Origin of the sequence: Methanosarcina sp. (genome assembly GCF_028693135.1) — an archaeon.
Classification (GTDB): domain Archaea; phylum Halobacteriota; class Methanosarcinia; order Methanosarcinales; family Methanosarcinaceae; genus Methanosarcina.
Genome location: NZ_JAQUVZ010000009.1, coordinates 1 through 115,343, shown reverse-complemented (window position 1 = coordinate 115,343; position 115,343 = coordinate 1). Strand labels below are relative to the sequence as shown.

The 115,343-nt window shown below is 41.1% G+C and carries 93 protein-coding genes, 2 pseudogenes and 1 CRISPR repeat array (1 of these 96 running past the window's edge); of the genes and pseudogenes, 59 read left to right on the top strand and 36 right to left on the bottom strand.

The features are described from left to right. The 3 genes from PHF18_RS06615 to PHF18_RS06605 all read right to left on the bottom strand — a co-directional run. Positions 1-534 carry the beginning of a formate--phosphoribosylaminoimidazolecarboxamide ligase family protein gene (locus PHF18_RS06615; RefSeq protein ID WP_300100054.1) on the bottom strand. Its footprint begins 630 nt before the window's first position, so 534 of the gene's 1,164 nt are visible here — the first part of the coding sequence; its start codon is at positions 532-534; the stop codon falls past the left edge of the window. Positions 535-840: 306 nt separating this feature from the next. Then, positions 841-1,584, bottom strand: coding sequence for a stage II sporulation protein M (locus PHF18_RS06610; RefSeq protein WP_300100051.1), 744 nt, complete (start codon positions 1,582-1,584; stop codon positions 841-843). A 70-nt stretch (positions 1,585-1,654) separates the two neighbouring features. Next, positions 1,655-2,512, bottom strand: a complete 858-nt coding sequence (locus tag PHF18_RS06605; RefSeq protein ID WP_300100128.1) for a DUF63 family protein — start codon at positions 2,510-2,512, stop codon at positions 1,655-1,657. 815 nt (positions 2,513-3,327) lie between these two features. Between PHF18_RS06605 and PHF18_RS06600 the strand changes: the two genes are divergently transcribed. The 3 genes from PHF18_RS06600 (at position 3,328) to PHF18_RS06590 (ending at position 6,259) form a co-directional block, all read left to right on the top strand. Then, entirely contained in the window at positions 3,328-4,398 is a 1,071-nt protein-coding gene (locus PHF18_RS06600) for an NAD(P)-dependent glycerol-1-phosphate dehydrogenase (protein WP_300100048.1), read from the top strand. Between the two features lie 706 nt (positions 4,399-5,104). Continuing rightward, positions 5,105-5,554 carry a UPF0179 family protein gene (locus PHF18_RS06595; RefSeq protein ID WP_300100046.1) on the top strand — a complete coding sequence of 150 codons (450 nt, stop codon included), beginning with the start codon at positions 5,105-5,107 and terminating at the stop codon, positions 5,552-5,554. Positions 5,555-5,629: 75 nt separating this feature from the next. Then, positions 5,630-6,259: a DUF2150 family protein gene (locus tag PHF18_RS06590; RefSeq protein ID WP_300100044.1), complete on the top strand. Its 630-nt coding sequence runs from the start codon at positions 5,630-5,632 to the stop codon at positions 6,257-6,259. Between the two features lie 746 nt (positions 6,260-7,005). Here PHF18_RS06590 and PHF18_RS06585 read toward each other — a convergent pair. The 7 genes from PHF18_RS06585 to PHF18_RS06555 form a co-directional block, all read right to left on the bottom strand. Beyond that, a complete protein-coding gene (locus PHF18_RS06585; protein ID WP_300100041.1) occupies positions 7,006-8,169 on the bottom strand; it encodes a glycosyltransferase family 4 protein in 1,164 nt (387 codons plus the stop codon). An 802-nt stretch (positions 8,170-8,971) separates the two neighbouring features. Next, positions 8,972-10,000 carry a DUF4921 family protein gene (locus tag PHF18_RS06580; protein ID WP_300100038.1) on the bottom strand — a complete coding sequence of 343 codons (1,029 nt, stop codon included), beginning with the start codon at positions 9,998-10,000 and terminating at the stop codon, positions 8,972-8,974. Between the two features lie 55 nt (positions 10,001-10,055). After that, positions 10,056-11,855 carry a glycosyltransferase family 4 protein gene (locus PHF18_RS06575; RefSeq protein WP_300100035.1) on the bottom strand — a complete coding sequence of 600 codons (1,800 nt, stop codon included), beginning with the start codon at positions 11,853-11,855 and terminating at the stop codon, positions 10,056-10,058. Between the two features lie 256 nt (positions 11,856-12,111). Continuing rightward, positions 12,112-12,918, bottom strand: a complete 807-nt coding sequence (locus PHF18_RS06570; RefSeq protein WP_300100032.1) for a DUF1638 domain-containing protein — start codon at positions 12,916-12,918, stop codon at positions 12,112-12,114. A 327-nt stretch (positions 12,919-13,245) separates the two neighbouring features. Beyond that, positions 13,246-14,085: a DUF1638 domain-containing protein gene (locus PHF18_RS06565; RefSeq protein WP_300100029.1), complete on the bottom strand. Its 840-nt coding sequence runs from the start codon at positions 14,083-14,085 to the stop codon at positions 13,246-13,248. Between the two features lie 215 nt (positions 14,086-14,300). Further along, positions 14,301-15,119, bottom strand: a complete 819-nt coding sequence (locus PHF18_RS06560) for an ABC transporter ATP-binding protein (protein ID WP_300100026.1) — start codon at positions 15,117-15,119, stop codon at positions 14,301-14,303. A 12-nt stretch (positions 15,120-15,131) separates the two neighbouring features. Then, positions 15,132-15,272: a hypothetical protein gene (locus tag PHF18_RS06555; protein WP_300100023.1), complete on the bottom strand. Its 141-nt coding sequence runs from the start codon at positions 15,270-15,272 to the stop codon at positions 15,132-15,134. 541 nt (positions 15,273-15,813) lie between these two features. Between PHF18_RS06555 and PHF18_RS06550 the strand changes: the two genes are divergently transcribed. After that, positions 15,814-16,170, top strand: a complete 357-nt coding sequence (locus PHF18_RS06550; RefSeq protein ID WP_300100020.1) for a hypothetical protein — start codon at positions 15,814-15,816, stop codon at positions 16,168-16,170. A gap of 369 nt (positions 16,171-16,539) precedes the next feature. On the opposite strand, the gene PHF18_RS06545 is transcribed toward PHF18_RS06550, so the two are convergent. Next, positions 16,540-17,034 (bottom strand): GNAT family N-acetyltransferase, encoded by a 495-nt coding sequence (locus tag PHF18_RS06545; protein ID WP_300100017.1) that lies wholly within the window; start codon positions 17,032-17,034, stop codon positions 16,540-16,542. A gap of 253 nt (positions 17,035-17,287) precedes the next feature. On the opposite strand from PHF18_RS06545, the gene PHF18_RS06540 reads away from it, so the two are divergent. Together PHF18_RS06540 and PHF18_RS06535 are read left to right on the top strand one after the other, a co-directional pair. Then, entirely contained in the window at positions 17,288-18,007 is a 720-nt protein-coding gene (locus PHF18_RS06540) for a DNA alkylation repair protein (protein ID WP_300100012.1), read from the top strand. 48 nt (positions 18,008-18,055) lie between these two features. Continuing rightward, positions 18,056-18,229: a hypothetical protein gene (locus PHF18_RS06535; protein WP_300100009.1), complete on the top strand. Its 174-nt coding sequence runs from the start codon at positions 18,056-18,058 to the stop codon at positions 18,227-18,229. A gap of 384 nt (positions 18,230-18,613) precedes the next feature. On the opposite strand, the gene csa3 is transcribed toward PHF18_RS06535, so the two are convergent. Then, the gene (gene csa3, locus PHF18_RS06530) at positions 18,614-19,216 is read right to left on the bottom strand and encodes a CRISPR-associated CARF protein Csa3 (protein ID WP_300100006.1); all 603 of its coding nucleotides are present in this window, start codon (positions 19,214-19,216) and stop codon (positions 18,614-18,616) included. 223 nt (positions 19,217-19,439) lie between these two features. Between csa3 and PHF18_RS06525 the strand changes: the two genes are divergently transcribed. The 12 genes from PHF18_RS06525 to PHF18_RS06470 all read left to right on the top strand — a co-directional run bounded on the left by PHF18_RS06525 (position 19,440) and on the right by PHF18_RS06470 (position 38,618). Beyond that, a complete protein-coding gene (locus PHF18_RS06525) occupies positions 19,440-21,305 on the top strand; it encodes a TIGR02556 family CRISPR-associated protein (protein WP_300100003.1) in 1,866 nt (621 codons plus the stop codon). After that, on the top strand, positions 21,302-22,312 hold the full coding sequence (gene cas7b / locus PHF18_RS06520) for a type I-B CRISPR-associated protein Cas7/Csh2 (protein WP_300100000.1): 1,011 nt from the start codon (positions 21,302-21,304) through the stop codon (positions 22,310-22,312). Before PHF18_RS06525 ends, cas7b begins: the two co-directional genes overlap by 4 nt. Positions 22,313-22,321: 9 nt before the next feature. After that, complete coding sequence (gene cas5b / locus PHF18_RS06515; protein WP_300099997.1) at positions 22,322-23,023, top strand: type I-B CRISPR-associated protein Cas5b; 702 nt, start codon at positions 22,322-22,324, stop codon at positions 23,021-23,023. Beyond that, positions 22,998-25,433, top strand: coding sequence for a CRISPR-associated helicase Cas3' (gene cas3 / locus PHF18_RS06510; RefSeq protein WP_300099994.1), 2,436 nt, complete (start codon positions 22,998-23,000; stop codon positions 25,431-25,433). The genes cas5b and cas3 overlap by 26 nt, the downstream gene beginning before the upstream one ends. A 1-nt stretch (position 25,434) precedes the next feature. Then, complete coding sequence (locus tag PHF18_RS06505; protein WP_300099991.1) at positions 25,435-26,094, top strand: CRISPR-associated endonuclease Cas6; 660 nt, start codon at positions 25,435-25,437, stop codon at positions 26,092-26,094. Next, positions 26,082-27,053: a CRISPR-associated endonuclease Cas1 gene (cas1, locus tag PHF18_RS06500; protein WP_300099988.1), complete on the top strand. Its 972-nt coding sequence runs from the start codon at positions 26,082-26,084 to the stop codon at positions 27,051-27,053. Before PHF18_RS06505 ends, cas1 begins: the two co-directional genes overlap by 13 nt. Before the next feature lie 127 nt (positions 27,054-27,180). Beyond that, entirely contained in the window at positions 27,181-27,471 is a 291-nt protein-coding gene (gene cas2, locus PHF18_RS06495) for a CRISPR-associated endonuclease Cas2 (RefSeq protein WP_300099985.1), read from the top strand. A gap of 15 nt (positions 27,472-27,486) precedes the next feature. Beyond that, on the top strand, positions 27,487-28,194 hold the full coding sequence (cas4, locus tag PHF18_RS06490) for a CRISPR-associated protein Cas4 (RefSeq protein ID WP_300099982.1): 708 nt from the start codon (positions 27,487-27,489) through the stop codon (positions 28,192-28,194). Positions 28,195-28,306: 112 nt separating this feature from the next. Then, positions 28,307-33,541: direct repeats of the CRISPR family, unit length 37 nt; unit sequence ATTCGCGAGCAAGATCCACTAAAACAAGGATTGAAAC. A gap of 87 nt (positions 33,542-33,628) precedes the next feature. Beyond that, a complete protein-coding gene (locus PHF18_RS06485; protein ID WP_300099979.1) occupies positions 33,629-33,874 on the top strand; it encodes a DUF2683 family protein in 246 nt (81 codons plus the stop codon). A 597-nt stretch (positions 33,875-34,471) separates the two neighbouring features. Next, positions 34,472-35,782 carry a PGF-pre-PGF domain-containing protein gene (locus tag PHF18_RS18065; RefSeq protein WP_367279156.1) on the top strand — a complete coding sequence of 437 codons (1,311 nt, stop codon included), beginning with the start codon at positions 34,472-34,474 and terminating at the stop codon, positions 35,780-35,782. 333 nt (positions 35,783-36,115) lie between these two features. Then, the gene (locus tag PHF18_RS06475) at positions 36,116-36,967 is read left to right on the top strand and encodes a UbiA family prenyltransferase (protein WP_300099976.1); all 852 of its coding nucleotides are present in this window, start codon (positions 36,116-36,118) and stop codon (positions 36,965-36,967) included. Positions 36,968-38,252: 1,285 nt separating this feature from the next. Continuing rightward, positions 38,253-38,618 carry a hypothetical protein gene (locus tag PHF18_RS06470; RefSeq protein ID WP_300099973.1) on the top strand — a complete coding sequence of 122 codons (366 nt, stop codon included), beginning with the start codon at positions 38,253-38,255 and terminating at the stop codon, positions 38,616-38,618. Positions 38,619-38,780: 162 nt separating this feature from the next. Here the strand turns inward: PHF18_RS06470 and PHF18_RS06465 are convergent, their stop codons facing one another. Continuing rightward, entirely contained in the window at positions 38,781-39,179 is a 399-nt protein-coding gene (locus tag PHF18_RS06465) for a cupin domain-containing protein (RefSeq protein WP_300099970.1), read from the bottom strand. A gap of 198 nt (positions 39,180-39,377) precedes the next feature. Here PHF18_RS06465 and PHF18_RS06460 point away from each other — a divergent pair, with 198 nt between their 5' ends. From PHF18_RS06460 to PHF18_RS06420, 9 genes are all read left to right on the top strand, one after another. Further along, positions 39,378-39,824, top strand: a complete 447-nt coding sequence (locus PHF18_RS06460; RefSeq protein ID WP_300099967.1) for an SRPBCC family protein — start codon at positions 39,378-39,380, stop codon at positions 39,822-39,824. Positions 39,825-40,050: 226 nt separating this feature from the next. Then, on the top strand, positions 40,051-41,343 hold the full coding sequence (locus tag PHF18_RS06455; protein WP_300099964.1) for an acyltransferase: 1,293 nt from the start codon (positions 40,051-40,053) through the stop codon (positions 41,341-41,343). A gap of 755 nt (positions 41,344-42,098) precedes the next feature. Further along, positions 42,099-43,082 (top strand): hypothetical protein, encoded by a 984-nt coding sequence (locus PHF18_RS06450; RefSeq protein ID WP_300099961.1) that lies wholly within the window; start codon positions 42,099-42,101, stop codon positions 43,080-43,082. Between the two features lie 323 nt (positions 43,083-43,405). After that, a complete protein-coding gene (locus tag PHF18_RS06445; RefSeq protein ID WP_300099958.1) occupies positions 43,406-43,753 on the top strand; it encodes a hypothetical protein in 348 nt (115 codons plus the stop codon). An 868-nt stretch (positions 43,754-44,621) separates the two neighbouring features. Beyond that, entirely contained in the window at positions 44,622-46,859 is a 2,238-nt protein-coding gene (locus tag PHF18_RS06440; RefSeq protein WP_300099956.1) for an amino acid permease, read from the top strand. Next, positions 46,825-47,085, top strand: coding sequence for a hypothetical protein (locus tag PHF18_RS06435; protein ID WP_300099953.1), 261 nt, complete (start codon positions 46,825-46,827; stop codon positions 47,083-47,085). The genes PHF18_RS06440 and PHF18_RS06435 overlap by 35 nt, the downstream gene beginning before the upstream one ends. 53 nt (positions 47,086-47,138) lie before the next feature. Then, entirely contained in the window at positions 47,139-47,951 is an 813-nt protein-coding gene (locus PHF18_RS06430) for an alpha/beta hydrolase (RefSeq protein WP_300099950.1), read from the top strand. 576 nt (positions 47,952-48,527) lie between these two features. Beyond that, a complete protein-coding gene (locus PHF18_RS06425) occupies positions 48,528-48,782 on the top strand; it encodes a hypothetical protein (protein ID WP_300099947.1) in 255 nt (84 codons plus the stop codon). Between the two features lie 466 nt (positions 48,783-49,248). Beyond that, positions 49,249-50,082 (top strand): transglutaminase-like domain-containing protein, encoded by an 834-nt coding sequence (locus PHF18_RS06420; protein WP_300099944.1) that lies wholly within the window; start codon positions 49,249-49,251, stop codon positions 50,080-50,082. Between the two features lie 300 nt (positions 50,083-50,382). On the opposite strand, the pseudogene PHF18_RS06415 reads toward PHF18_RS06420, so the two are convergent. Beyond that, positions 50,383-50,832: pseudogene (locus PHF18_RS06415) on the bottom strand (transposase); the annotation flags it as partial. Positions 50,833-51,716: 884 nt separating this feature from the next. On the opposite strand from PHF18_RS06415, the gene PHF18_RS06410 reads away from it, so the two are divergent. The 15 genes from PHF18_RS06410 (at position 51,717) to PHF18_RS06340 (ending at position 67,906) form a co-directional block, all read left to right on the top strand. Beyond that, positions 51,717-52,103: a pyridoxamine 5'-phosphate oxidase family protein gene (locus PHF18_RS06410; protein ID WP_367279158.1), complete on the top strand. Its 387-nt coding sequence runs from the start codon at positions 51,717-51,719 to the stop codon at positions 52,101-52,103. A gap of 517 nt (positions 52,104-52,620) precedes the next feature. Next, the gene (gene cfbA, locus PHF18_RS06405; RefSeq protein WP_300099941.1) at positions 52,621-53,013 is read left to right on the top strand and encodes a sirohydrochlorin nickelochelatase; all 393 of its coding nucleotides are present in this window, start codon (positions 52,621-52,623) and stop codon (positions 53,011-53,013) included. A 28-nt stretch (positions 53,014-53,041) separates the two neighbouring features. Then, entirely contained in the window at positions 53,042-54,493 is a 1,452-nt protein-coding gene (gene cfbE / locus PHF18_RS06400; RefSeq protein WP_300099938.1) for a coenzyme F430 synthase, read from the top strand. 299 nt (positions 54,494-54,792) lie between these two features. Next, entirely contained in the window at positions 54,793-55,929 is a 1,137-nt protein-coding gene (cfbD, locus tag PHF18_RS06395) for a Ni-sirohydrochlorin a,c-diamide reductive cyclase catalytic subunit (protein ID WP_300099935.1), read from the top strand. A gap of 93 nt (positions 55,930-56,022) precedes the next feature. Continuing rightward, positions 56,023-56,820, top strand: coding sequence for a Ni-sirohydrochlorin a,c-diamide reductive cyclase ATP-dependent reductase subunit (cfbC, locus tag PHF18_RS06390; RefSeq protein ID WP_300099932.1), 798 nt, complete (start codon positions 56,023-56,025; stop codon positions 56,818-56,820). Positions 56,821-56,889: 69 nt separating this feature from the next. Then, positions 56,890-58,392, top strand: coding sequence for a Ni-sirohydrochlorin a,c-diamide synthase (cfbB, locus tag PHF18_RS06385; protein ID WP_300100122.1), 1,503 nt, complete (start codon positions 56,890-56,892; stop codon positions 58,390-58,392). Between the two features lie 340 nt (positions 58,393-58,732). After that, complete coding sequence (gene endA, locus PHF18_RS06380) at positions 58,733-59,785, top strand: tRNA-intron lyase (RefSeq protein WP_300099929.1); 1,053 nt, start codon at positions 58,733-58,735, stop codon at positions 59,783-59,785. 201 nt (positions 59,786-59,986) lie between these two features. Continuing rightward, entirely contained in the window at positions 59,987-60,382 is a 396-nt protein-coding gene (locus tag PHF18_RS06375) for a DUF2209 domain-containing protein (RefSeq protein WP_300099926.1), read from the top strand. Positions 60,383-60,403: 21 nt separating this feature from the next. Continuing rightward, positions 60,404-61,666 (top strand): GTPase HflX, encoded by a 1,263-nt coding sequence (hflX, locus tag PHF18_RS06370; protein ID WP_300100119.1) that lies wholly within the window; start codon positions 60,404-60,406, stop codon positions 61,664-61,666. A 540-nt stretch (positions 61,667-62,206) separates the two neighbouring features. Further along, positions 62,207-62,881 carry a PHP domain-containing protein gene (locus PHF18_RS06365; protein ID WP_300099923.1) on the top strand — a complete coding sequence of 225 codons (675 nt, stop codon included), beginning with the start codon at positions 62,207-62,209 and terminating at the stop codon, positions 62,879-62,881. Positions 62,882-63,139: 258 nt separating this feature from the next. Then, a complete protein-coding gene (locus PHF18_RS06360) occupies positions 63,140-63,622 on the top strand; it encodes an SRPBCC domain-containing protein (RefSeq protein WP_300099920.1) in 483 nt (160 codons plus the stop codon). A gap of 209 nt (positions 63,623-63,831) precedes the next feature. Further along, a complete protein-coding gene (locus tag PHF18_RS06355; protein WP_300099917.1) occupies positions 63,832-64,197 on the top strand; it encodes a cupin domain-containing protein in 366 nt (121 codons plus the stop codon). Between the two features lie 386 nt (positions 64,198-64,583). Further along, positions 64,584-65,648: a type IV pilin N-terminal domain-containing protein gene (locus PHF18_RS06350; protein ID WP_300099914.1), complete on the top strand. Its 1,065-nt coding sequence runs from the start codon at positions 64,584-64,586 to the stop codon at positions 65,646-65,648. Between the two features lie 9 nt (positions 65,649-65,657). Continuing rightward, the gene (locus tag PHF18_RS06345; RefSeq protein WP_300099911.1) at positions 65,658-65,996 is read left to right on the top strand and encodes a hypothetical protein; all 339 of its coding nucleotides are present in this window, start codon (positions 65,658-65,660) and stop codon (positions 65,994-65,996) included. A gap of 512 nt (positions 65,997-66,508) precedes the next feature. Further along, a complete protein-coding gene (locus tag PHF18_RS06340) occupies positions 66,509-67,906 on the top strand; it encodes a type IV pilin N-terminal domain-containing protein (protein WP_300099908.1) in 1,398 nt (465 codons plus the stop codon). Positions 67,907-68,082: 176 nt separating this feature from the next. Here PHF18_RS06340 and PHF18_RS06335 read toward each other — a convergent pair whose 3' ends face one another. Then, entirely contained in the window at positions 68,083-71,841 is a 3,759-nt protein-coding gene (locus PHF18_RS06335) for a HEAT repeat domain-containing protein (protein WP_300099905.1), read from the bottom strand. Between the two features lie 410 nt (positions 71,842-72,251). Between PHF18_RS06335 and PHF18_RS06330 the strand changes: the two genes are divergently transcribed. After that, positions 72,252-73,439, top strand: a complete 1,188-nt coding sequence (locus tag PHF18_RS06330) for an ISH3 family transposase (protein ID WP_300099902.1) — start codon at positions 72,252-72,254, stop codon at positions 73,437-73,439. Positions 73,440-73,882: 443 nt separating this feature from the next. Here the strand turns inward: PHF18_RS06330 and PHF18_RS06325 are convergent, their stop codons facing one another. The 5 genes from PHF18_RS06325 to PHF18_RS06305 form a co-directional block, all read right to left on the bottom strand. Further along, complete coding sequence (locus tag PHF18_RS06325) at positions 73,883-75,013, bottom strand: ATPase (RefSeq protein WP_300099899.1); 1,131 nt, start codon at positions 75,011-75,013, stop codon at positions 73,883-73,885. Between the two features lie 455 nt (positions 75,014-75,468). Further along, a complete protein-coding gene (mtaA, locus tag PHF18_RS06320) occupies positions 75,469-76,509 on the bottom strand; it encodes a methylcobamide:CoM methyltransferase MtaA (protein ID WP_300099895.1) in 1,041 nt (346 codons plus the stop codon). Positions 76,510-76,614: 105 nt separating this feature from the next. Then, positions 76,615-80,106, bottom strand: a complete 3,492-nt coding sequence (locus tag PHF18_RS06315) for a HEAT repeat domain-containing protein (RefSeq protein ID WP_300099892.1) — start codon at positions 80,104-80,106, stop codon at positions 76,615-76,617. An 85-nt stretch (positions 80,107-80,191) separates the two neighbouring features. Further along, the gene (locus tag PHF18_RS06310) at positions 80,192-81,961 is read right to left on the bottom strand and encodes a chloride channel protein (RefSeq protein ID WP_300099889.1); all 1,770 of its coding nucleotides are present in this window, start codon (positions 81,959-81,961) and stop codon (positions 80,192-80,194) included. Positions 81,962-82,192: 231 nt separating this feature from the next. Further along, on the bottom strand, positions 82,193-82,759 hold the full coding sequence (locus tag PHF18_RS06305) for a flavodoxin family protein (RefSeq protein WP_300100116.1): 567 nt from the start codon (positions 82,757-82,759) through the stop codon (positions 82,193-82,195). A 259-nt stretch (positions 82,760-83,018) separates the two neighbouring features. On the opposite strand from PHF18_RS06305, the gene pta reads away from it, so the two are divergent. From pta to PHF18_RS06285, 4 genes are all read left to right on the top strand, one after another. Further along, positions 83,019-84,020 carry a phosphate acetyltransferase gene (pta, locus tag PHF18_RS06300; RefSeq protein WP_300099886.1) on the top strand — a complete coding sequence of 334 codons (1,002 nt, stop codon included), beginning with the start codon at positions 83,019-83,021 and terminating at the stop codon, positions 84,018-84,020. Between the two features lie 104 nt (positions 84,021-84,124). After that, the gene (locus PHF18_RS06295; RefSeq protein WP_300099883.1) at positions 84,125-85,351 is read left to right on the top strand and encodes an acetate kinase; all 1,227 of its coding nucleotides are present in this window, start codon (positions 84,125-84,127) and stop codon (positions 85,349-85,351) included. Between the two features lie 524 nt (positions 85,352-85,875). After that, positions 85,876-86,622 carry an acetate--CoA ligase family protein gene (locus PHF18_RS06290; RefSeq protein ID WP_300099880.1) on the top strand — a complete coding sequence of 249 codons (747 nt, stop codon included), beginning with the start codon at positions 85,876-85,878 and terminating at the stop codon, positions 86,620-86,622. Positions 86,623-87,132: 510 nt separating this feature from the next. Beyond that, positions 87,133-87,657 carry a transcriptional regulator gene (locus tag PHF18_RS06285; protein ID WP_300099877.1) on the top strand — a complete coding sequence of 175 codons (525 nt, stop codon included), beginning with the start codon at positions 87,133-87,135 and terminating at the stop codon, positions 87,655-87,657. 475 nt (positions 87,658-88,132) lie between these two features. On the opposite strand, the gene PHF18_RS06280 is transcribed toward PHF18_RS06285, so the two are convergent. The 3 genes from PHF18_RS06280 to PHF18_RS06270 all read right to left on the bottom strand — a co-directional run bounded on the left by PHF18_RS06280 (position 88,133) and on the right by PHF18_RS06270 (position 88,934). After that, the gene (locus tag PHF18_RS06280) at positions 88,133-88,324 is read right to left on the bottom strand and encodes a ferredoxin family protein (RefSeq protein WP_048127211.1); all 192 of its coding nucleotides are present in this window, start codon (positions 88,322-88,324) and stop codon (positions 88,133-88,135) included. Positions 88,325-88,409: 85 nt separating this feature from the next. Further along, entirely contained in the window at positions 88,410-88,601 is a 192-nt protein-coding gene (locus PHF18_RS06275; RefSeq protein ID WP_300099869.1) for a ferredoxin family protein, read from the bottom strand. Positions 88,602-88,637: 36 nt separating this feature from the next. Continuing rightward, positions 88,638-88,934 carry an Hsp20 family protein gene (locus tag PHF18_RS06270; RefSeq protein ID WP_300100113.1) on the bottom strand — a complete coding sequence of 99 codons (297 nt, stop codon included), beginning with the start codon at positions 88,932-88,934 and terminating at the stop codon, positions 88,638-88,640. 298 nt (positions 88,935-89,232) lie between these two features. Between PHF18_RS06270 and PHF18_RS06265 the strand changes: the two genes are divergently transcribed. Next, the gene (locus PHF18_RS06265; RefSeq protein WP_300099866.1) at positions 89,233-90,381 is read left to right on the top strand and encodes an RNA-guided endonuclease TnpB family protein; all 1,149 of its coding nucleotides are present in this window, start codon (positions 89,233-89,235) and stop codon (positions 90,379-90,381) included. A 200-nt stretch (positions 90,382-90,581) separates the two neighbouring features. Here PHF18_RS06265 and PHF18_RS06260 read toward each other — a convergent pair whose 3' ends face one another. Continuing rightward, complete coding sequence (locus PHF18_RS06260; protein WP_300099863.1) at positions 90,582-91,175, bottom strand: uracil-DNA glycosylase; 594 nt, start codon at positions 91,173-91,175, stop codon at positions 90,582-90,584. Between the two features lie 349 nt (positions 91,176-91,524). Here PHF18_RS06260 and PHF18_RS06255 point away from each other — a divergent pair, with 349 nt between their 5' ends. The 3 genes from PHF18_RS06255 to PHF18_RS06245 all read left to right on the top strand — a co-directional run bounded on the left by PHF18_RS06255 (position 91,525) and on the right by PHF18_RS06245 (position 95,271). Next, complete coding sequence (locus PHF18_RS06255) at positions 91,525-92,775, top strand: phosphoglycerate kinase (protein ID WP_300099859.1); 1,251 nt, start codon at positions 91,525-91,527, stop codon at positions 92,773-92,775. A 193-nt stretch (positions 92,776-92,968) separates the two neighbouring features. Beyond that, entirely contained in the window at positions 92,969-93,568 is a 600-nt protein-coding gene (locus PHF18_RS06250) for a TIGR00296 family protein (protein ID WP_300099856.1), read from the top strand. Between the two features lie 449 nt (positions 93,569-94,017). Next, on the top strand, positions 94,018-95,271 hold the full coding sequence (locus PHF18_RS06245) for an MFS transporter (protein WP_300099853.1): 1,254 nt from the start codon (positions 94,018-94,020) through the stop codon (positions 95,269-95,271). Between the two features lie 1,010 nt (positions 95,272-96,281). On the opposite strand, the gene PHF18_RS06240 is transcribed toward PHF18_RS06245, so the two are convergent. Then, positions 96,282-96,740 carry an Hsp20/alpha crystallin family protein gene (locus PHF18_RS06240; protein WP_300099850.1) on the bottom strand — a complete coding sequence of 153 codons (459 nt, stop codon included), beginning with the start codon at positions 96,738-96,740 and terminating at the stop codon, positions 96,282-96,284. A gap of 1,111 nt (positions 96,741-97,851) precedes the next feature. Between PHF18_RS06240 and PHF18_RS06235 the strand changes: the two genes are divergently transcribed. Next, complete coding sequence (locus tag PHF18_RS06235) at positions 97,852-98,223, top strand: hypothetical protein (protein ID WP_300099847.1); 372 nt, start codon at positions 97,852-97,854, stop codon at positions 98,221-98,223. Positions 98,224-98,475: 252 nt separating this feature from the next. Here PHF18_RS06235 and PHF18_RS06230 read toward each other — a convergent pair whose 3' ends face one another. Next, positions 98,476-99,663 carry a 2'-5' RNA ligase family protein gene (locus PHF18_RS06230; protein WP_300099843.1) on the bottom strand — a complete coding sequence of 396 codons (1,188 nt, stop codon included), beginning with the start codon at positions 99,661-99,663 and terminating at the stop codon, positions 98,476-98,478. A gap of 478 nt (positions 99,664-100,141) precedes the next feature. Next, positions 100,142-100,972 (bottom strand): AIM24 family protein, encoded by an 831-nt coding sequence (locus PHF18_RS06225; RefSeq protein ID WP_300099839.1) that lies wholly within the window; start codon positions 100,970-100,972, stop codon positions 100,142-100,144. A 342-nt stretch (positions 100,973-101,314) separates the two neighbouring features. Between PHF18_RS06225 and PHF18_RS06220 the strand changes: the two genes are divergently transcribed. The 4 genes from PHF18_RS06220 to PHF18_RS06205 are packed head-to-tail and all read left to right on the top strand — an operon-like array spanning position 101,315 to position 104,955. Then, positions 101,315-101,806 carry a hypothetical protein gene (locus PHF18_RS06220; RefSeq protein WP_300099836.1) on the top strand — a complete coding sequence of 164 codons (492 nt, stop codon included), beginning with the start codon at positions 101,315-101,317 and terminating at the stop codon, positions 101,804-101,806. Beyond that, positions 101,803-103,041, top strand: coding sequence for a COG1361 S-layer family protein (locus PHF18_RS06215; RefSeq protein WP_300099834.1), 1,239 nt, complete (start codon positions 101,803-101,805; stop codon positions 103,039-103,041). The genes PHF18_RS06220 and PHF18_RS06215 overlap by 4 nt, the downstream gene beginning before the upstream one ends. Before the next feature lie 15 nt (positions 103,042-103,056). Further along, a complete protein-coding gene (locus PHF18_RS06210; protein ID WP_300099831.1) occupies positions 103,057-104,265 on the top strand; it encodes an FtsX-like permease family protein in 1,209 nt (402 codons plus the stop codon). 3 nt (positions 104,266-104,268) lie between these two features. Next, positions 104,269-104,955 carry an ABC transporter ATP-binding protein gene (locus PHF18_RS06205; protein WP_300099828.1) on the top strand — a complete coding sequence of 229 codons (687 nt, stop codon included), beginning with the start codon at positions 104,269-104,271 and terminating at the stop codon, positions 104,953-104,955. A 378-nt stretch (positions 104,956-105,333) separates the two neighbouring features. On the opposite strand, the gene PHF18_RS06200 is transcribed toward PHF18_RS06205, so the two are convergent. Continuing rightward, positions 105,334-105,585, bottom strand: a complete 252-nt coding sequence (locus tag PHF18_RS06200; RefSeq protein ID WP_300099825.1) for a hypothetical protein — start codon at positions 105,583-105,585, stop codon at positions 105,334-105,336. 442 nt (positions 105,586-106,027) lie between these two features. Between PHF18_RS06200 and PHF18_RS06195 the strand changes: the two genes are divergently transcribed. From PHF18_RS06195 to PHF18_RS06185, 3 genes are all read left to right on the top strand, one after another. Then, a complete protein-coding gene (locus tag PHF18_RS06195) occupies positions 106,028-106,747 on the top strand; it encodes a hypothetical protein (RefSeq protein WP_300099822.1) in 720 nt (239 codons plus the stop codon). Positions 106,748-107,003: 256 nt separating this feature from the next. Then, a complete protein-coding gene (locus PHF18_RS06190; protein ID WP_300099819.1) occupies positions 107,004-107,264 on the top strand; it encodes a hypothetical protein in 261 nt (86 codons plus the stop codon). Between the two features lie 49 nt (positions 107,265-107,313). Further along, positions 107,314-107,604 (top strand): hypothetical protein, encoded by a 291-nt coding sequence (locus tag PHF18_RS06185; RefSeq protein ID WP_300099816.1) that lies wholly within the window; start codon positions 107,314-107,316, stop codon positions 107,602-107,604. Positions 107,605-107,975: 371 nt separating this feature from the next. Here the strand turns inward: PHF18_RS06185 and PHF18_RS06180 are convergent, their stop codons facing one another. The 8 genes and pseudogenes from PHF18_RS06180 to PHF18_RS06145 all read right to left on the bottom strand — a co-directional run. Then, on the bottom strand, positions 107,976-108,149 hold the full coding sequence (locus tag PHF18_RS06180; protein ID WP_300099813.1) for a hypothetical protein: 174 nt from the start codon (positions 108,147-108,149) through the stop codon (positions 107,976-107,978). Between the two features lie 65 nt (positions 108,150-108,214). Then, positions 108,215-109,159 carry a hypothetical protein gene (locus PHF18_RS06175; RefSeq protein ID WP_300099810.1) on the bottom strand — a complete coding sequence of 315 codons (945 nt, stop codon included), beginning with the start codon at positions 109,157-109,159 and terminating at the stop codon, positions 108,215-108,217. Between the two features lie 316 nt (positions 109,160-109,475). Beyond that, positions 109,476-110,579, bottom strand: coding sequence for a hypothetical protein (locus PHF18_RS06170; protein WP_300099807.1), 1,104 nt, complete (start codon positions 110,577-110,579; stop codon positions 109,476-109,478). 142 nt (positions 110,580-110,721) lie between these two features. After that, positions 110,722-111,102, bottom strand: a pseudogene (locus PHF18_RS06165) (N-6 DNA methylase); the annotation flags it as partial. Between the two features lie 438 nt (positions 111,103-111,540). Continuing rightward, positions 111,541-112,554, bottom strand: a complete 1,014-nt coding sequence (locus PHF18_RS06160; protein ID WP_300099804.1) for a hypothetical protein — start codon at positions 112,552-112,554, stop codon at positions 111,541-111,543. A gap of 157 nt (positions 112,555-112,711) precedes the next feature. Further along, positions 112,712-113,167 carry an N-acetyltransferase gene (locus tag PHF18_RS06155; RefSeq protein ID WP_300099801.1) on the bottom strand — a complete coding sequence of 152 codons (456 nt, stop codon included), beginning with the start codon at positions 113,165-113,167 and terminating at the stop codon, positions 112,712-112,714. Between the two features lie 1,310 nt (positions 113,168-114,477). Beyond that, positions 114,478-114,645: a hypothetical protein gene (locus tag PHF18_RS06150; protein WP_300099799.1), complete on the bottom strand. Its 168-nt coding sequence runs from the start codon at positions 114,643-114,645 to the stop codon at positions 114,478-114,480. 437 nt (positions 114,646-115,082) lie between these two features. Then, the coding region (locus tag PHF18_RS06145) for a nucleoside 2-deoxyribosyltransferase (protein ID WP_300099797.1) at positions 115,083-115,343 on the bottom strand (261 nt) is incomplete at its 5' end.

Sequence of the window (115,343 nt, the reverse complement as noted above, 5' to 3'; positions counted from 1 at the left end):
TACCGCATGGGGGAGCTTGACCATTACAAGCTCGTCAATGTCCTCGGGAGACTCTATTTTTTCCGGGAACGGCAGCCCCGCTTTTTCGAGGATCCAGTAGTAGCTCTGCTGTTCGCTCCGCTCCTCACTCCTGAGAAGGTTCCTGCTCCCTACCATAGGCACTCTGAAATTTTCTTCGATTTCATCTATGCTGCAGTAGGAAGTAAAAGAGCGGTTAGGGATAAAAAGCACGTTCTCGTCAACCAGTTTCTGCTGATTCTGGGGCAGGAGAATTTCGTTATACTTCTTAAACACAACTGTCTCATCGACAATTCCTCTCCTTATTTTCCCGTAAGGGTCCCTCTGGGCTTTGAAGTATTCGGTGTAAGTTTTCTCCCTTCCTGCCTGGCAGACTGCAAGGGTCCTGAAATCTTCTTCAACTGCTCCGTCGCAGATGTCGAGTCCGGAGTGAGAGGCAATTGTCCCTACTTTAATCTTATCAGCATGCGAATAATAGTTTTCAACGATTTCCTTAATTTCTTTCCTGTCAATCATATATAATGTCCCTCAGCTTTTTCGAGGTATTGATAATTCTGTGAGGTGGTGATCAGGTATAATCCTGTGTGGTTCTTTCCCTGATATATGATTCTTAACCTGATATTCAAGATGAGATACCTGAAGTCCAGGTCCCGAAGGTAGCTTGCCGGGTTTTATGAAATAAAAGCTCTGATTGGATTTTTCCCCATTAACGGCTTTACCTATTAAAACCCTTTCTAATAGAAGTAATCATTTATATAATGAAGGGTAAGCTGTAGTATCTGTTATTGTCCTCTTACCGTAATTTCCACGTTTATCCTATTTTTAAAAGAAACTCAGGATCAGAGGTGTTATGAAGGCCTCAACCACTGCTGCCAGAAAAAGAAGAGGTACGATCCAGTAAAAATAAAATCTTAACCCTTCTTTAAATTCTTTTTTTATCTCGGTAGGCTTGCCTATAAGGGCAGAGAAAACCTGGTGTCCGAGCCTTAGCCCTATTCCAGCTGACAGGAAGACCATGGGTAGTTCCACTATCCCGTGCGGGAGAAGAGCAAGGAAAATAAAAAGCAGGCCTTTTTCCTGGGCTACGAGGTGCGAGATAACTCCTACAATATATCCGTTGAAGGCGATAAACATTACTGGAAGGACACCAAAGACAAGCCCGAGTACAAGAAAGAGCAGGCTTACAAAGGCATTGTTAAGAAAGATTCCAAGCATAATAAATATCGGGGACATCGCCATGAGGGGTGCGAAACGGGAACTGAAACTTTCCATGAGCGTATCAGCCATATTCGGAAAATTAGCCGAGGAAGCATAACCTGCAAATAGAGCCCCAAAAAATACAACGGTCATGAAAAGGACATATGGCCAGATAAAACGCAGGTAGCTGGTAAACTCAGATACCTTTGAGGCACTTCTTCCTCCTGACCGGGATTTTGTTTCTCCGGGGACGGCTAAAAAGGAATTTTCTGCGGTAGCATATATTTTTTCCTCCCCAGTCCCTTCAGGAGTTTTTGCTCTTACTTCTCTGTTTCTCTCCTGCAAATAATAGTCTGTCTCTCTTTCCATGTTTATCCCCCATATAGACTTAATCTACTGAATCCCGCTATCTGCTGCAGGCACCTGTGTCCCATTTCTTTTAGATTCCCAGCATCATTCGGATTGTGTTCCGGGTTGCCGGAGAAAGCCCGAGGATCAAAATAACCATTTTAATAAGCATTTTCAGGTTGTTTGATTCTTCATCTTTCTCAAACTGGGTATCAAGTGCATAAAGAACCCCTACGAAGATAATTAGTTTCAATGGATACATAACCAATGCAGTACCCGTAAGTTTAATGAGATAAGAAGGAAGCACGTGTTTTTCAAAGTATCCCAGTTTATCTATCCCTATGTATGTCGAAGAAGCATCCAGCAGATGGGCAAGCAGGATTGAAAGGTTTAGAGGGTCGGTAAAAATCGTGGATTTTAAGCGGCGTGCAACCAGGTAAAAGGCAAAGGTTAACCCTGTCCCCGCTCCAATCACAAAGACCGGAACGTAAGCGACTACAATGTCCTCAAAATGTAGCAGAGTGCCAAGATTTATTAAAAACCATGCCAGCCCGAAGCCTGCAAAAATGGGGTGATAATCTTTTACAAGCCCTGCCTTCTGCAGTCGGATTGAGAGCCAGAGACAGACTACGGTTATTCCGAAAACCAGAAAATAAATATTCGGGGTTATAAGCATATAGGAGAAAGGAGGGTGAAAGATGCCAGCCGGAGAATCTTCAATCACGCGCAGAGAAGAACCTGCAAGTACGAATGGCAGGATTGAGAGGATGAACCTGGGGGTTATCTTTACGTCAAGCTTTTTAAGGAGCCTGAAAACCCCAAAAATACAAATTCCCAGTACCACTGCCCAGGTAATGGTGTTTACAAGGTTATACCCTTCATCGCCCCTGATGGGGTTCAGATAATAGGTATTGATAAATTGTGATATGTTATCCGTTAAAAAACTCATCTTATCACTCATTCAAAATGGCAATAACCTAATACAATTAATACTTACTGTACATAGAATACTTACTGTACATAGCTGAATTTGTGTACTGGCTCATATTTATGAAACAAACTTATTTCTGAATTATAAGTGTAGTTAACCTCACTGGTGAACGGTGTTCGGTCTAATTGCAGATATTTCTTTGCCTTCTCGAAGTTTTGTTTCAGGAAAAGCAAACATTTTATACCAGTGTTGTATTCAGCGATTATTATATCTCCACATTTATATAATTTAGCTATTTAATTTTATCTGTTAAAGGTACTAGTTAATAGACTTATCAACAGAGAAAGACTTGATTTAAGTAATTTACTGGTGAAATATCCCTGTTTAATTACATTCAGGCGCCTAAATTCCTTACATAAGCCCGGATGAAATGGTAAATAAGGGACGTAGGATGTGGAATTAATTGGTTAAGAGCATTGTGTTCTTAATATTATCTGAGAATTAAGTTAATGAATTAAGTTCTCCTATTAAATTATGTACACTATATTTGATCTGTATTTGATAAGTTGTCGATGTTTTCTGTAGTTATTATCATCTGTTGATATCAGATACCTGTGTAGTTATCTGCTGGTGTTAAATATCCGGATGATTAGAGATATCTGCAGTGACAATTGAGATGTTAATCTTTAGTAAGTAAGCTTCAATTCCGGCTGGCTAACACCGCCGTGTTTAAGAAATCAGTTATTACACTATAATCTTACACTTTATCTTACACTATATCTATATCACAATCTATATCACAATCTATATTACAACCAAAAATTTATGCGGGTATGAAATTGACAATTAATAAAAACAGCGCAAAATGGATGCAGCTTCCGAGGGATGTGCTGATCGGGCATGGTGTACTTGAGGAAATTGGAGATGTCTGCAGGGACCTTAAACTGAAAGGAAATGCGCTGATAGTGACCGGGAATACTACCTGGGATGTTGCGGGTAAAAGAGTGAGCAAACTCCTGGAAAACGCGGGGAGCAGTGCAGAAACGGTTCTTACCTGCAGGGCGACCATGGAGGAAGTCGAGAAAATTATGCAAAAAGCCCTCGAGACAGAGGCGACTTTTCTTCTTGGAGTAGGAAGCGGTAGGTCTATTGACCTTGCAAAACTTGCTTCTACACGGCTTGAACTTCCTTTTATCAGTGTGCCGACGGCAGCTTCTCATGACGGCATTGCGTCTTCTCGCGCATCGATAATTGATAATGGAAAAAGCTCTTCCGTACAGGCTCAGGCCCCTATTGCCGTAGTCGCGGACACAGAAATTATCTCTGCGGCTCCCTTCCGATTTCTTGCAGCTGGCTGTGGGGACATCATTTCCAATTACACGGCAGTAATGGACTGGGAGCTTGCAAGCAGACTCCGAAACGAGTACTTCGGAGAATACGCTGCAGCTCTCTCCCGCATGGCAGCAAGGGTGGTTATAGAATCTGCCGATTCGATAAAGCCAGAGCATGAGACGTCTGCCAGGCTTGTTGTAAAAGCCCTGGTCTCAAATGGAGTTGCAATGAGCATTGCAGGTTCTTCAAGGCCGGCTTCGGGATCGGAACATATGTTCAGCCATGCCCTTGACAGGATTGCCCCAAAGCCTGCACTGCACGGAGAACAGTGTGGAGTTGGTACAATCATGATGATGTACCTTCACGGAGGAGACTGGCAGGAAATCAGGGACGCCTTAAAAAAGATCGGGGCTCCTACGAATGCAGAAGAACTGGGCATGGAAGATAAATATATAGTCGAAGCCCTGTTACATGCACACAGTATCCGCCCGGACCGCTACACAATTCTTGGAAACGGTCTTACTCTCTCGGCAGCCGAGAAAGTTGCAAGAATCACAAAGGTCATAAGTTGAAAAGTTGTTCTAACTCATGCCTAAATAAAAAATCAGCGACTGTTTGATATATCATGCAACTATATCATAAAAATAAACACCATGAAATATCCGAGCCTTTTAAGGCCGGGGTTCAGATGTAATAATAGTCAACTACCCGCCAATAAATTGGCAGGCATGTAATAGTGTCTAAGTTGACCAGATCACCGATTGGAGTTAACAAAATCGGTAAACGATAGGAAAGAAATAGTTACCCTTGAATGTCGCCTCAGTTTAAGGCTCTAAGGATGCCGGTTAAAAGCCCTAAAGGGTTGTGGGCGGTGCTTGCATCGTTAAACCTTTCCATATCAGATCGAGAGGAGGTCGGATTCCTTGATTGACTGGTTCCATCTACGCTGTAACACTCCAACTTCACGAAGTTGGAGTCCACAATCGGGATACGCATTACTCTACGAAAGTAGAGGGGAGCTTCTTTTTAGCTCCCACCCAACTTATTACTATTTAAATGAGGGATGAAAGCAGGTACGGGGATGTTGACGCATTCCTCCCATGTCTAAAGACACGGGTATCCTGCTTATCTTACCATGAATTTAATTTATTCATACTCTGATTTAAATGCCTGATTTCAGGTTTAATCTCAATACTCAATTCAAAATGTTTCGGGGTAAGCTCCAGGAATCCCGATAAATCAACAAATGCCAGAATAAATTTAAATGGAAGAACTATTATGACAGAAAGCGATACCAAAATAACACTTATCGGATCACGGCTGGCAAAGGAAGGGCTGGAATTCATATTCAAAGGTGAAATGCCTGAATGCAAGAAATGCCGGCTGAAGAATACCTGCCTTAACCTTGAACCCGGACGCAGGTATAGAGTTGAAAGAATAAAAAGTAAGGACCTGCACGAATGTTTCCTGCACGACAGCGGGGTACTCGCTGTGGACGTCAGCAGGGCTCCTATCCTGACAACCATGGAATCTAGAAAAGCAGTTGAAGGGGCAAAAATTATGTATGAGCCCATCAAATGTGGGAAGAAAGAGTGCGGGGTGTATGAGGTCTGCCACCCGGAAGGGCTTTTAAAAGGGGACAAATGCAAAATTGTAGGGGTCCTTGAAAGCCTTGACTCAAAATGTGAAGCCGGCAATTCTTTAAAGAAAGTGAAACTTGCCTGGTAAACATAAACAAACATCTTTTAGTAATAGTAAGATTGATTATTAATTAATAAAAAATGTATATAAGCGGTGTTATATGTGCCTGAACATGCAATGAACCAGGTCCCCCCCTATGAATTTTATACCCAAAAGCGCTGGGAAAACTGGCTCGGACGGGCAAGGGAAAGCGGGTTTCAAATAAAAGAATCAGAAGAAGCCGGAAAGGAAAGCGCTGTATTTGTCAATATGGTTGATGATGTGATCCTTTCCTGCCTGAAAGTAACCGCTCGCTTTGAAAAAGCTCTGCTCTCCAAAGAAACAGCTTTAAAGATTCTTGAGGAGATCAAGGAGATCGTACTTTCCGAGGTCGAACCCATTTCTGAAGATATCGACCTTATGATCGATTCGGTACAGACCTCCCTGATGGGAGCTCTTGTCGCCTTTGAATGCTATTTTATGGGTGACTATGAGGAAGGATCAAATATCGAAGAACTTATAATAATAGCTATTGAAGCCGAAGCCCTGGATGACCTTGAACTTGCTCTTGATTACACTGCACAGTGCGGTGCAATCGTGCTCAAAGGACAAAGTCTGCCTGAAGAGGTTATGGCTGAGCTTCCAGATGGCATTGTTGCAGAATGGCTTGACGGGATTGACTCAATCTCGGCAGCAATGGTAGGAAGTGACAGTTATAAAGAATTTGATGAAGACGACGGGGAAGATGCATAACATCTTCCTCTTCAAATCTTATAGGAAAAAGTAAGTTTCACATATTTTGCTGAAAATTTAAAAATTTAGCCAGGTCTGGAAAACATACTTAAAAGATATTTTCCAATTTGTAAATATGTGATGACATTATTGTGAACTACCTCACGCTAAAGCTGTGAAGCTTCCTGCTTCATACCTCGAACTACCGTTCACAAGTCCACAGGCTCTACCCTCTGTCCCAGAGGTGAAAAATTATTTTCTATTGAATACCCCGCTAGCTTGCTGCGGGGATGGAAAACTTCCCCGGTAACCGTTAATAATAATATGATTTATCAATTTCATTTTTTGGTTGTTAACTCCTGCTCAAACTAAAATGTTTAGGGTTATTGTTTTCTTTTACGGAATTTGGAGCGGGGGCGCGAACATACCCCGTTGCTTGCGGCGGGGTGCGCCAGCGCAACTTTGATTTAATACAAACATTTCTGGTTTCCTTGGCTTGGTTATCGCTTAGGAATTCAGTACATCGTATAGGAAAGAATAGTGTTTCAAGGTTAGAAGATAGCGAAAATGAGATAAGTTTACGCCATTCATTCCCACGCTAAAGCCTTGGGGCTTTCTGGCTATTACATGTAATGTAATAAAATTATTGTATATTTTTTTACTGGTTGGGTAATTCTCCCTTGAATTTGAAGAGGATACTATAACATCTTCCTCTTCAAACTTTTCTAAGTACTTATATTTTTTAAGTACTCATATTTTTTAAACATTCAGGCTTTTTCGATTACTTTTTCATATACTTCAAGGGTTTTTTCAGCTATTGTTTCCCAGTTGTATTTCTTTTTCAGGAGTTCGTACCCCTTCTCTCCCATCTTGTTGCGGCCCAGCCCCTCAAGTACATAGTTGAGGCCCCAGGCAATGGAAGAGGGCTCTTTATGAGCAATGATTCCTGTTCTGAAGTTCTCAACAAGAGCAACTGCATCGCTTGCAACCACAGGCTTTTTCGCATCCCAGGCCTCAAGCACAACTATCCCGAAGGGTTCGTTCCGGCTCGGGACACAGACAAGGTCACAGGCGTTGAACCAGTCTATGACAGTGTTATCAGGGGCGTAACCAAGGAAATTACAGGAGTCTCCAATGCCAAGCCTCTGAGCCTGGTTTTCACATTGAACCCGCATATCTCCTTCTCCTATGAGCACAAACTGGGCATCCCGCTTCTTCAGGACTTTTGCTGCAGCTTCGACGAGCAGATCAGGCCCTTTCTGGTAGGACATCCTTCCGGTGAAGAGCACTACAGGAAGGCAGGGATGGATTCCGTAGTTTCTTTTTATATTTCCAGGATCAAGTTCCCTTTTAATTTTTCCCACATTTATCCCATTGGGGATCTCCCAGAGCTTATAATCGGGAATTGCGTATATGTGCTTGATTTCTTTTCTCAAAATCGTAGATGTCGTAATGACGTCGGAAGCTTCATACCCTCCAAGCCATTCCCTGTGAGCAATCTCTTTTGCTTCCCACCAGTCTCCGTGAAGGTTTCCGTTGCGCCCCCATTCCGTACTGTGGAAGGTCAGGACAAAAGGCAGTCCAAATTGGGCTTTAATTCTGCAGAGGACGTTTACAGGATGCCAGTCGTGCCCGTGGAGGACATCAAACTCTCCTGCTTCCTCCTGTACGTCCAGAAACCGGCAATACATAGCATCGCACATCCGGTTCATCTGCTCCACTATTCCTCCACTCCGGTCGCATGCAATTCTGTGGTAGTGGACTCCCCTGATCATTTCATCATTGTTTTCAGGGCCTCGGGTAAAAAGATGAACCTCATGACCCTTAGCTGCAAGAGCCTCAGAGAGTTCGGATACGTGTGGGGAAATCCCACCTACACGTATAGAATACAAACTTTCCCAGCTAAACATTCCTATTCGAATCTTTTTCATAGACTCACTCATTCCTTTTTGTCAAAGTGAAGGACATCATGGATCCTAAAAGTTACAGGCTCCCCCAGCCAGTGCTGTTCAAACCCTTCAGTTTACCTGGTTAATATATCTTTTCCAGATTGGTAAACTCAGGTTTCGCTTCTCCTGCTGTAATTTCTCTGAAAGTATTTCCCTAACCCTTCACATACCCGTTCTGAGCAGAAATTGTCTATAATACCTGGTCTACAGACCAATTTTCGCATTACACATATATCTCTATACTTATCTCACTTTATTCCTTTTTAATTGTACATAAATATATCTCCGTTTTTTTCCATATGTTTTACACTGGAAACTTTCACTCCAGTTTTTTGATTCATTTGTTTGATTCATTTGTTTATAGGAAGAAGCGTAAAACCCGAAGTTTTCAGCTTCGTGGGATATAAGCATCAACTTTCCAAAGTTCTCTTGTTATTGCTTCTGCAAACTTATTTCGATTTTGAAGTCTATTACCCTGTGCTGAAACCCTGTGCTGAAATCCCAAAGCGATAACCAGGCACGGGATCGAGGTATTTTGCTCTCACCACAATGCTTTGGCAAGTTGGTTAACAGGGCAAACTTCACTCTCATACTCATTCTCTAAGGGCTAGAGACTGTGCCAGCAAAAACTGGAATCCGAAAGGAAGGTCAAGTACATATTTTCACCGGGCACGGGGTAGAGCCTGCTTGACTTGTGGACAATGGTCTGGAGGATGACACAGGAAGTCTCTGAGTCTTTAGCTCAGGGGTAGTTCACTTCTCTCCCTAATTTATCATGAGTAACTCATTCATCCCCCCTCAGGTATGAGGCTGCCTTTTCCGGAGAAACCGTATTGATGTAAATTCCGGTATTCAGCTCGAACCCGGCAGTAGTGGAGATCCGGGGCAGCAGCCTGAGGTTCAGGTGGTACTCCGGAGTTTCAAAAAGCTGATAGAACATATGGTTATAGGGCATGTTTCCGAGTACTTTTGCGTAACTCCTGAGAACCTCTCTCAAAATCTCCCCGAAGGCAAAAAGGAGCTCCGGACTAAAATCCCCCAGAAAACTTATATGCTCTTTTGGAAGGATCCAGACTTCAAAGGGTCCTATTGAATAGTAAGGGGCAAAAGCCACAAATTTGCTATTTTCATGGATTAAACGTGGTGAGGTTTTTTCTGTTTCAAGGAGAGTGCAGTAAGGGCACTTTTTTCTTTCTCTAATAGCCTTCAGTTCCCTTTCCAGGCCCGGAGGGCAAACCGGCAGGGCGATGAGCTGGCTGTGTGTATGGTCCAGGGAAGCGCCTGCGGATTTTCCAGAGTTTTTGAACAGGGAGACATAACGGATTTTTTCATGGGCTGCGTAATGGCAAACTCTATCTTTATAGACCCTCATAAGCCCGGATATTTCAGTGTCGGAGAAGTCCTTCAGTTTTTTCCCGTGCACAGGGGACTCCACTATTATCTCATGGAAACCGGACCCCGGGAAAACTTCAAGACCTTTTCCGGGAAATCCGGGGGGAGGTGACGCAGGAGAATGTGCAGGAGAATGTGCAGGAGAAAGTGGAGGAGAAAGTGCAGGATAGAGGTTTGGAAAACAGCGAAAATCCCAGTTGCTTACTCTTTTTTCCCCGGTATCGGCAAAGACCTCCCCATTCTTATATACCGCAGTTGCAGGAGGCGTTTTTTCTTCATTTGCCCCGCAGAACACGCAGCTTTCAGAAGGGTTTTTTTCGGAGCCTTCGGGCGGTCCTGCAAAATCCGAAGGTCTTTTTGCTCTCTCTTCAGCAATTATGCAGTATTCGGGGAGAAAATAATGCTTTCTGATTTCGGACATTTTCGGAAAACCTCAACTCATTCCTTATTTCCGTTTTCACTCTTTTCCGGAGACCTCATTCCTGCGCACAGAAGCGTGCTCCGCTTATCAGTTCATAATACTGTTCTGTGGGTTTTTCCCAGTCCATGTCCTTTGCAAGGAGAAAAGCTTCCCTGCAGAGAAGTTTGTATTTTACCCGGTCGTCTACGAAATTTCGGGTGAAGTAACTGACTGCCAGGGCGTAGTCAAGGACTGTCTCATAGTAAGAAAGGTCTATGTTGTCTACAACTATTACTCCTCCCAGGCCTTCTACCAGGGATTCGATAGTTTTTATGGCATCACTGAAACCGCAGACCCGGCTTACCACACTTGGGGTCCCCTCTCTTCCGGCTTCAAGCCCTGTGAGGAGGAACGGGTCATAGCGGGAAGGAAACACTCCGGCACAGCAGCCAGCCATAAAGTCTCTTGCTCCCATTTCCAGCCCTCCGTCCTCTGTTGAGATTATCTGGGGATAGAGGACCGCTGCAACTGAACGCTTTCCCCTTACCATTTTCGGAAAATCAAGCCCTTTCTCCTCTATCATCTGCTGAAGCCTCAGCTCGTTTCCTACAAGCACATCTTTTGGCAGGTTTACCGGAAACCCTTCCGGAAGGTTAGTTTTTGGGCCTTCGGCAGCTACAAGGAAGCAGACTACCTTTATCCCCTCTTCCATATGCCCTTCCAGGATGCTGTTCCTTATTACATGCTCGAGAGCTACAAGGGAATCGAGAAGGTCAGGGTATCCTTTGTTTTCGACCTCTATGCGGGAGATTGTGAAAATGGGAATGATCTTTTCAGGCTCGATCTTTTCCCCTCCGTAATACCTGTACAGGTTTTCGGAAAGGAAATTCCGGATCTGTGTAAGGCAGCGTTCTTTCCGGTTCCAGTCTATTTTTTCGGATTCGATGGTTATCCCGTTTCGGATTACAATCCCGGAAATCCCATAAAAAAGTCTGGCTTCCTGCCGCGTGGATTCCCCTACTGCCGTAACCGTGTCTGCATACAGGGCAAGGGCTTCGAGGGAAGCAAGGTTTTCAGGCACACCCGGAGGCCATGTGCTGTCATTATTTCTTCTTTTTTGAATTGAGTTATATCCGGCAGCCCTGCCGGGAAGGGTAGCATGCAGGGTTGCGACAGTATTTATCGGGACCCCCAGTTTCTTAAGTCTCGCAGGTGCATAAAATGTTCCGAACTCATGGCAGTGCAGGGATACCCCGGGACAGGGAATCAGATCTTTACCCGAGCCTGTTTCTTCTGCCCAGGTGTCGGCAGTTTTAGGAGCCGAACTTACAAGAAGCCGGATAAGCTCGGAAATCGAATGTGAAAGAGAAAGGTAATGGGTATATTCCGCGCCATTTGGCATGCTTTCATATCTAAGGGAGTCAAGCCCCAGGAGTTCATAGGCTTCGGCTTTGATCCGGCTTTCGAGGTTCATCTCTTTTCCCAGATGTGTCGAGCGTATTTTCCCGAAGTCCGAGGTCTGAAATTGCAGGTAACCTATCCGGGTTTTCCCTACCATTTCCTCTCCTGTGAACACTTTAATGCCTTCGTTTTCAAGGGCTTTCAAACTCTTCTCCAGCTCTCCGTCAGAGCTGAGTGGGGCAAGCCCGTTCATATCCGTAATCCTGTTCAAGCCCCGGTTCCAGTCCGCGCCTCTGTGCCCGAAATATGGCCCTGCAACAAGGATTTCTGCGTCTTCTTTTGCCTTGAGTTTTCCGGAGTCAAAAAGAGCCGCAAGGGTATGTGCCTCTTCATTAATGACGTTCCAGATCCCGCCCATTTTATTTGATACAGGTCCTGCCTCTTCTCCGGCAATTATTATGAAATGGTTTCCCAATTCCTGAATTCCCCCTCAGGTTTTTTGCCTTTAGATTCGGTGTTTATTTTTAATTCGCCTGTGAATATTAATACCTATCAATTGATAAAGGAAACTGATAAGGGCGAGAAGGAAGGGAACTATAAAACAGGATAAGGATTGAACAGGATAAGGATTGAACAGGATAAGGATTGAACTGGATAAGGATTGAACAGGATAAGCCCAGATAAGGGCGGAAAAAATATGGGCCGGGGAAAAAAGTTTTCAGATCCGGGTTTTAAGCCTGGGTGTGAGGGCAGGCATCGAACACTGAAGCTTTTGTTTTTGCGTAACAATTCTCTACAAGCTGCAGAGTCCCTTCGAGGTCTGTGACCTCAAACTCAAAGAGTGTAGCGAATTCCTTTACATAGGCATCAAATTCTTTTTCGTAGGCAAGGCCTGAATTTATCCTTGCAACTTTTTTGTAACCCGCATAGTCAAAGACAAACTTCGACATCTCTATATTATTCGGGTCCTGGCTCAGGCCTGCAGCCCGGAGCATTTCCCTCCAGTTTACAGCCCACATGGGGGTCAGGAAAAAGGTCGCTCCGTTTCTGCCGTTTTTCAGGGCTTTCTGGTAGTTACCTCTGCCCCCGAGCACGGCACTGATACAGTCATCCACGATTTCTCCGTTTTCTTCTTTCAGGATACAGACTTTGCAGTCCAGGTTTTTGAAGTCTTCTTCAATTTGCCCGAGCACGTTCCCGCAAAGCCCGTAAAAAAGCAGGATTCCATCCGAGCGGGGTGCCATAAGTTCTACTTTTGAATAAACGGTTTTTTTAAGGTTTTCAGGGATTGCATGCAGGGAAAATTCAAGCATGTATACGATTAGGGTTAAACCTTTATCTTTTCCTGCCGATTTATCGGGAACATCTTCAAGGGGGAGAGCAGTGTGTGCAATTCCTGCTTCTGTCATCTTTTTCATGATGCCGTCGCAGTCTTCGTTTTCCACTACGAGCACTTTTCCAATTTCAGGGTCGTTTTCAAGAAGATGCATTATCTCGTCTTCGAACATCCTGCACCCTATTATGGTTATTACTGGCATGTAGACTCCTCTGGCATGTTTAATTCCTGGCAACTCGGGGTTTTCTCATTTTGAAAGCTGATAGTGCGTTCTCTGAGGGATTTCGTGTAATTTCCAGAAAAATGTCTTAAAAATCATATTCTTAAAAAAATCACATAGTACAGGCTTTCTATAAATTTATATTTTCATCTTTAAAAATCTTCATTTATTATTTTACGTGTACCCTTATATACATAAGCGTTACTAAAATGTACTAATTAATTTTCTGGTATATTCCAATGACTTGACGTAATGCCTTCAAAAAAGTTTAAAAATTTCAAAAAAAGTTGATCATTTTTGAGTCAATCCTTAAGTACTAAAACCCTGAAAGTTCTTTTTGAACAAAATGTTTTCAGGCTGTAAGTGAGGCCTGAGCAGCATACTTTGCATTAGACTGTACGATTTTTGCGCTATTTCAGTGCTACCTTTAAGTTCTATAATCTCGAACCCGAAGTCAAGCGCAAATTCTTCTATTTTTTTCTCAAAATCAGGTTCATAGGAAAGCCCTGTGTCGACCCTTGCAACTTTCCGATACCCGAGTTCTCTCAGGTTTTCAGGGGTGAATTCAAAACCCCCAGGCGATTTCTCATTCACTCCGAAAGCGTTTTTCCAGTTTGCGGCCCACATGGGAGTTAAGAAAAAAGTATCACTGTGGTTTTTCAAAATTTCCCGGTAGCGGGAGCTGCCTCCAAGGGCTGCTGCAATGCAGTCTGCAAGGGGCTGTGCCGGTCCGCCTGCACTTCTGTCCTGCAGCAGCTGTAGAGAGCATCCGGTATGTGCAAAATCTTTCTGCATCCGGGAAAACGCATGCCCGCAGAGCCCGTAGAAAAGGAGGATTCCGTCTGCAAACCGGGATATCAGGTTCAGGTTTGTATATGTTTTACTTTTGAGCCTGGAAGAGTTCATATGGAGTCCTATCTCCTGAAGCTGGACAATAACGCTGAATTCATCACTTTGTTCCAGGCAAGCCCTGATCTCGTGAACAGGCAGGACCACCGGCTTAAGCCCCTTAACTTCAAGTTTGTGCAGGAGGCCGATGTTTTCGTCATCTTTTACGAGGTAAATCCTTTCCACTTCAGGGTCATTTGAAAGCACATGGACAATTTCGTCCTCGAATACCCTGCAGCCGATTATTCCCATCACTGTCATGATATAGACTTTGCCCGGGACTATTAAAGAATATCCTTATCGGGAGAGCTAATAACTCTTAGTAGAAAACGAGGGTTTTTAAATACTGCGAGGTTTTTAAATATTGATTCATTTTCCTCTGTCCCGGTAAGCTCTGAAAAAGGCGGATTTTCAGGGCTGGAACCGGAATAGGCATTGGGCGGATTTTCAGGATTGGAGCCGGAATGGGCTTTTCTTCAGCTCCAGGCCTGGTAGTAACCTTCTCTTTCCAGGACTTTTACGGAAAGGGAAAAAAGCTCCGAGAGGTTTGCATCTGTCAGGACCTCCTCCTTTTTCCCGTCCCTGAAGATTTTCCCTTCCTTTATGAGGACCACACGGCTGATTTCGGGAATGACATCCTGCAGGTTGTGAGTAACAAGGATCACACTTTTGCCTGAAAGGGCAATTTTCCGGACGCTTTCGCGGAAACTGTGCAGGGCTTTTAAGTCAAGGCTGTTTGCAGGTTCATCCAGGAAGAGCGCCTGCGGGTCGTGAACAAGAGCTCTCCCTATCAGAACTCTTCTTGCTTCCCCTGTGGAAAGTTCGCACATCAGCCGGTCTGTGAGGTGGGATATCTCAAGGAACTCCAGAACTTCCTCTGCCCTGGCTTCCATTTCAGGGGTCACTTTGTGGTTGTAATATATGCCTATGCTGCTGAAAAACCCTGAGAGTACAACATCAAGAACCCGGATCTGGCGGCAGCACGTCTGCTGGAGTTCCCCGGAAACTATCCCGAGAAGCTTCCTGAGCTCAAAAACGTGCCAGGTCTCTTTACCCATGATTTTCAGGACGAGCCCGTCGGCTCTTGCCAGTGGGTGATATTCTTTTGTTAATGTCTTTATCAGGGAAGACTTGCCAGAGCCATTGGGCCCTATAATTGCAACATGTTCTCCGGGCTTGATGGAAAGGGATACGGAGTCAAGGATCTTTTTCCCACCTCTGACCACTGTAACATTTTTCATTTCCAGCAAGGGGGGGAAGTTCTCTATCTCCGGGTTTTGTAATTGTTCATCCATTAGTATCATCTTTTAGTTTGAAAGCAGATTTTCAGCCAGTATTTCAGCCGTTATCTCCAGCAGGGCGCTCAATTCAGGATTTTGCTGGACCACTTTTTGCTGATCGCTTTTTGCTGGACCATTTTTTGCTGGACCACTTTTTGCTGGAATCATCTTTTGCAGGAGTTTTCTTTATGTAGGAGTTTTCTTTTTGCAGGAGTTTTCTTTATGTAGGAGTTTTCTTTTTGCAGGAGTTTTCTTTTTGTAAGAGTTTTCTTTTTGTAGGAGTTTTCTTCTTAGAAAAAACTCTCCTTTTTATACCTTTCCATACTTGCAGCATATCCCTTAACTGGCAGGAAAACATGGCTAGAAAAATTCCTTCGCGTCCTATCTTAAAAGCATCGGACATCGGTTAGATATAATTTCCAAAATTTACTCCTAACTGACTTCAGGAGCCTTTAAATTTTCTTTTTTCATTTTAATTCTTAAAAATTTCTGTTTAATAATTATTTATCTGTTTGTTCGCTAATTTAAGTTTGTTTAGACCTTTGTTTCATATTCGACAGCTCATAAACACCTTAAATATTATTAAAACCCTTTACCTTCCTCTTCCTAATATTTGTAAACCTCTATCTTAGTTTCTTACGTTTATATAATCTTATAAATTAAATTCGCTGTATCCGAAAAACAGAGAAGTAATCGAGGGGGTTTTTTGTTGGAAGTTAACTCTATTCGGAGTTCGTTCTGGTCTTTCCTGTACGATATCCGGTTTATTATCCTTTTCTATGTGATCGGGGATTGGGCTTCTACCTTTTACGCCTTGCCGTTTGGCGCAGAATATAACCCTGTTCCTGCAATGATCCTGGAAAATTACGGGATTTATCATCTTCTGCTTATAAAAGTTGCATTCATTATGCTGCTCTTTTACGTAGCTCCGATAATCAAAACTTCAACGGGGCGCTGGAATCTCACAAAACACATAATAGAATCCGTAGGCATCCTGGTAACGATAAACAACCTTATGGTAGTCTGGTACGGAGTCAGCCTTATAGAAACTGTGGGGCTGGTCTGAGTTTTTACAGCCCCCCGAACTCAGGATTCTTTTCCTCCATTTTTATTTTCAGTCGAATACCCCGCTAGCTTGCTGCGGGGATGGAAAACTTCCCCGGTAACCGTTAATAATAATATGATTTATCAATTCAATTTTTTGGTTGTTAACTCCTGCTCAAACTAAAGTTTTTAGGGTTATTGTCTTCTTTAACGGAATTTGGAGCGGTGGCGCGAACATACCCCGTTGCTTGCGGCGGGGTGCGCCAGCGCAACTTTGATTTTTTTCCACTGGTTGATCTGAGCTCTATTTTTACTGCTCCCCGGCTGTCCTGTTGCTTATCTGCTACTTACCTGCTGTTTATCTGTTGCTTATCTGCTACTTACTTGCTGTTCACCTGGTTTTGGCATATACGAAGCAGTCATAATACTCTTTCCTTATTCTGTGGATCTTTTTTGCGACTCCTTCTTTTTCGTATCCGCACTTCCGGGCAACCTGTTCACTTTCGAAGTTTCGAGTATCCATCAGGATAACAATTCTCTGTAGTTTCAGTGCGCCAAAACCAATTTTCTCAAGCTGCTTTACAGCTTCGGTTGCAATACCCTGCCTCTGGTATGCGTTATCAACAAGATACCCGATTTCCCCCATCCATGGCCTGTGCTGGTCGATCCCGATCCCGCAGATCCCTACAAGTTTTTCGTCATAAAGAATTGAATAGTTGTGTTCAAAATTGTTTATCCTTTTTACCCCGTTCAGCTTCAGGAATTGTTTTTCATCTTCAAGGGTTTTGATTGGGATTTCTATAAACTCAAAGTCCGTATGTGTGAGAATTTCAAATAGGCGCTCGGCATCGGAAAGTTCTTGAGGGCGAATCTTTACTCGAGGCATGATGGGAAATTGAGCTTCCCTCATGAAAAATGTTTTTAATGCCTTTCAGATTTTTCTTTCCGGACCTCATTTCAACATTTCTCGTCCGGTCAGCTTACCTTTCTCCTCCGGATTTGCGTACCTTTCTCCTCCGGATCAGCATACTTTTCTCCTCCGGATTTGCGTACCCTTCTCATACCTGACCATTTTCAGAAATGAAATTTCGCACCTGAAAAACAAGATATAAGTAACACCTTTGATTAAATAAAAAACTGTGCAAACCGATGTTGTATCCAGGGTCAGAAAGGACTTAATCGAAAACGTGGACGAAAAAACAAAAAACAGTAGTTCCCGTTTTTTTAAAGAAGCGGTGAAGTGCTACGGGGTAAAGTCTTCTACTGCTGGTAAAATTGCAAAGGACTATTTTAAGGAGCTGAAGCAGGCAGGACAGGCGGACAAAATAAATATATTTCTCCTGTGTGAAGACCTCCTGCAGTCGGACTACTGCGAGGAAGCCTATATCGCCTTCGAATGGGCATACGATGTAAGAGCCGAATACACCGAAGCCGATTTCTTCGTTTTTGAGCACTGGGTCGAAAACTACGTAAACAACTGGGCGAAGTGCGACACTCTCTGCAACCACGCGGTTGGCTCTTTTATCGAAAAATTCCCCTCTTACATTGAAAACCTCAAGCTCTGGACCCAATCGGACAACCGCTGGCTCAGGCGGGCGTCAGCCGTAACCCTCATCCTGCCTGCAAGAAAAGGCCTTTTCCTGCCAGATATCTTCGAAATCTCAGACCTTCTCCTCACAGATAAAGACGACCTCGTCCGGAAAGGCTACGGCTGGATGCTGAAAGAAGCCAGCAAATCCCACCTGCAAGAAGTCTTCGATTACGTCATGAAAAACAAAAAAGAAATGCCCAGGACCTCCCTCAGGTACGCAATCGAAAAATTCCCTGAAGATCTCCGGGCTAAGGCTATGGAAAAATAAGCTGCAGAAAAATAATCTGCGGAAAAAATAAGCTATGGAAGTCAAGCTGTGGAAATATCAAAAGTGGGGAAACAGGAAAAGAAGGGTAGACTGAGAGAAGGGCAGACTGAGAGAAGGGCGACTGAGAGAAGGGCGACTAAGAGAAGGGCAGATCGCAGGTTAAAAAAATTTAAGGGAGCAGGGAGTTTTTCCGATGCAGTACCCCCATACTGCATCTTTTAACTCCTTTCTCCCCATATTCTCTTGTTTTTTTGTTCCCATATATTTTGCCAGCAGTCTGGTTTGCGGGCGGATCCATTGATTCAATCTTTGTCTGTCTGCCAATTAATTAAATGTCTTCACAAGTATTTTGTTCTATTTGCTCAGTAATGAGAAGGACTTAATATTTCTGAAGTTCTGATGAGAAAGTTTATTTCGTATCTATCTTTTCTATGCTTCCCTCGATGATGTAATGAGTATGTGACTCTTTATTTTTATTGGGTGTGATTAAATGTGATAATGTGGAAATATAAAACTCTTAAATGAGGGGAAAGAGAAGATAGATGAAAATAGCTTTGTTTTCTCAAACCCCTCAAGGTTTTGATTTCCTGTATTTTGTCCAGGCGGTTAAATAGAGGCAATTTTTCCTGCATCAGTTATTATGTACCCATTGTCCCCGTCTGCAATATACCCCATTGATTTTAGCTCCCTTAAGTGGTTGTAAGTCATACCCTTAGAAATCCCGGCAGTTGCCGCAATCTGAGTGACAGCAGAAACCCCTTTCTGGATCTCTTCAAGTATCAGTTTCTTTGTTTCCGAGAGGTTGAAGCTCAGCACCGGAAAATCAATCATCATACTGTCTTCCTCGGTCACATATACAATTCTCTGTACCATATCGTTCCTGGCATATGCCCCGAAAAGCGCTCCAAAAGCCTGCGGCTTCCGCCCACCCGAAACATTGACAATGACCTGGTTGCCTCTATCGTGTTCCTTTTCAATCAGCTCGGCAACATCTTTTGCTACGCGGACGGTATCATAAAGAGAGGTATATTTTTTCTCAACTTCAAGCGCGTTTTTAAAGGTCTTCTCAATCATTTCCTCGGATTGCAACTTCTTATCACCCGCCCCTTCCTCTGACAGCAGTATAATTTTCGAAGGGGAAAGCCGGGTCACACAGATAATTACAGGTTCAAGAGCGTAGATTGTGGAGATAAGTGTGAGTTTTGGCATTAAATGATTGTATTGTTTGGTTCGGTTATATGTTTTCCGATGTGAGGTATAGGTTAGTTTACATAATATGTTGATTAATATAATTAAATTTAGAAACGTATATATACAATATAACTAATGAATGTTTAGGGTGTACAAGTTCAGGGTTGAATTTGAAAAAAGAAACTGATTTAATGAATTAATTTCATTATCTATTAGATTATTTTATGAGGGTGTAATTTCTGTGATCGAAGCGATAAAAGAAATTGGTGAGTATACACTCGAAAAAGAAAATAAAGATCTAAACGATTTCGTATCAATCTTAGTTGAGAATCCTGCAAGCAATGAAACTTATAAGCATGTATTCTGCATCAAGTTTGCGTCCAGCCAAGATCATTTTGAGTTTAAAGGAATTGAGCATCAGGAGTATTCAAAAGAGAAAATTGCAAAATATCTCTACAAGAGAGGGTCATCTAATGGTCCAGACATCACTCCTACTGCAAGAGTCACAGAAATCAAAAAAACTTTTTCTAACAAGATCATAGGTTGGTTCTCAAAGCCTTTGAAAGAAGCAAAGCCCATATTGGATGGTGAAGAAGTACAATTTTTGGAGCTTCTTGGAAAGTGTATAAAAGAAAATGAAGAGATAATACTTTCGGAGCTTGAACCTAAAGTAAACTCAATAGATGCAAAGGAAAATTCGATATTAACCTTAGTTCTTGAAGAAAATGGCTTCATCAGATATGTCGGAGATTTTGAGGTATTTCGAAAAATCCTTAAAAATAATGGGGCTTCTAAATTTTACAGCAAATATGATATTGTCTCTAAAGAGGATGATAAAGTATGTTCTGTTTGCAAAACACATAAAGAAGTTTATGGTTTCGTTACACCTTATGAATTTTATACCGTAGATAAACGAGGGTTTGTTAGCGGGGGTTTTGACCAGAGTAAGGCATGGAGAAACAATCCTGTTTGCCTTGAATGCGCCTTGAAAATCACAGCAGGAAAAGAATACATTGAGAAATACATGTCTTTTGGTTTTTATGGATTCAATTTTCTCCTTATCCCCAAGTTACTTACTAAGAATGCAAACGAAGATATTTTTGACGTTTTTGAGAATTTCAATGAGAAAAAATTTGCTTTTAACGAGGGATATCAAAATTTCTTGCAGGCTAATGAAATAGATATCCTTAACATTCTAAGTGAAAAGGACGATTATCTTAATTTTAATATTCAATTTTATGAAAAATCCAATTCTGCGTATCGCATTCTTTTGTATATAGAGGATGTACTTCCTTCAAGGCTAAGAGAACTTTTCAAATCCAAAGAAATCGTTGACAAGAGGCAAATATTCAGTAACTATTTCTCTAATGATACTGAAACAAAATCAATTCAATTTACATTAGGTAATGTAAGGTGTTTTTTCCCGAATACTCCAGATGACCCGAACACGAACAAATATTTTTTAGAAGTAATAAATGGGATATTTACGGGAACATCAATTGATTACAATTTTTTATTAAAGTATATAATGCAGCATATTAGAAAAGATTTCAGGAAGGAAAATCCCATTAGGTATTCACTATTTCAAGGGTTTCAAATGTTAGATTTCTTAAGTCAGCTGCATTTGCTTGGAAATTATAATGGAGGTAAATGTGTGAATTCTAAGAATTTATCGGTTTTATTAAGTGATATAGCACCAAAGGAAAACAGTGGTTACGAGGAACGGACAAATGTTATCTTTTCGGAATTTTATAATTTTTTCAATACCGATGCAAAGAAGGCTATTTTTTTAGAAGGGACACTGGTCCAGTATCTACTAAATATTCAAAAATACCAGCGTGGAAGCACTCCTTTCAGAACTAAACTTCGAGGCCTGAATCTTGATGAGCGTCATGTGAAAAGGATCTTCCCTGAAATCATAAATAAACTAGAAGAGTATGATTCAAATTATTATAAAGAACTCGAAAATCTGATATCTAAATACATGATTCAATCAGGCACTAATTGGAAAATGCCAAACGATGAAATCAGTTTTTATTTTGTTTTAGGTATGAATATGTCAAACCTTTTAAAGTCACCTAAATCTGAGATGGAGGTAAAAAAATGACTGACGTAAACAGAAGATCTGAAATTGTATTTTTGTATGATCTGAAAGATGGGAATCCAAATGGAGACCCACTTGATGAAAACAAACCAAGGATTGATGAAGAGACAGGGATAAACCTCGTAACGGATGTTAGACTCAAGAGAACCATTAGGGATTATCTCAATAAGTTTAGAAATGAAGAAATTTTTGTGAGAGAAATTTCAGACGAGAAGGGAGACATCCAAGATGCAAAACTGAGAGCTAGAGATTTTTTAACGACTAAAGAGCCTCTCGATGCTTTTGAAACAGGGAAAAAGAACATCGATGAAAATATTTTAAATAAATGTATCGACGTTCGTCTTTTTGGTTGCACTGTGCCTCTTGAACTTAAAGTCCAAAACAAAAAAGAGAAAGAAAAAGAAAAAGAAAAAGAAAAAGAGAAAACGGGTTCAATAACCCATACCGGTCCTGTACAATTTAAGATTGGAAGATCAATGCACAAAGTGTTCATGAAACATTTTAGGGGAACTGGAGCATTTGCATCCAAGGAAGGAGCCAGCCAGAAAACCTTCCGAGAAGAAGATTTCTTGCCCTATTCTTTGATAAGTTTTTATGGAATTATTAATGAAAATGCGGCAAAGGATACAAAACTTTCTGAGGAAGATGTAGATCTGCTTCTTGATGGAATGTGGAATGGAACTAAGAATCTGATTTCCAGGTCAAAAGTAGGACAGGTTCCCCGTCTCTTGTTGAAAGTAAACTACAAAGAGGGAAATTATCACATTGGAGACCTGAACAACCTTTTCACTCTAAAATCTGATCTGATTGATGAAGAAATTAGGGACATCTCACAGGTGAAGATTGATGTTCAGAGGCTGGTTGAAATACTGGCTAAAAACAAAGACAAGATCGAAAATATCCAGTTATGTCTGGACGGGTCTCTTGTATTCATATATGGCGGAGAAGAGACGGACTTCGAGAAGTGTCTTAATGAAGCAGGGATCGGCACTGAACAATTATCAATGTGAGTTAAGAACATGAAAGTATTAGTTTTCGATGTATGGGGAGAATTTGGGCATTTCCGAAAACACTATACTACAACTTCTCCCCTTACGTATTCCATTCCTCCTCGAACAGCCATTGCTGGAATGATTGGTGCAATAGAAGGGCTTGGAAAAGATGAATACCTGAATTATTTCTCTAAAGAAGATGCAAATATTGCAGTAAAAATATGCTGTCCTATCAAAAAGACCAGAATTGCAGAGAATTTGATCGACACCAAAATTGCTCCTATGATGAGCAGAATAAAGACCAGAACCCAGATCAGATTCGAGGTATTAAAAGATGTAAAATACAGGATTTATTTTTCTCATTCCTCGGAAGAAGTATATAACAAACTTTATTCTATGTTAAAAGAACACAAGTCGGTGTATACTCTGTGCCTTGGTCTAAGTGAACACATTGCCAATTATGAATTCATAGGGGAAATGGAGGCTGTCAGTGAAATTTCAGATTCTGAGAGGGAAATCTATTCTGTAATCCCCGAAAAAAAGCTCCTAAAAATCCATTTCGAAGAAGGAAAAGAGTATTTCTCAGAGACTATTCCGATAGAAATGCTTCCCAATAGAGAAGTTACAGAATACGGCAAAGTTTTGTTTGAAAAAAATGGAAAAAGTATTGTTGCGAATGTAAATAATCTCTGGAGGCTTGAGAATGGAGAAGGAATTGTCTTCATGTGATTTCCATCTTCATTCCCATCCCGATAAAATACTATTTAGACACTTATCCAATGTAGGAAACAAATCTATCTTGACCAGTAGGGAGAAAATCTTATCTCTAGAAAAGTTTGGGATCGATGAAAATACCTTTTCTAAAATAGCATTTCTTATAGGGATCTGTCATGATTTTGGGAAGGGTACAAAGTACTTTCAAAGGTATCTTTTTGAGACAGATCCTGCCATACAAAGGGGCTTAAAAAATAAAAAAGAATATCATCATGGCCTTATTTCAGCTATTTTTACCTACTATATATTAGAAAAATATGTAAACTCATTAAATAATGACAACAGTCTGAGATTAATTCCCACCATAGGATATCTTATTGTAAAACGGCATCATGGGAACTTAAAAAATGCTGAAGATGAAATTCGAGAATTGGTAAATGAAGATACCCTTGAAGTTATCGATCTTCAAATAAAATCGCTCGAAATAAGCGAGTTGAAAACAGTCTATGAGCAGTTACTAGATGGTTATGATATTTCTTTTGACATCGACACTTTTTGTAATGAATATCGTTCCATTGCTGGCGAGATTTTAAAAAATCGAAGAAAATTCGTAAAATTGCTCAAGGAAGAGCAATTTACAGGCTATTATTTAATTACATTAACTCTTTATTCAATTCTCATTAACTCTGATAAGATTGATGCTTCTTCTATTGATGTTTTCAGTGAAATCGATATTTCATCTGAACTTGTGGATAAGTATAAGGTAGAGAAGGGCTTCCAGAGTAATGAAAATACAATCAATAAGGTACGTAATGAGATCTACAAGGAAGTCACAGAAAGTATTGAGAAGCTTGACCTTGATAACAAAATATATTCAATAAGCGTTCCTACAGGTTCAGGGAAAACTCTCACATCGCTTTCATTTGCATTAAAATTGAAAGCAAGATTAAGAGAGGAAAAAAGAATCAAGGCAAAAATTATTTATTCGCTACCTTTTCTGAGCATAATAGATCAGAACTATGATGTTTTTGAAGACGTTTTTAAAACAGTTGAAAGGGCTAATCCTACTGAAGACGTGTTGCTTAAACATCATCATCTTGCAGATATTTTTTACAAAACGCAAGAAGACGAAGAATTTGAAGGGCTTAAGAGTCTATTTTTAATTGAGGGATGGAACTCTGAAATAATCGTTACCACTTTTGTCCAGTTTTTCCATACAATTGTATCTAATAAAAATCGCTCACTCAGGAAATTCCACACCATTGCAAATTCGATTGTAATACTTGATGAAGTCCAGTCAATTCCTCATAAGTACTGGTTACTGTTAAAACAGCTTATTTCGGGTTTTGGTGAATATTTTAATACGTATTTCATTTTTGTGACAGCAACTCAACCGCTTATTTTCGATCCTGAAAAAAAGGAAATTCTCGAGCTGGTTAATAATAAAGATAAGTATTTCAGGGAATTTGATCGAGTTAAGCTGGAAATAAACCTGAATCCAATGAATCTTAATGATTTTAAGGAAATAATTGAATCAAAAGTTAAAGAGAATCCCGAAAAGGATTTCTTATTTGTATTGAATACAATTAAGTCTTCTCTAGATATATTTAAGCATTTAAATGACCTGGAACTTGAAAATAGCAGTTATTATTATCTTTCTACCAACATTGTCCCAAAAGTGAGACTTAATAAAATTAAAGAAATTAAAGAAAAGTCGGAAAAAAGAAAAATTATCGTTAGTACTCAGCTTATAGAAGCCGGAGTGGATATAGACGTAGATATTGTCTACAGAGATTTTGCGACTATTGATTCAATAAATCAGGTGTCAGGACGATGTAACAGAAATTCTTCAAAAAGTTATCGGGGAGAAGTAAATATTGTTGTCCTGAAAGATGAAAGGAAAGAGTTTCATCGATATATATATTCAAGTTTTCTTATCGACAAAACAAAAGAGGTATTGAAAGAATCCCCGTCTGAAATTTATGAGGCAGACTTGCTTTTATTAAATAACAACTACTTCAGGAAAGTTAAAGATACTTCAAGTGAAGATGAATCAAAGGAGCTACTATCATGCATAAACGAGCTTAAATTCAAAACTCTTACTTCAGATTTCAGGCTAATAGACGATAAAGCAGGCTATGAAAAAATAGATGTGTTTGTTGAACTTGACGTTGAGGCGGTTGAAATCTGGAAAGAGTACATCTTAATAAAATCTCTTAAAAATCCTCTGGAGAGAAAAGAGAGATTTCTGGCGATCAGAAAAAAATTCAGTGAATATATAATTTCCATACCTAAAAAAGACTTTTCCTGTGAAGAGCCAGAGGACCTCAATATTGGATACATTCCTTTTGAACAAATAAAACATTATTATGATCCTGACACCGGTTTTGTCTTTGAATTAAAGTCCAGCATGATGTGTGATTAACATGAAAGTCAAAACGCTAACTTTAACTCTTGTCCCTGACCGAAAAGTAGGACCAAATGCCTCAAAACTTCGAGGGTTTTTCGCGACTCGGTTTAATGAATATGTACTTTTGCATCAGCATAACTGCGATAAAGTAATTTACATGTATCCTTTAGTCCAATATAAAATTTTGAATGGCATTCCTTTAGTTTTCGGAATAAACGAGGGTGTAGAAGTCCTTCAGGAAATTTACACTAAATATGACAAAATCAAGCTAGATGAATCCACGTATGAAATTCTGGAAAAAAAAGTATCCTTTAAAGAACAGGAGTTCGGCCTTTCCGACAAATTCCACACCTACAGTTTCGAAACTCCCTGGTTTGCCCTCAACCAGGAAAATTTCACTGATAGATACAAAAAGATGGATCTTACCGAACAAAAAGAACTCCTCCGAAAAACTCTGGTAGGAAACATTCTATCCATGTCCAAGTCCCTTGGCTACACTGTTCCGGGACAAATCAAATGCGAGACAAATTTGCGTCCTGGTACTGGTAGAATGAAAGGGGTAGAAATTGCCACTTTCAAGGGGGAATTTATGGTAAATTTCCTCATTCCGGACTATTTCGGCCTTGGAAAATCCGTATCTCGCGGTTTTGGCACGGTGAAACGATGCAGCTTGTAATCAACACCCACGGCTCATTTCTAAAAAAGCAGAACAACTGTTTTCTTGTAAAAGTTGATGATAAGGTCTTCGAAGTCTCAGAAAAAAAAGTGGACAGCATTCTGATTACAACATCTGCAACCATAACTACAGATGCGATCAAATTTGCTGTGGAAAACAATATCGACATCGTTTTTCTGGACCATTTCGGAGACCCTTACGGCAGGGTCTGGCACTCAAAACTCGGGAGCACAACATACATCAGAAGAAGGCAGCTTGAAATTTCGGAAGAGCCGGAAGGGTTCAGGCTTGCAAAAAGCTGGATTGAGCAGAAGGTCGATGGCCAGATCCTTTTTTTGAAAGACCTCAAAAAGAATCGGCCTGATCAGAAGGACGAACTTGATGATTACATTTCTGGGATGGAAGATATGAAAGCCCAGCTTGAAGCCCTTGAGGGGAAACTTGATGAAATGCGGGGAAAAATCATGGGCCTTGAGGGAATGGCATCGCGCAATTATTTCGGAGCTTTGAGTTTTCTTCTCCCAGATAAATGGACGTTTTCAGGCAGAAGCCGGAGCCCTGCAAAGGATGAATTCAACTGCCTTTTGAATTACGGATATGGAGTTTTGTATTCCAGGGTTGAAAAGGCGTGCATTATAGCCGGGCTTGACCCTTATGTCGGCTTTAACCATACTGATGACTATAATAAAAAGTCTTTTGTGTTTGACCTAATTGAGATGTACCGCATCTATATTGACAGGACTGTTTTCAACCTTTTCTCAAAAAAACAGGTGTCAGAGAGTTTTTTTGATGAGATCCCAAACGGCATGACTCTCAATAAGGAAGGAAAATCCGTCCTTATCCAGGCGGTCAATGAAACCTTTGATAAAGATATTACTTACCGCGGCAGGAATATCAAAATTGGAAACACAATCCAGTTCGACTGCCACAGGATTGCAAACAGCCTTATCGGGAAATAAAAATTTTAACGTTATAAGTTTGTGAAGCTAATAATGTAATATTCGGTAAGATTCGGTAAGAATAGGATTAGAATTTGGTAAGTATAAGATTAGAATTCGGTAAGAATAAGAGTAGAGGGGATTGGGTTTGCTTGTCTGGGTAATATATGACATTACGGAAAACAGAGTCCGTCAGAAAGTCAGTGACCGCTGTAAAAACTATGGGCTTTACAGAGTTCAGAAAAGTGTATTTCTTGGAGACCTTAATTCGAATGATAGAGATTCTCTGGGCATTGAGTGTGAAGAATTGATAGACACTGATAGGGATTCTGTATATATTTTTCCCATGGATGACCAATCTTTTAAAAAGGTTCAGCTGATAGGTCAGGCCTTTGATAAAGAGCTTGTAAGCGATGAAATTATTACTAAATTCTTCTGAGTTTTTGAGGTTCATATGACGAGTTCTGAGTTTTCGGTGAATGAGGAAAAGGCTGAAACAGGCGTTGAAAAAGATACAGACGTTGAAATCGATCCCGAAGATGAGGACTGTACAGCCGTTGAACCTTATTCTGATAATGATTCCGGAACAATAATAAGAATTTCAGATGTTCTTGAATACCTGTTCTGCTCCCGCTTCATTTACTATATGTACTGCCTTGATATCCCCCAGTATGAAGAAAAAAGATTCAAGGTTATCAAAGGTCGTGAAGTCCATGAAACAAGGAAACTTACAAACAGGGATTATGTAAGGAAAAAACTGAACTGCACAAGGAAGGAAAGTGAAGTTTTTATTGCTTCAAAACAGCATCATATAAAAGGAATAGTTGACGAGGTGCTGTTTCTTGAAGACGGAACCGCTGCTCCTCTTGAATACAAATTTGCCGAGTATAAAGACAAGATTTTTAAAACCTATAAATTCCAGCTGGTCTTGCAGGCACTTTTGATCCGTGAAAATTACAATATTGAAGTAAACCGCGCATACCTCTGTTTTACCCGCAGTAACAGCCTTGTCAAAGAAATGGAGATCAGCGCCTCTGATTTCAAAAAAGCTGAAAAAATAATAGAGGAAATCATCGATATCATTCAAAAAGGCTTATATCCCAAGACAACCAGATCTTCTAGAAAATGCGTAGATTGCTGTTACCGGAATATCTGCGTATGAGATGTTTTTCTTGTATTTATAAAGGGTTTGATAATTTTCCAGCAAGAATTTTAGCCCCGAAAAAGGGCTCATTTTAAGCCTTTTCTGGCCAAACGCCGGAAATTTTTGCCCTATTCGCGAGCAAGATCCACTAAAACAAGGATTGAAACTAGAAAATATATTCCATCAGAAAATATTTAATCTGGATTCGCGAGCAAGATCCACTAAAACAAGGATTGAAACGGAGAGTGGGATCAATTGTAGTGCCAACCAACGAAATTCGCGAGCAAGATCCACTAAAACAAGGATTGAAACCTCTAACAATATTGAGTATGGCGTATCGTGTTTTGAATTCGCGAGCAAGATCCACTAAAACAAGGATTGAAACACACATAACCATCCGTATGGCAGTTCATTTTCCCCGCATTCGCGAGCAAGATCCACTAAAACAAGGATTGAAACGATGTGAATCCGTGGAAGCCGAAAAGCTGATAGACGATTCGCGAGCAAGATCCACTAAAACAAGGATTGAAACTAAAACGCTTTGTATTTCTCAGGATCAATTATATAATTCGCGAGCAAGATCCACTAAAACAAGGATTGAAACTGATGATCGCAAATTCATATGAACGTCATTATTACGATTCGCGAGCAAGATCCACTAAAACAAGGATTGAAACTGAACAAGAAATCCGAACCGTCTGTGAATCCATCGTTATTCGCGAGCAAGATCCACTAAAACAAGGATTGAAACCTGCAGATTCCGGTTCATTCTCCCGCTATTTCTCCCATTCGCGAGCAAGATCCACTAAAACAAGGATTGAAACACTCCTTAAAATATATTTTAAACTGTTCTGCCCGATATTCGCGAGCAAGATCCACTAAAACAAGGATTGAAACATCCTGTTTTCATACTGTAGGATTGTTTTTTTAGGATTCGCGAGCAAGATCCACTAAAACAAGGATTGAAACGCTGTTCAGAACACCAACTCGACACTGAGTAACAATATTCGCGAGCAAGATCCACTAAAACAAGGATTGAAACTATAGTAGTTGCGCATATGTAAATTCATATATATAGATTCGCGAGCAAGATCCACTAAAACAAGGATTGAAACAAAACCCTGATGCCTACCATCTGCCCTATATACATACATTCGCGAGCAAGATCCACTAAAACAAGGATTGAAACTATACAAATACGTAATACTTATATGTATGCAATGGGTATTCGCGAGCAAGATCCACTAAAACAAGGATTGAAACTTGTGGAGTCGGAGGGTTTCAATAGAACTTCAAATTATTCGCGAGCAAGATCCACTAAAACAAGGATTGAAACAAGGCGTTTCTGCATCTATTCCGAGCTGTTTTCCTAATTCGCGAGCAAGATCCACTAAAACAAGGATTGAAACATGTGGTTCATGTATCCAGATGTGTATTCATCAAAGGCATTCGCGAGCAAGATCCACTAAAACAAGGATTGAAACCAAATTAGGGTAGGGTAATCGGCAGGTAAACATAATTCGCGAGCAAGATCCACTAAAACAAGGATTGAAACTGGTAGACATGATTCCCAAGGAAATGGGAAAGTTTGATTCGCGAGCAAGATCCACTAAAACAAGGATTGAAACTTGGTGAAGGCTCTTCCACAACTGTCTTTTTAACATTCGCGAGCAAGATCCACTAAAACAAGGATTGAAACTAGCCTCTAAGTCATTTTTCCATGTGACTCGGAATAATATTCGCGAGCAAGATCCACTAAAACAAGGATTGAAACTACAAAAAAGGGGATGATTGGTTTAACGGGTCCGATTCGCGAGCAAGATCCACTAAAACAAGGATTGAAACAATAATCGAGCGCAGTATGATTTGTATAAAACTCAGATTCGCGAGCAAGATCCACTAAAACAAGGATTGAAACTTATTTTTCATACAATGTGCCCAAAAACCGGCTTTCATTCGCGAGCAAGATCCACTAAAACAAGGATTGAAACTACACTTCTCAGATGTTCTCTCAATGTCTCTCATTATTCGCGAGCAAGATCCACTAAAACAAGGATTGAAACCACAGATAATATACTCATATACTATTGGAGATGAATGATTCGCGAGCAAGATCCACTAAAACAAGGATTGAAACTACTGAACTAACTGAAACTTCAGCGTTTTAGGACCATATTCGCGAGCAAGATCCACTAAAACAAGGATTGAAACCCCAATCGTCACAAAGCAAATCATCTATTCTCGGATGATTCGCGAGCAAGATCCACTAAAACAAGGATTGAAACAATATACTCTGGAGGGTGCAGGCCTTAACGACCAGATTCGCGAGCAAGATCCACTAAAACAAGGATTGAAACTCAATGATGTCATTGCCAGCGCAGCTTCTGGGGCGATATTCGCGAGCAAGATCCACTAAAACAAGGATTGAAACTTATGAAGGATTCAGCGTGTTGGTTTTCTACTACAATTCGCGAGCAAGATCCACTAAAACAAGGATTGAAACTCCCATACTTCATCGAATTGGGTACAAACTGCCCATATTCGCGAGCAAGATCCACTAAAACAAGGATTGAAACCGCGACGACATATCATGGACTGTAATAGATATTGATATTCGCGAGCAAGATCCACTAAAACAAGGATTGAAACATTATTCAAAGGAAGCAACAGCAACATGGTATGTTAATTCGCGAGCAAGATCCACTAAAACAAGGATTGAAACCCCATCTTCAGTAAGCAATTCCAACATAGGATCAGAATTCGCGAGCAAGATCCACTAAAACAAGGATTGAAACATTTTAGGAAATGTTCATATTCTTTCCCACTGATATTATTCGCGAGCAAGATCCACTAAAACAAGGATTGAAACAAAATTATGAAGGATGGTATGAAATTAGTAATTTAGATTCGCGAGCAAGATCCACTAAAACAAGGATTGAAACTTTCAACGTACTTAGGGTTATCTTTGTTTTCCTCAATTCGCGAGCAAGATCCACTAAAACAAGGATTGAAACTAAATGTCTGCTACAGAAACAAAAAGACTTGAAAAAATTCGCGAGCAAGATCCACTAAAACAAGGATTGAAACTATATTAGGACGACAGTCAGACACACAATGCCCACAAATATTCGCGAGCAAGATCCACTAAAACAAGGATTGAAACTTCGCCAGTTGCGTAGTATTTCAATAACCTTGGTATTATTCGCGAGCAAGATCCACTAAAACAAGGATTGAAACCGAAGGGCTCAAAAACTACACTCCTGAACAGCATTCGCGAGCAAGATCCACTAAAACAAGGATTGAAACCTTCCATATACCGCACTTGCCGGTATAATATTTTTTATTCGCGAGCAAGATCCACTAAAACAAGGATTGAAACAAGAACATCAGGCTACACCAATAATGTCATTGTCGCATTCGCGAGCAAGATCCACTAAAACAAGGATTGAAACATAGTGGATGATCCTATCCGTAGCAGGGCAGACGCGATTCGCGAGCAAGATCCACTAAAACAAGGATTGAAACCTAAAAAGGAAGTCTAAATAAATCTTATAACAGGGGGATTCGCGAGCAAGATCCACTAAAACAAGGATTGAAACTCTTTGGGCAATCAAAAAAGAACCGGGGGACTAAAAATTCGCGAGCAAGATCCACTAAAACAAGGATTGAAACTTTCCAGACCATCATGCTACATGCCGGACTCTTCGGATTCGCGAGCAAGATCCACTAAAACAAGGATTGAAACACCTATCTACTTACATACGTAATTACTACTACAATAAAATTCGCGAGCAAGATCCACTAAAACAAGGATTGAAACGTACCAGTGTTCGTTCCTTTTGGGCATAACCCATGCTATTCGCGAGCAAGATCCACTAAAACAAGGATTGAAACTTCAAAGAACACTGACGCAATTGAAGGAATGACCTAATTCGCGAGCAAGATCCACTAAAACAAGGATTGAAACATTTTAATACGGCTTCTAACCTTTCCGGGCTTGCCCTATTCGCGAGCAAGATCCACTAAAACAAGGATTGAAACTTTCGACCCGGACACCGTTAATTTTCAGGTCGAATTCGCGAGCAAGATCCACTAAAACAAGGATTGAAACATCATTTCCAACATTAAGACCGTTGACAACTTCCCAGATTCGCGAGCAAGATCCACTAAAACAAGGATTGAAACCCCCCGTACTCATCGGTAACCTATCTTCATATTCCGATTCGCGAGCAAGATCCACTAAAACAAGGATTGAAACACAATTAGGTTGTTCCGAACTAACAAGCCGGAAGCCATTCGCGAGCAAGATCCACTAAAACAAGGATTGAAACACATTCTGGCAGCACTTAAAATTTGTACTCGCGAATATTCGCGAGCAAGATCCACTAAAACAAGGATTGAAACGTTGCAGAAAAGCCAAGTCCGGACAGCTGATCTATTATTCGCGAGCAAGATCCACTAAAACAAGGATTGAAACTGTATCATGGTTTCTTGTACGTAAATATGCTGCAAATTCGCGAGCAAGATCCACTAAAACAAGGATTGAAACTGAGTTATGATATTGAATTAGGGCAGGGTGATTCTGAATTCGCGAGCAAGATCCACTAAAACAAGGATTGAAACGTATTTTTGTGTGACGTTGACATGGATTCTATACCATTCGCGAGCAAGATCCACTAAAACAAGGATTGAAACAGATCTTCAAGTTCCATTCATTTCAACTCCTTTTTATTCGCGAGCAAGATCCACTAAAACAAGGATTGAAACCATATTCGCTAAATATAGCAGGGGTTACCTCTAGTTATTCGCGAGCAAGATCCACTAAAACAAGGATTGAAACAATGTACCGCATATCTCTTCCGAATCCCCTCTCTAAAATTCGCGAGCAAGATCCACTAAAACAAGGATTGAAACTATAATGTATATAAGTAGACATATATAAAACTATTTGAGGAGTTCAAAAATTCGCGAGCAAGATCCACTAAAACAAGGATTGAAACTACAGCTAGTGACAAAGCCCCCGTACTTTCAGGGAGTTATTCGCGAGCAAGATCCACTAAAACAAGGATTGAAACTAAAGAGGAAATAATAAATGAGTACGATCTGTAAAATTCGCGAGCAAGATCCACTAAAACAAGGATTGAAACCAGTTATGACACTTGTAAATATGTGTATATGGCGCAATTCGCGAGCAAGATCCACTAAAACAAGGATTGAAACTCACTCCCCCCCTTAGATCTCGGAATAATATGATGAATTCGCGAGCAAGATCCACTAAAACAAGGATTGAAACAGACGTGGCTGACTGCTTTTGTTCAGGGCAAAAATATTCGCGAGCAAGATCCACTAAAACAAGGATTAAAACAGGATCGCTTTTTTCGCCGGTATGACCCGGTTCATAATTAAATATATATCTATGGTATATATTCAATGTATATATGGTGTATACATAATGGTCCAGGCAATGATCAATATTGACGAAAAAACAAATCGTATCCTTAATATTATAAAAGCCAAATATGGCTTGAAAGATAAAAGTTCTGCTATTATGCGTATGGCAGCTGAATATGAAAAAGAACTTATGGAGCCTGAGCTTAGACCTGAATTTGTTGAAAAGGCCCGGGAAATCATGAACCAGGAGCTTATAGATGTGGGAACAGTTGAGAACTGGAAAAAAATGCTTGAAAAAAATGCTTAACTGTTGACCTGACATGTATCGGCTATAGGTAAGGCCAGAAGTTCAACAAAACTGTTGAAAAGCTGGCAAAAAAGACAAAAAACAGGTTGAAATTATATTCAGCAAGGTGAATGAGATAGTTCAGGACCCTCACAGATACCAAAATTTGAGATCCCCTCTCAATCACTGGAAAAGAGTGCATATTGACTCTCACTTTGTATTGCTTTTTTCTGTGGATGAAAAGGAAAAAATTGTTATTCTGGAATATTATGGTCATCATGACGATGTATATTGATGTTGATCATCGACGTGAAATCGAAAGATCCTGATTGCAACTGGTTTGAAAACTCGTCAGAGATTGAAACTTAATTTTTCCGTCAACTTTGTCAATCTAAGCGGTATTCGCGAGCAAGATCCACTAAAACAGGGATTGAAACAGCGGTCTAAAAACATCCATACATGATATGAGTTCGGATTCGAAAGCAAAAAACCTCTCAATCTGTGACAAAAAACGGTACAATAAAAATGAGTCTATCCTGGACACACAGCCGAGAGTGCAAATTCCAGTGACTTAATTAAGGGTTGAATCAGGAGAAAATAAATATTAATTTATATAGTGTGGGCAATAACGGAATTAAAAAACACAGGGGTGTTATTCTGACTGCAAAAAGGATATTCTTCATTTTATTTACAGTAGCTCTTATACTTCAGGTTATTTCTGGCAGTACGTCTGCTGCACTTTTTTCTGCTGATGAGCCTCTGGTGCCTCTGGAGAAGCACCAGGATCCTGCTCTTGAACCTACCCCTGAGCCAACTTCTGATCCAGCAGATCCAGCAGATACAGAAGATCCAGTAGATCCAGCAGATACAGAAGATACTGCAGATCCAGCTGATCCAGCAGATACCGAAGATACTGCAGATCCAGCAGATCCAGCAGATACCGAAGATACTGCAGATCCAGCTGATCCAGCAGATACCGAAGATACTGCAGATCCAGCTGATCCAGCAGATACAGAAGATACTGCAGATCCAGCTGATCCAGCAGATACAGAAGATACTGCAGATCCAGCTGATCCAGCAGATACAGAAGATACTGCAGATCCAGCAGATCCAGCAGATTCGACTGATCCAGCAGATTCGACTAATCTTACAGATCCAACAGAACCAATAGATCTAACTCCTGAACCAACCCCAACCCCAACTCCTGAGGAGTCCCCTGTAACTCCCCCTGATGACAGTGGAAGCAGCAGCAGGAGCAGTAGTGGAGGTGGCGACAGCGTGTCTCCTGAGCCTGCAAATAATGTTGAAGTAAGGGAGCTTTCAAAGGTATTCATTACAAACGGTGAGGCTGTCAGGTTTGAATTTGCAAAGGGTGCAACCTGTGTTGTGTATGTGGACTTTGATTCGGTTGAAAGTGTAGGCAAGACCACAACCACTGTTGAGCAATTAAAGGGCAAGTCCGTACTTGTATCAGACCTGCCTGATGGAGAGGTCTACAAATCCTTTAATGTGTGGGTAGGAACCGCCGGATATTCAACCTCAAAGAAAATAGAAAATCCTGTCCTGAGTTTCAGGGTAGAAAAGGCATGGGTCCAGGAAGAGCATATCGATCCTGCTTCTATAGTGCTTAACAGGTACAAAGAACAAACCTGGGAGCAGCTGCCAGCCAATCTGACAGGACAGACTGATAAGTATCTGTACTTCACTTCAGAAGTTCCTGGCTATGCATCTTTTGCGATTACCGGCAATGACTCGCAGAAGACCCCGGAAGAAAGCACTCAGATTTCTGCTGAAAGCAGATCCGTGGGCGAACTGGGAAATCCCGAAGAAACAGAGTCTAAGAAGGACAAAAATACCGTACTGAGTGTCGTGATCGTGGTTGTATCTCTGGCAGTAGTCGGGATTATGTTAAAAAGCATGAAAAAATGAAGTCTAACAAATGAAGTAGTAACAAATGAAGTATGAAAACCTGGCATATTTAGTATGAAAATCTGACATATTTGGTGTATTCACTCCAAATGATGTCAACATTATAGAAAAATGAGTAGAAAATAGTGATATATACCAATTGTGCCAGGGATTATTTCGTAATCTTCTCAAAGACCTTCCTCAACACAAATACCGTCCCCAACATTTATCTCTTTTTTATCAAGTGTAGGCCGTTCGCTTGTAAGCAAGATCCACCAAAAAAAGGATTGAAACCCTCCGTATCTTAATAGCTGGGCTGCAAATATTGAGTCAATTGTGAGAGGAAATACTGTTATGTTTAGAACAAGAATGCTGGGTCTGTTTCGCTTATTCCGTTTTGAGCTGCCACTTATTGCGGGGGTGTGCGTGATATTAGGGGAATTATTGGCATTAGGTGAACTCCCCACAATGACCGAAATTGTATTGGGGTTTCTAAGCATTTTTTTTATTTCGGCTGCTGCTCTGATCCTGAATGATTATTTTGATATCGAAAGTGACAGAATAAACGCGCCGGAAAGGCCGCTCCCGGCAGGGCTTGTTACTGAGCAAGATGTTGTTTTACTCTCCATTGTAGTGACAATGCTTGGATTTATCATAGGCTACCTGATAAGCCTGGAGGCTTTGTTAGTAGTTATTTTAGTCTGGGCAGTGGGTTTTCTTTACAATTGGCGGTTCAAAAAGGCTGGTTTGATTGGAAATCTGATGGTTAGCTTTTCGGTTGGTATGACTTTTGTTTTTGGTGGTATAGTAGTAGGTAAACCATTTGAAATAATAGTCTGGTTTTTCGCAATCATAGTGTCGCTTATAAATTTAGGGGAAGAAATTGCGGCAGATGGTATGGATGTCGAAGGCGATCGTCAGGCAGGGTCCCGTTCCTTAGCTCTGGTACTTGGCCGCGAAAACGCGTTGAAAATCAGCGGAGCGATTTTCTTACTGGTGATTGTTGCAAGTAGCTTGCCGTTTTTGTTGGGCTGGTTAGAGTGGATTTATCTGTTTTCCATTTTACTGATGGATGTAGTTATTCTGTACTCAACGAGTAAATTGCTAGACTCGAGAATAGTAAATCGGCGAATTTATATTCGCTGGATCTACCTGAGTGGATTGGCGGCATTCTTAATTTTCATACTCATTCGAATGGTCAGGTGAAAGTCTGGTAGCAATTTGATTCTAAGCCTCTTAACACCATGTGCAACGGACAGGTGCGGGAATTAGCCCGCACTTTCGGGGATTCTGCCCCAATGGTGGATTCGCGATCAAGATCCACTAAAACAAAGATGGAAACATAAGAACAGCCAGAATAAATAGAATCTTAAAATAACGTATAATAACTACTTCCTGCAGGTTCAAACGCTCATCAATTAGAATGCCATCGAAACGCCAGGAAATAAGAAGCCATGGTATAAGTTTTGGTAATGTCTACCCCCACATTGTAACATTTTAACATGCAAAACCAATTAAATATCCAAAGTTCCTAAAACACTTCATAGAAAAAGAGCAGCTAATAAGAGGTGAATATTGACATGCTTTTTGCTATCGATTTAGGTGCGCTTTTTGCTTATTTAGCAGAAATGATTTATGGCTTTTTTTAATGCCGTAATACCAAGAACATCATCAGGAATATGTATTTTATATTTCCTAATACTAAATTTTAAGAGAAACTCAGAGTTAAAACATTGATTAATCAAAAGGCCATTATTCGCGAACAAGAACCACTAAAAAAAGGACGGAAACATCAGGTGGTTTTTTCCAAACAAGTGCAATAAAAATTATTCTTGAGCAGATCTATTATGAAAGACGAAGCCAAATTGCCAGAAAAACCAACACAATAACCTGTACTTCAATATTTGCGAGAAACATCCGTCAAAATGAGAATTAGATATTAAGGATGGAGGAGTGGTGTCATGTGGTTGAAACACACAACATCACCCGCATATGGATATGTTTTTTTACGAACGAACCCGACGAACTAATTCAACTACTAGATTGCCCTGTATACATACGTCGGATTCTATGTATGTATATGTCGGATTAGTATATAAACTTTGACAATTAAAAGTAATATCTTTGTATATATGGTCCTACAGGTTTATATCCACACAGGGCATTTTGAATTCCAGTTGCAGAAATACCCGGGAAATATCGGTCGATATACATTCCCGAGCAAGGTTCTCTAAAACAAGGATAGAAACTACAATCACCGTCTTCTGGAAAGTCGGAAGCTCCGGCATCTCTCCATCGAAGATTTTTGCAAAGCCGAATCCAGTTCAAAATTATAATTTTTCTGGTTTCTGCAATTTCAGCATTTCGCTAATTTTGTCTCCTTCTATGCTTTGTTCTGTTAATTTATTTTTATATAGATACATTCGTGTATTCTTAACCAAAATTGATATAATTAACAGGGTCGAACAATAAAAATTAAAGGGGTATTTTTGTGATAAATCAATTTTATAAAGATGCGCTCGGCTGGGGATTTATTCTCTGGCTTATCGAGTATGCTCTAGGAATTATGCTTTTTTCAATTATTCCAACTTCCATAATCGGCTGGATTATTATGCCGGTCGGGACGATCGTCACGCTCTGGGTGTTATTAAAGAAAATCAAAGCAGATTCATTTCGTTATTATGCGTTTCTGGCGGTCGTCTGGGTTTTGATAGCAATTGTTTTTGATTATTTTTTCCTTTTAAAAGCTTTCAAGCCGGCGGACGGATATTATAAGCTGGATGTTTACCTGTATTACGCTTTGACTTTTGTTCTTCCTCTTGCTGTCGGCTGGCGTAAAGAAGTGATTCAGAAATAAATCGGTGAAAAAAATTCTTATACAGTTTTTAATTTTTACATGCCGTAAAGGAACAAAAAAGATAAAAAAGATACAAAAGTAAAAACGCTTTCTGAAAATAAAGCGTTTTTATTTTGCATTGTCAATGCTTAATCGATTACCGTTTCTTATGAACTTATCAGCTTATTCCGTGGTCACTCCGTCGAATTCCGCTTCATTGGCTTCGGCTTCTTCCTTCGTGGCGCGCACGATTCCGTCCTTGTGATGCGCCGGGGAATAGATCGTGTAGAGTTTCAGGTCCTCTGTTTTTGAAGTGTTGATGACATTGTGCTGCGCGCCGGCGGGCACTACCACTGCAACCCCGTCCCCGAGTTCATGTTCGTTGCCGTCAATTATGCACTTCCCCTGGCCTGCTTCAAAACGGAAAAACTGGTCGTTTTCCTCATGGACTTCCATCCCGATTTCTTCCCCGGGCTTGAGGCTCATAAGGACCAGCTGGCTGTGCTTTGAGGTGTAAAGTACCTTGCGGAAATTCTTATTTTCCAGAGTCGCTTCTTCGATATTAATAGAAAACCCTTTCATATTTCTAAATTAATATTAATTATATATATAATCATTCGCGAGCTAGTTCCACTAAAAAAGGGATTGTAACTGCCAGGCTGTGAACTGCCATTACACCGAAAAAATTGTGGGAGAGATTTAATTCCAGAGAGATTTAATTCCATTTCGAAGAACTTTATGTATAAAAGGTACTAAATTCTAAAAGGGTGATTCAGGATTATGACCGTGATCAACAAAAATGCACCGGTTTCTGCATCTGGCGAGATAGAAGTCGCTGCCAGTCCGGAAATAATCTGGGACATCATGGCGGACATAGATAAATGGCCGGATTGGAATCGGGATGTCGGCTGGGCAGCTCTTTCCGGGCAGTTTGAAGCCGGGTCAAAGTTCCGGTGGAAAAGCGGGCCCGGAACCATCATTTCAACCATAAGGCAGGTCGAAAGGCCCCGTATAATGGCGTGGACAGGTAAGACTCTGGGCATATATGCTATCCATGTATGGAAACTGGAACCTCGAAATGGCAGTACTGCCATCAGGACCGAAGAATCGTGGGAAGGGCTCATTACCCGCATTTTCAGTGGCAATATGCAAAAAACGCTGGAAAAAGCAATCAACTCCGGGCTTCAATACCTTAAAGCTGAAGCTGAACGAAGAACGAAACTTTGAATTTGTATTCCTTTATTTCATGTGTGTTTTTTCAAAAGTGGCAAAAGTCCGGAAAAGGGATTTGTGCCGCTCTACGGCAGATTCCCGGGTAAGGTCCACTAAAACACGGGTTGAAACAAACGGGCGATGCGTGAACAAATAGAAATCTTTTTTATATTCGAGATCAAGATCCATTGAAACAGGGATTGAAAACGAAGACGATGGCAACGAAGCCGGAGTGATAAATATGACCGGGAAGATCACCTATCTTGATGGGCTGCGCGGTATAGCTGCTGTTAATGTTATGATAATGCACTTCTTTGTCGCATTAGCTCCGGCGATGGTCTATGGCAGTCAGTTGCCCTCGCATTTCGGAAACCTTGACCTGCTTTTTTCGAGCACACCCCTGGGATTAATTGGCGCCGGCAACTTTTCAGTGAGTATCTTCTTCGTCCTGAGCGGCTACGTATTAACTCAAAAATACTTTGAAACGAAGGAAAACAGCGTAATTATAAGCAGCGCAGTGCGCCGATATCTAAGGTTGTTTGTACCGGTATTTGCAGCAGTAATGCTCTCATACTTACTGGCATCAGCCGGATTGTACCGTTATTATCTCGAAACTATGGTAATTTCCGCAGGCAGTAATTACCGCGACTACTGGAACTTTACGCCGGATATCGTCAATGCGGTTAAGCAGGCGGTATGGGGCTCGTTTTTTGTAGGCGGCAAGACCGCTTATAACCCGGTTTTATGGACGATGAAAATAGAATTTTTTGGGTCGATGCTCGTTTTCGCAATGGCATTACTGTTCGGATCGCTGCGCAACCGCTTTATATTTTACCTTGCCGCAGCCGTGCTTTTCCTCAACTCTTTCTATCTGGGTTTTATAATAGGAATGGTGCTCGCCGACACGTCCAGCAGTAAGATGCCGGTACTTAAAACAGGTAATAAAACAGGTAATAAAACAGGTAATAAAACAGGTAATAAAACAGGTAATAAAACAGGTAATAAAACAATATTATCCATTATTCTGATCCTGGGATTGTTTCTCGGGTCCTACCCTTTAAGCCCCGTAACAACCGATTCCTTATACGGGTTTCTCAATAACGGCCTTTTCAAAACCCCGGAGGTGACCTATCATATTATAGGCTCCGGCATGACAATCTTTGTCTTATTGAACAGTCGAATGCTGCAAAACTTTTTTTCGTCCCCCGTGCCGGTGTTCCTTGGAAAAATCTCCTATTCTCTGTACCTGATACATTTCCTGGTGATAAGCAGTTTCACCTGTGCAGTGTTCCTCGTCCTGTACCCGGCATTGCCATATGGAGCGGCTGCTTTAATTTCATGCTTCCTGTCATTATTTTTAATAATTCCGTTGAGCTATCTATTTTATAAGTACGTCGACACTGTGGGTGTGGAATTCTCTAAGCTCTTTTACAACTGGCTGGTCAATTCTTGCAGACCCGGCGGTGCCGGACACCTGAAGAAAGAACATCTGTCGAGCGCTATTTTTACAATATATAACAAATTTTTCAAATAACTCAAATTGTGTATTATATTTATTATATTCTATTTTTACTACTTGATAAAATTCTCTGCCAAGCGGATGCCTGTCAGGTTGTTGGAACGATTGTATTAGAAAATTTTGTGAGCAAGATCCACTAAAACACGAATTGAAACCATAAGATCTTTCTTTCACCCGAAGTTCCTTATTTTTAGGCATATAAACGTCTCATGATGTTGAATTATTCGCTTAAATGTAAGCACATAATCCTTTTTACTGGATTTCAAAATTGGCATCTATCGCGATCGTATATTTGTAAAAATATTTATATATACTTAATATTTGGAAACTAAGTTTTCACCTTCTGCTCAATCAATGATTCGCTATCATTATCCACTAAATGAAGTGTTAGTAATTATTTTAATCATGTAAATATATATCATAAATATTATAATATATTCACAAAGTATTATATATTATTACATCCAATAAAAAATACATATGATTTGCCAGTAATCCTCCCCAAACAAGAGTTGAAAACCTTTGGCTATTCGCTGTTTCGAATTGGTAATTTACATTCATTTCCTAAATATTGACCTAACATATGTAAAATTTAAAAACATTTGTTGTTGAAAATCATATTCAAGCTTGATGTTTCTTTTTTTGGCAGGGTCATCTCCAAACTAAAAAAGTATTTTTAACCCTCTCACAAAAGCGACGAGCCACATCTTTTCATTAAATAGGAGCTAAATATGAACATATACAAAATATTTATTACTCTATTTGTTTTGATGGTAGTAACAATGCCCGCCGTGGCCGCACATGCAAACGGGGATCATTATGACAAAGGGCAGTCCTCGAATTCCTGTGTATCTGATCAGCGAGACAAATACTTGAATCATGAAGATCAGGGCGTATCGCATTCAAAGGATTATAGAACTTCTAAAGAATCGAGGAATCACAGGGATTCTAAAAAATGGGATAAACCTGTAACTCCTGAAGACCCTATAATCCCCGAAGAGCCGGTTTCTCCTGTCGAACCTGCAATTCCTGAAGACCCTATAATCCCAGAAGAGCCGGTTACTCCTGTCGAACCTGCACCTCCTGAAGACCCTCTAACTCCAGAAGATCCGGTTACTCCTGTCGAACCTGCACCTCCTGAAGACCCTCTAACTCCAGAAGATCCGATTACTCCTGTCGAACCTGCACCTCCCGAAGACCCTATAACCCCAGAAGATCCGGTTACTCCTGTCGAACCTGCAACTCCTGAAGACCCTATAACCCCAGAAGATCCGGTTACTCCTGTCGAACCTGCAACTCCTGAACTAACAACAGTAAACCCGCATGAAGGTAACACCTGGTGGGTCGGAGCTGACGGGCAGAGAATAGCCCTTATTAACAGCAACCAGGCAAAAGACCCGACATATGCTCAATTAGTTTCATTTATCCAAAAAGACACCACCGATCAGAAGCGATATACCCAAACTTATGCCTGCGGAGATTTTGCGGAAACCGTCCATAACAACGCTGAGAACGCAGGGATTAAAGCAGGGTGGGTTTCGTTGAATGGCATCAATCATGCCTGCAATGCGTTCCAAACGTCTGATAAGGGGCTTGTGTTTATTGATTGCACTGGCACTCCGGAAGGCGGGGAATGCTACGACACAACAGTGTCAGTAAGTGCCGGAAAACAGTATATAAGAGTTCCTTTATTCTGCTCGAATACATACTTTGATAGCATGGGAACTGTGAAAGATTATAAAATTTATTGGTAATCTTTATTCCCTTTTCTTTTTTTCTTTTTATGGCTTTTCGTTGTTTTGTATGGATATCCTCATAAAAATCAATTCGGTCTTGAATTGAAAATCACCTTATCCATAGAGAACGACGAAGATTCCCATAGAGAATGATGAAGATCCTGGATTATTATATCCGCAAGCAAATTCGCTAAAACCAGGACTGAAACGAAAGTACATATAAAGTAGTGATAATAATAACTAAATTCATTATTCATAAGCAAGATCTGCTAAAATAGGGATCCTGACTTCTTTTTGTGGCATAAACGTTCTTTTTATCTTTTTGTACGGAGGGGCAAACTTTGGATCAAATAATAATTACTAAAACAGTTAGAAAATTTAGTGATTTGATCGAGAGAAATAAGGATAACCGGGCTTATTCAGATTTTAAAGAAGGAATAAATGAAGGTTTGGAGATCGCCAAAGATACTTTTGAGGAAAATGTGGATAAATTTATTTTCCCCGCTTCAGGTGAAGGTCCAGCTGCAAAAATACAGAGCCTGCAGGAAAGGTTTAATCTTATGATAGACGCGATTGCAGTTAAAGAAAAACCAAATTATTCCCGGGACCATTTAGATGGAATACATGAAGGGTTTAAAAAATCCAAAGAATTATTTAGAGAGTGTGTCATAGAATACTATAACCTCTGATTTCGAGCTTTAATTACTCTAAATTTTTAGTAGCATTCAGTTTTGGTCCGGATGATTCTTTTGCAATCACTCCCAAAAATAACTTTTTTTTATAATATCTGACTGAGGGATTCACGGACAAATTCCGGGCATCTGAAGAAGAAGCGGTTCAAACAGTGCGCATTAGAAGACGTACGAAGTAGGACGAGCTCGTAAAACAATACTCTGGTTATTTTTCGGTTTGTACAGGAAACGGATGTAGCCAGATTTTTTACGGTTCACCCGGTAACAAAAGAAAATTCAGGGAAGCAGAAAAACTCTGGAAAGCCATAACAGTACCTGGAATCATCAAGGGAAGAACGGTAAAAACAATGAACTACCAATGAACTCCTACTCCCTAACATCTTTGTCTGACGGCTCAGATTTTTGAAGAAGGGTCTTCCCGCCTTCGGAGATAAATCATAAGCTTTGAAAATAACGGTTCGAAAATAACGGTTCGAAAATAATGCTTCGAAAGCGATGCCCATTAAACAGGAATTTTTACTTAAATATATCCCCGACGGATAATTATATGTACTATTCGAAAGCAAGAACCATTAAGACTGAATTGAAACTGTTTGACCCGAAACAGGATACCTCTTTCTACAAATAATTGTAATACATAACCCGCTAAAACAGAGCTTGAAACCGTACTGCAGGAGGAATATGACGTTTTTCGGAGATTTTTATTCGAAAGCAGTATCCATTAAGCAGGGATTTGAAGTCTCGTTGCCTGCCCGGATGCATAGTGCGGAGATCTATGATCAACATTATCTGAATAATTATAAATTAAGGGTTTATACAGGGACTGATTTGTCGGTTCTAGAGTCCTGGAAAGACGGGGATATAGATGGCACCAGTTGAAACAACGGAAAGGCTGGGACGCAGCCTGGGTTTTTTCTCTACTTTTGCAATAGGCACCGGAACAATGATCGGAGCCGGAATATTCATTCTTCCGGGGTTGGCCGTAGCAAATGCAGGTCCAGGAGCAATAATCGCATTTTTGCTGGGCGGACTCATTTCAATAGCTACAGCAATCAGCATGTCAGAGCTGGCAACAGGCATGCCTGTAGCAGGCGGCAGCTATTACTATATCAGCAGGACAATGGGAGCCGCATTTGGTACAGTAATCGGGCTCGGTTCCTGGCTGGCACTGATATTCAAAGGTACGTTTGCCCTTATAGGGCTTGCACAGTATACTCAGGTCTTTTACCCTCTGCCTCTCTATCTAGTTGCAGCTGTTACAGGAGTGCTTCTGTTAGTAATTAATTACCGCGGTGCAAAAAGCAGTGGTTCCCTGCAGAACATTACTGTTGTTGTTTTACTGGTAATACTGGTTCTATTCATAGGAAAAGTATCTATCTTTGTTAAGCCGGATAGTTTTTTCCCGGTAGCCCCGCATGGGATAATGTCAATATTTACTACAACAGGGATTATTTTCATATCCTACCTGGGACTCGCAGAAGCTGCCGCGGTCGCTGAGGAAGTCAAAAATCCGTCAAAGAACTTGCCGAGGGCATTTATCGCTTCAGCGGTTGTAGTAACCCTCTTCTATGTCGGTATAATAGCAGTAGTTGTAGGATTTTCAGGTCCTGAAGGGGCAGTAACAACAGTCACTCCGCTGGCAGATATCGCAGGCCTGATTTCAGGAGATACTGGAAAATTTTTCATTGCCTTTGCTGCCCTGCTTGCAACGCTTTCAACAGCTAACGGCGCCATATTGTCATCTTCCAGGTTTCCTTTTGCAATGAGCAGAGATGCACTGATGCCAGAATGGTTTGTTACGATCCATAAAAAATATGAGACTCCTCACAATGCTATACTGATCACCGGAATTGTAATGGTTGCGCTTCTGTTTTTTTTCAACATAGAGCAGCTGGCAAGACTTGGCGGGGCTTTTAACATATTGATATTTATCCTGCTCAATATGGCAGTAATCATCCTCCGAAAACGGACTTTACCCGGATATGAACCCACATTTCGCGACCCCTTTTTCCCTTTTACGCAAATATTCGGGGTGGTCGGGAGTGTATTGTTGCTGCCTCTTCTTGGGGGTTTACCTTTACTGTTTATCGTATTGATGATATTTACCGGAGCCGGCTGGTACATGTTCTATGGAAAAGGCAAAGCCATGCCAGAATATAACCTGTTTGACCTGCTGGAAAACAATGTCGAAAGAGTGAGCATTGAACCGAGCGCTGTTGGCAGGGTGCTTGTTCCAGTTTCCAATCCTGGGCATGAGCGAGACCTTCTGAAGCTGGCAGATTTCCTGGGAAGTGAGATAATTTGCCTGCACATAATTGAAGTCCCGCGCCAGACAACCTTAATGGTAGCTCAGGAGGCTTACCACGAGAAAAAGATAGAAATGGACTGCCGTTTCCAGGAAGATTTTGAGCATTATCCTGCAAAATTCGGGAATAAAAGGGAATTTATCTTTGCTTTTGACCACGAAATCTCGAATTCAATTATTGAACAGGCTGAAATTGAGAAGGCAGACATAATTATTATGGGCTGGCACGAATCAAAGGGGTTTAACTACTCACTCGGAGATGTAACAAATGATGTTCTCCTGTCCTCAAAAAGCCAGATCGCCCTATTAAAAGGACATCTGCCTGACAGCATTAAGAAAATCCTTGTAGCATATAATGGAAGAGATAATTCGATACACGGTCTTTATCTGGCAAAAAAACTTGCTGTAAATGCCGGGGCATCAATTAGAATAATTAGTATTATCAGTCCCGATGAAGATCCGGAATCTAAGGTAAAAATCTCCACCGAACTTGAAGGGCTGGTCGCAAAGATAACTTCGGTACCTGCAAGCTATAAACTGCTCGAAAGATACTCTATAGAGGACGCCATACTGGAAGTTTCAAACGGCTACGACCTGACAATTATTGGTGATTCGAGCGAGAGGTTTAAGATTTCTTTGCTCGGGACTCTATCACAGAGGATTGCAAGGCATTCCCGAAAACCGGTAATGATAGTTAAAAAATCAAAGCCGATCTCAAAAGAAAGTCTGAATTACCTGCTGAATAAATCTGTTCGGAAGGTATATGCAAGGATCAGAAAGGAGAAAGACCAGAATTAAGACCGGATTAATGCCGGGATTAAGACAGGATTTAGATACGATAATAGAAGATCCAATAGAAGATCCAATAGAAGATCCAATAGAAGATCCAATAGAAGATCCAATAGAAGATCCAATAGAAGATCCAATAGAAGATCCAATAGAAGATCCAATAGAAGATCCAATAGAAGATCCAATAGTAGATCCACTAAAATTAAGGAGCCTGGGTTCAAACAATAATAATTAAATCTCCTCTAAAATAGAACCCGAGCTGAAATTACAGGAAGAGGGACAAGAGACATGCCTGCCGGATACGCTGACATCGGAGACTGTAATCTCTACTATGAAATTGAGGGAAAGGGCGAGGTGCTTGTGCTCATCCATGCGGGTTTTGTTGACAGCCGCATGTGGGATGGGCAATGGAATGTCTTTACACAGCATTACAGGGTTCTTCGTTTTGATATGCGCGGGTTCGGAAAATCCGATCCTGCAACAGGGCCGGTTTCCCGCCGTAAGGATTTGTACCGCTTGTTGCAGGAGCTCGGTATTGAACATGCACACATATTGGGATGCTCCATGGGGGGAGAAACAGCCATTGATTTTACTCTTGAGCACCCTGAGATAGTGCGGTCGCTGATTGTTGTCAGCGGGACTCCGGGGGGCTTTGAAATGAGAGGGGACCCTCCATCTCAGCTTCTGGAGATGCTGCAGGCTTTCGAACAGGGAGACCTGAAACGTGTAAGTGAACTGCAGGTCTTTCTCTGGGTCGATGGCACTTTCCGTCAGTCTGAGCAGGTCGACCCTCACGTCCGTCAACGTGCGGCTGAGATGAACCGGATCCCGGTCGAAAATGGAACATGGGCCATAGCCGATGCCAATCCTCTTAATCCGCTCAATCCGCTGGCTGCCGGGCGACTTGGGGAGATCAGTGTTCCTGCGTTAGTCATGGCTGGCTCTCTTGATAATCCTGAAATCCTGCGGGCTGCTGACCTGCTTGCTAACGAGATTAAAGGAGCAAAAAAGGTTGTCATATCCGATACCGCCCACGTGCCAAATATGGAAAAACCTGCTGAATTTAATCAGATTGTGCTGGATTTCCTGAGCTTTCTGTGAGGCAGCAAAACGGCATGTGGAATTTTTTTAAGATAATTTCGAAAACCTCCACACTTTGTCTCACGCGTATAAATTGGTTATAATCAACTTGCTGAATCCGGGGTTCCTCGAAATACTATTATAATAAAATCCATTGTCTCAATTTATATTGTCCTACTTTTCTATTGTCCTACTTTTCTATTGTCCTACTTTTCTATTGTCCTACTTTTCTTTTTTTATTCATATCAAGGAAAATTTTTTCTATTATCTTTATTTGAAATCGTATTATATAATTGATATTCGTCAATATGTAAAATTTTGACTTATTTGTCTAAATATAATTATATACCTATCTAATAATTTATAAAGTTTGATGTTGAAAGTATCACACATATATTCACGTTTAGGAACTTTAAAACATCAGTCATGTAACGGTGGACGATCTAAGGCTTTTAAGGAGGGGAAAAGCCGAATTACACCGATGATAGAAAGTTATATACAATAACTTATTTAAATACTTAAGACTGAGTACTTATAATTTATTTTTTTTGAGCATCTGGCTCGACTGAATAATCATTTTTTAAGGGGAGAATACTAATGTCCGTAAAAATAGAATGGAAAATCTTTACAGCCGAAACACAGAGTAATGGGATCTGGAAGTCGAACAGCCCCAACCTTGCGGAACTGCTCAACGCCATAGCCAGCCCTCTCAAGATTAAGGAACCTACTCCAGATCTCGAGTACTCAATGGCCCAGCTGGCAGTTAAGGGGCTGCCATACTTTAAAATAACCGAAATTTCTTCCGGAAATGCAAGGGAATCATGGAGTGAAATAGGGCCGATCCGGGCTTGAAGGGGAAACAATGCAAAATTTTATATATGTATAGACACATCTGGTTATAAATAGGGGGATTAAATAGTATACACACCGGGGAGTCTGTATATGGGAATCTTATCCATTATCTTTCATGTAAAATGTAAATATTGTTCGTCCTGTTCTCAATTTCAGCCTAAAGGAAAATACTGTGAAGGGCTCGATTATCCCAAATGCGGGCTATTTTTGAGAAAAAAGAGGGGCGTGTAAACTCTGGTATTGAAACCAGAGGTCAATTTCGAAGTTAAGAGCGTAGAAGGCGAATCTCCGTCATTTTAATGGCGGGATACAGCCGTCAACTCTCTTGTTAACCGTTACCTGTAAATATTAATTTGTCTTCCATTACTATTCTATATTGGCTAGTTTTTGCTACCAGAAGTTGAAAAGACTCAAGTAGGTCAACTAGACTTTGCTCTGAACTTAAAGAATATCTGGAGCTGATTTTGTGGTTCATGCAAAGGCTTTGAAATTTATATCCCTTATTTTTCTTGTCTCCCTGACAGCCGGCTGTATGGATACTGGCAGCCTTAAGGGGATTCTTGTCGATGATGGGATGAATAAACTGCTTCCTGGAGGTACTTTGCCGGAGGAAGAGTTCGAAGCCGAAGAGGTTGATCTTGCCGGAAGTGGTGAAAGCGCCGAAAGTATTGTCTCCCCAGGGATACCTGAGGTGCCCACGTATTTCGAAGAGAGATCAGGTGCTGTTTATCCAAAAGAATACAGGCTGCTGTCTCTGAACTTCCAGAGGGCTATAGGGTCAGGAGAGGAAAAGATAGGGGGAGAGGTCTTCAATATCACAGGAAAGACTTCAGGATACAATATGGAAGATGCCTGCAATGTTTTTAATTACGTAAACAGGAATTGGCAGTACAGGTACGACAAAAAAGCCGAGTTCTTTTTCGGGGCTTCACAGACTATCGACAGCGGATATATAGGGGACTGCGACGATTATTCGATTGTTATGTCTGCTCTTTTGAAAAATATGGGGTTCAATACAAGGGTAGTTACGGCATACAACGAGTCTTACGGGCATGCCTATCCCGAACTTTACATCGGGGATGACAGGGACACGGCTTACGAGATACTGGATTATGTCGCAGAGAGATACCCCTCTGCCGAAACTATCTGGTATTCGGAAAGGGTGCCTGGAGAGGGGCAGGAGACGCAGTACTGGCTCAACTTCGACTGGAGCGGGTCAAACGGGTACAGACATCCAGGTGGCGTATACTTCCAGGGGGGATGTATTATATACTATCCGAACGGCCTGATTGAGTTCTAAAGCAGGAATGAATGAATGAATGAATGAATGAATGAAAGTTTTGTCCGTTTAAAACCCCTTTTTAAGTCCTTTTTAAGTCCTTTTTAAAACCTTTTTAAAACCTTTTTTAAAACCCTTCTTTTTATCCATATCCTCAGTTTCTTTCTATACTGCTGCGTCTCCATCCACTTTCTCCCGCTGTTTAGGGGTCGAATATGATGGATTTAAGAAAAATCAATTCGTCCTCGAGCTTATCCCTAAAAAGCTGCTTCTGATATATTTCCTTCTCATTTTTTTGAAGCCCGTTACGAGCGGGTGCTCATCATACTGAAAACTTTCAAGGGTATCAGCTGCGTTTTTATACCCCATACCATCCAGTTCCTTAATCAGGTAATTCAACTTCTGACTATCTACTAATGCTTCTTTTATCTTTTCAGTCATTTCTTTCTGCTTCTTTTTTGGCACCTTCTTGAGAACTTGTCTTGTCAGATGTACGTGACACATCTGCCAGCTTGATCCAATAAATGACTCTCTGACTGCTTTCTGTATTCCTTTATGACCATCAGAAACGATTAACTTGACACCTTTTAACCCTCTTTCTTTCAGATCCTCGAATAGATATTCCCAGAACATAGAGGCTTCACTATCTGCTAATCTTGTTCCAGGAATCTCACGGTAACCATCATCCCTGATCCCAGGAACACTAATAATCTGATCATGAAAATGTTTCTTACAAGCACGACAAAACCAGTATGTAACATCGCGAGCTATAGTGCCGTGACTTGATTATATAAAACGAGTGTAATGAGAGTTCACATGTAACTTATTGCCACAATCATCATAATGAGTAGGAGATGATATGGAAAATATAGGATAGTATCGATTTCCAACCAAAAAGTTCGGCAAAGGAATCATTATTTTATCGTCAACTATCATTTTTATCATTGACTTATCTATTGCGAGGTATCCTTTTCCTATAAATATAAACTTTATCTCAATATAATTAAAATTCATGCGTCTTCGGTTAAGAGAGGAATCATGATAAATCGCATCCATTTCCTCAACAGTTTTCAAAAACCATCTCAGTTTAGGAGGTGGAGCTAGGTATCGATTTGAGGTAAATTGGGCAAATTTTGGGGCATACTTATGGTACAAAATCGATAGTCTTCAGGAAAGAAAATTCCTTAACCGATGACCAATGAATTAAAATTTTATTGTTTTGCATGGTGAGAGAAGAAAATAAGAAGACCAGAAAATAATAAAAAGTCTCATATAGCCTATATTCGGCAGGTCGACATTAAATTTTTAGACATTATGTAGATGGCGTTTTTCAAACGTTCTATGAATCTGTGATGTATTTGAAACTGGTTAACATATGGCCAAAATCTCACGACATATAGATAATGAACCATTTTTGCAATAATGTTTAGTATCAGGGATAATGTATTTTCCAGCAAAAACGCTATCAGTAAAATGTTACTAAAAAAACAAGTTACCTGTCAAAAGGAGGATATAGGATCAAAATCACTTAATTATAGTTGCTCCTCGTCATTCTCTGTGGATAAAATGATTTTCAATTCAAGGTTGCGTTGGTTTTTATGAGGATATCCACACAAAACAACGAAGAGCCATTATAGTTAACAGGGGGAAACAATATAGTACAAATAGAAGGGAAGTGCAAGGAAGTTCTAGATAAAACAGAATGGATTGCCATTGTAACCTGTGGAGATAGTGGTCCTCATCTAGTTGCGACATGGGGTGGGTATGTGAAAGCACTAAAAACTGAAAATAGTGGAATAATCGTTATTCCTGCCGGATTTTATAATATAACCGAGAATAACCTCAAAAAAAATAACCAGGTGGAGTTGCTGGCTGCTTCAAGTAAAGTCCAGGGGACCAATGGTCCTGGGCAGGGATGTAGCATCTCTGGAAAAGGTGAAATTCAAACATCAGGAAAACTCGCTGATATGGTAAAATCGAAATTTTCTTGGGCAAGAGGGGCACTGGTTATTACGGTGGAACACTTTAATACACAGCTGTGAATATAAATTATTACAGAGAAATGAAAGAAAAAGTTACCCCTCTAAGAGCTTGTCTTAAAAAAGAGCGTGTCTTAAAAGACTCCCATTTGACCGATTATTTAGCTACTCTTGTCACCAAAACAAGACCGACGAAATTCAGTTCTTACTAAGGGTAATTGTCGGACAGCCTTTTTAGGGTGGGGTGACCGCACGCAATTTTATTTTTGGCACTCAAATTTTTGGCACTCAATTAGCTCAGATCAAGTCGAGAGCCTACACTATGTTATAATATAAACAGTGCCCCAGTTTTTATCAATTGCCGCCTTAACTATTTTTGGAATTCTCCTGTTTTTTATGATGTGGAACGGTTGCAGACGACTTGCTAAATTACTTAATACATATCTCCTTTTAGAAACGAAGATATTATATCACATAAATCCTAACTATGTTAAACCCTGTGATGTTACAAATTAACCAAATTGTGTTAAACAAATTCTGATAATGTTATTAAGTTTAAACTTAAAATGAGGTCTCAAAAATGACAGAAAAAATAGGAATCCTGGCCATCGGTCACGGGAGCAAACTGCCTTACAATAAAGAAGTAGTTAGCCAGATCGCAGATTACATTGCACAGAATCACTCTGATGTTGTTGTTAGAGCCGGCTTTATGGAAAACAGTGAGCCAACTCTGGAAGAAGCAATTGCAGGCTTTTCAGGTACAGGAGTAACAAAGATTTCAGCAGTACCTGTTTTCCTGGCTTCAGGTGTCCATATCACAAAGGATATCCCAAAAATTCTGAATCTGGATGAAAACGGCTGCGGAACCCTGGAAATTGATGGGAAAGCAGTTCCTCTTTGCTACGCAAAACCCCTCGGAGCCGACTCCCTGGTAGCTGAACTCGTCTTTAAAAGGGTCCAGGAATCCCTGTAGATTTGAACATCCAGGTCCGGTTTTTATTATGGACCTTTTTCGGAAGAAGCTCGCCGTGCTCGATCTGACCCACGGCGGCATTCCTATCGCAAAAAAACTCGCAGCTCTGGGAAATGATGTATCCGGAGTAGACGTTTACGGGACCGTGGACCAGGCGCTGCTTAGGGAGCTTGAGGATAAGTACGGCATACGCTGTTCAAAAGCTCCTCTCCCTTTATCCGAATTCGATCTTCTTATAGCGCCTGTGCATCTGGACCCAGCCTATCCTATGCTTTCAAAAGCCAGGTCGGAAGGAAAAACAGTTATCTCACACCACGAAGCCATAGGGAAAATCCTGCAGGATGACCCGGAGCTTTCGGATATAAGAATAGTTGAGATAACAGGCGTAAAAGCAAAGACAAGCACTGCGTCCCTGCTCGCTGACATGCTCTCCCGCAGGTTCGAAGTCGTGCTCCATACCTCGCGCGGGCTTGAAGCCTGGAAAGAGGGAACTTCGTCTCTTATTCAAAGGGGCCTGAGCATTACTCCGGGAAGTATCCTGACAGCCATCGAAAAAAGCCTTGATGCAGGGATCAGGCCGGAATTCTTTATCTTTGAAATCTCTATCGGAGGTACGGGTGCCGCAGACTTCGGAATCCTTACAACCCTTTCCCCTGATTATGGGATTGCAAACAATACATCCCTTGCAAGCGACGCAAAGCTCCAGCTTATCCTGAACGCAAAACCCGAAAGCACCCTTCTTCTTAATGCCGGGGCAGAAAAAGCCCTTGAAGCTGCAAAAGGAAGCCGGGCAAAGGTTCTCATCTTTAAAGATCCATTTTATGCAGATTCCCATGTAAATATGTCTGAAGTGCCTGATTTTGTTCTGGAAACTGAAGACGGGACTGTAAAATCGTCAGCCCCTCACGAATTTTCAGGCTCTGCCCTGCATTTTCTCCGCAGAGGGGAAGAGCTTTTTTCAGCTTCCCTGCGCCCCGGATATAACAGTTCGGCATACAGGACAGCTTTTGTTGCAGCCTCTGCAGCAGCTCTCGAACTTGGGGTTGAGCGAAAAGCTGTTGTTTCGGTGCTTGAGGAGTTCAGGGGGCTTTCAGGCAGGATGCAAGAAAAAGAGCTTAATGGGGTTTCCCTGGTTGACAATTCCAACTCCGGAATGGACATTCTTTCTGCAGAAAAAGCCCTTGAGTACGTTCTCCTGAAGAAAAAGGACGAAAAAAAGGGAAGCATAATCCTTGTCCTCGGAGAAGAAGCCTCTCAGGTCTGTGAGGGTTTGCCTCCTGTCTCAGTGCAGGAGTTTGTAGAAAAGTTCGGTACAAAGTGCAGGCATATTATACTCGTTGGAGAGAGGATGAAGGCAGTAGCGGCTAAAAATATCTCTAATATCTCTTATGCAGGCAGTCTTCCGGAAGGGCTATTGAAAGCTTCGGAACTTGCAGGAATAGAAGACATAATTCTCTCATCAGTGAAATGTTTTCGATGAGCACTGTTCCTCCGGGGATCTCTTATGCATGTTGTTCCTTCGATAATTATCAGGCCGGCTCTGGAAAACTGGCAGGAATTCCGGATCAGGCCACGGGCTTTTCACAGGAATTTTATGATACAATTTTATACAGGGTCTTCCAATCTGTATTCGTTTCCATTGCTTGTTTAACTTTCAACTGATCCTGCTTCCGGATACCTTCTTCCCGTTCAGGCGGGTTTCACAGTCCTGCGAGATTCCGGAATCTCCCGGGTGAAACTCATATCAACATTCATATAATCAGAATAAGAGGATTTGTCATGACTCAAAAAGAGATTTCAATTATTCATCCCCGTCCGAGTTCAATCGTTGCGGCTCTTTATACCCTCAGGGACTTAAACGTCGATGTTGCAATCCTGCACGGACCCCCTGGCTGTTCATTCAAACATGCGAGGCTGCTTGAAGAAGACGGGATACATGTAGTCACTACAGGGCTTGACGAGAATGGCTTTGTTTTCGGTGGGCATGACCGGCTTGTACAGGTTATCAACAAGTCCATCGAACTCTTCAACCCTAAAATTATAGGGGTTGTCGGCACCTGTGCCAGCATGATCATAGGGGAGGAAATGCACGACGCCGTGCTTGAAGCAAACCCGGATATCCCTGTTATTGAAGTCGAAGTGCACGCAGGCTATCATAACAACACAAAAGGCGTGATCTTTGCCCTTGAATCTGCCCTCGATGCAGGGATAATTGACCGTAAAGAATTCGAGCGCCAGGAATACCTTCTCTTGAAAGCTACAGAGGTTGAAAAGAGGTTCGGGGCTGCGAGCAGGGAATACCTTGCTCCCTCCAGGGGAGACCTCAAATATCAGGTTGCAAGGCGGCTTATTGAACTCCTCAAGGAAGGCAAGAAAGGCCTCATTATAATGAACGCCAAAAAAGAAACAGGCTATATGTTTGCAGATATCACCCTTGCGGTCAATGAGGTTGCAGCTTCGCTCGGGAAACAGGAAAACCTGGTAAATATGGCAAATATCAACCCGGAACTCGGGCTCCCGCGGGTCAGGCAGCATGCCAAATTCATCATGCGGGACTTCATATCCCATGGGATTGAGATTCACGAAATCATCGGCGGCATGGATGAGTACCCGATTGCGGGGGAAAAGGTTAGCGAACTAATAAAGACAAAATACAGTGATTACGATTTTGCAGTTATCACAGGCGTTCCTCATGCAATCCCGATGGAGACCCTCCAGCACATGGAACTGATCTCAGTTACGAATGGTCCAAGGCAGGTCCTGCCCTTAAAAGAGATGGGGCACGAGCATGTTATGGTTGAGATCGACCTCCACCCAAAGACCCTCGGAGTCAGTGAAATAGTGGAATCCGAGTTCGGAGCCACATTAAGGGAAGTTGCAAAAGAAGTTGCAAAAGAAGTTGTAAATGAAGCCTGAACAGAAAAGAGTCAGGATAAAAGTAAGGATAAGATCCAGAATAAAGCCAGGATAAAATTCAGGATAAAATCAAAGTAACGGGAGGAAGATCATTTGAAAAAACAAAAGATCGTTGCAATTTACGGAAAAGGCGGCATCGGTAAGTCGAGCACAGCCTCAAACGTTGCAGCTGCCTGTGCGGAAGCAGGGAAAAAAGTCATGATTATAGGCTGCGACCCCAAAAGCGATTCGTCCATAACCCTTCTTGGGGGCAGGAGAATCCCAACCATACTCGACCTCATCCGCGAAGGGGTGGAAGTAAAGGAAAAAGATGTGGTCTTTGAAGGGTATGCCGGCGTCAAATGTATAGAAGCCGGAGGGCCCGAGCCTGGTATAGGCTGTGCAGGGCGCGGGATCATAGTTGCAATTCAAAAACTGAAAAGCATTTCCGCAGACCTCCTTAAAGAACAGGACTTTATAATCTACGACGTGCCAGGAGACATCGTCTGCGGCGGGTTTGTTGCCCCTGTCCGAAAAGGCTATGTAAATGAGGCATACGTCCTGACCTCAGGGGAATATATGCCCCTCTATGCAGCAAACAACATCTGCAAAGGGCTTTCCAAAATCGGAATGCCGCTTAGCGGGATTATCTGTAATTCCAGAAACGCTATCCGGGAAGAGGAAATCGTCAGGAAGTTTTCTGAGGAAATCGGCAGTCAGCTTATGGCTTTTATCCCCAAGCGGGATGTAGTTCAGGTCTGCGAGCGAGACGGGTATTCTGTCATGGAAAAAGCTCCTGACTCCGACATTGCTGAAATCTACCGCCAGCTTGGAAAAGCAATTCTGAATAACGAAAAGAAGGTTATGGCAGCCCACCTGAGCGATGAGCGGTTAAGGGAAATGACAAAGTGAACCGCAAAAACTTACCTGTGCCACAATATACGTTCAATGGATAAACTGACTTCAGAGGGTATTGAAATCATGTCCCACAGCAAACAATCCGGAACAGAGGCAGGGAGCATTCCCAGAGTCCTTATTTCTGCAGACCGTTCCTCTTCAGGCAAGACCACGATTTCCATGGGTCTTATGGCTGCCCTTGTTTCAAGAGGGTATAAAGTTCAGTCCTTCAAGGTCGCCCTTGACTATATTGACCCCAGTTATCATACTGAAATCACCGACAGGTTCTGCCGGAACCTTGATGGGTACCTGATGGACGAAGAAGGGATTCTTGACGTCTACTCCCATGCCTGTGAAACCGGGGGCGGAGCTGACATTGCAATTATCGAAGGTGTCAGGGGGCTTTATGAGGGATTTGAAAGCTTGAGCGACCTGGGAAGTACCGCCCAGATCGCAAAGATCCTCAAATGCCCTGTGGTTTTCGTAATCAATGCCCGCAGCATTACCCGTTCTGCTGCAGCCCTTGTAAGCGGCTATAAGAATTTCGACCCTGACGTGGAAATTGCAGGTGTTATCCTTAATAATATCGGGGGTCTCCGCCATGCACAAAAGGCAAAAGAGGCAATAGAATACTATACTGGCGTGCCGGTTATAGGAATCATTCCAAGGGATCCCGCCATGCAGATTTCCATGCGCCACCTCGGGCTCATGCCTGCGCTTGAAGGCAGGCGGAGGCTTGGAGACGAAGGGTTTGAGGACAGGCTTCGGGGAATTGAAGGGATTATCACTAAAGGAATTGATGTAGACCGCATCCTGGAAATCGCAGGGAGCGCAAAACCCCTGAAAAGTTCCGAAAATAGTGTTTTTTCCCCCGATGTTGGTGCAGAATCTCCCGGGCCGAGGATAGGTATTGCCCTTGATGAGGCTTTCAACTTTTACTACCATGATAATATCGACCTGCTGGAACTTGCCGGGGCGGAGATTGTTTACTTCAGCCCGGTAAAAGATTCTCGGCTTCCTGAGGTTGACGGGCTCTATATAGGAGGCGGCTACCCTGAACTTTTTGCAGCCGAACTCGAAGCCAACGAGTCCATGCGGATAAGTATCAAAGAAGCTTCTGCTGCAGGTATGCCCATATACGCCGAGTGCGGGGGGCTCATGTACCTCACAGAAAAAATCAGTACCGGGGTCCCGGGAAAGGGCACATACCATGATGCTTCGATGCCCGAGTCTACCTATTTAATGGTCGGGGCGCTTCCCGGGCACACAATTATGGGGCAGACAAGGGTTGTCAGTTACAATATCGGGACCCTTGATAGGGACTGCATTCTCGGAAAAGCAGGCAACAGCTTCAAGGGGCATGAGTTCCACCACTCCGAAATACGGGAAATCCCCGATGATGCGGAATTTGCAATAACCCTCTCAAGGGGAACCGGAATACAAGGAGACAGGGACGGGCTTATTGCCAGCAATACCCTTGGTTCTTACGCTCACCTGCACGGAGTCGCATACAGGGAACTTGCTGGTTCACTTGTCGAAGCTGCCCGTAAGTTCAGGGATTCAAAGGCTTCCGGGGCTTCCCGGTAAAAATATAATATATGCCTGCGTGCTCCTGTCGGTTCGATCCGGGTTTTCAACCGAAAGGTATTATTCGAAATTATAATAAGCATTAGTCAAAGTTACATAATCGTGCTGTCAGTTGCGGGTCACCTGCTTTTGCAGGTCGAAAAAACAATATTATATTAAGCAGATTATTACACACCAGGAATTACAGGCTGGATTTTTAAAAGCCAGAATAATAATCCCGATTATTATAATCCAGAATAATAATCCAGATGGTTATAAACCAGATTGTTAAAACCTCGAATATTACAAAATATATTCCATAAAACTTATTTTTATTCTATTTTCTTTTCAGGTGAACCTATTGAAAACACAACTTAAAGGGGACCGAGTCCTTGCCGGAACGGACGCGGTGGCCGAGCTTTACAAAACTGGTTATTTCGGGCGTCCCAGGGACGGCGGGCTTGAACTCTCTCTTGTGGAAGCAGCATACCTCCAGTTCAGAGGAAAACTCGAGATAGAGCTTGAAGGAAAACTGCTTGATTTCAGGGCATTTTTCGAACAGGCTTCTCTGAGGCAGCCGAATTTCGAGCTGAAATATATCGTTTACAAAGACCTCAAAGAGAGGGGGTATTATGTCCAGCCTTCAGCTGTGGACTTCAGGGTATACCCTAGAGGCAGCCATCCCGGAAAAAGTGCGGCAAAAATTTTTGTCCATGTCCTGTCGGAAAGGCAGCTTCTTTCTGTAAAGCTTTTGCAGGATTCAGTCGTCTCGGCAGAAAATGTGCACAAGCAGTTTATCCTGGCTGTGGTGGATGAAGAAAGTGACCTCACCTTCTACGAGATTAAAACCGCTGCCCCTGAAGGGGAGATGCCTGAGCCTTTCCCTGCAGTCAAAACCGATGCAACTTTCCTCGAAGACAGGGTAATCGCCTGGGACGCTCAGGCTTCCGGGGCTCTTTATGCCAGAGGTTTCTACGGAAAAATGCTCGACCCTGAAAGGCTGCAGCTTTCCCTTGTTGAGTCCCTCTACCTCTTTTCGCGGGGGATTATAGTTGTCAGGGACAGGAAAGGAAAGGTCTTTTCGTTCGAAGAGTTTGTTGAGAAAGCCTCGGAAATCGAAGGTTCTTTCCTGCGGAAATACCTTGCTTATAAAGCTCTGCGGGACTCAGGGCACGTGGTCAAGACAGGTTTTAAGTTCGGGACCCATTTCAGGGTCTACAGGAAAGTCGATTCCATTGAAAAAATTCCCCATTCCGAGTATCTTGTAAACGTAATCCCTGTAGATTACGAGTTCAGGCTTCCGGTTCTGTCCGGGGCTGTCCGGCTTGCAAACAGCGTGCGCAAACGAATGCTCTTTTCAATCGAGAAAGGGGACGGAGTCGAGTACCTGGATATTGGCAGAGTCAAAATGTGATTACGTAGAGTCAAAATGAAATTTCATATTAAATGAAATTTCATATTATATTTCATATTATATTTCATATTATATTTCTTCGAGCAGGCTTGAGTAAAGATTATTGATCTGAGTAGATTAGATCTGAGTAAACACATTCGTCGTTCTCTTAAGGGTTTTGTGAAAACCTGGTTTTCATCCAGGAAGGAGGGTGAAGCATAAATGTGGGATATTATTGCAGTGGACATATCGGGCAGGCACAGGATCAAAGGCGGCTACTACATGGTCTGTGCGGCAGCAGCCCTTACTGTTTCTGCGGACCATATCGAGAAAGTTAAGCAGGTGAAAATCCTTCCGATCTGGCTTAATAAAGCACCCGGTTTGCTTGACGTCGTGCAGCTGATTGAGGATACGGCTAACCAGCTTTCCTTTGAGGGGACAATTGTGGCAGAAAAAGGGGATATGTATAACCAGCCCCTGTGGGTGCCAGAAAGTATGTTTTCAGGGGCGTTTAAGTACCAGGAGTCCCTGGCTGAGAGAAGGGCTATCGAACTTGCTCACCATATTTCTTTGAGCGCTCGAAATTTACTTATTAAAGAACTTGTCATTGAGGCGTGAAACATTACAGCAGAACAAAATATAGAAACCGAAAACCGGGTAATTCTCGTAAAAAGAACCAATCCGCGGGCTGACCCTGAACGCAGCGAATATCTCTTTGAGGAACTCAGGGAACTTACAAGGGCTGCAGGCTATGTTCCTGTTGGGGAACTTACGCAGACAAAATTTCCGGATTCCAAGTACCAGCTGGGGAGAGGAAAGATAGAAGAGCTTGCCGAACTTGTGAGACTAAATAGGGCTGAAAAGGTCATCTTTTATAACAAGCTATCTACAATTCAGCTTTTCAATATCTCGGAAACCTGCGGGTGCCAGGTAATAGACAAGTTCCAGCTTATCCTTGAGATCTTTGCAAAAAGAGCTACCACCCGAAGGTCCAAGCTGCAGGTTGAACTTGCGAGGCTGAGGTACGAGATCCCGAGGGCAAGAGCTATTGTTTCCATTCTTAAAAAGGAGGAAAAGGCAGGTTTCATGGGGCTTGGGGACTATGAGGACGCTTATGAACAGGGCCTGAAGAAAAGGATAACAAGGATTGAAAGTGAACTTGAGTCTGCAGAAAAAGATGACGAGTCTCTGCGGGTTTTCCGGCATAGGAAAGGGTTTTCCCTGGTTTCCCTTGCTGGTTATACCAATGCCGGAAAAAGCACTCTCTTCAATTCCATTGTTGACGAAAGCGTTGAAGCACAGAATATGCTCTTTACAACTCTTGTGCCGACTACCCGGGCCCTTGAACTTGGAGGAAGAAAGGCTCTTTTGACAGATACCGTAGGGTTTATAGAGGAGCTCCCGCACTGGCTGGTTGACGCCTTCAAATCCACCCTCGATGAGATCTTTCTTTCCGACCTTATCCTGCTGGTAGTCGATGTAAGCGAAAAACCCGAGATAATCCTGCAGAAACTTTCCACAGCTCACGATACTCTCTGGGACCGTATTCAGGGGGTTCCGATGATTACGGTGCTTAACAAGACCGATTTGCTTGAAGCATCCGAACTTGAAGCTGTTATGGAAGAAATTGGCTATATGGCTCCCAATCCTGTGTTCGTTTCCGCAATAGAAAAGGCTGGCATGCAGGAGTTAAAAGCCGAGATAATCAAACATCTTCCTGCCTGGTCTTTCTACTCCTTTTCCCTTCCAAATTCGGAAAAAGGGATGTCAATTCTCTCCTGGCTGTACGATGAGGGTATTGTACACAATGTTGAGTACGGGGAGCGAATTTCAGTGGATTATGAGGCAAGAACAGAGATTCTCAACAGGATTAAATCTCTTGAACTGAATGAGGGTGAATGATGAAGATTGCGTTTTTTGGTACTTTTTAAGGCAGTATGGAAAAATAAAAAGCTTTTCTAATTATATAAATCAATTAGTATATTATCCATACATTTCCTAATTTTTTTCTGTTCCGAAATTCTTTTTTCATAACCTGAATATTGTTCGTATGTCTACGAAAGATATTTATACCCGAAAGTTGTTTGTTTGTTTGCGAACGGGTGTCTACTGAATACATCAGACCCTCCTAATATCCTAAACTACCCCTACACCAGATTTTTTATATCCATTTGCCCGTTCGCTATTCCTCCTGTCATTTTTTTCGGTTTGTTTATCCTTATTCAGTTTTCCTTATTCAGTTTTCCTTATTCAGTTTTTCTTATTCAGTTTTCCTTATTCAGTTTTCCTTATTCAGTTATCCTTATTCAGTTGTCCCGATTCTCTTTTCGGAATTCTTATGTGATATAAAGCAAGGTATCATGTGCCTGCTTCCTTTCTTTATCTCTTTTTTCGTTTCCGTTTCAAAATTTATATAACTTCATCGCTCATTTTTATATTAGCATGAAATTCGATCTTCACGTACATTCCGAGCATTCAAAAGATAGTGAGTCAAGCCATGAAGATATTCTTGAGACTGCCCGTAAAAGGGGACTTGACGGATTTGCTATCTGTGACCATGATACGGTTCAAGGAGGGCTTGCCTGTGCTAAAAAAGCCCTGGAGCTTGGTTTTGAAATCACAGTCATTCCCGGGATAGAGGTTAGTTCTTCAAAAGGGCATATTCTGGTTCTCGGGGTCAGGGAAAATATTGAACCTCTGTTAAGTCCGGAAGAAACTATCCGCAGGGCTCGAAAACTTGGAGGCACGGTTATTATTCCTCACCCTTTCAAGAGCAGTTCCCACGGGATAGGAAGTTTGGAAGGGCTTGATATAGATGCAGTTGAGGTCTTCAATTCTCGCTGCCTTTTCAATTCAGCCAACCGGGAAGCTCTGGCTGAGGCAATAAGACTTGGACTCCCTGGAGTTGCAGGAAGCGATTCCCATATTCCAGAAATGGTCGGGCAGGCATACACTGAAATTGATGCCTCTGAAAACACAGTTGAAGCCGTTTTGAAAGCAATAAGAGAAGGTAAAGTTGCTCCTGCAGGGAAAAATACGCCCACCCCTATAATCCTGAAACAGATGGCAGGGAGCGTAAAGCGAAAAATGAGAAATAAATTATTCGGAAGGTTTTAAAGGACTTTATGCAAAATGAGTTTTGAGTGAGCTGTAAGAATAGCTGACTGACTGAGCTGACTGATTTACTGGGTTGACTGACTGGGTTAACTGACTGGGTTAACTGATTGGGTTAACTGATTGGGTTAACTGACTGAGTTAACTGACTGAGTTAACTGAACTTATAGTCCGAACCTTCTTTTTTCTACTTAATCTCCCCTGCTCCCGGTCTAAATAAGCAGGGTTAATAAGTTTGCCTTCGATAGACTAAGAAAAAACATGAAAAGTGAAAGAGGAGTTGCAACCATCGGGTTCAAAAAAGAAATCAGCACAGAAATTGAAATTTTCGCTTCTGTGGACCGCATCTGGCAGATTCTTATGGATTTTGCAGCCTATCCCAACTGGAACCCCTACATAAAGGAAATCAGTGGGGAGGCAAAGGTCGGGAGCAAAATTAAAGTCCATATGAAGCCGGAGTGGGAAAAAAAAGGAGTGATCATTCACCCGAGGATCATTCGCCTGGAGCCCGGAAAAGAGCTTACATGGAAAGGAAGTTTCTTTTTCCCTGGGTTGCTCGATGGGGAGCACAGCCTCATCCTCGAAGAAATTTCAGGCCGCAAGGTTCGCTTTATCCAGAAAGAGATATTCAATGGAATTGCAATTCCTATTATCAGCACTTCATGGTCTATAGAGAAGGGTACGGTACGCAGCTTTGGAGATATGAACAATGCCCTTAAAAAAAGGGCGGAAAGGGTCAGATGAGTTTCTAGGATACTTGATCTATAATGCCCGATAGACAGATTTATAAACGGATTTTAATTTCTCTCCAGCTGTACATCCTGTTATCTCATTTTTTATCTGGCTTTTTATCTGGCTTTTTATCTGGAAGGATACTTTTTTCTGGAAGACGAAATACCCCAATCTCTTTAAATGTAAAATATTTATATAGTTGTTAGTTCCAGTAGTTTTGAATGTCCCTTAAAACCGAATATGAAAAGGTAGAACCCTACATCACAAAAGACGGCTCAATAATCCGCGAACTTATGCACCCCACAGTCCACGGTAACTCAGAACAGAGCCTCGCCGAAGCCATCGTGCCTGCCGGAGGTAAAACTTTTCTTCACAAACACCGGATAACCGAAGAAATCTATCACATTACAGAAGGTAGCGGGATAATGACCCTCGGCTCTGAAGAATTCGAGGTCAGAAAAGGAGATTCTATTTGTATTGCCCCTGGAATTCCGCACAGGGTCCGAAATCCCGGGGAAAAGGAACTGAAAATTCTCTGCTGCTGTGCGCCGGCTTATTCGCACGAGGATACGGAACTGCTGGAGTAATAAAAGAATCAACAGATCAATAAGAATCAACAGATCAATAAGAATCAACAGATCAATAAATTCCTGTTAAGTGATTTCTAATTTTTTCTAATGGGTAGATAAGGTATTCCGGAAACACATTTTGTTTGCCGCAGCCCCAAAGTAGATGTTTTTGGTTTTTCCAGCCGGGAAACGTAATTATTGTGCTTTCTTGTCCCGATTCCTTAGGTGGAACGAATCTCGGCACCGGCATGAGTAATGCAACAGGTCAACAGTTTCCCGGGTTAACATTGTTAACAAATAGTTTATGTATTCAAACATCCATTTTTATATTAACAAATTTATTCGGGGTTCGATTTTCTTAAAAACATGCTTAGTAAGCTTCTTCTTATATATGGGGGTCTGCTATGGTATATTTAAAAAAATTTAGACTTAATGAGTATGCGGTTTCGGAAGTATTGGGCCAGGTGCTTCTGACTTTCATTACTATTATAATGATGGCGTCAATTAGCGTGGTTGTGTTGGCTGAAGCAAAACATTCACACACCCCGCATATTGACTTTTATGAACAAGTTGATCCATTCAACGACACAATCGTTCTCTTTAATAATGGGGGTGAACCGGTTTTCCTCCAGGACTTTAAACTTGTTCTGCAGTCGGGAAGTACAAAGTATGTCATAAATGGGGAAGAGCTATCCGGCCAGCTTATTGAAGAATATGGGGATAATGGGTTCTGGGATTTGGGGGAATACATTTCTGTTAACGTGGCGGACATGTGCGGTCTTGATCTCGAAAACCGCGATGAAGACTTTACCGTATTCTTCATACACACTCCTTCTAAACAAGTGATCCAGAAGGCTTTTATTCCTTCTATTTACCTTGATGATGATATCCTGACTCCCAATGACCGCATTGCAAGAGACTGGTACACAGGAGGGTCTATATGGATCTCGCCCCGGCTTCTTGCACTCGACAATTCTGAGTCTCCCAAAGGCGATAAAGGGTCTGCATGCCTCGACGACGTCCAAAAAATAGGAGGCGGTTTTACAACTTATTATCCGAATGAAGAAGCTTCAATGTATGAGTATTTCGAGTTCGGGATGAATGAATCAGTGCTCGAGTCTTTCGGGGTCACGTTTTCGAATTTCGGGGTCATGCGTTCTAATTATAAAACTCTCGACATTTCCGATGTAAAGATCAAAGTGATTTATAGTGGGCACGACCATTCATTTAAATGGATTAAGCTACGGGTCTGGGATCAAACGGAAGGGAAATTCTATGAATATGACCTCCCTGAACACAAAAAAGAGTATGCTGATGAAGTATTCGATTTGCCCCACATCACAAATTACAGGGACCTTGAGAACCTCAATGTCTCTATACTTGCACAGGCAAATCATGGACAAAGCGGTAAGCATGACCTTAGCGTCGACTACATTGCGGTATATATTCCCAGTAGTGGCAAAATATAATCCGCTCCTGTGGCTCCTCAGGAAAACCTCATCCACATTGGGGATGTGAATGTTACAACAAGCGTAAAGGGAAACAGTGGTAAAGTTAAGGGTGTTGCAGTTGTGACCATCCTTGACAACAACAATAATCCGGTCGAAGATGCTAAAGTTTCCGGCTACTGGAGCGGTGAAGCCAGTGATACGTTTTCTAATCAGAAAACGGAAAATGCAGGGACAGTGATGGTTTATTCAAATGAGGTAAAATACACAGGAACTGCATTAACGTTCACCTTTTATGTGAATGATGTTACGCATGACTCATACACATGGGATGGAAATACGGTACCCTGGATGGTAGCTTACCCTTAATGTAATATGGTGAATGAAAGTGAACTACCCCTTCCTGATATCTTCGGAGCCGAGGAAGGGGTTTTTCCAATTACTGAACTAAATTATAAATGAATGGAGATATAAATTAAAAATGAATACTTTGACTCAATTCAACTTCTTTTTCCTGAATAACTTGAGCAAATTCCTATAACCAGTGTTTTTAGATTACGTTTTTCTTTTTTGACAGTTGAACCCTGTTGATAAGGTATTCCGGAAGCATATCTTGTTTGCCGCAGCCTCAACGCATATGTGTTTGGTTTTTCCAGCTGGGTAAAGTAATTACTGTGCTTTCCTGTCCCGATTCCTCGAAATAAACGAATTTTTTCGCGGGCATTAGTACTGCACGAATTCAACAGTTTCCTGCTTTTACATTGTTAACAAATTGTTTATGTACTAGTGCATCTATATTTATGTCATCTGAATTAATCGGGGTTCAATAATCTTATAAACATGCTATGTAAGCTTTTTCTACGGAACAGGGGTATGTTAGGGTGTATTCAAAAAAATTTATACATAACGAGTGTGCAGTTTCAGAGGTATTGGGCGAGGTGCTTCTGACTATCGTCATTATTATAGTGATGACATCAATTGGCACGTTTGTGTTGTCTGAATCAAAACCTTCAGAAGTCCCTCATATTGACTTTTATGAACAACTTGATCCATTCAACGACACAGTCGTTCTCTTTAATAATGGGGGCAAACCGGTTCCCATCAAAGAATTTAAACTTGTTCTGCAGTCGGATAGTACAGAGTATGTTATAAACGGGGAAAATCTATCCAGCAAGCTTACTGAACAATGTGGGGATAATGGGTACTGGGATCTGGGGGAATACATTTCGATTAATGTGTCGGAAATGTGTGGCCTTGATCTCGAAAACCGCGATGAGGACTTAACCATATTCTTCATACACACTCCTTCTAAACAGGTGATCCAGAAGTCTTTTATTCCTTCTATTTACCTTGATGATGAAATTCCAGGAGAAGAGTACGATGAAGGAGGCATATGGGTTCCGCCCCAGCTTCTTGCACTCGACAATTCCACGTCCACAAAAAGTGTTGATGGATCCGCATGTCTCGATGACGTTCAGAAGATAGATGACGACAAATACACAACATATTACCCTAATAATGCTGCTTCAACCTGTGAATACTTTGAATTTGGGCTTAATAAATCAGTGCTCGAGTCTTTCGGAGCCACGTTCTTGGATTATGAACATCTCAACATTTCCGGTGCAAAGATCAAAGTTGTTTATGCAAAACATGATAACTCATTTAGGTGGGGCAAGTTAGAGGTACGGGACCAGACAAGCGGAACTTCCTGTGAACATGTCCTCTTTGATAAAAATATGAAAATGTATAATTACAATGGAATAACGTACATTGAAGATGAGTTCGATTTGCCCTATATTACAACCACTGAAGACCTTGAAAACCTCAACGTCTCTATATTTGCAAAAATTCCCGGAAACGGTCATATGCATTACATTCACATCGACTACATTGCGGTATATATTCCCTGCATTGTCAAAAAATCACCCGCTCCTGTAGTTCCTCAGGGAGATCTCATCCACATTGGGAGTGTGAATGTTACAACAAGCGTAAATGGTGGAGGTAATAAGGTTACCGCAACTGCTGTTGTAACCATCCTTGACAACAAAGATGCTCCGGTCGAAAATGCAGAAGTTTCCGGCAACTGGAGCGGTGCAGCCAGTAAAACGTTTGATAAACAGAAAACGGACGACGAAGGGAGGACAGATCCCTTGGTATTAAAAAATGTAGACTACAACAGTGGTACATTAACGTTCACCTTTACGGTGAATGGGGTAACTTACCCCCCGTACACATGGGATAATATAACAAAAGCTGGGACTGTAAAGTACCCTTTGTAATATGGTGAATGAAAATGAAACGCCCTTTCCTGCTGTCTTTGGAGCCGAGGAAGGGGCCTTTCCAGGGAAAAGGCTCAGGACTTTTATTCTCCGAAAAGGAGCTGAAAATTCTCTGCTGCTGTGCGCCGGCGTATAAGCATGAGGATACGGAATTGATGGAATGCGTGAACATGAAATTAGATTTTTAAGAATTTGTCTTCGTCCCGAAGTAGTTTTTTCAGGGATTCATTAACTTCATTTTTGAGCTCAATGACATTCCTGAATCTCTTGTACTTGAAGTCGTCAGATTCAATTTCTCTGAGCAAGGCTTCAGTTCCCTGCTCACGTTCTATGTTTCGTTCTCCTTTAATGAAAACAAGAATAGGAAAGCCTTTCTCCTTTGCATAGCGGTATTCTCTATGAGTAATCGAAATTTCTCCTACAAGAGTGCCGTATTTCATCCCGACGATGAGCAGATAAACCTGACAGCCATTAAGGGCGTTCAAACAACCATCCAATGTTTTTTCTGGAGAAGCTGGTTCATACTCGTAGAGCAAAGAAGTATAATCTGCCGATAAGAAAGGATCGTTTTCTACAAGATCCTGAATGATTACACGTTCGTTTTCAAGTTCCTTTTGCACCGAACTGACGAATATACCAAATTTTGGAGTTATTTTGCTTCTTTTCTTGAGATCTTCAAACAAAATAGGTTCTGATTTTTGTTTTCTCTCGATTTCATGGAGTATTTCGTACGCTGTGTTTACCAAAAATTCATTGTCTGAGTTTAGTAAATTACGCAGACGGTTTTTATTTTCAGGAGTACTAACCTTACCCAAAGTATCTGCAGCTACTTTTCTCACTTCTTCATCCTTGTCTTCCAACGTATTTATCAGTAGCTCAATTGCTTTTTCATTCCTACCTATTCCTAGTGCTTTTACTGCTATCTGTCGAATGTTAGAATTTTCATCTTTTAGTTTATTTACTAGAGGCTCAATTGCTTTTTTGGAATTTATCTCCCATAGTGCATTTACTACTTTCTCTCTTAATTCTGTGTCTTGATCGTTTAACATGTTTACTAGTGGTTCTACTGCTTTTTCGGATCTTATGCTTCCTAATGCGTCTGATGCTGCCTTTTTTACTGTTGTGTTTTTGTCTTTTAGTGAATCTATTAGTGGCTCCACTGCTTTTTTAGACTTTATCTTTCCTAATGCATCTATGATAGCTACTATGATATTTACTTTCATAATGGAGTTCTTATCCCTTAGTGCAGTTATCAGTGGCTCCGCTGCTTTTTCAGACCGCATTTCCCCGAGCGCGCTTACTGCACACCATTGTACATTGAAATTTTCATCTTTTAACAAGCTTATCAATGGTTCTACCGCTTTTTCAGACCTTATGTTCCCGAGTGCCATTGATGCGCTCCATCTAACAACAAAATCTTCATCTGGTTTACTCAATACATAATCTTTATCATTAAGCGCATTAATTAATGGTTTCACTGCACGCTCCTTTTTTATTTCTCCTAATGCTTCCGCTGCTCCCCATCTTACAACGTAAATATCATCCTTCAATAAATTTATAAGTGGTTTAACTGCTTTCTCGCACTTCATTTTTCCTAATACTTCTGCCGCTCCCCATCGCATAAAAATATTTTCATCTTTCAGTAAATTTATTAATGGATCTACTGCTTTTTTAGATTTTATCTCACCAAGTGCATTTTCCACATCCCATCGCACGAAATTATCTCCATCTTTCAGTGAGTTTATAAGCGGCCCAATTGCTTTTTCAGATTTCATTTTTCCTAATGCTTTCGCTGCTCCCCGTCGCATTAAAAGATTTTCATCTTTTAAAAAAGATATCAATACGTCTACTACCTTTTTAGACTTTATTTCTCCTAGTGCTTCTGCTGCACACCGTTGCACAAGCCCATCTTGATTTTTTAATGCATTTATTAATGGCTCCACTGCTTTTTCAGATTTTGTCTTTCCCAATGCTTCTGCTGCTTTCCACTGTAAATCTTTTTCCCCGTACTTGAGCACTTCAGAGAGTATGTCTATAGATACAGTTCCAAGCAATCCTAAACTCTCAATAGATCTTCTTTTTTCCAACATGAACTGCGAGTTCAGTTTCTCGACAAGTAAGGAACAAAGCTTTTCTTTTGTTTCATAACTTATCTTTTTCCCACATTTAGAGGCTAGATATAGTTCTTCATTTAGAATTATTGAATTGATATATTCATCAGCAGATTCAATCATTTCAGAGGTAAATATTACAACTTCTTCCCATCTGGGATGACTGAAAGCTTTAGAGATGTCAAATCCATTTTCAAAAAGCTCTTTTAGCTTTAAGGCTGAGAAATATTCTTGAAAAGATTGATGAATTCCATATTCAACTTCTAAACCTTTAATGTTAGAATCTTTTTTTACTAAAAGCCCGAGCTTGAAGCAATCTTCTAAGATGCACTGAGGAGTTTTTTCTTCGAATTTGGAATCTTTAGTATGCTTTGTGATAATTTCCAAGGCTTTATCATACTCGCATGAAACCTTTTTCCAACATTGAAGTTTAAAATATAATTCCTTAAGAGCATTTTTTATCTGTACTCGGTTGGCACAAAGAGTTTTCCCTTTTGTCCGTTCATAATGAAAAAAGAGGCCGGAGACAAAGGCATTATATAATTCTGAACGATTTGAGGGAAGTAAATCTTCCTTTCTGTCTTTTCTATCCTTTGTTACTTCAATCGCAAGGTGAAGTAACATAGGATTTGTAATTAGAGATTTTAATTGCTGGTCATTTAGAATATTATTTATTAAAATTACTTTTAGTTCCCTGTCTATAACACGTTTTTCTATGAATATCTCAATTTTTTCATCGGTAAGTTTTTCTAACTCTACTACTTTGAAATCATTTCTTAAATATTCAAAAAAGCCGGATCTTGACGAAATAACAAATTTGCAGTTGCTGTATCTGGCGATAAAATTGGAAATTTCATCATAGGGGAAGAATTTTTCGGTAGGTAGGAGCAGATCATAACCATCGAGTAGAATGATTAATTTTTCTTCTAAGAGAGTTTCGAGAGTGATTTCAGACAAACCTTTTTTCTTAATCTGCAATTTAAAATAATCAAAAAATGAGTCTCTTGTATATGAATTAAGTTCAATATACAAAGGAATACTACCTTCTTTCCTTTCTAGATATTTTGTGGCAAAGGTACAGTTCAGCCATCTAAGCGTAGTTGTTTTTCCAGAACCAGATTCTCCTGAAATGATCAACTTTTCTTCTTTTGCTACAAGTTCAAGAATTCCAAACTCTTGCTTTTTATCGTCTTTCCCATCCCTTTGATTTTTATAATTGTTCTCATTGCCAAATTTGAGATTTGTTGGTAAGATCTTTTTAGCTGAAAGTTCAGTATATATTTCGCTGATTTCTATATGTTCATTTATTGTCTTACTCAGGTATTTCTTTATTGATTCCTCGAAATCTGTATCTAATTCTTTGCTACATTGATCCGCTTTACTTTCATTAACTATTTTATGTATTTCCTGAACTTTGTGATATGTTTGTTTTAGTAGATAATGGTCAAGATACTTTATAAGCTCAGGATATTTCTCGATCTCAGCATCTATGATTTCAAAAAAAGTGTTTAAGATTAAATCTGTATCTTCGCGGGAGAAATCTTCCTCGCTGAATAAATCAAAAAACTCTTGAATTAAAATATTTGAACAATCAAGCTTATCCGGGTTTTTCAGGTATTTTTCGATTGCTATTTCCACGTTTTTCTGATGAAAAAACGTATCAATCTGTATTCCATTCAATTTACAACGCTTATTTGAAAACTCTTCAATCGCCTTATCATATACTTTCGAGTAAGTATCAGAAATTTCTTTAGGGATTTTCTTGGAAGAATCATATATCAGGTTAGTAAGAAAGCCTAAAGCTAATTCTGAAAAAACCATCATATCCTCATTGGCAAAAGCATTTCTTCTTTACTTCTCGATCAGCTCCCTTATTGAAACCATATAAATTAATTCTTTCTATTTTTTACGGGAAAGACCGCTCTCCTGCGTCGAGCGTGACAAAAGCGGTTTTGTATAGCGAATATCGTTGTACTGGTCAGAAATCTTATAAGATAGTCCTTTTGATCTCAGATCACTGATATAACCCATCAATTTGTCCTCTTGAGCGAAAAGAAGTGGAGAGAAAAGGACCGCGTATTCCCGAGGCGCAATTCGGAAAGCGAAACTCGGGCGGGCTAGGAGCGGTCCAGTAGTTCCGAATAACCCAATTTCCGAACTTTGAATTTGGAACATTTATAACTATATTTAATAACCCAAAAAAAAGTTCTAATAGATCATGGAATTCATTTTCAATGCCAACCAAAAACGATCCCATGATCATAGACACAACCAGTTTACTGGGTGTGTCTTCTGAATTGTTTAGCATCATTGATATAATAACTTTACCTGCTGAAGCAAATTATAGCTATCAAGAAACTCTTAATGTTTTACTTCATGCGGCGACATCTTCTTCCAATTCTCTTGAATCTGCAAGTAATGATCTCAGGTCCAAAATACCTAATCTAAGAATTCCTTCAGCTGATACTATTTTTAATTACATCAAATCCAATTCCACTGAAGATGTACTCTCTTCATTTCGAAAAATAAATAATGAGATTTTTGAGATGATGAATCTTAAAAATAATGTTCATGACATAGCTGTGGACTTTCACGACAAGGCATATTATGGAAGTAGAGACACTCCCTTGATAAGGGGAATCAAACCAAAGAATGGAACCTCATGGGGATATTCTTTCTGCACTTTAGATATAATTGGAAATTCTAAGCTAACATTTGATGTTATTGATATCAATGGGTTAAGCAAAGATTATTCGATTCTTATGGATTCTTTATTTGAAAGGATTGAAAATATGGGGGTAAAAGTGGGAACTGTATACATGGATAGAGAATTTTTTAATAAGAAAGTGATCTCAAAGATGGATGAACACAAACTGGATTTCGTAATTGCAGCTAAATCCAACAAGAGAATAAAGGGCATACTTGAGAAACACACAAAAGAAAATGGAAATACGTCTACTGTTTTTGAATATCGGTTTCTGGAAGGAGGACCAACTTTTAACATTATAGCAATGTGGGATCAGGAGAAAGGATACATCCTATTTGCAACAAATAAAAAAGTGGGTATGATAGACACATTCGTAAAGCAAATACCTGAAGAATACAGAAAAAGATGGAATATAGAAACTGGATATAGAGTAAAAAACGATTTTAAGATACGAACATGCTCTAAATCACCTGTTGCAAGGACGCTATTTTTTGTAATACAATGTATCATGTATAACATTTTGAATGTCTTAAAATCGGTTCTTGAGATTACAGCATATCAAATGAAATCAGTAATTAATCAAGATATTATTAAAGCGGTAACAGATGGAATTGAGTCATTATGCAATATTCCAGTCAAGTTATTCCTGGATTACTTAATGAAATTTAATCGAGAAAGAAGTCGGGCGCTTCGCGCCCGATTAAGAGATATATAAATATCAGGATATAATCAAAAAAACATAAAATCGGTTAGTGGAGACTATATACAAATTTTACTTAGGGACTTTACAATACTGAAATTTTTAGATTACATTATCAACAATATACTCCAGAGGAATGAAATGAAGGCTTTTCTTGTGAACTATTATGGAAAAATTGAAAATGAGTGAGAGTAGTCATTCGGAACTACAGTAAATCGGAACTACTGGCGGTCAGAATAAAGCTTATAAGGTGGCTCAGTCTTATTTTTTCCCCTTATTTTCACCCGCCTCTAACCTTTTATTCAATCCTTCTTCTAATGCCCCTTGTCTCCGCAAATGCCTTCACTATAAGTTGTATCCTCGAAATTTCACCTGCTAAATAAGGTTTATTAGCCCTTGAAAAATTGGTCGGTTTTTCGAGGTATTTAAAGAAGGTCTTTAAAGAGAGACTATCTTACTTATTCAGCCAGTAATTCTTTTCGAATGAGCTCCTCTTTATCCCTTTTTAAGTAAGAAATCTCGGTGATTCCGGTGCTATCAAGTAATTTCCTTATTTCATTCATATGTAATTTATTTTCATCTTTTAGCCTTGTTAGCGCTTCCTCACGAGTAATTAAACCTTCTCTTACCATTTTGGAATAAAAATCATCTTTTTCTGTCATGTTGAGAGTTTTCATATACATAAAATCTTTTAAATGACTTACAGTGCAGTCAAATCTCCAGGATGAACTGAATCGTCTCGGGCTTTCCCAGTTCAATTCCCGCTTTATTCTTGACAAAACTTCTTCTTCTTTCCAGGGAATGTAGTGAAATATGTCTATAAACTTAATATTCGGGGACAAAAACCGGGGTCCAAAACTGTACGGATTTCCGTACAAAAATCCTGTTACCATTGTGGGAATACACTTCGGATGGCAATAAAGAGGATTTTTTAGCATCTCATTCGCAATTCCTCCAAAACCTTTTATGCCAAAACTTTTTGTTAAGAGATTCATGTAATTGTCATCTGTTGAAACATTCAGTAATTCCCTTTTAAAAGATATGTACTCATATGGATTACCTCCTGTTACTACACATCCCGCACCATACTTTTTTGCGTACTTAATTACATTTGGAAGAATCAATTTACAGGCAATACACATCATAGGTATAGCCGCAGGAGATGGTTCGCGAAGCCATGAAGTAAAATTATGTTTAAATGTTTTTTCATGAATATTATTCTTCAATTTGAAACTAACAACATCAACGTTTAGCGCTTCTACAGCATTTTCAATATTGGTTTTAGCCTGGGGATCCGTAAATGGATTTTCGTAATTAACTGCCAGAACTTTTAGATTATAATCTTTTACAAGTTTAAGGAGTGTATAACTGCTATCTCTCCCACCACTGATTCCTAAAACACAATCATATTTGCTGCTATCTTTGCGGTACGAGTACAGTAATTCTCTAAGTTTTGATTCCCCTTCATACTGTACTTTTACATGAGAATGGCAAAAATTACAAACACCATCTTTATCAAAAGTAATGTTTGGTGTTGTTTCGGGCAGTATACACATACTACATCTTTTCAAGTATTCATTCTCTGCCATAATTCCCCCCCCGATGTACCTTTTTAATTTTGAATGATTTACACACTTTACAACGAAAATAGACTGGTAACGATCTGAAATTTCTAAATTTGTGTATATCTTATTCAATTTTGCGGTATTATATGTATAATACTATAAATGAACTTAAATTTAACTAATCTTAATAATTATAGCTGAACAGGTCCCTGTATGTTTTGTTTTCCTGTAAGTTTTGTTTATCTGAATCGTAACTTTTTTTGGTTACATGAAACCCTATTAAAAAAAGATTCTCTGACCACTTCGCCATGTGTAGGAGTGGCAAGAGTGACAGGATATGTGAACATTGAGAAGTTTTATACTATATAATCGAAAAGGAGCCCATTAAGCCCATTTAATAAGATACTAAGTAAATGCCTCGATACAGCTAAAAATATGGCCTGAATTTTCCCCTTACTTTTGTTCCTCTCATCTTTTTTTCATTTCGTCTTTTCATACCACTCGTCCCTGGCTTCCACCAGTGCCCTCATATTTGCAAGCGGAGTTCTCGGAGCAATCCCACAGCCCGGGGCAAGAATATCCACACCGGCTGAAAGGCACTGTTTTGCTTCTGCTTTCACATCGTCGGGGGTTCCGAAGAGCAGAGTCCTTGAGGGAGAAACGTTTCCAATTAACCTTGCCCTGTCTCCGATGGCTTCTTTTGCAGCTTTTATGCTGGCTTTTTCTTCGATGCTGATGGCTTCAAACCCGCATTCTGAAAGGGTTTTCAGGGAATCTCCTGCATCGCCGCAGATGTGCAGGATTACGGGGCCTTTCACTTTTTTGCAGAGGCGTTTGTAGAAGGGTTTGACAGAGTTTTCCAGAACCGAAGGGGGCATCATCCTTGAGCCGACTATTCCGCCGTCGGGCATGCAGAGGGCATCTGCGCCGTGGTCGAAGAGAGCGTTTGCGTACTCAATGCATATTTCGGTGCAGGTTTCCATGAAGGCGTCGACGTAGTCGGGTTTTCTTATAGTCCAGATCAGGTAGTTTTTGACTTCCGCAAGGTGGGTAAAAACCGTCAGGGGCCCTTCCATCCCTGCGATAAGAGGGACTTCTTGATTCCCGGTTTTTCCTCCTGTCCGGGCTGCCAGGATTTCCGTTGCTTTGAACACGGTGGGGATTCTTCCCCTTTCGAGCAGGGCTTCAGGGACTTTCAGTTTTTCCGGGCCTTCCGAGAAGGGGTGAGACAGGACCGAGGGCTGGATATCTTTTGTGCCCATCCGCACATTGCAGCCCATGGCTTCGGCAAGCACGGTCAGACAATAGGGATAACGTACGGCTTCAAGGCCCGCAATCTCGTAGCCTGCAAGGGCAAGAGCTGCCAGCTTTTCCGGGTCAGAGTGAGCGGCTGGCCAGGCGGCACCGGTCAGGTCCATCAGTTCTACAGTTCCGGTCTGGGTCACGGAGCAAACGGGGATTCTGTCCACGGGCTTTCCCTGAAGCGCGTTAAGAAAGTTTTTCCTGAGATTCTGTACCATTTTTCTGGCTCCTATTTATTGATTTTTTTCAGTTTTCTAATTTTCAGTTTTCTAATTTTCAGTTTTCTAATTTTTCAATGTTCCAATTCCGGTTTGCCTTTTTGTTCAAACATGATCCATGTGAACATGTCTCCGCTCCTGGAACAATATGGCTTTTGATTTTTCTTCGGTTTCAAGGCTTTCTAGGATCTCAAAAGCAAGATTTGCTGCAAATCTATTTTCCGAGGCAAGTAAAGCCTGCAGCTGTGCTTTATCGGATATCGTACAGATTTCACTGAGTGCGCATGCAGCCTCTGCTTTTACGAAGCGGTTCCAGTCATAGAGTGAGTTGATTAGGGGCTCGATTGCTTTTTTCGGTTTTATCCTGCCCAGGGCTCTTGCCGCCGCCCACCTTGTGAAATCGTCAATGTCGGCAAGAGCATTGATTAGAGGATCGATTGCTTTTTCGGCTTTAATCCGCCCCAGGGCTTCTGCTGCACTCCATCTGCCATCATTGTTTTCATCAATTAGTGCCTTAATAAGCGGGTCAATGGTTTTTTCGGATTTTATTTTTCCAAGGGCTCTTGCAGCTTCCCTTCGCACAAATCCAGCGTCATCGTAAAGAAGGACATCTATCAGGGGCTGGATGGCTTTTTTTGATTTTATCCTGCCAAGTGCCTCTGCTGCAAGCCTTCTCACCATTTCGTCTCCGGACTTGAGGGTGGAGATCAGGGGTTCAATGGATCTTCCGGGGTCCAGGTTCACAAGAGCCTCTGCTGCAAACCTCCTAACTTCCTCATCTTTATCTTCAAGAGCATTTATCAGGGGGTTAAGAGCTCTTTCGGATTCTTTTTCTGAAAGGTTTCCGAGAACTTTTGTAGCTTCTCTTCGCACAAACTCGTCTTCGTCTTCAAGGGCACTAATCAGCATGTCAAGGGTCCGGTCTGAGGCTGTATCTGGCATCTGGTTCAATTCCCCGTCTGATTCCAACGCCCTGTCTGATTTTATCAGGCCGAGAGTTCTTACTGCCTCTCGCCTCACAAAATGGTCCCCTGATCCGAATGCACAGATGAGCGGTTCGAGGGTTTTTTCGAGTTTCAGCTGTCCAAGGGCATTTGCCGCTCCTCTCCGGACGAAGCGGTTTTCATCTCCAAGTGCGAGGAGGAGCGGAGAAACGGCTTTCCCGGATTCTATCATCCCGAGTGCCCTTGCTGCTTCTATCCGGACTGAATGGCTCTCGTCCCCGAGTAAGCTGATCAGGGAGTCAACTGCTTTTTTTGCCCCTATATCTCCAAGGGCTTCAGCGGCTGCCTTTCTTACAGACTCTTCTTCATCAGAGAGTGCGGACATCAGAGGGGAAATTGCTTTCTCAACCCCTGCCCTCCCGAGGGCTTTTGCCGCTTCCCTGCGGACAAAGTGGCTTTTATCCCCAAGTGCGCCGATGAAAATATCAGGACTTTTGTCCAGTTTTATTTTTCCAAGTTCTTTTGCTGCTATCCATCGCACAAACTCCTCTTCGTCTCCCAGGGCTTCTATGAGCATTCCGGAAGCTTTTTCTGATTTCATCTGGCCCAGGGTTTCTGCGGCTCCCAGGCGAACAAAGTTATCTCCCTCCCGGAATGCCTCTATGAGAAGGTCAGCTGCTTTTTCGGAGTTTGCCCTGCCAAGAGCCCCTATAGCTCCCCAGCGCACAAAATCATCTTTAGCCTCAAGGGCACCTACCAGGATTTCGAGCGCTCTTTTCGATTCAATCTGAGCCAGCGCTTCCGTAGCTTCCAGACGGACAGCCCTTTCCTGATCTTCAAATGCGTTCGTGAGCAGTTCGGTTGCTCTCTCGGACCCGATCACTCCAAGAGCCTTTACAGCTTCCCTCCTTACCGAATAATCTCCGTCTCCAAGTGCGGCCGTGAGCGGGGCAAGAGCCGCTTCTGATTTTGTTTCCCCAAGGATCCTCACAGCTTCCCTTCTCACACTTATCTCTTCATCGTGAAACGCTTCCGAAACAGCTTCAATCCCGCAAGTCCCCAGGCTTCCGAGGCTCTGAATTGTCCTCAGTTTTTCCACTGTAAATTTACTGTCAAGCTTCCTGGCAAGCAATGCACATAATTTTTCCTTTGTTTCGGGCCCGGTTTTCCCTGCACATTTTGAAGCAAGGCATAAATTCCCGCTTAAAATAATGGAATTTACCAGTTCTTCCCCAGATTCAACCAGCTCAGAGGTGAATATGACCACGTCTTCCCATTCAGGATGCTCAAACGCATCTGAGATATCCATGCCGTTTTCAAAATACGTTCTCAACTTTAAGGCAGCAAAGTACTCCTGAAAAGATTGGTGTGATTGGTGTATTTCTAATCTTATTTCGGAACCTTTTCTTCTCAGGATCCCTAGCTCAAAGCACGCCTGAAGAATTTTTCTTGCCTCTTTTTTGAAGAATGAACCGTATCTGCCGGATGAATCATATTTTACATATTTCCCTGCCACTTCAAAGGCGTATTTGTATTTGCATGAAACCTTATTCATGCACTGGAGTTTGAAGGATAAATCAATAAGGATATTTTCAATTATTATCCTTTCCGAGTTCTCTTTTTCTGAATTCTCTTTTTCCGAGTTCTCTTTTTCCGAGTTCTCTTTTTCCGAGTTCTCTTTTTCCGAGTTCTCTTTTTCCGAATTCTCTTTTTCCGAGTATACATTCTCGGCGCTGAGAATTGATTTTTCTTCTGTCAATTTTTTTAATAGCTCTGAAATGAAAGCCTTATAAATCTCCGCCCGGTTGGATGGAAGAGAAGCTTCAATCTTTTTTTCATTTTCTTTTATCCCCCGGCTGGACTCTGCAATTTCGAGCCAGAGGGAAAGCATCAGGGGATTTCGAAGAACCGTATTTGAATTGTTTTCTTTCAGGGCAGCGGTTTTCAGAAAGTTTGCCTGTTCCTCATCCGGGATATACTTCTCTATAAAGTCCCTGACTTTTTCATCAGTCAGTTTTTCAAGTTCGCAAACCGCAAACCTGTTTCTTATGCTGCCGGAAAGCCGGGGTCTTGAGGCTAGAACATATCTGCAGTTTTCGTATTCTGAGATAAAATCGGAAATTTCATCGAAAGGAGAAAAATTGTCGGAAGGGGTAAGCGTGTCAAGCCCATCCAGAAGCAGCAGGGCTTTTCCTTCCAGCAGTTTCCTGAAATCAGGTCCTGATATACCTTTTTTTCCCGTTGTCCTTCTCAAATAATCATAAAAAGAGCCTTTAACGTAGGAATCAAGTGCTGCGTAAATGGGGACAAAGCCTTCTTTTTTATCGAGGCATTTCCTGGCACAGGCATTACCCAGCCATCTAAGGGTCCAGGTCTTTCCCGAACCTGCTTCTCCGTAAATTATTAAATGTTTTTCTTTTTTTACAAATTGAAGGACTCCAAATTCACGGTTCAGACAGACCTTTTCTTCAAAAAGTTGGCGGGTGATCGGTAATATTTCCCTGACCGAAAGTTCCGTGTAAAAATTACTGGTGTAAAAATTACTGGTGTAGAAATTACTGATATCTTCTGTACTGTCTTCCTGAATTAAACCTTTCAGGTATTTATCCAGTTTATCCAGTCCGCCTTTTGAGATGCTCTCTGTTACAGGCATAAGGTCCCCACAATTTTAGCACGAATAGATTCCATTTTTTTGGTTCTATTCTTTTTGTCAGGGGACCTTTTTTAGTTTACTGCTTTTAGTCTGTGTCCCGGACTTTTTCCACGACTTTCTTGTTATATGAGTTTACGACGTCACTCCGGGTGATGAGGCCAAGAAGTCTTGTTTTATCCTCGCGGTCCACAACGGGGAGCCTGCCTATTTGCTTTGAGCCAAGGCGTTTGAGGACGGCTTCAAGGGTTTCGTCGGGGTAGGCGACTTCCACATCCCGGGTAGCGATATCCCCTATCTTTTTGTCAACTTCTCCGTATTTTACTTTACTTCGGAGGTCTGAGAGTGTTACTATCCCTGAAAGTTTGCCTTTTGAATCAAGGACTGGAAAACCGGCATGGCGGCTTGCCTGCATGAGTGCAATAAGGATATCCACGTTTTTTTCTTCGGAGACGGTCTGGACATGTGTGACCATGGCATCTTTTACAAACATGGAGACCATGATATCCACTTCCCGGCCTTTTCGGATCTTAAACCCTCTCCTGCGGAGCCCTTCTGTGAAAATGGACTCCGTATACAGGGCATTGGACATCACATTGCTCAGCACGCAGGCAAACATGAGAGGGAGGATGAGACTGTAATCCCTGGTGATCTCAAAAAGGATCAGGATGGCGGTAAGGGGAGCTCGGGCAGTCCCGGCAAAGACCGCTCCCATCCCAACCATAGCATAGGCTCCTGGCTCTGCAATCATCCCCGGGAAGAACATGTTTGCGGCTGTCCCGAAGGCTCCCCCTAACATTGCGCCTGTGAAAAGGGAGGGGACAATCGTCCCACCCGATCCCCCAGAACCCAGGCTCAGGGAAAATGCGAGGATTTTCAGGAAAAGCAGGACCAGCAGGAGCTTGAAGGGAAACTGGTTGTTCAGGGCGTCCATAATAACATCATACCCCATTCCCAGGACCCGGGGGTAAAAAAGGCCGATTATACCTACTGCAAGCCCTCCCAGGGCAGGTTTGAAGACTGGATGCAGAGGGATTCCCGAAAAAAGGTCTTTTGTGTAGTAAAGCGTCCGGATCAGAATTGTAGAGGTGATCCCTGCAAGAAGTCCGAGGACAAGGTAGAGCCCCAGTTCTTTGTAGGGGCTGACTAACTGGTAGGAAGAGATCTCGATGGGTTTTATCCCGAAAAGCGTGCTTGAGACAAGGGTTGCAAAGACTGAAGAGATAACTATCGGAATAAAGGTCCTGGTTTCAAGTTCTCCGTAAATCACCTCTACTACAAAGACCACACCTGCAAGCGGGGCGCTGAAGGCAGCTGCAATTCCGCCGGCAGCCCCGCAACCGAGAAGGGTCTGAAGTTGCCTTTCCGGGCTCTTCAGGATTCTCCCTACAAGAGCGCCTGTCCCGGCTCCGGCAAGGACACCTGGCGCTTCCTTTCCCAGGGCGCCTCCTGAACTGATAGTGATTATTGAAGTAAAGACCTCCAGAAAAGCATCCTTGAGCTTAATCCTTGCTCCACGGAGGGTTACGGTTTCTATAAGCCCCTCAACTCCGTATTTCTTTTTTATCAGGAAGTGGGTGATTAACCCCACCAACAGCCCACCAAGGGCAGGCGTGAATATTACATAATAGAATGGGAACTCGTGTAATGAGTATCCCTGTTGCATACCCAAAAATACGTTGCTGTATTGGAGAATGCGGTCATAAACGCCTATTACGAGCCCTGTCAGGAGCCCGATTATAATGGCAATTGAGTTGACCCTGGTAGTCTCAGTATCAAACCGGGAGATATACTCCGTTATCCTGGGGTATTCTTTTATGTTATGAAATCTGAATTTGGATTCTGGGTCAACTTCCAAATGTTTGCGCCTCTCTGAGACTTTTTATGCTTAAATTTTTCATGAGCAAAAAAAGTAATTTCAGGTTCAAATCTGCCTGAAATATTTATTCTGCTCTAAGGATTTCGAGCATTTATTTAAATGTATCCTTATATAAAATATTTGGGTGTTCTTCTCAATATCCTATCCTCAGGAAACTGGTCTTCTTTCTTATTTTTGCGTAAACTTTTAAACCCACTTATTTAAACTCTTTTATTTTCTCTGAATAAGTTCCAGGACATCACAGAGTTTTTTTGCAGTTTCGGAAACTGTCTGCATTCCAACGGTGTCCTCTTCTGCCGGGTTCCACGTAATTCCACCGAAGTGGGCATTGTCGCCGACCACAATCATCCCGTGAATGTGCATCCAATCATGGATGGACTGAATTGTTTTTTCCTGTCCTCCGTTTCTTGAGCCGCCAACTGAAAGAGCTGCACCTACTTTATTTTTGAGTGCAAAGTTTTTACGGCGAAGCAGGACACTTCTGTCAAAAAGGGCTTTGAGCTGGGCAGGATAATTTCCCATATATACGGGAGCTGCAACAATTATACCGTCTGCAACTCTCATTTTTTCATAAATTTCTTCCATACCGTCATCAATCACACAGAAATCTTTCTCTCTGCAAGCCCCGCACGCTTTGCAGGGAGCAACTTCCTCGTTTGAGAGATAAACGGTATCGGTTTCAAAACCCCTTTCTTTTGCAACCTCGAGAGCAGCTACAATCATTTTTTCACAGTTCTGTCCCTTTCGCGGGCTGCCTGAAATTCCTATAATTTTCATTCGTATCATTCCGGAATTGTTTTATATTAATCTGTCATTTATATTCAGTAATAATTGTTTTAAATTATCGTACCTTTGCCGTAAAAATCATATTGTAACTTCATATATTTTCGGGATAAATATTTGCATAATGATATATATCCGCAACATTAAATATATATTTTTGATTTTTATATATCTATCTATGCATTTTACGTAAATTTATATATCAAGACCCAGCTAAACTAAATTACTTCAATTATTATAGGAGGTTGGTCTATTGGTTACATTTTTAGAGAAGATCAGTGAAAGAGCAAAGAAACTAAACAAGACAATCGCTTTACCTGAAACAGAAGATATAAGAACCCTCCAGGCAGCTGCTAAGATCCTTGAAAGAGGTATTGCAAAAGTTGTCCTTGTCGGTAATGAGGCCGATATTAAGGCACTCGCAGGAGATCTGGATCTCTCAAAGGCGAAAATTGTAAATCCTAAAACCTATGAGAAAAAAGATGAATACATTAACGCTTTCTACGAGTTGAGAAAGCACAAAGGCGTCACACTCGAAAGTGCAGCCGAAATTATTAGCGATTACGTTTACTTCGCTGTTATGATGGCCAAACTCGGGGAAGTAGACGGTGTAGTATCAGGCGCTGCCCACTCTTCTTCAGACACCCTGAGACCTGCTGTTCAGATCGTGAAAACAGCCAAGGGCGCAGCTCTTGCATCCGCTTTCTTCATAATCTCTGTGCCTGACTGTGAATATGGGTCAGACGGCACATTCCTTTTCGCTGACTCTGGCATGGTTGAAATGCCGAGCGTAGAAGACGTTGCAAACATTGCAGTTATTTCCGCAAAAACCTTCGAACTGCTGGTCCAGGACGTGCCAAAGGTTGCAATGCTCTCCTACTCCACCAAGGGAAGCGCCAAGAGCAAGCTGACCGAAGCAACAATCGCTGCTACAAAACTTGCACAGGAACTCGCTCCTGATGTTGCAATCGACGGCGAACTCCAGGTTGACGCAGCAATTGTCCCCAAAGTTGCAGCTTCAAAAGCCCCCGGAAGCCCTGTTGCAGGCAAAGCCAATGTTTTCATCTTCCCTGACCTGAACTGTGGAAATATCGCATACAAGATCGCCCAGAGGCTTGCCAAAGCTGAAGCTTATGGCCCTATCACTCAGGGACTGGCAAAGCCAATTAACGACCTGTCCAGAGGCTGCAGTGACGAAGATATTGTCGGTGCCGCTGCAATTACCTGTGTGCAGGCTGCAGCACAGGACAAATAATCGAAAACGTTTCGGAAGCGTTTTATTAACTTTCATATATAGTATTATTTATCCGGAAACTCTAAATTTGACTGAAAAGCAATGGATTGAACTGGGGTTTACACATGAAAGTACTGGTTATAAACGCAGGGAGTTCGTCTCTCAAATATCAATTAATTGATATGACGAATGAGTCCGCTCTTGCAGTAGGTCTTTGCGAGAGGATAGGTATCGACAACTCATTTATTACCCAGAAGAGGTTTGACGGCAAGAAGCTGGAAAAGCAGACCGACCTTCCAACCCACAAGACCGCCCTCGAGGAAGTCGTCAAGGCTCTTACCGACTCGGAATTCGGTGTCATCAAAGACATGGGCGAAATCAATGCAGTCGGGCACAGGGTTGTGCACGGTGGGGAAAATTTCACCACCTCGGCTTTGATCGATAAGGGTGTAGAAAAGGCAATCATGGACTGCTTCGAACTGGCTCCTCTCCACAACCCTCCAAACATGATGGGAATTTCTGCCTGTCAGGAGATCATGCCCAGCACCCCGATGGTTGCTGTCTTTGATACAGCATTCCACCAGACAATGCCGGCATATGCCTACATGTATGCTCTCCCGTACGAACTGTACGAGAAGCATGGGATCAGGAAATACGGCTTCCACGGGACCTCCCACAAGTATGTTGCCGAAAGAGCTGCCCTTATGTTAGGAAAGCCTGAGGAAGAAACCAAGATCATCACCTGCCACCTTGGAAACGGCTCAAGCATTACGGCTGTAAAAGGCGGGAAATCCGTTGAAACCAGCATGGGCTTTACTCCGCTCGAAGGGCTCGCAATGGGCACCAGGTGCGGTTCGATTGATCCGGCAGTCGTCCCCTTCATTATGGAAAAAGAAGGCCTGACAACCAGAGAAGTCGATACCCTTATGAACAAGAAGTCAGGTGTGCTTGGAGTTTCTGGACTCAGCAATGACTTCAGAGACCTCGATGAAGCAGCTTCCCAGGGCAACCAGAGAGCCGAACTCGCCCTTGAAGTTTTCGCATACAAGGTCAAGAAGTTCATAGGCGAATATTCAGCTGTGCTCAACGGTGCAGATGCGGTTGTCTTCACAGCAGGCATTGGAGAAAACAGTGCAAGCATCAGGAAGAGAATCCTCGTAGGTCTGGAAGGTCTTGGCATAACGCTCGATGAGGAAAAGAACAAGATCAGAGGCCAGGAAATCGATATCAGCACTCCGGCTGCAACAGTAAGGGTCTTTGTTATCCCAACCAATGAAGAACTTGCAATTGCAAGGGAAACAAAGGAAATCTGTGAGACAGAAGTAAAGCTACGCAGCTCAATATCTGTCTGATGGTAAAGGAGATTTCTCCTTTACCTTTTTCTATTTTCCGAATTGCTCCTCGCCCGAATTGCGCTTTGGGATCTCAGGAAATCGAAGATTTTCTGGGAGTTGCACTGTAAGTGCAACAGTACGCGGTCCTTTTCGCTGCCCGAATTGCGCCTCGGGATCGCAGGAAATCGAAGATTTTCTGGGAGTTTCACTGTAAGTGAAACAGTACGCGGTCCTTTTTGCTGCGCTCAAGAGGACTACTTGATGGGTTTTAGCTAAGTTGCGCTCAAGAGGGAGAATCTGTTTTTTTATTTCTTTCTGGGAAAGGCCTATCAGATGAACTGGTGGAGACGCTTCTGTTTATCTGTGAATTGAAAAGCTGTTTTTGGGATTACTAAAAGTACTTTTCACAGGGTATCATTATCTTTACTTTTATACAGGTCGTAAAAACCTTTTCAACCTTAAAACAGAAACTCACAATTTTATCACATGTTTACAAAATTACTAATCTTAAAGAATAACTGTTCTGAGGGTATCATATACTTATGAAGCAGGTAGACCTCTCCCGTCCGGAATCCGGTTCAGATAGAGTTTTAGCAACTGAAATTCTCAAAGCTGCACGAGTCGCTGAGCGGCGCACACTGGGCCTTGAATCCTTCGGCATTCTGAAGGCATATGGCATCTCTGCAGTGAAAACTGCTTTTGCAAAGACTGAAGAGGAAGCCTTTAAAGCTGCAGAGGAGATAGGTTATCCTCTTGTAATGAAGGTCGTTTCTCCGCAGATTTCCCACAAATCCGACGTGGGTGGGATAAGGCTCTCCCTGCAAAATGGGGATGAGGTGAAGGCTGCCTACCGGGAAATTATGGAAAAGATCCCGAAGAAAAGGCCGGATGCGTCCCTTGAAGGTGTCCAGCTGCAGCAAATGCTTTCAGGGGGAAAAGAAGTAATTATAGGGATGATTCACGATCCGACCTTTGGGCCCATGTTGATGTTCGGGCTTGGCGGAGTTTATGTGGAGATCCTCAAGGACGTACGGTTTGCAATTGCCCCGGTGGATGAAGATGAAGCCAGGGAGATGATCACAGGGATCAAAACCTACCCTGTCCTTGCCGGAGCCAGGGGTGCAAAGCCTTCGGATATTGATGCTCTGGTGGATACCATTTTGAAAGTTTCAAGGCTTGTCTGTGATTTTCCGGAAATCGAGGAATTTGAAATTAATCCCATGATGGTTCTGGAAGAGGGAAAGGGAGCCTTTGCAGTTGATATGAGGCTAACGTTGAAGATAAACTGACACTTAGAAGGAAAAATTATACTTTAAAAAAACTGGTAGTTTGAAGAACAAAGGATGAAATTGATTACTTTTTTCAGGAGAGGTCTTTTTTCTAGTTCTTTTCTTCTTAATCTCTCCATAACATGTCTGTTTTTCGGCTCTATTCATTTACCTGTATTTTCATCTGGCCTATTTGCCTGGTTCTTTGCCCCATTCATTTACTATTTCAGCCTATTCTCCATCCCATCCACGGCAGATCCTCTTATTTTTTAATATGCCAGCCCGAAATAGTTTTCGCAATCAACTGCCGGTGGTTTTGGAATTCTGATACGTCTCAGGGAACACGGGAGCCCCGAAGCTGCCTAAGTTTTGCGCCGGATCAGCATGGATCTGCAAAAATATCGGAACTTCGTGGCTGCTGCATAAGAAGGGAAATAAGAGAAGGAATAAGAATAAGGAAATTGTAATATTTTTGAGTTATTTGGTTTTTTAGTTGTTTGCTTCCGGAAACTGGAAAGGAGGTCAAAAGGTTTGGAGATTACTGAGGATTTAGTTCCCGTACCTGTCCTGTCGCTACCGGCTGAGGTGTCTCTGCTTGCAAGGACTCTTTCAAGAATCCTTCCTATGCAAATCCTTAAACAGCTTCAGAAAAAACAGATGTCTGCAGGTGAACTTGCATCAGAGCTTGGGCTTTGCCTGAATACACTGACATACAACCTTGCAGTGCTGGAAAAGGTTGGCCTGATAAAGGTCGGGCAGGTGAAATGGAGCTGCAAAGGCCGTGAAGTTAAAATTTATGCCCCTGCGGAACAGCCGGTTTTGCTGGTTCCCCGGGCAAACAGAGATAGTGACCCTTTCGTCCTGGATAGTCTGGAAAAGAATCTGGAAAACTGCCGGGCAAATCTTTCTGGACAGGCAGATAACCTTTTCGAGGGCTCAGGAAGAAATGATGAGCGTGCATCCTCCGACAAAAAGTACAATGATCAGGAAGCTCTCCCAGCCCATACCCGCTATGCCGTACTTTTTCCTGTTAAGGAGACCCATGACCGGGATTGAAACTATCCAGGAAAAAAGAAATTCGGAAAAATAAAGGAATATTCGGTATCCTGAAAATGGCATGAAACTACGGCAAAAGATCCCTTTTTTATATTCACATGTAACAGGCAGGAAGCCCTGTTGCTTTAGCGCAGGGAGGAATGCCGTCAACTTTCTGGCATTCCGTTCCACGTTTGGATTTCTCCACTCTGCTTTGGAAACGAATTTCCGTAGCAAGTAACACGGTTTTGGAAAACGGTCTCCCCTCGCCAATGTTGGATATGCTTGTCAGGTGTAGCACACCGTCCCTACCTCTCAGGACTTTTAATGCTACACGATAGAGCTACAAACTGAGGAAGCATTCGTAGGTATCATGACATTTCCAACGTAGTCAATTAAGACTCAGGCTGGTCAACCAGGGCTTTTGCAAGCCCCACTGCTTGAGCGTGAGGTAGTTGACCGTCTTCAAGCTCTGTTTTATTTTCAATCTATCAGTTCACTCTACCAGTTCTATGGCATCCGTTGGGCAGGCATCGATGCATTGCTCGCATTCGGTACATTCGTCCGGGCGGGCTACAACTGCCCTTTTTCCATCTTTGGTTTCTTCTTCATCGTATACGTCTGCGGGGCAGACATCGTAGCATTCAAGCGAACCCACACATTTGTCGTAATCAATTTTAGGATACATTCTTTCACCTCTTTTTATAATATCTCATCCGGAACCTTCCGAACAAGGCCTTCTATCCGGAACCTTCTGCTGAAATGTTCCTGATTCAGTCTACAAGTTCTATTGCGTCTTCAGGACAGGCGTCTACGCACTGATCGCATTCGATGCAGTCATCCGGGCGGGCTACTACTGCCTTTTTTCCCGCCTCCCTTTCTTTGACATCAAAAACATCTCCAGGGCAGACCTCATAGCAGGCGAGAGCCCCGGTACACTTGTGATAATCGATTACCGGATGCATATTTCCTCCATTTATCATGTTTTCATTACAGGTTTTTTACTGGATTTCAACATTTACGGTCTCTGTACTTTCCCTGTAAGGCACTTTCACATAGAGTTTTCCATCAGCGTATCTTGCGACAGCTTTCTCAGGGACAACCCCACAGCAGAATGCATAAGTCCCAGCATACCCAACCCCGTTTTCTTCCCTTTTAGCTCTTACAAAAAAGCCGTCCTCAACCATTTTTAATTCGATATTCTCTTTCTTTACCCCAAACATTTCGATTTCAATGTCCAGATTTCCCTCATCGTCCGAACATGGAAATATGTCCGGTGACATCTTCACCATTGATATATTAGTACCCCCACGCTGATACATATCAAATATGAAACAAATATGAATCAAATATGAAACAAATATAAAACAAATATAAAACAAATCCAGATATACTTTAAATTCAAATTCAAATAATCAAATAATAATAGTGGGATCGTTTTATTTATATTTTATCTTATGAAGCGGGAAGACCCCTTCCTCAGTACGTCCGGTTCTATCGGATGGGACAGGAAGGGGATGAAAGCGTCAACCTCCACACAATCCGAAGATTATAATTTCGTATATCTTCATGTAGTTACAAAGCGTATTATATGTGATGAAACGAGGCAACCAATACCGTATATATCCTAACAAAGAACAAAAAGCCCTTATGGAAAAACACTTCGGTAGCTCTCGATTCGTCTACAACAAACTTTTTGAAATAAAATCTTTACTCTATAAAAAATTCAGAATGAGTATCTCTGAATTTGAACTTAATAATCACCTCCTGATTCTTAAAGAAGTATATCCCTGGCTAAAAGAAGTTAATTCAGGATCATTGCAACAGGCAAGCAAAAATCTTAATTCTGCATTCAACCATTTTTTCAAAGATGGTTTTGGATATCCTCAAAAGAAAAAGAAAAAGGATAATAATTTTTCCTTTCAAATTCCTCAACATTATGCTATTAACTTTGCTACATCAGAAATTAGTATTCCAAAATTGGAATGGATTAAGGTTAAGATGCATAGGCAACTTTTTGAGGAAATGGTATTAGAAGGAAACATTATATATAAGGATTCTAGTCCAGAATTGTTAAGAACATTAACAGTTTCCAGAACTCCTACAGGAAAATACTATGTTAGTATTTTGACTGATGATGGAGAAAAACTTCCAGAAAAACAAGAATTTTCTCATGCTACCTTGATTGGAATAGATGTGGGAATTAATACATACGCGGCTCTTTCTACCGGAGAAAAAATTGAAAATCCTAGATTCTTGAAAGCTTCCCTTGAAAGATTGAAATTCTTGCAAAAGAAAGTTTCGAAAAAGGTAATTGGATCGAAAAACCGGAGAAAAGCTAATTATAATTTAGCAAAATTGCATGAAAAAATCTCTAATCAGAGGCATGATTTTCAGCATAAAGTTTCTAATCGGCTAATCAGCGAAAACCAAGCGATAGCCATTGAAACTTTGAACATTAAGGGAATGAAGAAAAACCACAAATTAGCACAAGCAATTTCAGATTCAGGATGGTATAGTTTTGTACTGAAATTAACGTACAAAGCTGAACGGGTAGGAAAAACCGTTTTGAAAATAGGTATGTGGGAACCATCCTCAAAAACCTGCAATGTTTGTGGTTATCACAATAAAGAATTAACGTTGGATATTCGAGAGTGGCAATGTCCCGAATGTGGAAATATCCATGATAGGGACATTAACGCCGCTATCAATATTAAGAAATTTGCCGTAGGGACTACGGTTTGAGCCTGTGGACCAGGAAAAAACGTCAACCGCCTAGTATGAAGCAGGAAGCTCCTTCCTCAAAAACTCAAGCTGTAAGGCGAGAGTTTTAGGGAGGGGTAGTTCACGAACACTGGCTGTCTTTTACAGTTTCTGCCACCTTTTCCTTCGAATCTCTCTCCTGCCCGGTTTTATCGCTCCTGATTTCTCCGAGTCGTCATTTTTTACTGCCACAGCTCCCTGTTTTTATCTATAAAATCCCTCTGGACTTCTATTTTCGAGGCCGTGTAAATCAACGCTGCAGGGTGGTAGAGTTTCAGGACCGTTTTTCCTTCGTGTTCCACAGGGACCCCCCATTTCAGTTTTCTTTCGGGGCAGTATGACTTTTCAGCTGTGTTGCCAAGGAGAATTATGATTTTAGGGTCAAGCAGGGTTATCTGGGCAACAAGGAAGGGTTTGCAGCATTCTATTTCACTTGCCTTTGGCCTTCTGTTTTCCGGAGGGCGGCATTTGACAGTATTTGTTACGAACCAATCCTCTTCTGAGAGCCCCATATACTCGATCATTTTGTCCAGCTGTTTTCCTGCCCTTCCGTAGAAGGGAATCCCGGTTTCGTTTTCGGTCTTTCCCGGAGCTTCTCCTATGAAGAATACCTTTGGGTTGCAGGAACCTTTTCCTATTACTCTTCGGATTGCACTTTTATGAAGAGAGCACCGTGTACAGGCTATTGCCTCCCTTGCGACGGTCTCATACCCGGCTTCCACCAGTTTTAGAATCCTCTCTTCTAAATTTCCACAGTCTTCTTCCTCTGCTGCCATAGCTTTTACCTCCTATTTTTCCCTGTTATCCTGAGAGTACAGCTTTTTCCTGAAACCGGTACTTAATCAATATCTTTTTTCTTCCAGCGTTAGCTGCCTTTTCCTCTGGTATTAATTGTTTTCTTCTCTTGCATTAATTGTCTTTTTTCTTGTTTTTCATATAAAAATAATAATCCATTTTTTGAGGCATATTTTTTGAGGCACATCTTTTAAGGCGTGAACGGGAACAAACTTATTTATGGAAAAAATTCCATGACAAAGATAACCAATACTGAATGAATAATATTCTCTATAGTTTTATATTTTAAGTTTTATTCCCATATCTATATAAAATTTTGTTTACAAAGGTGTGCTGAGGGTAATGACTGCCAGAAACTTTCTTACGATCGATGATTTTGACATACGCGGAAAGACGATTCTTTTAAGGGTCGACATGAACTCTCCTATGGACACCCAGGGCCACATTCTGGATGATATGAGGATCAGGAGCCATATTGCGACCTTGAAAGACCTCGAGAGCGCAAAAGTCGTTCTGCTCGCTCACCAGAGCAGGCCCGGGAAAAAAGATTTCACTACAATGAAACCTCATGCCCACCTGCTGTCCAAGTATCTGGGCAGGCAAGTTACTTATGTGGATGACATTTTCGGGACATTTGCAAAAACCCAGATTGCTTCTATGGAAGATGGGGACGTTATCATGCTTGAAAATGTCCGGTTTTATTCGGAAGAAAGTCTTGAAAGAACTACGACAGAGCAGGCCAATACATATATGGTTAAAAAACTGTCACCTTTTGTCGATATTTTTCTGAACGATGCATTTGCAGTAGCCCACAGGTCTCATCTCTCGGTTGTTGGGTTTACCGAGGTCCTTCCATCGGGAGCCGGCAGAGTAATGGAAAAAGAACTTATCTCTCTGGAAAGAGGAATCAAAGGGGGAGAAAGGCCAAGCATTTTCGTGCTGGGTGGGGCAAAGGTGGACGACTCCCTTAGAGTGACTGAAAACGTCCTCACAAATGGAGGGGCTGACAGAGTGCTTCTTACTGGAGTGGTTGCAAATGTTGCTCTTGCTGCCTCGGGAGTAAACATCGGAAAAGCCAACATGGATTTCATCAAGTCTCAGGGTTACGAAGACCAGATCGAAAGGGCGAGAGGCTTGCTGGCAAAATTCAAAGACAGGATTGGCCTTCCGAAGGATGTAGCCTTAAACGACGACAGGAAACGCGTCGAAGCTCCTATTTCAGAGCTTAATTCTGATTCTCTGCCCATTAATGATATCGGGCTCGAAACTATTGTGGATTTCACAAATGAGATCCAGAACGCCAAAACCGTTGTTTTAAATGGCCCTGCAGGAGTTTCCGAGATTGATGCTTTTGCCCTCGGGACCCATGAAATTATAAAAGCTGCTATTAAATCCGACTTCTCAATCATTGGCGGGGGACACATCTCGGTTGAGGTTGCACACCTCGGTCTTGAACACCGCTTCTCACATATCAGCACAGGTGGAGGCGCCTGTATTGATTATCTTGCAGGGGAAAAGCTGCCCGGAGTTGAGGCTCTGAAGGCTGCCCGAATAAAATATCAGGAAGCTAAAAAGCTTTAAGGTTTAGGGAGGGGCAGTTCCCCCAGCTCCGATAACATATTGTTATACCAGCTTTCATACATACCATCATACTTAACCAGTGATCAAAATTACGAAAAACGAAGGCAGGATGCCCGTCATTAAATGATGGGTAGTTCACAGCTTAAGCGCATTATTAACATGTTAAAAGCAATTCACAGGTGTTGGTTCAAGCATGCTTACAGAAACAGAAGGTAGGGCTGCAGTCAAGCTTGCAAGAAAAACTATTGAAACGTTTTTATCGGAGGGAAAGCTTTCCGGGCATCAGGAGTCTGGCAGTGAGCTTTCTCCGGTTTTTGGGGAGAATAGAGGCGTTTTTGTTACACTGACTGAAGATGGGCTTTTAAGGGGCTGTATAGGTCATCCTTATCCTGACTCAACCCTTAAGGAAGCGATTCTGGATTCCGCAGTCTCTGCGGCAACGCGTGACCCGCGCTTTCCTCCGGTCGGGAAGGAAGAACTGGACAGCATAGTCGTTGAGGTTACGATACTGACTCAACCTGAAAAGATCAATGTACCTCCAAAAGACCTCCCTGATAATGTGGAGATCGGCAAGCACGGGCTTATCGTGAAACAGGGCTACTACCAGGGGCTGCTGCTTCCTCAGGTTGCTCCTGAGAACAATATGGATGCTATTGACTTCCTGAGCCATACCTGCATGAAAGCCGGCCTTTCTCCGGATGCCTGGGTTAATGGAGCAGAAGTCTATCGTTTCGAGGGGCAGATCTTCAAGGAAACGGAGCCCGGAGGCGAAGTCATAGAGGAGAAGTTTTGAGGTTTCCGAACGCCTCATCATTTTTGACCATATTTTTTAGCCTATTTTTTAGCCTATTTTTTACCCCCATAAAACGTTGGTCGTTCATTTGTATTCAGTTGTTATTATTCCACAGTAATCGAAATAACGTCTACTCTCATTTTTTTCCGTGTTTATGGCATTTGTAGAACTATCGTGTCGCAAAAGCATCAAAACGCAATCAAAAGTCACATTGGATATTTTATCCTAAAAACACCAACCTTGTATCAGTGGACGACCAAAATGTTCACCTTTATTAATTACTCATTTTCACATTTTCTTTATAACGTTCGAGCAGAACGATTTCAACATTGTTTTATAGTGTAAGATATTTGTTCTTTTTTGGATAATATTCACTTTTAAGTTGAGTTGAGCGAAGAAACGTCAATTACCCCTGCGCTAAAGACTCAGGGGTTTCCTGCTGAGGATTTATGAATACCTGTAACCTGCAGAAAAATTCGTTTCCGGGATTTACCGGCAATATTAATCCTGAGCTCTATGTTCTCTCCCTGTCCAGGTTCTGCGAAGATCTGGGTTCGGGGATGCTGGTTGCCCTAATTCCTTTATATATCTCTGACCTCGGGGCATCCTTTTTTTCCGGGCTTCCCCTTGTTGCCAGAGCAGGGCTTGTAATGACGGTTTTTGGGCTTTTCAGTGCCCTTACGCAGCCCCTTATGGGCAGGCTTTCGGACAGGTTTGACTGCAGGAGACCTTTCATCATCTTCGGGCTGATAGGGTATACCTTCTTTTCTTTACTTTATTCGCAGGTAACAAGCTATGAGCAGCTGCTCTTTATCCGGCTGCTGCAGGGGATTACCGTAGGGGCAACCATACCTGCAGTTATCGCAATGGTTACGCATATCTCGACCTCTGAGACCAGGGGAAAAGCCGTGGGAGTCTATACAACCATCCGGGGTGTCGGCTTCGGGCTCGGGCCTGTTGTTGGGGGAGCAATAGCCAGATACTGGGGTTTTGATGCCGGATTTTATTTCTGCGCCTTGCTCGGAGTGGTAAGCCTGGTGCTTGTGACTTTTTTTGTAAAAGAAACAAGAGGTTCTCCTGAGCCGGTTTCCGAAAAAATAAGCGGCAAAAAAAGCTATGCTTCAGTTTATTCCCTTGCGGGTGCCATGCTCATGATGATGGTCGGGATAATGATGGTAGTTGCCCTTATCCCGGAATATGAGATCAGGCTTGAAGCATCCGAGCTTTCCCTGGGGGTTGCGGTCTCAGCCTACATTTTCGCAAGGCTGCTTTTCCAGGCTCCTCTCGGCAGCCTCTCGGATAGGATAGGCAGGAAAAAACTGATCGTTGGCGGCCTTTTCCTGAGCGTCCCTCTGGTTGTCGGGATGGGCTATATCACAAGCATAAATCAGCTCATTCTTTTCAGGGCTTTTCAGGGGCTCCTTGTAGCCTCAATAGACACGCCTGCAATGGCGCTTGCAGCCGACCTCTCGGACGGCTCTTCCTTAAGTTCAAGGCTCAGCATAATCACAACGGCACAGGCAGCAGGTATGGCTTTTGGCCCGATCTTCGGAGGCTTCCTTGCGGGGTACGTGACCTTTGTAACGCCTTTCTACGCATGCGCCCTGCTGATGCTCCTTGCGGGTTTTCTGGTAATCAAAAAAGTAGAAGAGCCTGCAAAAGAGCCTGTAAAAGAGCTTGCAAAAGCTGGGAATCCCGGATAAATATCCAACGCCCGAGTTGCGCCACCCGAGTTGCGCCACCCGAGTTGCGCCTCGGGAGTACGCTGTCCTTTTCGCTGCCCGAATTGCGCCTCGGGAGTACGCTGTCCTTTTCGCTGCGCTCAAGAGGACTACTTGATGGATTTTAGCAGTGAACTTTACTCAGGGGACTAAATTATGAATGTTAATACTGAACTGTGCTCAAGAGGACGAAATTAGGTCGTTCTGAACCGTGCAACCTTATTCGCTGTACGGTGTCGTTTTTGTCACGGCAGAGTTGCGGCTCTGCAGTGCGCTGTCCTTTTCGCTGCGCTCAAGAGGGCTACTTAATGGATTTTAGCAGTGAACTTTGCTCAGGGGACTTAATTATGAATGTTTATGGATGTTAATACTGAACCGCGTTCAAGAGGACGAAATTAGATCGTTCTGAACCGTGCAACCTTAGCTGTACGATGTCGTTTTTGTCACGCTCGACGCAGGAGAGCGGCCTTCAGACAAGAAAATAGATGAAAGAAGGGTAAATAAAAACCTAAAGTAAAAACTATCGGGAAAACCACCAAAAAGAAAAAAACGAACAAATCAAATTCTACCTGATCAATATTTTTTTCGAGTGTATTTTTCATTCGGGCTTCTTTTTATTTTTTTTGACGGGCCGCCAGACAAGCTGGCGGAGGCGCCCTATATTTATCTACGAAATTAAATGAGGTTTCCGTGGTCAAGGAAAGGATTTCACCAGAGTAATTAATTACTAGCATGAATTAACCTGTTATTTTTCCGTGCGTGGCAGAAGAGACGGCTTCAGGCCCGCAAGGTGCAGAAGAAAAAAGAAATAACTCCGGTTTCGGATATTCTGATTAATTTCAACCGATTAATCAGGAACCACCAAAAAAGCATTTATGAAATTTTTAAAAAACGTATTTGAAGAAAAATATTTTTAAGAATGGTTTGAAAAAAGTAAAAAAAGTAAAAAAAAGGTTGATTCTGAACTTCTGGATTACTCTGAATTTTTCGTTTTATTCAATCTGGATTCTTTTTCCGGTTACTGACTTTGTTTTTGGCAGGGTGACTGTTAATACGCCGTTTTTGAGCTGGGCAGTTGCCCCTTCTTCGGTTGCGCCTTCCGGCAGAGGAATTTCACGGTAGTAGCGCATGAATGACCTCTCTTTTCTGAGATAGCCTTCTTTTTCCGTTTCCTCTTCTTTTCCTTTCCCTGCACTGATTACAAGGACATTATCCCTCTGGCTCAGTTCGACATTTTCTTTATCAATTCCAGGAAGGTCAGTTGTAACAATTACTTTGTCATCTTCTTCCACCACATCGGTCAACGGGGATAACGTTTCGCTTCTGCATCCAGTTTCAAGTGCAGGAAATGCTCTTGACAGCTGTTCCATATATTCCTGCATTCTTCTTATCTCATCAAACGGGTCCCAGCTGTACACGTCACGGGATGGTCTCTTTATTGGTAGCTTCATGTACAAATTCCTCCTTACTTGATTCCAGGTTATCTTTAGATTCCAGCTATCTTCTAGTTCTACTGGTTTCTTTTCGGATTTCCCTGGGCTCGTATATTTTTTATTTTATTTCTGATTGCGGTTGGTTGATATTCTCTAACCTGATCTATAAGAGGTGGAGGTTTGAAACAGTTCCTTTTTTCTCCGAAGAACCTGCCTGAAAGACTGGAAACCCTGCCAGGGGTGGAGCTTTAAGAGTGGAGATTTTTTGTTTGCTCTTTCCATGTCTCACAGGCCAGATATATGAGAGTTTGAGGCTCTCATTTTCGTTCTTGTGGAGGGAGAAATCCGTTTTTAAAGGTGGTACAGGTTCACCTTCAGTCTGTTCGCAGATTTTTGGTCAGGTAACTGGAGTCCAATCTTAAAGTTATTTGTGGATACTGTTTGATTGTTAGTGTTATCCAGTTACTAACACATAGTTAGTATTCATTATATTTAAACGTTTTGCCACGGTGGGCTTTGCCTATAAAATAGCCAAAAAACCGCTATTTGCTGGGTATGAGGGGTATTTTTCGGGTATTGGAGGTATTTTTAAGGTATCAGGTCAACTTTTTGGGTAAGCGACCATTTTCGGTATATAGCATCGCATTGTTAACCTGCATAAAAAAATCATTGACAGTTGACTTTTCAGGGAAATTAGGGTAGATCAAAAACATTGAAAATTAAAGGTCTTTGTTCCAAGGCATTTTTTAGGTTAGTGGTTGAATTTATAGGTATGTAACGAATTTTCAGGTAAGCATAGGAATTTTCAGGTAATGGAAAATCCTTGGGTAAAAATAAGCCTCAGTCGGTAATAGCAATACCCATAAAATCCTGCGAAAACAGCTATTTTTAAGGTAAAGGGGTTATTTTTTGGGTAAAGGACTGATTTTTTGGGTATCGATATGATTTTTGAGGTACAAAACGAATATCTATATCTGTTGACATCAACCCTGATATTCATAACATAAGAAAAAAGATGAAATGTAATAAAAGAGAATTCAACTGCACTTTGATGCAGGGAGTTGAATTTGAAGATCTTTATAAGACATTAGTAAAAATTAATATACACAAGTAAATATATTTATAAAGTATGACTGGATTTGACCTTCTTGAGTTTATATCCCAGAATTTAGTAATGATGTTAACTGGTAGCACAATGAGTATATTGGGGATTGCGCTTTACACTCCAGTAGGTAACGCATTTTTAAGCGATGGACTTTTCAGAAACAAGTTTGAAGCACTCCTGATATTTTTAGTATCGGTCCCTGTCACAGCACTGATTACTGTTGGTGTACAGTTTTTTTGGGAATTTTTAGTTGAAGCAATTTCGCTGCTGAACGTTGTTGGATTAGTGTTGATTTTGGGTATGATTGGTGTTAATAGTTGTGTTAAAAACTGGACGTTCACAGATCTAAAATCAATAATTGTTTATATTGTCGGTCTACTCTTCTTGTTTGTCTGAACAAAATAACATAACATAGCATACGTCGATGGAGACATCGATTTATTAATTAACACATTTTAATTTTCCTACACTTTTTTTATATTTCGCGATTTGCCTATAAAATACGTCAAAAAACGCTATCTTATGAGTACAAGGAGTATTTTCGGATATGGGGCAGATTTTTAGGTATAAAGTCAACTTTTTGAGTATGAGGTGATTTCTAATAGCATTTACCACATCGTTAACTATAGAAAAGAAATCGTCTGCAGTTCACTCATCGATCTGTTTTATTATATAATTCATATCAACAGGTTTATACTTTGTTAACTCTACGGAGACATTCATCCTTTTATTTTCTTTATCCATGAAGGGGTACGTATGGATATTGTTATTGTGGGTATGGCCACAAATAACCCAGCCACTCCAGCTGGAAGGGACGTTTTCAGGTCGATGTGTTAAAAAGAACTTGTGATTTGCATATTCAAGAATAAAATCGTCATAAAAATTTATTTTATCCGATTCATCATGATTTCCTATTATGAAAATAATGTTTCCATTCAACTGTTTTAACCAATAATCTGTTGATCTACCCCCTTTTCCGTACGCCAGGTCTCCTAAAAAATAGACTGTGTCTTTATTACTGATGATGTTGTTCCAGTTTTGCACAAGTGTCTTATTCATATCGATGATATCCAGAAAGGGTCTTTTGCAGTACTTAATAATGTTAGCATGGTCCAGGTGTAAATCAGAAGTTATAAAGACTCTTGGCCTTCGAAATACACTTTTGATGTTATCGACCACGCTTCTCTGGGGGACCCCGATTCTTTCACTTATATACTCACCTGGATTATAACTCCCTTCAAAGTATGCATTTAATAGATTCAGTGTATGGGCATAAGTGTCCTTGTCCAGCGCCAATTTCCTGCCTAATGGTCGCCTTAAAAGAAAGTCATATTCACGTAATATCAACTGATCTTTCACAAGAGTTGCTCGGACCATTATATGTTTGAATTTCAGTCCGTCTTTTCTCATAACATATCTTTTTGTCTCTTTGAATTTGTCATCAGATAACTTCATTGCAATTGTTGAGTGAAATTCGTATTTTCTTTCATAATCGAACTGATTAAGCTTGCAGTATGGTTTGAGTGTTTGAGCAAGATTCCATCTAAACTTTTCTAATGCTTGGCTTGGACTAATATCAAGAAATATAACTTTGGTATCCTCAAATGCGCTGAACCCATTTACTTCGAAATCCATTAGCGAGTAGTTTGAGCATAACAAATTGAAGTCTCGGATTAATCTAATCTCATCGTTCGTGCTAAACGGGCCCGCCAAAGTGATGTGAGGAATCGCTCTTTTAGATTTCAGTCCGAATTTCTGATTGATTTCATTTACCCACTTTCTAATCTCATATTTTGCATTACCGTGGAATCTAAACTCAATCAGGTAATGTACCATAAAATAATAAAATCTTTATGAGTATATAAATTATCGTACACAGTTTAATCTAAATTTAATTATTAATCTCAATGAGTACTGATGTCAACATCTTATGCATGCCTTAATGAATATATTAATAATTCAGATTCGGATTTTTAAGGTATCGCCCCTATTTTTTAGGTATTACCCTTATTTTCTAGGTTCACAGTGTATTTTTAAGGTAAAATCATTTTATAGGCAAAGCGGCCACAGTGGGCTTTGCCTATAAAATAGCCAAAAAACAGCTATTTGCTGGGTATGAGGGGTATTTTTCGGGTATAGGGGGTATTTTTTAGGTATCACCCTTATTTTTTAGATTCAAGGTGTATTTTTAAGGTAAAATTATTTTATAAGCAAAGCGTATACAGTACACAAATTGTAATTCTCTGCAAAAAAAAGGAAGAAAAAAGAAAAAAACCGAAAATTGAGCGAGTGGATTGTAATAAATTTTTAGATTTCATGTCGAATTATTTATGTTCTTTCCTGCGGTTCCCATCTGTGGAATTCCACGGCGTTTCAGGAGGTTGTAGACTGGTTGGGTTGGAGCGAGCCATACCTGTCCCTTGCCTTCAAAGGTATGGAGCAGGCCTTCTCCGCTTGTCATAGAACCGAGGAGCTGTTTACTTGATCGCTGAACACTGAAATTGACCGAGCCTGAGCGGAGCAGGGCAAAATTCCCGTCAACCTGCATTCTTTCGTTGTCAAGTTCGTATTTAAGCACTTCTTCCATCGGGACGGGGATTTCGAGAACCACAATACCCGTGCCGCTGATTTGTGTCTGGAACCAGCCTTCTCCCCCCAGGAGTCCCGATGATAGGTTTTTCTGGGTAGCTACTCCGATTTCCATTCCCTCTTCGCAGCAGTAAAAAATCCCCTTATCCACGACAATGGATTCGTTTTCCAGGTTCATGATGATGTAGTGGCTGAAAGATGGTTCGAGGAAGATTTCTCCTGTCCCTTTGTAAAGGGGCTTGAAAGTAGATTCATTGGAGAGTTTGCTTTTGATCAACTTTTTCGCAAGTCCGCTCACTCCTCCTATATTCGATACGGCTTCGATGTTTCCTTTATGGAAATAAAGGGCTCCTGATTCGGTGACAAGTCCACTGTTTTTAAGGGTCACCTTGACCATTTTCAGGGACATCCCTGCATTCTGTATATAAAACAGGTCTTCTGCAAGGGAAGCATCTTTGCTGCCTTTAAGGTGGTTATATTCAACAATTTCAACCGTGAAGCCATCTTTTTTGATAGAATCGACAACTTTTATGTTGGAGTAAAATTTTTCATCCATCTATACACCTCATGAATAATCTACTAATGTGTCTTGTTGACATACTAATATGATTTTATATGTTATATGATTATGGTTGATTAGCATTTTGCCTGGCAAATAACCCAAAAACCGGTATTTGCTGGGTATGAGGGGTATTTTTTGGGTATCATAATTAATTTTGGATGTTTTTCAGGTATATGACTGTTTTTTGGATGAGCATATTGTTTTTAAGTATCTGATCTCGCGAAAATAAAATTGACTTTTTGGTCACAGCCTTAATAATCGAAGAATATATTTACTATTTCTGTAATATATAGTAATTACTGGAAATATTGTAAATTCTGTAAATCGGGCGTTTAAATGGAATCCGCAAAAAAAGAATTTGAGAATCTTGTGTATCAGGGGATAAAATCCCAGGGACTCGATGAGCTTTGCTCCAAATTATTAGCAATACTTTACTCTGAATCGAATCCGCTAACTTTAGAAGATCTTTCTACAATGACCGGGTATAGTTTTTCAGCAGTTAGTGCAGCAATGAAAATGCTCAGTGGAATAAAAGTAGTGGAAAAAACAAAGAAAGCCGGTTCAAAAAAATTTTACTTCTCAGTTCAAAGAGATATGCTGACAATGACAATTAAAGCAGTAAAATCCAAAAATGAACTCATGTTCAGTCCTGCGATTAAAGAGCTTCCAGCAATAATCGAAAGATGTAAAAATAGTAACGCAGAGGACTCTGAAGAACTGCTCAAAATAATCGAAGATTATTATCAGCAAATGATTTCATTGGATTTAATTTTTAAAAATCTTGTTGAATTTACGGAAAAAATTCAAAACGAGGTGATTAAAAAATGAGCCAGAAAATGAGCCAGAATACAAAGCTGAGATATTTGCTTCTTTTAGTTTTTTCAATTATCTTATCAGGAATTTCTCCTGCTGAAGCCGAAATTTCCAGTTATGCATGCGTAAACGCAGAGGTACAGGAAATAAGTCCCAGTTCAATAGGTATCGATAAAGAATTCACCCTGGGAATTAATCTTGAGAGCTGCGGTACTAAAACTCCTGAAGATGTTACCTTTGAGATAATCAGCATTCCTTCAGATATAATAGTTACAGAAAATTTAGTTACTAAAGTTTCAAAATTAACTTATAGTACAAGTGAAAGGTACCTGATATATCACATGAGAACAACCCCTGATGCTAAACCTGGTCCTCATCTGATTAAAATGAAATTAACATATGCAAACACACCCGTTGACACAGAAAAATATTATGAAGTTGAAATCCGGGTGATAGGCGAAGATGCAGAACCAAGAATCTCTTCTGTCAAAACCAATCCTGAATATATCTATGAAGGAGATACGGTTGACTTAAGGTTAGGCATAGAAAACTTCGGGGAAGCAATAGCAAAATCCGTATCAATTAGCCTGGATCACGATTTTAAAGGAATTAAAACTTCTACAATTGGAACTCTTGGCTTAAATGAAAGTCAAACTGCATTATTCAAGTTTAAGGCAAACAGTTCAGGGGAGTTTAAAATCCCTGTCATTATAGAGTATGAAGATGATTTTGGCAAGCAACAGGATGAATATGAGATTGGAATAACTGTGCTTGACAAAAAAGGAAGTTTGAATCTTGCATCTGTAAAGGTTGATCCTGTTCTTCCTTACACGGGTGATACTGTAGAATTGACTATGAGAATTGAAAACTCCGGGGACAGAACAATAAATTCAATAAGAGTCTATGCTGACCATCCATTCAAAGGCTTAAAAGAATCCTTCATAGGAACTCTTGACCCAAATGAAGACGGACCTGCAGTAATTACTTTTATAGTTGATCAAGCAGGAGAATACGAAATCCCTGTAACCATAACGTACAGTGATGATTTTGGTGAAGAACAAATTGAGAAGAAAATCAATCTTATAGTCCTCGAAAGTAGTAGTGGAGTAGGAACAGCTGCAATTGTATTGCTTATCCTGGCAGTTATTGGAGGACTAATTTACATTAATTATAAAACAAAAAAATCAAAAGATGAGATAATTAAGCAGTTGATGGAAGGCAGCGGTAATTCTGCTAAAGATGAAAAATAATGAGAGGTCTCCAGCATGATCAATGATATCAGAGTAGGAGCCCTCATTGCATACTTCAGTGTAAAAAGAGGAAACAAAAAAACACTAATGTTCATAGTTTTTGTTCTCTCGCTCATTTTTATGAACCTGGTATTCCTTCCATCAATGATAGGAGGAATGACCGTTCTATTTACTGGTATGATGCAAGACTACCCTTACGGGGATATTGTCATTGAACCGTCAGGCGACAACACCTACATTAACAATGCTGATAGTGTCTTGCAGAAAGTCAGAGCAGTCGAAGGTGTGAGAGCTGCAACAAAACGACTGGACGCTGGAGCATCTATTGAGCATAAGCAGAAAGTTGTAGGAGCAACTATTACAGGCTTACTTCCCACAGAAGAGTACGACGTTTCACAGTACCCATATATTATCAGTGAAGGAGATTTCTTAGGAGAGCTTTCCCGGGATGAGATTATCATTGGGGCTATGATCGCAGGCACAGGTTTTGGGTCCGAAATATATGATAACCTGGGTGAAGTAAGACCAGGATCGCTTGTTGATGTAACATACAGCAATGGCGTAAAGAGGACCTATAAAGTCAAAGGCATCATGGAAGGCTCATTTGAACTTGTTGACCTTAATGCGTTAGTTAACTACAAAGAAATTGAAGATGTTTATGGTTTAGAAGAGAGTAAAGCTACCAGTGTAGTTGTAAGGGTTGACAAGCAAGGGAGTGAAGATCAAGTAAAGGATAAAATAAGAGAAGCCGGGGTGAATGAGCAAATCTTTACATGGGCAGATAAGTCAGAAACTCTCATAAAGCAAGCAATGCAAAGCATGGGTGCTATAGATACCATGTCAAAGTTTGTGAGTTTGATCGTAGGTGCAGCACTGGTTCTCATCATTATCTATATCAATGTACTTAATAGAAAAAAAGAGATTGGTATTTTAAAAGCAGTAGGCATTACTCCAAGATCAATAGTCCTATCCTATGCATTCCTTAGCACGTTCTATGTTTCCTTAGGAATATTCGCAGGATTGATACTATACTTTTCACTTATGTTTTACTTCCAGGTGAATCCGGTAGTATTCTACGAGACTATGGAAATAAGACCCCAGATCGATTATATGCTGCTTATTGAAAGCATAGTTACCATGCTTACACTATCAGTGATAGCCGGGATACTCCCTGCCTGGAGTGTATCAAAAGAGAGCATACTTAAAGCCATATGGAGTCGATAAAAAGTGATCCTGGTTAAGAACCTGAAAAGGTATTATGGGACAGGGGAAACTGCTGTCAAGGCTCTCAAGGGTGTTTCGTTCGAAATAAAGAAAGGGGAATTTGTAGCGATAATGGGTGCATCCGGAAGCGGAAAAACAACTCTGTTAAGGATATTGGCATTATTGGACGACGCAACGGAAGGGGAATATACCATTCGGGGATTAGAGGTTTCCAGCTTGCCTGAAGCAGAAAGAAGTTATTACAGGCTAACGCAAGTCGGTTATGTCTTTCAGGATTATGCACTCATTAATGAAATGAGTGCTGCAGAAAATGTTTATATCCTTTCCATGATGGAAGGAAAATCCAGAAAGGAATCTTATGAGATTGCTCTTGAAGCATTAGATAAGGTTGGTCTAAAAGAAAAACATAACAGGATTCCTGATGAATTATCCGGTGGAGAAAAGCAAAGAGTGGCAATCGCAAGAGCCATAGCAAAAAAGCCTGACATATTGTTTGCTGACGAGCCTTGTGCAAATCTGGACACAAACAACTCAAAACAAGTACTGGATGTGTTTAAAGAACTGAATGAAAAATATGGCCAGACAATTGTGATGGTAACACATGAACTGTGGCATACTGAGTATGTTGACAGAGTGATTACCTTCGAAGATGGTAATTTAGTTAGCGATGAGAAAAAAAGAAATAGGTAAAGAATAAGGGATGTTATAAATTTCTAAGTAGACCTTAAAGGTCTATTCAATTTCATTGAACCTATTTCAACACTCCATTTTCATTTTTAAGGTATCGCCTTGATTTACTGGTTTCACGGGGTAATCAACTAAACAAATCCGCTCTGTAAAATGTTGTTGAATTTAAAAAACACTAATCTGGATTAGTGCCAATTGTGATTAGTGTTTTTGGCGGTGATTGAATAAATTGAAAAAAATCTGGAAAAACAACCCACTCCCTAACATTTTCAATATGTCTTTTCTGTCAGCGGCGCAGTCCACCGCTTCTAAAAACTCGTAAAAACTAATTGAATCAACCCGAAAATGGCTTTTATATAAGCTTAAAAATGAGAGCCGGATTTAAGTTTCTTCCTTTAATTTTTTTCCTCTCTTTTCTTTCCGTTTCTCTATTTCTTCATTTTTTTTCTTTTCTGACAATTCCCGACTCTCTACTAATTTTTTCTTTCTCTCTTTAAGTTCCTGTATTTCCTTGTCGAATGCGTTTGCCAAGTACTCTTTTTCAATCGTACTGGTTGCTTTCTTTAGTGATTCCTCTTTCTTTTTTTCGGCAAATTCTATCGCTTTGTCGAAATTTTTTTCTGGTTCTTTCATTTCCCTGGTCACCAATTTATGAACCTCTGTAAAGTAAATTATACAGATACATAATTATTTAACAGTTTAATCTTATAAATAAGTGTCATTTATTTTTCAATCAATTCTCAGAGTTTTCTTCGTTTTTTGAGTGGTTCGGGGAACTTTCGACTACGTGGATTGTTTATAACCAATATGGGGAATTCACAATGGGGTATATAAGAAAGTTGAAAAAAGAACCGCAACATCATTTTTTATATATTTCTTCTGTAATCATCGCAGTCCACCGCTTCTAAAAACTCATAAAAATCCATTGAATAAATCGGAGCCGGCAAAAAGTTTTGCTTTGTTTCTAATGGCTACTCTCAAGTTTTCATATGAATCAATTAGTAAAAACTGCATAAACCATAATTCCAATGAAGAACAATATTCTCTGCAGGATATTTTCAGAAGGGTGATTTTCATGAAGACTATAGAAACAGTATTCAAAGAATTTCTTGGTGAACAGTGCCAGCGCCTGCATCCTGAAACATATAGCGACTATGAAGAAGTGATCGATCTCTTTGTGCAGTTTCTTAACCGCTCAGCTTACCTTTTCCTGAGCAAAAAAGACGCAGAGCGTTTCAATGCCCTGCACAATAAAGAATGCAAGAAAGAATGCAAGGAGTACTGTGAAATCTTCAGTCCCGAACACATCGAAGATTCCGAAGTGGAAGGATTCCTCAGCTTTTATATGATCCAGAATGTGTTTTTAGGCATGGATTTCCTGAAAGCCTCCGTGCAAGTTATTCATGATCTGGTTAAATGGCTGCACGCAAATGGCTACATGGCCGATGAAATGTATGAGGAAACTGAAAAAGATGTCCGAGAACTCAAGGATGATGTCCCCGCAGCCAAAGAACTTGCTTTCCTCCTCTTTGAGTATATTGAATCTCACCCTGTTAAAAAATACACCAAAAGACTCTCAAGCTATTTCGAGGTTGAAAAAATAGAACCCGGCAAGCTCTGGCTTTATGAGTACTATACCTTAGGTCAGACTGTAGGTCCTGTCATTGTTTCTCCGGAGATCAGTTCAAAGGCCAAAGTCGGCTGGACCGTCTACCTCGCTTTAGGAAAAACAGGCAATATCTGGCAGCCTCTGGTCCCAGGGATCGTATACCCCCGGTTTGCCGGTGAGCTTTAAAGCTTCTGAGATGTACTGGCGATTTACAAGGTTGTTAGTATTTCAAAATACTAATCTAAATTAGTACTAACCGTGATTAGTACAGGCGGCCTGATAGTCCAATGCTACGTTTTTGGTGTTTCTTTGATCGAGCTTCCGGTATGGCTATTGTCTATTCCTACCATTACCTATTTCTAACTTATATTTCATGTAAGTTCAATTGTCATCTTCATCATATTGGTTATTATAAAAGTAACAGGATTTTGGAGAGCTGTTTATGAAACGTGAAGATATTCTCAATCTTGCCCGCTCAAACCCGGAGGCTGCTGATTCTTACCTTAAAGAGCTTGTATCCACAGTAGAGAAACTTGAAGCAAAAAAAGATAAACTTAAATCAAAAAAAGAGAAGCTTCAAGCAAAAGTAGAGTATCTTGAAGCTAAAAATAGAACTCGTTTTATAAAAAAAGAAATTCTTGAAGCTAAAAATGGGAAACTTGATCCCATAAGCATTGAACTTCGGAAACGAATATTGCGGTAATCTGCTTATATGCTCTTTCAGCTTTAGAATCGGGGGCCATGAATACAAAATGGGCATAGCTCTTTTAATATATTTTTTCTGTCGGCGGCGCAGTCCATCGTTTTCAAAAAATCCATTAAATAAAACGGAGCCGGCAAAAAGAACTGATTTGAAAAAGGTCCGGCAGGCGGCTTTGAAGAAATGTTTTTTTAGAAAACGTAAAACCGTATTAGCTATCTTTGTGGTGTCTTGTCACGCTCGAAGAGCGGCCATTCCGATGAAAAATAAAAAGAATAAAGTGCTGAAATTTAAGCCAGCTCTGAACTTATTTAAATCTGAGCACGAATTTTTCCTGACATGAGTTTAGGAAGAAGAGAATCTTTAATTTGAGACCTTCAGGAATCATCCCGATCTCGGTTTCTTTGAATTTGATTTCAGAGGCAAATTGCTCTTCTCCATGTCATTTTTTATTACTTTTATGGGCTTCTGACTCAAACCTTAGAACTCAGGGTGGATTTTTTCACTTCGTTTTTATGAGGCTGGCTTTTTGTTTTGTTATTTTTTGTTTTGTGATTTCATCGGCAAGGCCGCTCGCTTGCGAGCGGAAAATACACGTTAAAGACAGCTATTGCGGCTCCCCTGTTTTTGAGTTCACCGAACTTTTTTCCGGCGCTTGTTGTTTAGTCTTTGAGTTAGTCTTTTGGGGTGTTTTTGGGTAGTTTGATTTTCTTCCTAGTTTTGTTCAGCTTTTGCCTCTTTTTTGTTCAGCTTTTGCCTCGATTTCTCATCAATTAGGGGCTCATACATGTTTTTTATTATTTTTACAATTTCATCTTTTGTTTTGTACTTTTGATTTGGGCTTCTTGGTTTCTCAGGTAGTGTCTGAACTAGTATATTTAAATCCAACAATTTTTTTAATGATTATTATATGAACCTGGCCTTGTTTTATATCCCAGTTTTTCGATTTCTTCTTAAAGTTGTTCTTCCAGTGAAGAGATATTCAGCCTGAGGCTTTCTAATATAGTTTCGGGTACATTCTCATCCTTTTCTGCCATTTCCAGAGTTCTTTCAAAACAGGACTTTGCCAGGACCGGGTCTATGGATATGTGAATAGCTCCCATCAAAAAGTGCAGATACATGAAGTCCGGGTATTTTTCGCTGAGTTTGCTATAGAGTTCCTTGATTTTTTCGAATTCTTTGTTTTCGGCAAGTTCGTAGATGTAGAATTCAAGCATTCCGGAAAATTCTTGACCTTTTTCGAGCAGGAAATTGTACTTTTCTTCATCGGGCATTAAAGCAAAGTCCATCTCCGGTTTGGATTTGCCAATATCTTCTCCGGGAAAACCTTCAAAATCCATCGCTTCGGAAAAGTCATCATCTTCACCTTTCAAAAGGAGAAGGTCTATATCTTCTTCGGACATTCCGCGTTTTTCAGCAAGCCTTTTGAAGTCCGTTTCATATTTTATCGACTCTACTTCCGAATAAAGGCCCATCACGTAAGCGATCCACTTAACATAGGCCTGCTTATCTTCCATCCAGGTCCGCTTCTCAATAACCCACAAGACATAGTCAATTACAAGCCGGAATTCGTGATGTGTAATCGGTTTTTCACTTAAGGCCCCGATCAAATAATTGATAATCTGTATTTCGAGGTCCCTGCTAAAAAAGGAGAGATCCAATTCGTAGTTTAGCTTTATATTCTCAAGTGCCAGTATGACATCTTTATCCTCTATTTTTCTGTCTCCTTCATAATAATACAGGGCAATCGAATACTCAACAGCACCCAGATACATGATGTATTCGGGTTCCCTGCATTCCAGGCTCTCTATTTCCAGTATTTCAGGGGTGTCGGGTATCAGGTATTCGGATAATGAAATTCTTTCTTCAACAGTCTCGTTATTTTCTTCAGAAACCATAAACAATGCTCTCCGGTGGTTGATCTATTTTCTGTTCAGCCTTTTCTGGCTGCCCTTTTTCTGTATGCTGAATCTCCTTTTCACGGCCTTTTTTATCGTTCTTTCCAGAAGGTTGGAATGGCGGCGGTTGTACTTTCAATTGCATCTATTCCGGAGGCTTGCAAAAAAGCCGCGCAGTGAAGGGCAAAATTCAAACTAAAAGATTTTCAGGCGGTTCCGTTTCCAGAATAAGCTGCCTAACCAGCCTGTCCCCTTTATAAGGAGTTTCTTTCGAGTTCTTTTTATCTTCTATTCAGAATCTTCTTTTTAGCTACTATTAAATATCTTCTTCGCTTTCAACATCCTGATTTGAAGCTTTTTTTCTGGATTTGCATTTACTTTTGCCTTTTTTGCCCGCATCGGTTTTTTCCTCTGGTTTCTCAGTGAGCTCTTCCGGGAGGAGGGTTTCCAGAAGGAGGATATTTAGTTTCAGGGCGCCCTTCATTTCTTCAGGAATTTCTTTTGACCTTGAGGCAATTCTCAAAGTTTCTTCAAAACAGGATTTGGCAAATGCCGGGTCTTTATCGATGTAGACAGTCCCCACCATGAGGTGCAGGGGGAAGAATTTCTTTTCTTTTTCACTGAGCTTTTTGTAAAAGTCCTGCAGCTTTTCAAAATCTTCTTTTTCCGCAAGTTCGGAGATATAGGACTGTACGAGTTCGACGTAATCAGGGCCTTTGTCCAGCAGGAAATTGAATTTTTCATCATCTGTCATTAAAAAGAAACCGGTTTCAAGGTCATCTGCCGTTCGGTCTTCATCAAGAATCCCGGTTTTATCTATAATACCTTCAAAAAGGTCTTCCTCGTCAAATAAACCTGCATCACCGAAGAAATCATCAGTCATTTCTTTTTTCATAAGGAGCATATCAACCTGAGATCCGGATACACCCATTTTGCGGGCAAATTTTTTGAACTGGCTTTCGTATTTTTTCTCCTCTACCACTGATAAAAAGCCTAACACGTACGTTATCCACTTTACATAGGCCTGTTTATCCTGCAACCAGGACCTGTTGTCAACGACCCACAAAACATAGTCAAGAACAAGGATGAATTCATGGTCGGTAAGCGGGCTTTCCTCAAGAGGTTCAATCAGGGTTTTTACAATTTTAATCTCAAGAGCTTTTTCAAAGAAACTGATGGGTTTGTCACGGTTCTGTTTTATATTCTTCAATGCCTTTATGACATCTTTATCCGTAACTTTCCGGTTCTCTTTGTAATAATATTCGGCAATTGAAAACTCGATTTCACTCAGATACTCGCTGTATTCGTATTCGTTCTCGTAAATGTTTTTTATTTCCTTAATCTTCGGAGTATCCGGCACGAGAAATTCGGACAAAGATAACTTGTCCTCAACAAATTCATTGTTTTCTTCAGAAACCATAACTAATGCTCTCCGATTGTTAATTTGTATTGATTTCTAATAACAGGGATGGATGGATACAATTATTTTTACGTGGTTGAACTGGTTATTTTTTCAGTTCAGCCAGCACCTCTTTTTATGTTCAACCGGCGTATTTAATTGTTCATTTCCAACTTGGTTCATACCCGAGCCCTGTCAGATTCTCTTTTATTTTCTTCTCCAGCTCTTCCGACTTCCTGAGCTGTTCCGAAAGTTCAGTAGTCAGCTTCTCCATTTTCTCTTCAAATTCCTCATCGTCGTCTTCGGTTTCTTCAAAACCTACATAGCGGCCAGGGGTCAGGATATAATCGTGCTTCTTAATTTCGTCAAGGCTTGCAGACTTGCAGAAACCGGGGACGTATTCGTATTTTCTACATTCTACTTTTTCCCGACGCCAGGTATGATAAGTGTCGGAAATTTTCCGGACTTCTTCATCTGTAAGTTCGCGGGGGGTGCGGTCCCGCAAAGCTCCCATGTTCCGGGCGTCAATAAAGAGGACTTCTCCGCTGCGTCCATGTTGTTTCTGAGCTTATCTGCTGTCTGCCAGAGTTTTTCTTCAAAACCGAGGTTTGCGCCGTTTGAACCGGTTGTGTTTTTTGCCATGGGTGAGCAACACTGTAATGATGGCTTAGGATAATCCGTGAACTGTTATAAAATTGCTGATTATGGGCATTGTTCAACGGTTTGCATAGTTGAGGTAATTTTTCAGAATTGATAAATATGCTAATCCAAATTATCATAAAATTCAAAATATGATATAATGATAATCATGCCATTAAAAAGCAGGAGAATTTCTTAGACATGGGGATAAAAAAGACTCATTCTCAGGCAGTGAATAAAATTTTCCTGACAAAAAAAGTTTGTCGGGAAGGTTGCCCTTATAAATGATCTTCTGATAAGGCTTTCCGGTTTTTCATCTGTTTATTCCCAACCTCGGTTGCAATCAGTTTATTTTCTTGATCAGGTTAAGGAAGCTGGCTCTTAATCTTTCTTTTGTGGAGTCCGAAAGACCATCGAGTTTATCGAGGGCGTTTTGTGCATTTTCAAAATAGGATTTTGCAAGGGCAGGTTCTATCTCAAAGTAGGTTGCTCCCATGAAAACGTACAGGTAAATGAAGTCGTCGTATTTTTCAGTGAGTTTGCCGTAAAGTTCCTGAATCCTCTCAAATTCGCCTTTTTCTGACAGTTCGGAGATGTAAACTCCTGTAAGTTCGTAAAACTCCGGGCCGTTTTCCAGCAGGAAATCGAATTTCTCGGAGTCTTCCATTGAAAGGAAACTGCTTTCCACTTCTGCTATCATCTCTTCTTCGGTCAGTTCTTCTCCTTCGTCTCTTTCCCCTCCTTCGTCCCTTTTCTCTCCTTTATCTCCTTCATTTTCTTCTCCATACCCCTCTACAAATTCAAAATAATCTTCTTCGTCCCCTTTCAGGAGTATGAGGTCCGCATGTTTACTGGACAAACCCAGTTTAGCAGCAAGCTTTTTTATGCTCTTCTCATACTCTTCATTCTCTTCTTCTGTGAAAAGGTCCATAACGTAAGCTACCCACTTTATGTATGCCTGTTCATCTTCCATCCATGATCTGTTATCGATAATCTCTAAAACGTAGTCTATTACCAGCTTCAACTCATGGTGGGTTACTGGTTTTTCTTCAAGGAGGTCTATCAGGTTTTTGACAATTTCTTTTTCAAGCCCCTCTTTAAAAAAAGAAATGTTTTTGTTGCCGTTTTTTCTGATATTCTTTAATGCCGATACTGCATCCTTATCCTTTATTTTTCTGTCAGCCTCGTAAAAATGCCTGGCAATTGAATATTCTGCTATTCCTATGTGCTCGGCGTATTCATACTCTCTACCCTGCAGGCTTTTTATTTTCTTAACTTCCGGCGTATCGGGTGCAAGATGCTGGAAAAGTGAGTCTTCTACCCCTTTAATGGATCTACCTCCGGTTTCATGGTTCATGGCCTTTCTTTCCCTCCTTTACTCTTTCTTTTCTTCCTCCTTTACTCTTTCTTTTCTTTCTCTCCTTTACTCTTTCTTTTCTTTCTTCTTTCTTTAATTTCGTGACACTCCATTGTGTTTAGTAAGTGCACTTAAAACTGAACATGCATCAAAGTTTTCATGCATCAAAGTCTTGAAACCCCATATTAGAAATTTCCCACTCCATAAAAATCTGTATGCAGCCCGTATGCTCATCAACCTCTTCTCCGTATGCTTTAAGTCCGCTCTTTTCATAAAAGAGGATAGCTTTTTTGTTATCCCTGTAGACCTTAAGGGATAGCCTGCCTTTCAGGGCTTTTGCGTGTTCAAGAAGATCCTTTCCCATTCCTTTTCCCTGCGCGTCGGGAGCTACAAAGAGGGCACATACCCTCTCTCCAACGAGTGAAATAAAGCCTGTAACTTTTCCTTCTTGTTCAAAAACATAATTTTCGGCAAGAGGCAGATACTTTTCCTTCATTGCGGATTTATACGAAGCCCAGAAAGAAGCTGGCACAAAGGGATGGGCAATGGCTGATGCGTCGTACCAGATCCTTACCATCTCTTCAAGGTCTGTTTCCCTGTAAGTTCTGATCAATTTATCCCATTCCTCTCTTTTGTTAGGTTTATTTTCTCTATCTAAAATTAAAATTATATCTTTATATTTTGGATGGTTGAATTTATTGGTCGTCCACCTTTAAATGGTTGATATCCCTAGTTTTGCTGCCAGAATTGCGCCTCGCCCGAATTGCGCTTTGGGATCTCAGGAAATCGGAGATTTTCTGGGAGTTGCACTGCAAGTGCAACAGTACGCGGTCCTTTTCGCTGCGCTCAAGAGGACTAAGCGATGGGTTATGTCAATTAGCTTCATTCAAGAGGACTATTTGATAAATCTCTTTGACCTGTGCAACAGCATTAGCTGTATTGTGTCTTTTTTGTCCCGGCAGAGTTGCGGCTCTGCAGTGCGCTGTCCTTTTCGCTACGCTCAAGAGGATCAATTTAAAGGTTATAATGTGAACTTCGCAAGGTCAAATGGGCAGAAGAATACATATTAATGACCAGTAAAACCTTATTAGCTGTATTGTGTCTTTTTTGTCACGCTCAACGCAGGAGAGCGGCTTTCAGACAAAAAATAAGAAAAAAGACCAAAAATAAAATTTATAAATTAAAATTGAAGTAAAAAGTCTGTGAAAACGCAATCAAAACAGAATTTAATTATACCTGAAAATAATCCATTACACATCTGATTCTATCGATTTTTACTACTTCCTCAAACATCTTTCCTTCTTTCTATTCTACGTCTTTCTTCTTTTTGGGAAGGGCCGCCAGACAAGCTGGCGGAGGTGCTTATATTTGTCTGTGAATTTGAATGAGGTTCCCCGGGTCAAGAAAAGTATTCTTAGGACAGGGAAGATAGTTCTGAATTCAGTTTATCCTGGAGACAGTATGAATTCGCATGTTACTTTTTTGTTACTTCCTGGAGACAGTATGAATCTGCGTGTTACTTTTTTGTTACTTTTTTGCGTTGCAGACGAGACATGTTCATCCTGCAAGGGGTATAGCAGGAAAACAAAAGATTCCATTTTCGGAGATCCGAATAAAAATCAGCCGATTAATAAGGGACAACCAATCTCTCGGACGATGTGTTAATTTCCAGGGCTACATGTTCGTCTCCAGTTAAGGAGCTCCTGCTGGAAAAGTATCCGGTTAACAGACTCCATGCGGAAAGCTCAATTTTATTAGTGCCAGACTGGAGAATTCGGATTACAGGATCTTGTTAAAAAAAGGTTCTGTACGCTATGTAGCAGTTGTGCAGAAAAGGTTAAACCGAAAAAGGTTCGGCCGAAAAAAGGGCTTTAACGAAAATTGTCCGAATCAAAAAGAAAAAGTCGGATAATTTCTTATCTTTTAATCTGACTCGATCTGCCTGATCAAGTTGCTTGCATATCTTTCGGATATTTTCACCTGCGGACTGCAGGGTACAACTTTCACCAGTTTCCCGAACTGGGTAACGTACACTTCGGGCCCGTGTGAAGTCTTCACTTTCATAAAAGTATATCCCATTGAAAAGGTCATATTTTTAACCTCCTATACTTAATATGTCGGATCTTCCATATAAACATATTTCCAATTAATAATCGTTATATATTGTGGGTACTGATATTGAATCTTTTTTAGAAATTTATCTCAATCGGGAGATAATATATATTCGACAAAAACGAATATTTATGATCTGTCTGCAAACACAAAGGTTATTTTTAAGACCCAGTTAACAGGCTTTATCCCTCTATGTTTTTGTAAAATGATTCTCTCTAACGGTAAAAGGAATGACCTTTAATGGTAAACAGAGAGACAAGTAGAGGGATGAATCGGAAGAAAAAAAGGGAGACAAAGAGACAAATTGAGATACAAATGAGAGGGATGAATCGGAAGAAAAAAGGGAGACAAATGAGATAAATGAGGCAAATGAGATGTACGTCTGTTTGTATACACATAAACAGGAACAAAAAAAGTTATCGGAACTTTTCCATTATTTTGAGCAGTTCTTCTTCATCTCTGGCAAGGGCAACTATAGCCATCTCAATCATCAGGTTCACGACTCCGTCCGAAAGAGCCCTGAAATCGGTCCTGAGTCCTATAACGGGTTTTCCTTTTGCATAGGCATAACCTATCTCCCAGGCTGTCCCGGAGTCCACGTCCACACCGTCAAGAATTGCAACAACAAGGTCTGAGGTATCCACACCTTCCACACACTTCCTGAATATACATTCCTG

What these genes read in the sequence shown, in the direction of transcription:
- PHF18_RS06440 (WP_300099956.1), top strand. Translation starts at nt 44,622, where the DNA reads ATGGCACCAGTTGAAACAACGGAAAGGCTGGGACGCAGCCTGGGTTTT.
- cfbE (WP_300099938.1), top strand. Translation starts at nt 53,042, where the DNA reads ATGGACCTTTTTCGGAAGAAGCTCGCCGTGCTCGATCTGACCCACGGC.
- PHF18_RS06200 (WP_300099825.1), bottom strand. Translation starts at nt 105,585, where the DNA reads ATGAAAGAACCAGAAAAAAATTTCGACAAAGCGATAGAATTTGCCGAA.
- PHF18_RS06555 (WP_300100023.1), bottom strand. Translation starts at nt 15,272, where the DNA reads ATGATTCCAGCAAAAAGTGGTCCAGCAAAAAATGGTCCAGCAAAAAGC.
- PHF18_RS06560 (WP_300100026.1), bottom strand. Translation starts at nt 15,119, where the DNA reads ATGGATGAACAATTACAAAACCCGGAGATAGAGAACTTCCCCCCCTTG.
- cas5b (WP_300099997.1), top strand. Translation starts at nt 22,322, where the DNA reads ATGAAAGTATTAGTTTTCGATGTATGGGGAGAATTTGGGCATTTCCGA.
- PHF18_RS06465 (WP_300099970.1), bottom strand. Translation starts at nt 39,179, where the DNA reads ATGAAAGGGTTTTCTATTAATATCGAAGAAGCGACTCTGGAAAATAAG.
- PHF18_RS06610 (WP_300100051.1), bottom strand. Translation starts at nt 1,584, where the DNA reads ATGGAAAGAGAGACAGACTATTATTTGCAGGAGAGAAACAGAGAAGTA.
- cas4 (WP_300099982.1), top strand. Translation starts at nt 27,487, where the DNA reads ATGACGAGTTCTGAGTTTTCGGTGAATGAGGAAAAGGCTGAAACAGGC.
- PHF18_RS06250 (WP_300099856.1), top strand. Translation starts at nt 92,969, where the DNA reads ATGCTTACAGAAACAGAAGGTAGGGCTGCAGTCAAGCTTGCAAGAAAA.
- PHF18_RS06580 (WP_300100038.1), bottom strand. Translation starts at nt 10,000, where the DNA reads ATGTCCGAAATCAGAAAGCATTATTTTCTCCCCGAATACTGCATAATT.
- PHF18_RS06350 (WP_300099914.1), top strand. Translation starts at nt 64,584, where the DNA reads ATGGTATATTTAAAAAAATTTAGACTTAATGAGTATGCGGTTTCGGAA.
- PHF18_RS06150 (WP_300099799.1), bottom strand. Translation starts at nt 114,645, where the DNA reads ATGACCTTTTCAATGGGATATACTTTTATGAAAGTGAAGACTTCACAC.
- PHF18_RS06475 (WP_300099976.1), top strand. Translation starts at nt 36,116, where the DNA reads ATGTTTAGAACAAGAATGCTGGGTCTGTTTCGCTTATTCCGTTTTGAG.
- PHF18_RS06295 (WP_300099883.1), top strand. Translation starts at nt 84,125, where the DNA reads ATGAAAGTACTGGTTATAAACGCAGGGAGTTCGTCTCTCAAATATCAA.
- PHF18_RS06565 (WP_300100029.1), bottom strand. Translation starts at nt 14,085, where the DNA reads ATGACAGTGATGGGAATAATCGGCTGCAGGGTATTCGAGGACGAAATT.
- PHF18_RS06305 (WP_300100116.1), bottom strand. Translation starts at nt 82,759, where the DNA reads ATGAAAATTATAGGAATTTCAGGCAGCCCGCGAAAGGGACAGAACTGT.
- PHF18_RS06190 (WP_300099819.1), top strand. Translation starts at nt 107,004, where the DNA reads ATGAAACGTGAAGATATTCTCAATCTTGCCCGCTCAAACCCGGAGGCT.
- PHF18_RS06335 (WP_300099905.1), bottom strand. Translation starts at nt 71,841, where the DNA reads ATGATGGTTTTTTCAGAATTAGCTTTAGGCTTTCTTACTAACCTGATA.
- PHF18_RS06170 (WP_300099807.1), bottom strand. Translation starts at nt 110,579, where the DNA reads ATGGTTTCTGAAGAAAACAATGAATTTGTTGAGGACAAGTTATCTTTG.
- PHF18_RS06505 (WP_300099991.1), top strand. Translation starts at nt 25,435, where the DNA reads ATGAAAGTCAAAACGCTAACTTTAACTCTTGTCCCTGACCGAAAAGTA.
- PHF18_RS06460 (WP_300099967.1), top strand. Translation starts at nt 39,378, where the DNA reads ATGACCGTGATCAACAAAAATGCACCGGTTTCTGCATCTGGCGAGATA.
- PHF18_RS06280 (WP_048127211.1), bottom strand. Translation starts at nt 88,324, where the DNA reads ATGTATCCTAAAATTGATTACGACAAATGTGTGGGTTCGCTTGAATGC.
- cas3 (WP_300099994.1), top strand. Translation starts at nt 22,998, where the DNA reads ATGGAGAAGGAATTGTCTTCATGTGATTTCCATCTTCATTCCCATCCC.
- PHF18_RS06545 (WP_300100017.1), bottom strand. Translation starts at nt 17,034, where the DNA reads ATGCCTCGAGTAAAGATTCGCCCTCAAGAACTTTCCGATGCCGAGCGC.
- PHF18_RS06315 (WP_300099892.1), bottom strand. Translation starts at nt 80,106, where the DNA reads ATGCCTGTAACAGAGAGCATCTCAAAAGGCGGACTGGATAAACTGGAT.
- PHF18_RS06330 (WP_300099902.1), top strand. Translation starts at nt 72,252, where the DNA reads ATGCCAACCAAAAACGATCCCATGATCATAGACACAACCAGTTTACTG.
- PHF18_RS06175 (WP_300099810.1), bottom strand. Translation starts at nt 109,159, where the DNA reads ATGGTTTCTGAAGAAAATAACGAGACTGTTGAAGAAAGAATTTCATTA.
- PHF18_RS06265 (WP_300099866.1), top strand. Translation starts at nt 89,233, where the DNA reads ATGAAACGAGGCAACCAATACCGTATATATCCTAACAAAGAACAAAAA.
- PHF18_RS06435 (WP_300099953.1), top strand. Translation starts at nt 46,825, where the DNA reads ATGCAAGGATCAGAAAGGAGAAAGACCAGAATTAAGACCGGATTAATG.
- PHF18_RS06245 (WP_300099853.1), top strand. Translation starts at nt 94,018, where the DNA reads ATGAATACCTGTAACCTGCAGAAAAATTCGTTTCCGGGATTTACCGGC.
- PHF18_RS06275 (WP_300099869.1), bottom strand. Translation starts at nt 88,601, where the DNA reads ATGCATCCGGTAATCGATTATCACAAGTGTACCGGGGCTCTCGCCTGC.
- PHF18_RS06375 (WP_300099926.1), top strand. Translation starts at nt 59,987, where the DNA reads ATGTGGGATATTATTGCAGTGGACATATCGGGCAGGCACAGGATCAAA.
- PHF18_RS06290 (WP_300099880.1), top strand. Translation starts at nt 85,876, where the DNA reads ATGAAGCAGGTAGACCTCTCCCGTCCGGAATCCGGTTCAGATAGAGTT.
- PHF18_RS06585 (WP_300100041.1), bottom strand. Translation starts at nt 8,169, where the DNA reads ATGAAAAAGATTCGAATAGGAATGTTTAGCTGGGAAAGTTTGTATTCT.
- csa3 (WP_300100006.1), bottom strand. Translation starts at nt 19,216, where the DNA reads ATGCCAAAACTCACACTTATCTCCACAATCTACGCTCTTGAACCTGTA.
- PHF18_RS06605 (WP_300100128.1), bottom strand. Translation starts at nt 2,512, where the DNA reads ATGAGTTTTTTAACGGATAACATATCACAATTTATCAATACCTATTAT.
- cfbB (WP_300100122.1), top strand. Translation starts at nt 56,890, where the DNA reads ATGTCCCACAGCAAACAATCCGGAACAGAGGCAGGGAGCATTCCCAGA.
- PHF18_RS06240 (WP_300099850.1), bottom strand. Translation starts at nt 96,740, where the DNA reads ATGAAGCTACCAATAAAGAGACCATCCCGTGACGTGTACAGCTGGGAC.
- PHF18_RS06220 (WP_300099836.1), top strand. Translation starts at nt 101,315, where the DNA reads ATGGAATCCGCAAAAAAAGAATTTGAGAATCTTGTGTATCAGGGGATA.
- PHF18_RS06210 (WP_300099831.1), top strand. Translation starts at nt 103,057, where the DNA reads ATGATCAATGATATCAGAGTAGGAGCCCTCATTGCATACTTCAGTGTA.
- PHF18_RS06365 (WP_300099923.1), top strand. Translation starts at nt 62,207, where the DNA reads ATGAAATTCGATCTTCACGTACATTCCGAGCATTCAAAAGATAGTGAG.
- PHF18_RS06570 (WP_300100032.1), bottom strand. Translation starts at nt 12,918, where the DNA reads ATGCCAGTAATAACCATAATAGGGTGCAGGATGTTCGAAGACGAGATA.
- PHF18_RS06325 (WP_300099899.1), bottom strand. Translation starts at nt 75,013, where the DNA reads ATGGCAGAGAATGAATACTTGAAAAGATGTAGTATGTGTATACTGCCC.
- cas7b (WP_300100000.1), top strand. Translation starts at nt 21,302, where the DNA reads ATGACTGACGTAAACAGAAGATCTGAAATTGTATTTTTGTATGATCTG.
- PHF18_RS06160 (WP_300099804.1), bottom strand. Translation starts at nt 112,554, where the DNA reads ATGAACCATGAAACCGGAGGTAGATCCATTAAAGGGGTAGAAGACTCA.
- PHF18_RS06595 (WP_300100046.1), top strand. Translation starts at nt 5,105, where the DNA reads ATGACAGAAAGCGATACCAAAATAACACTTATCGGATCACGGCTGGCA.
- cfbD (WP_300099935.1), top strand. Translation starts at nt 54,793, where the DNA reads ATGACTCAAAAAGAGATTTCAATTATTCATCCCCGTCCGAGTTCAATC.
- PHF18_RS06260 (WP_300099863.1), bottom strand. Translation starts at nt 91,175, where the DNA reads ATGGCAGCAGAGGAAGAAGACTGTGGAAATTTAGAAGAGAGGATTCTA.
- PHF18_RS06225 (WP_300099839.1), bottom strand. Translation starts at nt 100,972, where the DNA reads ATGGATGAAAAATTTTACTCCAACATAAAAGTTGTCGATTCTATCAAA.
- PHF18_RS06455 (WP_300099964.1), top strand. Translation starts at nt 40,051, where the DNA reads ATGACCGGGAAGATCACCTATCTTGATGGGCTGCGCGGTATAGCTGCT.
- PHF18_RS06600 (WP_300100048.1), top strand. Translation starts at nt 3,328, where the DNA reads ATGAAATTGACAATTAATAAAAACAGCGCAAAATGGATGCAGCTTCCG.
- cfbA (WP_300099941.1), top strand. Translation starts at nt 52,621, where the DNA reads ATGACAGAAAAAATAGGAATCCTGGCCATCGGTCACGGGAGCAAACTG.
- PHF18_RS06430 (WP_300099950.1), top strand. Translation starts at nt 47,139, where the DNA reads ATGCCTGCCGGATACGCTGACATCGGAGACTGTAATCTCTACTATGAA.
- PHF18_RS06185 (WP_300099816.1), top strand. Translation starts at nt 107,314, where the DNA reads ATGGGCATAGCTCTTTTAATATATTTTTTCTGTCGGCGGCGCAGTCCA.
- cas1 (WP_300099988.1), top strand. Translation starts at nt 26,082, where the DNA reads ATGCAGCTTGTAATCAACACCCACGGCTCATTTCTAAAAAAGCAGAAC.
- PHF18_RS06485 (WP_300099979.1), top strand. Translation starts at nt 33,629, where the DNA reads ATGGTCCAGGCAATGATCAATATTGACGAAAAAACAAATCGTATCCTT.
- PHF18_RS06425 (WP_300099947.1), top strand. Translation starts at nt 48,528, where the DNA reads ATGTCCGTAAAAATAGAATGGAAAATCTTTACAGCCGAAACACAGAGT.
- PHF18_RS06360 (WP_300099920.1), top strand. Translation starts at nt 63,140, where the DNA reads ATGAAAAGTGAAAGAGGAGTTGCAACCATCGGGTTCAAAAAAGAAATC.
- PHF18_RS06195 (WP_300099822.1), top strand. Translation starts at nt 106,028, where the DNA reads ATGAAGACTATAGAAACAGTATTCAAAGAATTTCTTGGTGAACAGTGC.
- PHF18_RS06230 (WP_300099843.1), bottom strand. Translation starts at nt 99,663, where the DNA reads ATGGTACATTACCTGATTGAGTTTAGATTCCACGGTAATGCAAAATAT.
- PHF18_RS06215 (WP_300099834.1), top strand. Translation starts at nt 101,803, where the DNA reads ATGAGCCAGAAAATGAGCCAGAATACAAAGCTGAGATATTTGCTTCTT.
- mtaA (WP_300099895.1), bottom strand. Translation starts at nt 76,509, where the DNA reads ATGGTACAGAATCTCAGGAAAAACTTTCTTAACGCGCTTCAGGGAAAG.
- PHF18_RS06450 (WP_300099961.1), top strand. Translation starts at nt 42,099, where the DNA reads ATGGTAGTAACAATGCCCGCCGTGGCCGCACATGCAAACGGGGATCAT.
- PHF18_RS06235 (WP_300099847.1), top strand. Translation starts at nt 97,852, where the DNA reads ATGACTGGATTTGACCTTCTTGAGTTTATATCCCAGAATTTAGTAATG.
- PHF18_RS06355 (WP_300099917.1), top strand. Translation starts at nt 63,832, where the DNA reads ATGTCCCTTAAAACCGAATATGAAAAGGTAGAACCCTACATCACAAAA.